Source organism: Flavobacterium cerinum (genome assembly GCF_024496085.1).
GTDB classification, from domain to species: Bacteria; Bacteroidota; Bacteroidia; order Flavobacteriales; family Flavobacteriaceae; genus Flavobacterium; species Flavobacterium cerinum_A.
Genome location: NZ_CP101751.1, coordinates 692,057 through 807,399 on the forward strand (window position 1 = coordinate 692,057; position 115,343 = coordinate 807,399).

106 protein-coding genes, 3 tRNA genes and 3 rRNA genes (2 of these 112 running past the window's edge) are annotated in these 115,343 nt (G+C 36.4%); 47 read left to right on the top strand and 65 right to left on the bottom strand.

The window, feature by feature from the left end; genetic code table 11:
• The 10 genes from NOX80_RS03210 to trhO all read right to left on the bottom strand — a co-directional run.
• Window positions 1-24 carry the 5' end (the start) of a CoA transferase subunit B gene (locus tag NOX80_RS03210; RefSeq protein ID WP_256551891.1) on the bottom strand. Its footprint begins 636 nt before the window's first position, so the window shows 24 of its 660 coding nt (coding positions 1-24); the start codon lies at window positions 22-24; the stop codon falls past the left edge of the window.
• Between the two features lie 2 nt (window positions 25-26).
• Entirely contained in the window at window positions 27-728 is a 702-nt protein-coding gene (locus NOX80_RS03215) for a CoA transferase subunit A (RefSeq protein WP_256551892.1), read from the bottom strand.
• A gap of 65 nt (window positions 729-793) precedes the next feature.
• Window positions 794-3,094: a penicillin-binding protein 1A gene (locus tag NOX80_RS03220; RefSeq protein WP_256551893.1), complete on the bottom strand. Its 2,301-nt coding sequence runs from the start codon at window positions 3,092-3,094 to the stop codon at window positions 794-796.
• A 9-nt stretch (window positions 3,095-3,103) separates the two neighbouring features.
• On the bottom strand, window positions 3,104-3,592 hold the full coding sequence (locus tag NOX80_RS03225) for a gliding motility lipoprotein GldH (RefSeq protein ID WP_256551894.1): 489 nt from the start codon (window positions 3,590-3,592) through the stop codon (window positions 3,104-3,106).
• On the bottom strand, window positions 3,576-4,778 hold the full coding sequence (locus NOX80_RS03230; protein ID WP_256551895.1) for a PSP1 domain-containing protein: 1,203 nt from the start codon (window positions 4,776-4,778) through the stop codon (window positions 3,576-3,578). Before NOX80_RS03230 ends, NOX80_RS03225 begins: the two co-directional genes overlap by 17 nt.
• A 204-nt stretch (window positions 4,779-4,982) precedes the next feature.
• Window positions 4,983-5,243: a hypothetical protein gene (locus tag NOX80_RS03235; protein WP_256551896.1), complete on the bottom strand. Its 261-nt coding sequence runs from the start codon at window positions 5,241-5,243 to the stop codon at window positions 4,983-4,985.
• Window positions 5,244-5,245: 2 nt separating this feature from the next.
• Entirely contained in the window at window positions 5,246-6,040 is a 795-nt protein-coding gene (locus NOX80_RS03240) for a hypothetical protein (protein WP_256551897.1), read from the bottom strand.
• A gap of 96 nt (window positions 6,041-6,136) precedes the next feature.
• A complete protein-coding gene (locus NOX80_RS03245) occupies window positions 6,137-6,370 on the bottom strand; it encodes a ferredoxin (protein ID WP_256551898.1) in 234 nt (77 codons plus the stop codon).
• The gene (locus NOX80_RS03250; protein WP_256551899.1) at window positions 6,370-7,611 is read right to left on the bottom strand and encodes a peptidase U32 family protein; all 1,242 of its coding nucleotides are present in this window, start codon (window positions 7,609-7,611) and stop codon (window positions 6,370-6,372) included. The genes NOX80_RS03245 and NOX80_RS03250 overlap by 1 nt, the downstream gene beginning before the upstream one ends.
• Before the next feature lie 6 nt (window positions 7,612-7,617).
• A complete protein-coding gene (gene trhO, locus NOX80_RS03255) occupies window positions 7,618-8,982 on the bottom strand; it encodes an oxygen-dependent tRNA uridine(34) hydroxylase TrhO (RefSeq protein ID WP_256551900.1) in 1,365 nt (454 codons plus the stop codon).
• 258 nt (window positions 8,983-9,240) lie between these two features.
• Between trhO and recA the strand changes: the two genes are divergently transcribed.
• The 4 genes from recA (at window position 9,241) to NOX80_RS03275 (ending at window position 12,792) form a co-directional block, all read left to right on the top strand.
• Window positions 9,241-10,245: a recombinase RecA gene (gene recA / locus NOX80_RS03260; protein ID WP_256551901.1), complete on the top strand. Its 1,005-nt coding sequence runs from the start codon at window positions 9,241-9,243 to the stop codon at window positions 10,243-10,245.
• Between the two features lie 97 nt (window positions 10,246-10,342).
• Window positions 10,343-10,753, top strand: coding sequence for a hypothetical protein (locus NOX80_RS03265; RefSeq protein WP_256551902.1), 411 nt, complete (start codon window positions 10,343-10,345; stop codon window positions 10,751-10,753).
• An 18-nt stretch (window positions 10,754-10,771) separates the two neighbouring features.
• Entirely contained in the window at window positions 10,772-11,323 is a 552-nt protein-coding gene (locus NOX80_RS03270) for an RNA polymerase sigma factor (protein ID WP_256551903.1), read from the top strand.
• The gene (locus NOX80_RS03275; RefSeq protein ID WP_256551904.1) at window positions 11,320-12,792 is read left to right on the top strand and encodes an outer membrane beta-barrel protein; all 1,473 of its coding nucleotides are present in this window, start codon (window positions 11,320-11,322) and stop codon (window positions 12,790-12,792) included. Before NOX80_RS03270 ends, NOX80_RS03275 begins: the two co-directional genes overlap by 4 nt.
• Window positions 12,793-12,846: 54 nt before the next feature.
• Here the strand turns inward: NOX80_RS03275 and NOX80_RS03280 are convergent, their stop codons facing one another.
• Window positions 12,847-13,605: a lysophospholipid acyltransferase family protein gene (locus NOX80_RS03280; protein ID WP_256551905.1), complete on the bottom strand. Its 759-nt coding sequence runs from the start codon at window positions 13,603-13,605 to the stop codon at window positions 12,847-12,849.
• 121 nt (window positions 13,606-13,726) lie between these two features.
• On the opposite strand from NOX80_RS03280, the gene trpS reads away from it, so the two are divergent.
• Complete coding sequence (gene trpS / locus NOX80_RS03285; protein WP_256551906.1) at window positions 13,727-14,698, top strand: tryptophan--tRNA ligase; 972 nt, start codon at window positions 13,727-13,729, stop codon at window positions 14,696-14,698.
• A 32-nt stretch (window positions 14,699-14,730) separates the two neighbouring features.
• On the opposite strand, the gene dprA is transcribed toward trpS, so the two are convergent.
• On the bottom strand, window positions 14,731-15,834 hold the full coding sequence (dprA, locus tag NOX80_RS03290) for a DNA-processing protein DprA (RefSeq protein WP_256551907.1): 1,104 nt from the start codon (window positions 15,832-15,834) through the stop codon (window positions 14,731-14,733).
• Window positions 15,835-16,059: 225 nt separating this feature from the next.
• On the opposite strand from dprA, the gene NOX80_RS03295 reads away from it, so the two are divergent.
• Together NOX80_RS03295 and NOX80_RS03300 are read left to right on the top strand one after the other, a co-directional pair.
• The gene (locus tag NOX80_RS03295) at window positions 16,060-17,007 is read left to right on the top strand and encodes an SPOR domain-containing protein (RefSeq protein WP_256551908.1); all 948 of its coding nucleotides are present in this window, start codon (window positions 16,060-16,062) and stop codon (window positions 17,005-17,007) included.
• A 67-nt stretch (window positions 17,008-17,074) separates the two neighbouring features.
• Window positions 17,075-17,590, top strand: a complete 516-nt coding sequence (locus tag NOX80_RS03300) for an acyl-CoA thioesterase (protein ID WP_256551909.1) — start codon at window positions 17,075-17,077, stop codon at window positions 17,588-17,590.
• A 92-nt stretch (window positions 17,591-17,682) separates the two neighbouring features.
• Here the strand turns inward: NOX80_RS03300 and NOX80_RS03305 are convergent, their stop codons facing one another.
• From NOX80_RS03305 to NOX80_RS03425, 25 genes are all read right to left on the bottom strand, one after another.
• Window positions 17,683-18,969, bottom strand: coding sequence for a murein hydrolase activator EnvC family protein (locus NOX80_RS03305; protein WP_256551910.1), 1,287 nt, complete (start codon window positions 18,967-18,969; stop codon window positions 17,683-17,685).
• 19 nt (window positions 18,970-18,988) lie between these two features.
• Window positions 18,989-19,756, bottom strand: coding sequence for a DUF4292 domain-containing protein (locus NOX80_RS03310; protein WP_256551911.1), 768 nt, complete (start codon window positions 19,754-19,756; stop codon window positions 18,989-18,991).
• On the bottom strand, window positions 19,756-21,108 hold the full coding sequence (locus tag NOX80_RS03315; protein WP_256551912.1) for a tetratricopeptide repeat protein: 1,353 nt from the start codon (window positions 21,106-21,108) through the stop codon (window positions 19,756-19,758). Before NOX80_RS03315 ends, NOX80_RS03310 begins: the two co-directional genes overlap by 1 nt.
• A 1-nt stretch (window position 21,109) precedes the next feature.
• Window positions 21,110-22,120, bottom strand: a complete 1,011-nt coding sequence (locus NOX80_RS03320) for a sugar phosphate nucleotidyltransferase (protein WP_256551913.1) — start codon at window positions 22,118-22,120, stop codon at window positions 21,110-21,112.
• A gap of 88 nt (window positions 22,121-22,208) precedes the next feature.
• A complete protein-coding gene (gene dut, locus NOX80_RS03325; protein ID WP_256551914.1) occupies window positions 22,209-22,643 on the bottom strand; it encodes a dUTP diphosphatase in 435 nt (144 codons plus the stop codon).
• Between the two features lie 51 nt (window positions 22,644-22,694).
• Window positions 22,695-24,164 carry a lipopolysaccharide biosynthesis protein gene (locus NOX80_RS03330; RefSeq protein ID WP_256551915.1) on the bottom strand — a complete coding sequence of 490 codons (1,470 nt, stop codon included), beginning with the start codon at window positions 24,162-24,164 and terminating at the stop codon, window positions 22,695-22,697.
• A gap of 151 nt (window positions 24,165-24,315) precedes the next feature.
• Window positions 24,316-24,425 (bottom strand): 5S ribosomal RNA (gene rrf, locus NOX80_RS03335).
• A gap of 111 nt (window positions 24,426-24,536) precedes the next feature.
• Window positions 24,537-27,416: ribosomal RNA gene (locus NOX80_RS03340) — 23S ribosomal RNA — on the bottom strand.
• Between the two features lie 113 nt (window positions 27,417-27,529).
• Window positions 27,530-27,603: transfer RNA gene (locus NOX80_RS03345), tRNA-Ala, on the bottom strand.
• Window positions 27,604-27,698: 95 nt separating this feature from the next.
• Window positions 27,699-27,772 (bottom strand) — tRNA-Ile (locus NOX80_RS03350).
• Window positions 27,773-27,929: 157 nt separating this feature from the next.
• Window positions 27,930-29,445 (bottom strand): 16S ribosomal RNA (locus NOX80_RS03355).
• Together the 16S, 23S and 5S rRNA genes with 2 tRNA genes alongside form the textbook arrangement of a ribosomal RNA operon.
• Window positions 29,446-30,872: 1,427 nt before the next feature.
• Window positions 30,873-31,730, bottom strand: a complete 858-nt coding sequence (atpG, locus tag NOX80_RS03360) for an ATP synthase F1 subunit gamma (RefSeq protein WP_256551916.1) — start codon at window positions 31,728-31,730, stop codon at window positions 30,873-30,875.
• Between the two features lie 70 nt (window positions 31,731-31,800).
• Window positions 31,801-33,375 (bottom strand): F0F1 ATP synthase subunit alpha, encoded by a 1,575-nt coding sequence (gene atpA / locus NOX80_RS03365; protein WP_256551917.1) that lies wholly within the window; start codon window positions 33,373-33,375, stop codon window positions 31,801-31,803.
• A gap of 39 nt (window positions 33,376-33,414) precedes the next feature.
• Window positions 33,415-33,948, bottom strand: a complete 534-nt coding sequence (gene atpH / locus NOX80_RS03370; protein WP_256552974.1) for an ATP synthase F1 subunit delta — start codon at window positions 33,946-33,948, stop codon at window positions 33,415-33,417.
• Window positions 33,948-34,448, bottom strand: a complete 501-nt coding sequence (locus NOX80_RS03375; RefSeq protein WP_256551918.1) for a F0F1 ATP synthase subunit B — start codon at window positions 34,446-34,448, stop codon at window positions 33,948-33,950. The genes atpH and NOX80_RS03375 overlap by 1 nt, the downstream gene beginning before the upstream one ends.
• Window positions 34,449-34,535: 87 nt before the next feature.
• On the bottom strand, window positions 34,536-34,730 hold the full coding sequence (gene atpE, locus NOX80_RS03380; protein WP_136404294.1) for an ATP synthase F0 subunit C: 195 nt from the start codon (window positions 34,728-34,730) through the stop codon (window positions 34,536-34,538).
• A 30-nt stretch (window positions 34,731-34,760) separates the two neighbouring features.
• A complete protein-coding gene (gene atpB, locus NOX80_RS03385) occupies window positions 34,761-35,951 on the bottom strand; it encodes a F0F1 ATP synthase subunit A (protein ID WP_256551919.1) in 1,191 nt (396 codons plus the stop codon).
• A 121-nt stretch (window positions 35,952-36,072) separates the two neighbouring features.
• Window positions 36,073-36,468 (bottom strand): hypothetical protein, encoded by a 396-nt coding sequence (locus NOX80_RS03390; protein WP_256551920.1) that lies wholly within the window; start codon window positions 36,466-36,468, stop codon window positions 36,073-36,075.
• A gap of 7 nt (window positions 36,469-36,475) precedes the next feature.
• Complete coding sequence (locus NOX80_RS03395) at window positions 36,476-36,697, bottom strand: AtpZ/AtpI family protein (protein ID WP_256551921.1); 222 nt, start codon at window positions 36,695-36,697, stop codon at window positions 36,476-36,478.
• Window positions 36,666-37,088, bottom strand: a complete 423-nt coding sequence (locus tag NOX80_RS03400) for a bactofilin family protein (protein ID WP_256551922.1) — start codon at window positions 37,086-37,088, stop codon at window positions 36,666-36,668. Before NOX80_RS03400 ends, NOX80_RS03395 begins: the two co-directional genes overlap by 32 nt.
• A gap of 66 nt (window positions 37,089-37,154) precedes the next feature.
• Window positions 37,155-39,815: a type IX secretion system periplasmic lipoprotein PorW/SprE gene (porW, locus tag NOX80_RS03405; RefSeq protein WP_256551923.1), complete on the bottom strand. Its 2,661-nt coding sequence runs from the start codon at window positions 39,813-39,815 to the stop codon at window positions 37,155-37,157.
• Between the two features lie 135 nt (window positions 39,816-39,950).
• Window positions 39,951-40,646 (bottom strand): ABC transporter ATP-binding protein, encoded by a 696-nt coding sequence (locus NOX80_RS03410; protein WP_256551924.1) that lies wholly within the window; start codon window positions 40,644-40,646, stop codon window positions 39,951-39,953.
• A 25-nt stretch (window positions 40,647-40,671) separates the two neighbouring features.
• Entirely contained in the window at window positions 40,672-42,141 is a 1,470-nt protein-coding gene (locus tag NOX80_RS03415; protein WP_256551925.1) for a DUF5687 family protein, read from the bottom strand.
• A gap of 58 nt (window positions 42,142-42,199) precedes the next feature.
• Window positions 42,200-42,925, bottom strand: a complete 726-nt coding sequence (locus tag NOX80_RS03420) for a hypothetical protein (protein WP_256551926.1) — start codon at window positions 42,923-42,925, stop codon at window positions 42,200-42,202.
• Window positions 42,926-42,943: 18 nt separating this feature from the next.
• Window positions 42,944-43,279: a PadR family transcriptional regulator gene (locus tag NOX80_RS03425; RefSeq protein ID WP_256551927.1), complete on the bottom strand. Its 336-nt coding sequence runs from the start codon at window positions 43,277-43,279 to the stop codon at window positions 42,944-42,946.
• A 129-nt stretch (window positions 43,280-43,408) separates the two neighbouring features.
• Here NOX80_RS03425 and NOX80_RS03430 point away from each other — a divergent pair, with 129 nt between their 5' ends.
• Window positions 43,409-44,461 carry a ferredoxin--NADP reductase gene (locus tag NOX80_RS03430; RefSeq protein WP_256551928.1) on the top strand — a complete coding sequence of 351 codons (1,053 nt, stop codon included), beginning with the start codon at window positions 43,409-43,411 and terminating at the stop codon, window positions 44,459-44,461.
• 63 nt (window positions 44,462-44,524) lie between these two features.
• Here the strand turns inward: NOX80_RS03430 and NOX80_RS03435 are convergent, their stop codons facing one another.
• Window positions 44,525-45,559 (bottom strand): glycosyltransferase family 9 protein, encoded by a 1,035-nt coding sequence (locus tag NOX80_RS03435; protein ID WP_256551929.1) that lies wholly within the window; start codon window positions 45,557-45,559, stop codon window positions 44,525-44,527.
• 11 nt (window positions 45,560-45,570) lie between these two features.
• Window positions 45,571-46,176 carry a DUF4254 domain-containing protein gene (locus NOX80_RS03440; RefSeq protein WP_256551930.1) on the bottom strand — a complete coding sequence of 202 codons (606 nt, stop codon included), beginning with the start codon at window positions 46,174-46,176 and terminating at the stop codon, window positions 45,571-45,573.
• A gap of 68 nt (window positions 46,177-46,244) precedes the next feature.
• Here NOX80_RS03440 and upp point away from each other — a divergent pair, with 68 nt between their 5' ends.
• Complete coding sequence (gene upp / locus NOX80_RS03445) at window positions 46,245-46,898, top strand: uracil phosphoribosyltransferase (protein WP_256551931.1); 654 nt, start codon at window positions 46,245-46,247, stop codon at window positions 46,896-46,898.
• Here the strand turns inward: upp and NOX80_RS03450 are convergent.
• Window positions 46,893-47,825 carry a DUF6427 family protein gene (locus NOX80_RS03450; protein WP_256551932.1) on the bottom strand — a complete coding sequence of 311 codons (933 nt, stop codon included), beginning with the start codon at window positions 47,823-47,825 and terminating at the stop codon, window positions 46,893-46,895. The genes upp and NOX80_RS03450 overlap by 6 nt on opposite strands.
• Window positions 47,826-47,873: 48 nt before the next feature.
• On the opposite strand from NOX80_RS03450, the gene NOX80_RS03455 reads away from it, so the two are divergent.
• Window positions 47,874-48,104 carry a DUF6341 family protein gene (locus NOX80_RS03455; protein ID WP_256551933.1) on the top strand — a complete coding sequence of 77 codons (231 nt, stop codon included), beginning with the start codon at window positions 47,874-47,876 and terminating at the stop codon, window positions 48,102-48,104.
• Between the two features lie 2 nt (window positions 48,105-48,106).
• Here the strand turns inward: NOX80_RS03455 and purD are convergent, their stop codons facing one another.
• Window positions 48,107-49,378, bottom strand: a complete 1,272-nt coding sequence (gene purD, locus NOX80_RS03460; RefSeq protein WP_256551934.1) for a phosphoribosylamine--glycine ligase — start codon at window positions 49,376-49,378, stop codon at window positions 48,107-48,109.
• A 130-nt stretch (window positions 49,379-49,508) separates the two neighbouring features.
• Between purD and NOX80_RS03465 the strand changes: the two genes are divergently transcribed.
• Window positions 49,509-50,819, top strand: coding sequence for a phenylacetate--CoA ligase family protein (locus NOX80_RS03465; RefSeq protein ID WP_256551935.1), 1,311 nt, complete (start codon window positions 49,509-49,511; stop codon window positions 50,817-50,819).
• Here the strand turns inward: NOX80_RS03465 and NOX80_RS03470 are convergent.
• The 3 genes from NOX80_RS03470 to NOX80_RS03480 are packed head-to-tail and all read right to left on the bottom strand — an operon-like array spanning window position 50,814 to window position 53,916.
• Window positions 50,814-51,581, bottom strand: a complete 768-nt coding sequence (locus NOX80_RS03470; RefSeq protein WP_256551936.1) for a glycosyltransferase family 2 protein — start codon at window positions 51,579-51,581, stop codon at window positions 50,814-50,816. The genes NOX80_RS03465 and NOX80_RS03470 overlap by 6 nt on opposite strands.
• Window positions 51,581-52,933 (bottom strand): undecaprenyl-phosphate glucose phosphotransferase, encoded by a 1,353-nt coding sequence (locus NOX80_RS03475; RefSeq protein ID WP_256551937.1) that lies wholly within the window; start codon window positions 52,931-52,933, stop codon window positions 51,581-51,583. Before NOX80_RS03475 ends, NOX80_RS03470 begins: the two co-directional genes overlap by 1 nt.
• Window positions 52,933-53,916 carry a UDP-glucuronic acid decarboxylase family protein gene (locus NOX80_RS03480; protein ID WP_256551938.1) on the bottom strand — a complete coding sequence of 328 codons (984 nt, stop codon included), beginning with the start codon at window positions 53,914-53,916 and terminating at the stop codon, window positions 52,933-52,935. Before NOX80_RS03480 ends, NOX80_RS03475 begins: the two co-directional genes overlap by 1 nt.
• Before the next feature lie 409 nt (window positions 53,917-54,325).
• On the opposite strand from NOX80_RS03480, the gene NOX80_RS03485 reads away from it, so the two are divergent.
• The 9 genes from NOX80_RS03485 (at window position 54,326) to NOX80_RS03525 (ending at window position 65,505) form a co-directional block, all read left to right on the top strand.
• Window positions 54,326-55,555, top strand: a complete 1,230-nt coding sequence (locus NOX80_RS03485; RefSeq protein ID WP_256551939.1) for a WcaI family glycosyltransferase — start codon at window positions 54,326-54,328, stop codon at window positions 55,553-55,555.
• Between the two features lie 10 nt (window positions 55,556-55,565).
• The gene (locus NOX80_RS03490) at window positions 55,566-56,579 is read left to right on the top strand and encodes an NAD-dependent epimerase/dehydratase family protein (RefSeq protein ID WP_256551940.1); all 1,014 of its coding nucleotides are present in this window, start codon (window positions 55,566-55,568) and stop codon (window positions 56,577-56,579) included.
• A 114-nt stretch (window positions 56,580-56,693) separates the two neighbouring features.
• Window positions 56,694-57,971: a lipopolysaccharide biosynthesis protein gene (locus tag NOX80_RS03495; RefSeq protein ID WP_256551941.1), complete on the top strand. Its 1,278-nt coding sequence runs from the start codon at window positions 56,694-56,696 to the stop codon at window positions 57,969-57,971.
• A gap of 100 nt (window positions 57,972-58,071) precedes the next feature.
• Window positions 58,072-58,809 carry an FkbM family methyltransferase gene (locus tag NOX80_RS03500; RefSeq protein WP_256551942.1) on the top strand — a complete coding sequence of 246 codons (738 nt, stop codon included), beginning with the start codon at window positions 58,072-58,074 and terminating at the stop codon, window positions 58,807-58,809.
• Between the two features lie 255 nt (window positions 58,810-59,064).
• Complete coding sequence (locus NOX80_RS03505; RefSeq protein WP_256551943.1) at window positions 59,065-59,787, top strand: glycosyltransferase family 2 protein; 723 nt, start codon at window positions 59,065-59,067, stop codon at window positions 59,785-59,787.
• A 1-nt stretch (window position 59,788) separates the two neighbouring features.
• Window positions 59,789-61,477: an LIC_10190 family membrane protein gene (locus NOX80_RS03510; RefSeq protein WP_256551944.1), complete on the top strand. Its 1,689-nt coding sequence runs from the start codon at window positions 59,789-59,791 to the stop codon at window positions 61,475-61,477.
• Between the two features lie 207 nt (window positions 61,478-61,684).
• Window positions 61,685-62,404, top strand: a complete 720-nt coding sequence (locus tag NOX80_RS03515; RefSeq protein WP_256551945.1) for a glycosyltransferase family 2 protein — start codon at window positions 61,685-61,687, stop codon at window positions 62,402-62,404.
• Window positions 62,405-62,407: 3 nt separating this feature from the next.
• Window positions 62,408-64,324, top strand: coding sequence for an ArnT family glycosyltransferase (locus tag NOX80_RS03520; protein WP_256551946.1), 1,917 nt, complete (start codon window positions 62,408-62,410; stop codon window positions 64,322-64,324).
• Window positions 64,325-64,329: 5 nt separating this feature from the next.
• Entirely contained in the window at window positions 64,330-65,505 is a 1,176-nt protein-coding gene (locus NOX80_RS03525) for an O-antigen ligase family protein (RefSeq protein WP_256551947.1), read from the top strand.
• A 9-nt stretch (window positions 65,506-65,514) separates the two neighbouring features.
• Here NOX80_RS03525 and NOX80_RS03530 read toward each other — a convergent pair whose 3' ends face one another.
• Entirely contained in the window at window positions 65,515-66,609 is a 1,095-nt protein-coding gene (locus NOX80_RS03530; protein WP_256551948.1) for a glycosyltransferase family 4 protein, read from the bottom strand.
• A gap of 87 nt (window positions 66,610-66,696) precedes the next feature.
• The gene (locus tag NOX80_RS03535) at window positions 66,697-67,215 is read right to left on the bottom strand and encodes a hypothetical protein (RefSeq protein WP_256551949.1); all 519 of its coding nucleotides are present in this window, start codon (window positions 67,213-67,215) and stop codon (window positions 66,697-66,699) included.
• Between the two features lie 916 nt (window positions 67,216-68,131).
• Between NOX80_RS03535 and NOX80_RS03540 the strand changes: the two genes are divergently transcribed.
• Window positions 68,132-68,788, top strand: coding sequence for an O-antigen ligase family protein (locus NOX80_RS03540; RefSeq protein ID WP_371926076.1), 657 nt, complete (start codon window positions 68,132-68,134; stop codon window positions 68,786-68,788).
• Here NOX80_RS03540 and rfbD read toward each other — a convergent pair.
• Genes rfbD through NOX80_RS03590 form a run of 10 tightly spaced genes read right to left on the bottom strand, consistent with a single transcriptional unit; the run spans window position 68,778 to window position 78,441 of the window.
• Complete coding sequence (gene rfbD / locus NOX80_RS03545; RefSeq protein ID WP_256551950.1) at window positions 68,778-69,632, bottom strand: dTDP-4-dehydrorhamnose reductase; 855 nt, start codon at window positions 69,630-69,632, stop codon at window positions 68,778-68,780. The two genes, NOX80_RS03540 and rfbD, sit on opposite strands and share 11 nt — an antisense overlap.
• The gene (gene rfbC, locus NOX80_RS03550) at window positions 69,626-70,177 is read right to left on the bottom strand and encodes a dTDP-4-dehydrorhamnose 3,5-epimerase (RefSeq protein ID WP_256551951.1); all 552 of its coding nucleotides are present in this window, start codon (window positions 70,175-70,177) and stop codon (window positions 69,626-69,628) included. Before rfbC ends, rfbD begins: the two co-directional genes overlap by 7 nt.
• Window positions 70,178-70,179: 2 nt before the next feature.
• Window positions 70,180-71,040, bottom strand: a complete 861-nt coding sequence (rfbA, locus tag NOX80_RS03555; RefSeq protein WP_256551952.1) for a glucose-1-phosphate thymidylyltransferase RfbA — start codon at window positions 71,038-71,040, stop codon at window positions 70,180-70,182.
• A 23-nt stretch (window positions 71,041-71,063) separates the two neighbouring features.
• A complete protein-coding gene (rfbB, locus tag NOX80_RS03560) occupies window positions 71,064-72,080 on the bottom strand; it encodes a dTDP-glucose 4,6-dehydratase (RefSeq protein WP_256551953.1) in 1,017 nt (338 codons plus the stop codon).
• Window positions 72,081-72,082: 2 nt separating this feature from the next.
• Window positions 72,083-73,069: a hypothetical protein gene (locus NOX80_RS03565; protein ID WP_256551954.1), complete on the bottom strand. Its 987-nt coding sequence runs from the start codon at window positions 73,067-73,069 to the stop codon at window positions 72,083-72,085.
• A 13-nt stretch (window positions 73,070-73,082) separates the two neighbouring features.
• A complete protein-coding gene (locus tag NOX80_RS03570; RefSeq protein WP_256551955.1) occupies window positions 73,083-74,774 on the bottom strand; it encodes a DUF6909 family protein in 1,692 nt (563 codons plus the stop codon).
• 44 nt (window positions 74,775-74,818) lie between these two features.
• Window positions 74,819-75,721, bottom strand: a complete 903-nt coding sequence (locus tag NOX80_RS03575) for a carboxypeptidase-like regulatory domain-containing protein (RefSeq protein ID WP_256551956.1) — start codon at window positions 75,719-75,721, stop codon at window positions 74,819-74,821.
• 1 nt (window position 75,722) lies between these two features.
• Window positions 75,723-77,210, bottom strand: a complete 1,488-nt coding sequence (locus NOX80_RS03580) for a GH3 family domain-containing protein (RefSeq protein WP_256551957.1) — start codon at window positions 77,208-77,210, stop codon at window positions 75,723-75,725.
• A gap of 6 nt (window positions 77,211-77,216) precedes the next feature.
• The gene (locus NOX80_RS03585) at window positions 77,217-77,648 is read right to left on the bottom strand and encodes an SdpI family protein (protein ID WP_371926077.1); all 432 of its coding nucleotides are present in this window, start codon (window positions 77,646-77,648) and stop codon (window positions 77,217-77,219) included.
• Entirely contained in the window at window positions 77,575-78,441 is an 867-nt protein-coding gene (locus tag NOX80_RS03590; protein ID WP_256551958.1) for a murein hydrolase activator EnvC family protein, read from the bottom strand. The genes NOX80_RS03585 and NOX80_RS03590 overlap by 74 nt, the downstream gene beginning before the upstream one ends.
• A 213-nt stretch (window positions 78,442-78,654) precedes the next feature.
• Here NOX80_RS03590 and tatA point away from each other — a divergent pair, with 213 nt between their 5' ends.
• Window positions 78,655-78,831 carry a twin-arginine translocase TatA/TatE family subunit gene (gene tatA, locus NOX80_RS03595; RefSeq protein ID WP_136404332.1) on the top strand — a complete coding sequence of 59 codons (177 nt, stop codon included), beginning with the start codon at window positions 78,655-78,657 and terminating at the stop codon, window positions 78,829-78,831.
• A gap of 94 nt (window positions 78,832-78,925) precedes the next feature.
• On the opposite strand, the gene NOX80_RS03600 is transcribed toward tatA, so the two are convergent.
• Window positions 78,926-81,049 carry a Tex family protein gene (locus NOX80_RS03600; protein WP_256551959.1) on the bottom strand — a complete coding sequence of 708 codons (2,124 nt, stop codon included), beginning with the start codon at window positions 81,047-81,049 and terminating at the stop codon, window positions 78,926-78,928.
• Window positions 81,050-81,175: 126 nt separating this feature from the next.
• On the opposite strand from NOX80_RS03600, the gene NOX80_RS03605 reads away from it, so the two are divergent.
• The 4 genes from NOX80_RS03605 (at window position 81,176) to NOX80_RS03620 (ending at window position 84,391) form a co-directional block, all read left to right on the top strand.
• Window positions 81,176-81,418, top strand: a complete 243-nt coding sequence (locus tag NOX80_RS03605) for a DUF1294 domain-containing protein (RefSeq protein WP_256551960.1) — start codon at window positions 81,176-81,178, stop codon at window positions 81,416-81,418.
• Window positions 81,419-81,504: 86 nt separating this feature from the next.
• Window positions 81,505-82,695 carry a glycosyltransferase family 87 protein gene (locus NOX80_RS03610; RefSeq protein WP_256551961.1) on the top strand — a complete coding sequence of 397 codons (1,191 nt, stop codon included), beginning with the start codon at window positions 81,505-81,507 and terminating at the stop codon, window positions 82,693-82,695.
• On the top strand, window positions 82,683-83,618 hold the full coding sequence (locus tag NOX80_RS03615) for a glycosyltransferase family 2 protein (RefSeq protein WP_256551962.1): 936 nt from the start codon (window positions 82,683-82,685) through the stop codon (window positions 83,616-83,618). Before NOX80_RS03610 ends, NOX80_RS03615 begins: the two co-directional genes overlap by 13 nt.
• Window positions 83,615-84,391: a polysaccharide deacetylase family protein gene (locus NOX80_RS03620; protein ID WP_256551963.1), complete on the top strand. Its 777-nt coding sequence runs from the start codon at window positions 83,615-83,617 to the stop codon at window positions 84,389-84,391. The genes NOX80_RS03615 and NOX80_RS03620 overlap by 4 nt, the downstream gene beginning before the upstream one ends.
• Window positions 84,392-84,492: 101 nt before the next feature.
• On the opposite strand, the gene rpiB is transcribed toward NOX80_RS03620, so the two are convergent.
• Window positions 84,493-84,927, bottom strand: a complete 435-nt coding sequence (gene rpiB / locus NOX80_RS03625) for a ribose 5-phosphate isomerase B (protein ID WP_256551964.1) — start codon at window positions 84,925-84,927, stop codon at window positions 84,493-84,495.
• A 46-nt stretch (window positions 84,928-84,973) separates the two neighbouring features.
• Complete coding sequence (locus NOX80_RS03630; protein WP_256552977.1) at window positions 84,974-85,213, bottom strand: putative signal transducing protein; 240 nt, start codon at window positions 85,211-85,213, stop codon at window positions 84,974-84,976.
• Between the two features lie 112 nt (window positions 85,214-85,325).
• Between NOX80_RS03630 and rnr the strand changes: the two genes are divergently transcribed.
• The 3 genes from rnr (at window position 85,326) to NOX80_RS03645 (ending at window position 89,096) form a co-directional block, all read left to right on the top strand.
• Window positions 85,326-87,506 carry a ribonuclease R gene (gene rnr / locus NOX80_RS03635; protein ID WP_256551965.1) on the top strand — a complete coding sequence of 727 codons (2,181 nt, stop codon included), beginning with the start codon at window positions 85,326-85,328 and terminating at the stop codon, window positions 87,504-87,506.
• Between the two features lie 19 nt (window positions 87,507-87,525).
• Window positions 87,526-88,215: a head GIN domain-containing protein gene (locus NOX80_RS03640; RefSeq protein ID WP_256551966.1), complete on the top strand. Its 690-nt coding sequence runs from the start codon at window positions 87,526-87,528 to the stop codon at window positions 88,213-88,215.
• Window positions 88,216-88,409: 194 nt separating this feature from the next.
• Window positions 88,410-89,096, top strand: coding sequence for a LysE family translocator (locus tag NOX80_RS03645; RefSeq protein WP_256551967.1), 687 nt, complete (start codon window positions 88,410-88,412; stop codon window positions 89,094-89,096).
• A 57-nt stretch (window positions 89,097-89,153) separates the two neighbouring features.
• Here NOX80_RS03645 and NOX80_RS03650 read toward each other — a convergent pair.
• Together NOX80_RS03650 and folB are read right to left on the bottom strand one after the other, a co-directional pair.
• Window positions 89,154-89,224 (bottom strand) — tRNA-Cys (locus NOX80_RS03650).
• Between the two features lie 101 nt (window positions 89,225-89,325).
• The gene (folB, locus tag NOX80_RS03655; RefSeq protein WP_256551968.1) at window positions 89,326-89,685 is read right to left on the bottom strand and encodes a dihydroneopterin aldolase; all 360 of its coding nucleotides are present in this window, start codon (window positions 89,683-89,685) and stop codon (window positions 89,326-89,328) included.
• A gap of 138 nt (window positions 89,686-89,823) precedes the next feature.
• Here folB and NOX80_RS03660 point away from each other — a divergent pair, with 138 nt between their 5' ends.
• The 5 genes from NOX80_RS03660 to NOX80_RS03680 all read left to right on the top strand — a co-directional run bounded on the left by NOX80_RS03660 (window position 89,824) and on the right by NOX80_RS03680 (window position 93,631).
• Window positions 89,824-91,509, top strand: a complete 1,686-nt coding sequence (locus NOX80_RS03660; RefSeq protein WP_256551969.1) for a glutamine--tRNA ligase/YqeY domain fusion protein — start codon at window positions 89,824-89,826, stop codon at window positions 91,507-91,509.
• Between the two features lie 4 nt (window positions 91,510-91,513).
• Window positions 91,514-92,425, top strand: coding sequence for a sterol desaturase family protein (locus tag NOX80_RS03665; RefSeq protein WP_256551970.1), 912 nt, complete (start codon window positions 91,514-91,516; stop codon window positions 92,423-92,425).
• Window positions 92,426-92,705: 280 nt separating this feature from the next.
• A complete protein-coding gene (locus NOX80_RS03670) occupies window positions 92,706-93,035 on the top strand; it encodes a YtxH domain-containing protein (RefSeq protein ID WP_256551971.1) in 330 nt (109 codons plus the stop codon).
• Window positions 93,036-93,041: 6 nt separating this feature from the next.
• A complete protein-coding gene (locus tag NOX80_RS03675; protein ID WP_256551972.1) occupies window positions 93,042-93,392 on the top strand; it encodes a phage holin family protein in 351 nt (116 codons plus the stop codon).
• A gap of 2 nt (window positions 93,393-93,394) precedes the next feature.
• Window positions 93,395-93,631, top strand: coding sequence for a DUF6327 family protein (locus tag NOX80_RS03680; RefSeq protein WP_256551973.1), 237 nt, complete (start codon window positions 93,395-93,397; stop codon window positions 93,629-93,631).
• A 32-nt stretch (window positions 93,632-93,663) separates the two neighbouring features.
• Here NOX80_RS03680 and NOX80_RS03685 read toward each other — a convergent pair whose 3' ends face one another.
• Both NOX80_RS03685 and gltX read right to left on the bottom strand, forming a co-directional pair.
• Window positions 93,664-94,638, bottom strand: a complete 975-nt coding sequence (locus NOX80_RS03685; protein ID WP_256551974.1) for an SPFH domain-containing protein — start codon at window positions 94,636-94,638, stop codon at window positions 93,664-93,666.
• 78 nt (window positions 94,639-94,716) lie between these two features.
• Window positions 94,717-96,228, bottom strand: coding sequence for a glutamate--tRNA ligase (gltX, locus tag NOX80_RS03690; protein ID WP_256551975.1), 1,512 nt, complete (start codon window positions 96,226-96,228; stop codon window positions 94,717-94,719).
• An 874-nt stretch (window positions 96,229-97,102) separates the two neighbouring features.
• On the opposite strand from gltX, the gene NOX80_RS03695 reads away from it, so the two are divergent.
• The 6 genes from NOX80_RS03695 to NOX80_RS03720 all read left to right on the top strand — a co-directional run bounded on the left by NOX80_RS03695 (window position 97,103) and on the right by NOX80_RS03720 (window position 106,999).
• Window positions 97,103-100,426, top strand: a complete 3,324-nt coding sequence (locus NOX80_RS03695) for a DUF4175 family protein (protein WP_256551976.1) — start codon at window positions 97,103-97,105, stop codon at window positions 100,424-100,426.
• The gene (gene ybeY, locus NOX80_RS03700) at window positions 100,419-100,838 is read left to right on the top strand and encodes an rRNA maturation RNase YbeY (RefSeq protein WP_256551977.1); all 420 of its coding nucleotides are present in this window, start codon (window positions 100,419-100,421) and stop codon (window positions 100,836-100,838) included. Before NOX80_RS03695 ends, ybeY begins: the two co-directional genes overlap by 8 nt.
• 102 nt (window positions 100,839-100,940) lie before the next feature.
• Entirely contained in the window at window positions 100,941-102,818 is a 1,878-nt protein-coding gene (mnmG, locus tag NOX80_RS03705; protein ID WP_256551978.1) for a tRNA uridine-5-carboxymethylaminomethyl(34) synthesis enzyme MnmG, read from the top strand.
• Between the two features lie 134 nt (window positions 102,819-102,952).
• Window positions 102,953-103,813 carry a class I SAM-dependent methyltransferase gene (locus NOX80_RS03710; RefSeq protein ID WP_256551979.1) on the top strand — a complete coding sequence of 287 codons (861 nt, stop codon included), beginning with the start codon at window positions 102,953-102,955 and terminating at the stop codon, window positions 103,811-103,813.
• Between the two features lie 250 nt (window positions 103,814-104,063).
• Window positions 104,064-104,636 carry an OmpH family outer membrane protein gene (locus NOX80_RS03715; RefSeq protein ID WP_256551980.1) on the top strand — a complete coding sequence of 191 codons (573 nt, stop codon included), beginning with the start codon at window positions 104,064-104,066 and terminating at the stop codon, window positions 104,634-104,636.
• A gap of 83 nt (window positions 104,637-104,719) precedes the next feature.
• The gene (locus NOX80_RS03720; RefSeq protein ID WP_256551981.1) at window positions 104,720-106,999 is read left to right on the top strand and encodes a helix-turn-helix domain-containing protein; all 2,280 of its coding nucleotides are present in this window, start codon (window positions 104,720-104,722) and stop codon (window positions 106,997-106,999) included.
• Window positions 107,000-107,041: 42 nt separating this feature from the next.
• On the opposite strand, the gene NOX80_RS03725 is transcribed toward NOX80_RS03720, so the two are convergent.
• Window positions 107,042-107,428 (bottom strand): DoxX family membrane protein, encoded by a 387-nt coding sequence (locus NOX80_RS03725; protein ID WP_256551982.1) that lies wholly within the window; start codon window positions 107,426-107,428, stop codon window positions 107,042-107,044.
• A gap of 6 nt (window positions 107,429-107,434) precedes the next feature.
• The gene (locus NOX80_RS03730) at window positions 107,435-108,583 is read right to left on the bottom strand and encodes a DNA polymerase III subunit (RefSeq protein ID WP_256551983.1); all 1,149 of its coding nucleotides are present in this window, start codon (window positions 108,581-108,583) and stop codon (window positions 107,435-107,437) included.
• A gap of 131 nt (window positions 108,584-108,714) precedes the next feature.
• Between NOX80_RS03730 and NOX80_RS03735 the strand changes: the two genes are divergently transcribed.
• The 7 genes from NOX80_RS03735 to NOX80_RS03765 form a co-directional block, all read left to right on the top strand.
• Window positions 108,715-109,773 (top strand): sensor histidine kinase, encoded by a 1,059-nt coding sequence (locus tag NOX80_RS03735; RefSeq protein ID WP_256551984.1) that lies wholly within the window; start codon window positions 108,715-108,717, stop codon window positions 109,771-109,773.
• Window positions 109,770-110,465 carry a LytR/AlgR family response regulator transcription factor gene (locus NOX80_RS03740; protein ID WP_256551985.1) on the top strand — a complete coding sequence of 232 codons (696 nt, stop codon included), beginning with the start codon at window positions 109,770-109,772 and terminating at the stop codon, window positions 110,463-110,465. The genes NOX80_RS03735 and NOX80_RS03740 overlap by 4 nt, the downstream gene beginning before the upstream one ends.
• 2 nt (window positions 110,466-110,467) lie before the next feature.
• On the top strand, window positions 110,468-111,148 hold the full coding sequence (locus NOX80_RS03745; RefSeq protein WP_256551986.1) for a pirin family protein: 681 nt from the start codon (window positions 110,468-110,470) through the stop codon (window positions 111,146-111,148).
• Window positions 111,149-111,224: 76 nt separating this feature from the next.
• Window positions 111,225-112,268, top strand: a complete 1,044-nt coding sequence (locus NOX80_RS03750; protein ID WP_256551987.1) for a dioxygenase family protein — start codon at window positions 111,225-111,227, stop codon at window positions 112,266-112,268.
• 65 nt (window positions 112,269-112,333) lie between these two features.
• Window positions 112,334-112,846 carry a hypothetical protein gene (locus NOX80_RS03755; RefSeq protein ID WP_256551988.1) on the top strand — a complete coding sequence of 171 codons (513 nt, stop codon included), beginning with the start codon at window positions 112,334-112,336 and terminating at the stop codon, window positions 112,844-112,846.
• Between the two features lie 180 nt (window positions 112,847-113,026).
• Window positions 113,027-114,214, top strand: coding sequence for a phosphoglycerate kinase (locus NOX80_RS03760; protein WP_256551989.1), 1,188 nt, complete (start codon window positions 113,027-113,029; stop codon window positions 114,212-114,214).
• A 104-nt stretch (window positions 114,215-114,318) separates the two neighbouring features.
• Window positions 114,319-115,343: the 5' portion of a LysM peptidoglycan-binding domain-containing protein gene (locus NOX80_RS03765; protein ID WP_256551990.1), read on the top strand. The gene runs 835 nt beyond the window's last position; 1,025 of the gene's 1,860 nt are visible here — the first part of the coding sequence; its start codon is at window positions 114,319-114,321; the stop codon falls past the right edge of the window.

The following is a 115,343-nucleotide window of genomic DNA, read 5'->3' on the forward strand; positions in this document are numbered from 1 at the left end:
AATTCCTATTTTATCTAATGCCATGATTACTGTCTTTGTCTTACTGTGCGTTGTTCGATTCTTTTTTCATATTTCTCACCCTGGAAGATTCTTTTTACAAATATTCCCGGAATATGAATCTGGTTCGGATCTAAAGTTCCTGCCGGCACCAATTCTTCAACCTCAGCAATTGTAATTTTTGCAGCTCCGGCCATACACGAATTGAAATTTCGTGATGTTCCTTTAAAAATAAGGTTACCGGCTTCATCCCCTTTCCATGCTTTTACGATGGCAAAATCAGCTTTATAAGCTTCTTCCATTATATGCATTTTTCCGTTAAATTCACGTACTTCTTTTCCTTCGGCTACTTCAGTTCCATAACCTGCCGGTGTAAAGAAAGCCGGAATACCCGCTTGTGCTGCACGACATTTTTCAGCCAAAGTTCCCTGTGGTGTTAATTCCACTTCAAGTTCTCCGCTTAGCATCTGACGTTCAAACTCGGCATTTTCACCAACATATGAAGAGATCATTTTTTTGATCTGACGTTTTTGCAATAATAATCCTAAACCGAAATCATCAACTCCGGCATTATTCGAAATACAAGTTAATTCCTTAACGTTCATTTCCACTAGTTCCGCAATACTGTTTTCCGGAATTCCGCAAAGTCCGAAACCGCCCAACATAATGGTCTGTCCGTCTTTTATATCGTGTAACGCTTCCTTCACGTTACTCACTTTTTTATTAATCATATTGTGGTTGTTTAATTTTGGTTAAAAATATAAAAAAAACGCCTTTATAAAAAGGCGTTTCGTATTTAGAAATCAAATTCTTCTGTTGTCGGTTCTTCGACCGCTAAACTGTCGACTACTTTTTTCGGTGCCCAACAATCTACTTTTATCGAAAGATTCGTCGGTCGTTCGAATGGTTTCTGAGAAACATTCAACTTATCATCAGCATAACATTTCTTCATAAATAATCCCCAAATCGGTAGTGCCATTGTTGCACCTTGTCCCATTTGCGTACTTTTGAAGTGGGCCGATCGGTCTTCATTTCCGACCCAGACACCCATAGCCAGATTCGGTACCATTCCGATAAACCATCCGTCACTATTGTTCTGACTCGTTCCTGTTTTACCCGCTATCGGATTAAGGAATGCATAAGGTAGTCCGGTTACACGCTTATAGGTTGGTCCTCCCGATCCGTAACGCAAACGCGCTCCGGAACCGGATTCTGTTACACCTTCCAGTAATTTTATAATCGCATAGGAAACGTCTTTACTCAATACATCTTTGGATTCCGGTACCGATTCATATAGTACCACTCCGTTTTTATCTTCAATCTTTGTGATTACCTGTGGTTTCATATAAACACCTTGATTCGCAAAAGTACTGTAAGCCGCCACCATATCACTTACGGTAATTTCTACAGCTCCCAATGCAATCGCCGGTCTTTCCGGAATATTAGAGCTTACACCTAATTTTTTAGTCAGATCGACTACAGCATGCGGTCCTACTTTATCCATTAATTTAGCCGAAACCGTATTGATCGAATTGGCCAACGCCGATTTTAACGTTACCAATCCTCTGTAATTTCCGCTGGAGTTTTTCGGTGTCCAGTCGGCATCAATACCATAACGTCCTTTTGGCATTGTAAACGGTGAATCGTAAATCGAATCACAAGGTGACATTTTTAACTGTTCGATTGCTGTTGCATATACAAACGGTTTAAAGGTAGAACCTACTTGTCTGGCTCCCTGACCTACGTGATCATACTGGAAGTGTTTGTAGTTGATTCCTCCTACCCATACTTTAACATAACCGGTTTGCGGTTCCATTGCCATTACTCCCGTTTGTAAAAAATGTTTGTAATAGATAATGGAATCTTTCGGTGTCATGATGGTGTCTTTTTCTCCTTTCCAGGTAAAAACAGACATTTTAGTTTTAATATCGAATGATTTTTTGATCTGATCTTCAGCGATACCTTTTTCCGACATAATTCTCCAACGCTCCGAGTTTTTCATTGATCTTTCAATGATTTTTCTCGTTTCATCGGCCGTGATATTGATAAACGGTGCGTTTTCGTTTTTCTTTTGCTGAATAAAAAATTCTTCCTGCAGATTCGCTAAATGCTCATCAACTGATTCTTCCGCATATTGTTGCATACGGGAATCGATTGTCGTATAAATTTTCAATCCGTCACGATAAATATCATATTCCCCGCCACCGTCTTTTTTAGGGTTTTCTTTAACCCATTTTTTCATAAACTCACGCAAATATTCTCTGAAATAAGTTGCTTTTCCTTCGATATGACTCTCCGGAGTGAATTTTAATACAATCGGTTGATTTTGGTAATATTCTTTTTTCTCTTTCGTTAAGAAATCGTTTTTTTCCATCTGGCGTAATACTACATTACGACGGTCTTTTACTTTTTCCAGTCTTCTGATCGGATTAAACAACGACGGGTTTTTCAACATACCGACAAACATTGCGGCCTCATCTACAGTAAGATCTTTCGGTTCTTTTCCGAAATATACTTTAGCTGCCGAACGGATTCCTACAGCGGTATTCACAAAATCGGCCTTATTCAGATACATGGCAATAATTTCCTGTTTGGTATACTGACGTTCCAATTTCGTTGCGATGATCCATTCTTTTGCTTTCTGGATAATACGGAACGGTAAGAATTTCGATCCTTCTCCGTGGAATAATAATTTTGCCAACTGTTGTGTTAACGTACTGGCTCCACCGCTACTTCCGAAGCTTAAAACGGCACGTAATGTTCCCCTGGAATCAATTCCCGAGTGCTCATAAAAACGCTCATCTTCAGTTGCAATCAATGCTTTTACCAAATGATCCGGTAAATCTGCATATTTAATAGGTGTTCTGTTTTCCAGGTAAAATTTACCGATCGTTTCACCATCAGATGAAATAATTTCGGTTGCCACATTGGAATTCGGGTTTTCCAACTCATCAAACGAGGGCATCGCTCCGAATAAACCCCATGAGGCAAAAAGGAAGAATAAAATTATACCTCCGAATCCGTAAAGAAAAAATTTCCAGAATTTCTTTACATAAGGTGAAAAATCTTCTTTTTGATTTTTATTATTTTGTGCCATTTTATTGAATTATTCTGCTTTTTCAATTCTAAATCCTACTTCCGAAACACCTTGTAACTGCTCTATACCATTTACTTTTCCGGTTTCACGAACAGCTTGTTGGATACTTACCGTATATTTTCCCTGTTTAGGAAATTTTGTATTTTCCTTATACCACAGCTTACTTTCTTTAATGTCGGAAAAACCATCTCCTAAGAGCGTTCCGTCTTCTTTAGCCATCTGATATTCCAGCGTATCTACCTTAGTAACACCATCGGGTTGTAACATGGATACAATCAGGAACAGATTATTAAACGGATAACTATTGTTGTTTCTTATATTAACAAACATATTATAGTTCGCTATCGTATCATTTTGATCAAAAGCAAATGATACTTTCTGATTTTTATGCCACGATCCGTCTATTTCCTGATATTCATCAAATACCCTCTCCTTATCACAAGAAAAGAGCATTACAGACAGTAATCCTACAACTAAAAAATTATTTTTTCGGAGCATTTTTTTCTTTTGAAGAATTCGAATTCGGATTTGGATTCGGATTCGAATTATTAGGTTTGCGTTTTTTACTCGGTCTTTTCTTTTTCTTAGGTCTGTCAAAACGAGTCAAACTATCTTGTCCGACTACATTCTGGAAATTATTTTCTACTGCTTCTTCCGGTGCTTCGATAGCGAACTCTTCAAGTGCAGCAATTTTCTTTTTCTGTTTGTTTATCGCGATGATTTCCTTTACCTGTTCCACTTGCAATACGTGCCAATGTGCAAAATCATTGGTATAGGCAAACCACATTAATCCTTTAAAAATATCCAGTTTCTGACAAACGGCATCTCCTTTTTCAGTATATAATTTGGTTTCTGTTTCCGGAAAATCTTTTAACGCATCCAGATAGGTATCCAATTCATAGTTCAGACAGCATTTCAATTTCCCGCACTGTCCTGCTAATTTCTGCGGATTCAGGGATAATTGCTGATAACGGGCTGCCGATGTATTTACACTTCTGAAATCCGTTAGCCAGGTTGAACAACACAATTCCCGTCCGCAAGAACCTACACCGCCTAAACGAGCCGCTTCCTGTCGGAAACCCACTTGTTTCATTTCAATACGCGTGTTGAATTCTTTAGCGAAATCTTTAATTAATTGTCGGAAATCGACTCTGTCATTAGCCGTATAATAGAAGGTTGCTTTTGATGCATCTCCCTGAAATTCGATATCGGAAATTTTCATTTCCAGATTTAAACTAATCGCTATTTCACGGGCACGAACTTTCATCGGTTCTTCTCTGTCACGCGCTTCGATCCAGATATCAATATCTTTTTGTGTCGCCTTACGGTAAATTTTCCCAACTTCTCCGTCCGGATCGACATTCTTTTTCTTCATCTGGATTTTAACCAGTTCGCCGGTTAATGTTACAATTCCGACATCATGTCCCGGTGAAGCATCCGTTGCTACAATATCACCGATACTTAACGTTAATTTTTCTGCATTTCTGTAAAATTCTTTTCTCCCGTTTTTAAAGCGAACCTCAACACAGTTGAACGGTTCCTGGCCTCCGGGCAGGCTCATGTTGGATAACCAGTCAAAAACCGTCAGTTTATTACAACTATCGGTCCCGCAGGTTCCATTATTTTTACATCCCCTAGGAGTTCCGTCTTTGGTGCTCCCGGTGGAACAGTTTGTACATGCCATATGCTTGAATATATATAGATCGTGACCGTGTCACTACTTGTTCGTAAAATGTTTTTGTGTGTAAAGATACTATTTTTTAGTATCATTCATATACCGTAGCCGGTGACGGTAACCAAATTATGAAAAATTTAAAAGCCTGTTGCATTTTTTATAACGCAACAGGCTTGTCAATATAACATTACTATTTTTTTGCTTACAAATAAATCATATTATTTCCCAAAGTATATGCCTATCTGTATCTTGAACACTTGCAATCCATACCTGTCTATGAGTCCTTATAGAAAACTGTATTATTTCTTGAACATTAATTACTGTACTCTCATCTTCTTTTACAGCAATAATAATCCTACTACTATAGCCATCAGCTCTAATAAACGTATTATCGCTAGACCTTTTAATATTAAAGAAATCATTATCCTCTAACCAGTCATTGACAACCTCAACTTTATCTTTAAAATCTATCATAGCTAATTTAAGTTTTTATTATTATTTAGAGCCTTCTCTGAAAATTCACATATTGCTCCCACATAAGAATCAACATTATATTTTGACGGTTTTTTATAGATTTCTTTAATATCTCTAAAATCATCATAACTTAACGTTATCTCTTTAAACGTAATATAATCCCGTTTTATAACTAACACCTTTAGATATCCTTCCGTTATAAATGGAGAAATCGATGGCAGATACAAATCAAATGATTCTTTTCCTATCGTATTAAATAATTTATTCACTGTCAAAAGAGAGCCTAAAAATCTCTCAAACTTTTTATTCCTAACCCATTTATCCTTAAAGACAGATGTTCCTTCATAATATGCTTTCCAATATTTATTAGCATCAAAATTTTTTTTATTTTTTAAATATGATGCAACATAAAAATCCGCCTCAATATCTATTAAACTCATAAAATCAGATCCGAAACAATCTTTGATCTGAGTTGCGTCTTCCTTATTTGGCACCCCTTGTACAATTAAATGAAAAAACTCATGCAAAATTACAATTTCAAAAAAATCATAATTAGATTTTCTTAAAACCTGTGGATTAAATGAAACCGCACTCCCTTCTTTTTCCACTTTCATCACCCAATCTCCATCTGAATATGGCTCTATCGATATCTTCTTTAAATCATAAATATCTTCAACTATATCTAAATCTTTCAACCATATGTTAAAATCATTTAGTGCTTGCAGAATCTTCCCTTCTTCTTCGGCACTAATCTTCCCTTCTTCCTCAAGTAGTTCATTTAATCCATTCATTTTCATTATCGATATATTTTACAATCAAAAATATACAAATAAATTAAGCTCACAACTATTTTGTTAAAAAACAAAAATAACACCTAAATAATTAAGAACATTTCAAAACACTTCTTTTACCGTAATGATATTTACCGGGCACGCTTTGGCTGCCATTTCGCAACTTTCGGCTATTGTATGATCCGGTGATTTTAAGGTGTGAAATCCTTTGGTATCAATCGCTTTTAACAACACGGTTTTTCCGTCTTTTTTAGACATCTGAAACTGACCCGGCGCCATTTCCACGCAGTAATTACAGCCGATACATTTGTTTCGTTGTAATGTTATAACAACCATTACGCTTCTACAATTTTATATAACTTATCTGACAAACGAATACGGAACGGCAATTTGATCGTACAACTATCACCACGAGTGGCTTTATCGGCTGCCGCTTCATTCACAAACATTTCATCAATTGTCATTTCCTGTGCTCCGGTACTTGGTCCTGTTATTAAAATCGTGTCCCCTTTTTTAATATCATAGGCTTCGATCTTAAATTCTCCGATTCCGGCTTTCTGATAAAAACGTGTTCCTTTTCCGATATACACTTTTTTCTGTGTTGCATTTGATCCCGGATTATCACTCCATTCCCCTAATTTCTGACCTAAATAATATCCGGACCAGAATCCGCGGTTATAAACGGTATTCAAAGCTTCCATCCATTCGGCTACTTTTTCTTTCGAATAGGTTTTGTCGTAATAAGCATCAATAGCGTCGCGATATGTTTTGATCACTGTTGCTACATATTCCGGCGCTCTTCCTCTTCCTTCAATTTTCAGCACCTGTATTCCGGAATCAATTACCTGATCCAAAAAATCAATTGTACATAAATCTTTAGGCGACATCATATATTCGTTGTCGATTTCGATTTCAAATCCCGATTCCTGATCAATAACGGTATATTTTTTCCGGCAATTTTGCTTACAAGCTCCGCGGTTTGCTGAAGAATTATGCGAATGGAGGCTCAAATAACATTTTCCCGATACCGCCATACATAAGGCTCCGTGACCAAAAATCTCAATTTCTACCAAATTTCCGGACGGTCCTTTAATTTGTTCTTTCTCGATTTGTTCCGTAATCTTTTTCACCTGGCGCAGACTCAATTCGCGGGAAAGCACCATCGTATCCGCAAAAAGACTGTAAAACTTTACGGTTTCAATATTGGTAACATTTAACTGAGTTGAAATATGCACTTCAATTCCAAGTGAACGCGCTGAAGCAATTACCGCCTGATCGGATGCAATTACGGCTGTGATACCGGCTTCTTTCGCTTTAGTCAGCAATGTTTTCACGACCGACAAATCGTGATCATATATAATGGTATTTAACGTAAGATAGGTACGTACTTTTTTAACTTCACAGCGTCTGGCGATTTCCGGCAGATCATCGATTGTAAAATTCACCGTTGACCGTGCGCGCATATTGAGCTGCTCGACTCCGAAATAAACGGAATCAGCACCATTATCCAACGCAGCCTGAAGCGACTCAAAGTTCCCTGCGGGAGCCATGAGTTCCATTTTTCCGGATGCAGTCATCGCTATTTATTCTATGATTTTAAACAATTTATCAGACAAACGGATTCGGAACGGCAACGCAAATGTCACTTTATCTCCTTTAACCGCTTTTTCGGCAGCACTACCGTTAGCCTGCATTTTTTCAACGGTTACTTTCTGTTCTCCGGTTGTTGGCCCTACAATCAGAATCGTATCTCCCAGATTCAGTTCTCCGTTTTCAATTGTAAATTGTCCCACCTGTGCTTTCGGGTAGTAATGTTCTCCTTTTCCGATCAGTACTTTCTTTACTGCGATACGCTGACGGATCGATTTCGGTTTTTCAGCAACGGCAACAGCAAGCGGTTGTTCCGCAGATGTTTCCGTTTTTTTGAATTTAAGCGCTTCTGATTTTCCTTTTTTGAAAATCATATTCCCGTTTTTGATTCCGCGACGCAATTTTACCTGATCAACTAAAGACATATGAATAATCTCCTGACATTCGGCTGAACAACAGTTTTCCATAGCCGCTTTACAATCGTCACATTGAATAAATAAAAGGTGACAACCTTCGTTCGCACAATTGGTATGATTATCACATGGTTTTCCGCACTGGTGGCATTGTGAAATAATATCATCGGTGATTCGTTCGCCCAAACGGTGGTCGAATACGAAGTTTTTACCGATAAATTTACTTTCCAGTCCTTCGGCTTTTACCTGACGGGTATATTCGATAATTCCGCCTTCCAGCTGGTATACATTTTTAAAACCTTTATGTCTGAAGAAAGCACTGGCTTTTTCGCAACGGATTCCGCCGGTACAATACATCAAAAGGTTTTTTTCTTCTTTATAATCGGTAAGTTGTTCTTCAATAATCGGTAATGATTCACGGAAAGTATCCACATCCGGTGTAATCGCTCCGACAAAATGTCCGATTTCGCTTTCATAATGGTTTCTAAAATCCACTACTATCGTATTCGGATCTTCCAACATCGCATTAAACTCTGCTGCTTTCAAGTGTATTCCTTTATTCGTCACATCGAATGTACTGTCATCCAACCCATCGGCCACAATTTTGTGTCGTACTTTGATCGTTAATTTCAAAAACGAGTGATCATCCTGTTCTACCGCTACATTCAGGCGGATTCCGTTCATAAAATCGTAAGCCTCAATTGTATCTTTAAATTCATAAAAATGATCGGCAGGAACCGATAATTGGGCATTAATTCCTTCGGTTGCTACATAAATACGTCCTAAAACGTCTAACGGGTTCCAGGCTAAGAATAAGTCGTCTCTGAATTTTTTCGGATCTTCGATGTGTGCATACGCATAGAAAGACAAAGTAAGTCTTTGTTTGCCCGCTTCGTCAATAAGCTGAGCTCTTTCTTCTGCGCTTAAGGTGTTATACAGTTGCATGCTATAAACGTTTAAGTGAGATATATGTTTTGAACTCTAAATGGAAGAATTCGGGCGCAAAGATACAAAAATCATTTCGGAAACAAAAAGTCCTTTTTATTTTGCACTTCATTCACTTTCAACAGTATCGGCTATTATGCACTACTCCATCCGTTGAATCGGAAATATAATTCCGGATGTTAATAACATGCTGTTTGAAACTTAAAAAAAAGCGCTATTTTTACAGAAAATAAAAGCCAATTTTTAAGATAAAGAAAGATGAGTGCAGACAAAGAAGCAAAATTAAAAGCGTTACAATTAACGCTTGACAAGTTAGATAAAACCTACGGAAAAGGAACCGTAATGAAACTTGGAGACAGTGCTGTAGAAGAAGTGGAAGCTATTCCTTCCGGTTCTTTAGGAGTTGACTTGGCTTTAGGTGTAAACGGTTATCCACGCGGAAGAATAATTGAGATTTACGGACCGGAATCATCAGGTAAAACCACTTTAACCCTTCATGCTATTGCCGAAGCGCAAAAAGCCGGAGGTATTGCTGCTTTTATCGATGCGGAACACGCTTTTGATCGTTTCTATGCGCAAAAATTGGGTGTTGATATTGACAACCTAATCATTTCACAACCGGACAATGGTGAACAAGCTTTGGAAATTGCGGAAAATTTAATCCGTTCCGGAGCTATCGATATCGTAGTTATTGACTCCGTTGCTGCTTTAACTCCGAAAAGTGAGATTGAAGGCGAAATGGGAGATTCAAAAATGGGATTACACGCCCGTTTAATGTCACAGGCATTACGAAAATTAACAGCGACCATCAGTAAAACCAACTGTACCGTTTTCTTCATTAACCAGTTACGTGAGAAAATCGGTGTAATGTTCGGAAATCCGGAAACTACAACCGGAGGTAACGCTTTGAAATTTTACGCTTCCGTACGTTTAGATATCCGTAAATCGTCTCAGATTAAAGACGGCGAACATGTTATCGGTAACCGAACCAAAGTAAAAATCGTTAAAAATAAAGTAGCACCACCTTTCCGTACAGCCGAATTCGACATTATGTATGGTGAAGGAATTTCGAAAGTAGGTGAAATTTTAGACCTTGCCGTTGAATTTGAAATCATCAAGAAAAGCGGATCCTGGTTTAGCTACGGCGATACCAAACTGGGACAAGGACGTGATGCTGTAAAATACCTTATTAAAGACAACCCTGAATTAATGGATGAGTTAGAGGCCAAAATCAAAGACCTTATTAAACAACAGGATGCATAAAATAAAAAAACCCGAAAATTTTTCGGGTTTTTTTATTTTATGACGCAACCTTTTTTATTTTCGTATATCTACTAATAAATAACGAAAGTAATACAAGATGAAAAAGATATTGGTTCTGCTTTTTTGTATTCAGTTTTTAAGTGCCTGTTCTTCGGATTCTGACATGGAAAATACTTCATTCGAATTGTTAACCATTCAGGATGTCCGATTACCAGATACTTTTAAAGCAGGCCAACAAACGGTAATTTATCTGAAATATAAACGACCTACTAATTGCTATTCGTTTAATGGTATTTATTACGAGAAAAACGGTAACACCATTACAATGGCGATTGATGCCCTCAGACAACACCTGAGTAATTGTGAAGCCGTTAACGAGAATCTTTTTGAGGTGAGCTATCCATTGTTCCTTCAAACTTCGGGGATTCACGTGCTACGATTTTGGCAAGGAAAAAACGCCCAGGGTGAAGACCAGTTCCTAATCCGGGAGATTGATGTACAAGAATAAGAATAAAATATAATTCGTTTGAGTTTCGAGCAACTAATATATGATTGTAGGAATAACGACCGCAAAGCCCAGGAACAGCTTTATAAGCTCCTCTCCCAAAAGCTTTATGCCGTCTGTTTGAAATATTCCCGTAATTATGCCGAAGCAGAAGACAATTTACAAGACGGTTTTATTTTACTGTTCAACAAAATTGACCAGTATCATTTTAAAGGTTCTTTTGAAGGTTGGGCAAAACGATTGATGATTAATAATATTTTACAGAAATACCGGAATCAAGGTGTTTATGAATTAGTAAATGACAATATTATTGACAACAATCCGACGGTAGACTTTGATGATGAAGATGTATCTCTGGATTATCTCATTTCTATTATTCATGAATTACCGGATCGCTACCGATTGGTTTTTAACCTGTATGTAATGGATGATTATTCACATAAGGAAATCGCTGAAATGTTAAACATTACAATCGGAACCTCAAAATCAAATCTGGCCAGAGCCCGAATGATTTTAAAAGAAAAAATTGAATCACAACAACACAACAGACAAGCAGTGCCCTCAATACAATGAGTGAAAGAAAAAACATAGATCGTCTATTTCAGGAAAAATTCAAAGATTTTGAAGCTATTCCTCCAATAAACGCGTGGAGTAACATACTATCTGAATTGGAAGGTGAAAAGAAAAAGCGCAGGTTTATTGCTCCTTTCTGGCTGAGACTTTCCGGGATAGCAGCTGTTTTCCTATTGGGATTTTTAACAGCGACTTATTTTATTTCCAATCCGGGTTCCGAAAACAGCAGTACATCACCTGTTGTGAACTCTGACTCCGGTAACGGACAAAATGCAAAAGGGAAAACGAATGTGACTAATGATGATAGCTCCCTTATCAATAAAGATGTTGTTATTCCTTCCGGATCAGACAATGCAATTGTAACAAATGAAAAAACCGGCAACAGCAAAAATTCCGTTTCTAATTCGGATTCGGAAACAAACGCTTCTGCTAAAAAACCATACAATAAAAACTCTCAAAAAAACAATAAAAAACAGCGTAATCATCACATCGCATCTGCAAACGGATCTAAAAAATCCAACGGTAATCCGGATGCGATGCTGACTTCAAGAGGCAACAATAACGATGGTAATTCTAAAAATACAGGACGTTTTAAACAGTTCAATTTTAAGAAAAACAACAACATCGCGAATTATATTGTAATGCCTAAAAAAGACAGCACTGATATCACTAAAGTTGAAGAGCAGGAGAATGCACTGGAAAAAATCCAGAAAGAAAAATTCCTGGTAGCTGAGAAGAAAAAAGCAAAAGATAAAGAAACTAAAATTTCCCGTTGGTCTGTTGCCGCTTTAGCTACTCCGATTTTCTTTAGCTCTACTTCAAACGGATCTCCGATTGACAGTCAGTTTGCTTCTAACTCGAAAGATTATGAGAGTACTATGAGTTACGGACTTGGTCTTCGTTATGAACTGAATGATAAGTTGACTTTGAGAACCGGTATTAACCGATTGTCTTTTGAATACAATACGAATAATATTGTGTATTACGAAAGTACAAACGCACGTTCTTTACAAAATGTAAATCAGACTAAAAATAACATCCAGATCCAGAATAAGGATTATAACAATCTGCCGGACGGATCAAATGGCGGAGTTGCAGATAAAATGAATTCCGGCACATTAAACCAACGTATGGGTTATATTGAAGTACCAATGGAATTATCATATAAACTAATCGACAAGAAATTCGGTGTTGAATTAATTGGAGGTTTCAGTACATTATTTTTAAATCAGAACAAGATTGACCTGATATCATCGGAGTTAAAAACTACTATCGGTGAAGCCAACAATCTAAATGATGTACACGTTAGCAGCAATATAGGTGTAGGTGTTAAATACCGCTTCGCAAAAGCATTCGAAGCCAACTTTGAACCTACTTTTAAATATCAACTGAATATGTTCAGTAATGATGCCGGCAATTTCAAACCGTATATGTTTGGTTTGTACACCGGTGTTAGTTATAGATTTTAAGCTTTTAGTTAGTTAGCTTGAATTTTAGTTAAGTTGAAAAAGCACTCTTTTGGGTTAGAGTGCTTTTTTGTTTTTATCCCATTTCAGTAATTGACTCAAAACGGTTTCTCTTACTTTATCTTTTATCTCCTTTTTATCTTCCAGTGTTTTTCCAGTCGTATCAACGGGTTGATGAATTTTGATTCGCATACTTCCCGGACTTCCGCTAAAAAACGTAAAAGAAAAACGCTCTTTTACATCACCGAAAGACATTGGTACAATTGGTATCTGATGTTCAATAGCCAAACGAAAAGCACCGTCTTTAAATTCATCCAGAATAATATTCTCGTTATCCGGAACGCCTCCCTCGGGGAAAATACAAATACTCAACCCTTGTTCTAATCGCTTTTGCGCTCTTTTAAAAACTTCAAATCTACTTTTAGAACTACTTCTGTCCACCAAAATACAAGTACGCTTATAGAAAAATCCGAAAATAGGAATTTTGGCCAACTCTTTTTTTCCGACAAAAACAAACGGGTTATCCTTAACCAGCATCAGCATCAACATGATATCAATCATAGAAGTATGATTTGCTACCAACATATAGCTTTTCCCTTTTTCCAGTTCCGCTTCTTTTTCCAGTGTATATCGGAAGCCCATTCCATAAAATATAATTTTAGCCCAGATTCTTGCCAGAACAAAAAACTGCGGATACGTTTTCTCCGATACTATAGACAGAAATAAAAAAGGAAACAAAAGAATAATAGGAACCGTTACCAGCACATAGAACCAAATTCGCCAAAGGGTCCAAAAAAGGATTTTTACTATTTTCATCAGTGTAATAAATTGTTTTCGATTATATGGAAATGAAATCCCTTTCCTTCCGGTAATCAAAAGTAAGAATTCTCCAAAACTTTTTACCAAAACCGTTACCTTTGCAAAAAATAATTTAACAATGGCAAAAATCTTAACCGGTGTTCAAAGTACAGGAACGCCACACTTAGGAAATTTACTCGGTGCAATTTTACCGGCTATTAAAATGGCCAATATGCCTGAGAACGAATCTTTTCTTTTTATTGCCGACTTACATTCGGCTACCCAGATAAAAGACGGGAAAACATTACGAGAAAACACCTATAGTGTCGCTGCAACCTGGCTTGCATTTGGTTTGGATATTAACAAAGTTACCTTTTACCGTCAGTCGGATGTTCCGCAAACCGCTGAACTTGCATGGTACCTGAGTTGTTTTTTCCCTTTTCAGCGTTTAACACTGGCGCATTCGTTTAAAGATAAAGCGGATCACCTTAGTGATGTTAATGCCGGATTATTTACCTATCCGATGTTAATGGCTGCCGACATATTATTGTATGACGCCGAATTCGTACCTGTTGGAAAAGATCAGCTACAACACCTTGAAATTACACGAGATGTTGCTTCGCGATTTAACCATCAGATGGGAGAGACTTTTGTTTTACCTGAAGCTAAAATTGAGGAACACATTATGATTATTCCGGGAACAGACGGTCAAAAAATGAGTAAGTCCCGAAATAATTTTATCAATATTTTCCTGGAAGATAAAGCGCTTCGCAAACAGGTTATGAGTATCGAAACGGACAGTACACCACTGGAAGCTCCGAAAAATCCGGATACCTGTAATACTTTTGCTATCTACAAATTACTGGCAACACCGGAAGAAATCGAAACGATGCGCAATAATTATCTGGGCGGAAATTACGGTTATGGTCATGCCAAACAAGCTTTATTTGGATTGATTGTTGAAAAATTCAAAAAAGAACGGGAAATGTATCAGTATTACATTAATAATCTGGATGAAGTTGATGCCCTATTGAAAATAGGAGCTGAAAAAGCAGGTGTTATTGCTAATGGTGTTTTAAAACGAGTTCGTGAAAAATTAGGATACGCATAATAAAAAGAGAGGGATTCCTCTCTTTTTTGTTTTTATAAAATCTCAAAAACTTTACCCGGCAAAGAACGGATTACTCCTTTTAACTCCATAGCCATTAATAATGTGGCTACTTTATGAACCGGAAATCCGCAACTTAGCGCAATCAAATCCAGTAATTCTTTTCCATTTTGATCCAGAAAATCGTAGACAATCTGTTCTTCTGGTTCCAACGTCACAAAAAGTTCTTTCTGAATGGTTGTTTCCATTTCTACTAACCGATCCCAATTGAGTACTTCAACCAAATCAGCTGTTTCGGTTAATACGTGTGCCCGATGTGTTTTCAGTAATTTATGGCAGCCTATACTAAATTTATCCGTTGGTCTTCCCGGAACAACAAAAACATCCCGATTGTAACCGTCTGCCATATAAGCCGTGATTAACGCACCTCCTTTTTCAGCACTTTCTATTACAATTGTTGCTTCTGACATTCCGGCAATAATTCGATTTCGACGAATAAAATGTTCTCTTTCCGGTTTAGCTGTACTCCAGAATTCCGTTAAAAACCCGCCGTTCTGCATAACTTTTTCCCGGAACTTCAGATGTGATGCAGGATACATCCTGTTTAATCCATGTGCCAAAACGGCAATGGTCTGTAGCTTATTTTCAATCGCCGCTAATTGCGCCGTTATATCCGTTCCATAGGCAAAACCACTTATAACAATCGGGTTCCACGGTGCTAATTCTGCTATCAGTTTTCGGCAAAAATCAGCTCCGTGTCCTGTTAACTGACGTGTACCGACAATACTGATCACTTTCGATCGCTGTAACCGGATAGCTCCTTTTGAAAAAAGTAAAACCGGACCGTCATTACAATATTTCAAATGCGGAGGATATTCCGAATCATTATAAAATGCTACTCGAATTCCATTGTCTCTAATAAATTTCATTTCGGTTTCAGCACTATTAAAGACAGTTGTATTCCTTACTTTATCAACAATAACTTTTCCGATCCCTTCAACTGTCAACAATTCATTTCTTGAAGCTTTAAAAACTTTTTCAGCGTCTCCAAAATGATTTATAAGTCTTTTGGCAATTATATCCCGTATTCCTTCTACTTTGAGTAGTGCTAATGTGTAAAACAGTTCCTTATCTTCCATGGCGTATATTTCAAAAAATGATTAGAATATACTTTTTTAGCATTACAAATTCCGATTAGCTTCTTTATAAAGGATCTTCATGTCTTATAAAGTCCAATTCCTGTAAATCAAAAACAAAAAAACAACAAGTAACTAACTTCCAATAGTTTACAAATAATTGTTGATTGTTAATAAAATTTGTTGATAAAATTTGGGTTTCGCTATTGAATATCTAAATTTGTAGATATGAAGATAGAAAACTACATCTCGGCTTTGTTATATCGTTATCAATGTGTTACCGTTCCCGGGTTTGGCGCATTTTTAACAGAAATCCAATCGGCACAACTGAATGGAAGTACGAATACATTCTATCCCCCTAAAAAGTTGGTGTCTTTTAATCCGCATTTAAAAAACAATGACGGACTTTTGGCCAATCACGTTTCCTTACAGGAAAACATCACTTATGATGAAGCGGTTCGATCTATTCAGCTTGAAGTTGGACTTTGGATTGAAAAACTGCAACGTCGTGAATCATTAACCTTAAAAAACATAGGTGAAATATCGGTTAATTCAGAATTTAGCTGGGTTTTCGAACCGGTTACTTCTGTAAATTACCTATCGGATTCTTTCGGATTATCTTCTGTCGTATCGCCTTCCATCAAACGCGAGGTATTAAAAGCACAGGTAGAAGAACTGGAAGAAAAAGCACCGATTATTTTTACACCGGAAAGAAAGAAAAACTATTCTTTCCTTAAATATGCAGCTGTATTCGTTTTATCATTAGGTGTTGGCGGTGCAACGTACAAATCTTATTACGATCAGCAAATTACAAACGAAAATATCCTGGTTGAAAAAGCCGTACAGGAAAAAGTACAGCATCAGATTCAACAAGCTACTTTTTTCATTGAAAGTCCGCTACCACCGGTAACCTTAAATGTAAAAGACAATACGGTAAAAGTAGCCAAACCGTATCATATTATGGCCGGTGCTTTTAGAAGTGAATCCAATGCGCAACGTATTTTTAACGAATTAACCCGTTTAGGATATCAACCGGTTCGTCTGGAAAAAAACAGCTTTGGTTTATATCCGGTTTTATACGGTAGTTTTACTTCCTATACTGAAGCTCAGGAAAAATTAAAAGAAATTCACAAGAATCACAATAAAGAAGCCTGGGTACTTATCAAAGAGCTTTAAAATTATCAAATCCTGAAAAATTCAGGATTTTTTTATGCTTCTATTGCTATATTTGCAAGAAAAAAAGATGCAAGAAAGATTTCCTTCCGATTCGGTTACTGTTTTAACCGATTTGGTATTACCGGGTGAGACCAATCCTTTAAATAATCTTTTCGGAGGTGAGTTACTAGCGCGTATGGATCGTGCAGCCAGTATTACCGCCAGAAGACATTCACGTCGTGTTTGTGTTACTGCTTCGGTAAACCACGTAGCTTTTAATCGTGCAATCCCGTTAGGAAGTGTTGTTACGGTAGAAGCAAAAGTATCCCGCACTTTTAAAACATCTATGGAAATTTTTATTGATGTATGGATTGAAGATCGTGAGTCCGGTATAAAAAATAAAGCAAACGAGGCTATTTATACTTTTGTTGCTGTTGATGAAACCGGCAGACCTATAGAAGTACCGGCTATTGTTCCGCAAACGGAAGAAGAGAAAAAACGTTTTGAAGCGGCATTACGACGTAAGCAATTAAGCCTTGTCCTTGCCGGTAAAATGAAACCGAATGAAGCTACCGAATTAAAAGCCCTGTTTATGCAGGAATAAAAAAAATCCCCGACTATGAAATCGGGGATTTTTCTTTTTACACCTGACAGGTTCTCAAAACCTATCAGGTGCATATATATGTTTATTTTATACTACATATTAGCCAACCAACTCTGCGGATTAAGCGTCGTTGTATTTTGTGAGATCAGGAATTTCAGAACGGCTCTTCCCGACGAGTTGGTATGGATTTCACCAATACTCTGTTTGATCGAAACCTTATCGCCTTTTCCGACAAATACTTTACTTAAGTTCAGATATACTGTAACATAATCCCCGTGCTGAATAAATACCGCTCTGTTATTTGCTGAAATCACCTGTACCTGGATTACTTCACCTCCGAAAACGGCTCTGGCATTGGTTCCCGGTTCGGTACTGATTTCTACACCACTGTTGTGAACAATTAAACTTTTATGAATCGGGTGTGGCTGATCTCCGAAGCCTAAGGATACAAATCCTTTTTCAACCGGCCACGGCAAACGTCCTTTATTCGCTCTGAAATTATCGGCCAACGCTTTTCCTTCCGGTGTCAGATAGAATTTTGTTGTTGATTCTGCTGCTGCCGGTGCTGTTTCTGTTTTTTCTACTTTTTTACCGGCTGCTTTATTTCTTGCTGCTAATGCAGCTGCCGCTTCTCTTGCTTTTCTATTGGCCTCGGCAATTGCTTCACGAATCAAACGCTGAATTTGCCTGTCGATTGCTCTTGATTCTTCTTGTTTTTTCTTAATATCGGCACTCAGTTTTTTCTGATCTTTCTGAATTACCTTCATTAATTTTTCCTGTTCTTTTTTGTCTTCTTCCAGTTCGTGTTTTTCTTTTTCACTTTCTACCAACAATTTTTCTTTGACTTTTTTCTTTGTCTCTAATACTGTAGTAGCACTTTGAAGCTGTACTGTTTTATTTTTGATTTCCACGCCCTGCATTTTTCTGAAACTGGCATATTGTTTCATATACTGGATACGCTTATAAGCCTGAAGGAAATTTTCGGAAGACAGGACAAACATAATTCGGCTTTGTTCCGAACGGCTTTTATACGACTTTACGATCATCTTAGCATAATCTTCCTTTAAGACCGTAAGCTCTCTCCCTAATTTATTAATCTCAAGTTGTTTTAAATAAATATCATCTGTTAAAAGCCGGGTTTGCTTTTGCGTTGTATTGATTAATTTTTCGCTTAGTTTGATTTTCGTGTTCTGTTGTGATATTTGTACCAATACCGATTTTTCCTTCTTCTTTTCCGTTTGAAGGAGTTTCTGAACTTCTTTTATTTCTTTCTGGATTTGTGCTTTTCGCTCTTCCAGCTGACGTTGTTTGTCTTCTGTTTGCGACCAGCCCATTACAGTTAGTAATAACAGCAATATACTAAAGCGGGTTTTGTACATTTTTATATTTTTTTCAAATTTAATCAATAATTATTTGTTCGTAACCTTCCGGAATACTGTACGGAAAACTCAGTTTTTCATCAAAGCTTATGCTATTATAGCCCACTTCGATTTTTACTTTTCCTTTTTCGTATGCTTCAATAATCATACTTGCCGGCAGATTTCCTTTATCATACGGTTTATATGCCGGATAGCTCACTTCCAGAGAACGCAGCGGATTTTGTTGCGAAACAATCTGATCCTTTAAAAGGAAATTTGCTCCTTCAAACAAAAACTCTTTGATAATATTATTCTTTTCTTTTGTTTTTAACTTGTACTTATCTCCCTCGATAGAAACGTTGTATTTTGATTTTGTCAAATCATCGATTGTTCTTCCCAAAAGAAGGTTTTGCACTTTATTAAAATCCAGATCAGTTCCCAGCCATTTGCTTAGCAAACGATAATCTCCGTCAAAATAGCGTCCGTCTTTACTGTAGAAACTCACTCTTTCGGGAGTAATCAGTGCTTTTGCTACTGTAATAAGACCCAAAGCACGAGCGGTTACTAAAATTGTTTCATCTTTTTTTATTCGGATGTCACAACTAATTGACAATGATGTCTTTTCATCTTCATAACTTACAGTACTTCTGATACTGGCTGTCTGGAAATCGAGTTTATTTCCGTAATGTCCCTGAATAATTTTCGAAACTTCAACATTTTCGGAGGCACCTTGTTCGGCTACTACAGCTTGTTTGGATTTACAGGACACCAAAATAACCAAAGCCAGTAGGATACTTATTTGTTTCATTATTTTTTTTGTTTTAACAATTGATCGGCTTTGATGAAATACGATTCTTTTTTCTTTTCATCACCCAAACCGTGATAGGCTTCACCCAACTGGATGTTCAGGTTAATTTCCAAAGCCCTGTCTTCTACCACAAAATCCATTCCTGTTTGTAATAGTTCAATTGCTTTTTTATAATTTTTTAGTTGATTTTGTGCCATACCTGCGAAAAAATACAACTTCGCATGTGTTGGAAATAAATCGAGGTAACCGGTTGCCTTTTTGTTCACTATATCGTATTGCCCGTTATCCGTATAGGCTTGCAGCAATAATTCGATCGTACTGATATCATCATTTTTGCGTGCCAAACTTTTTTCAAAATAGGCTATAGCATCGGTATTTTTCTTTTTCTCCAGAAAAAATATCCCGATCTCTTTCGGCACATTTACTGTCGGATCCTCTTCAAAGTAATCGACCGCCTGGGCCAATTCCTTTTTAAACGAATTCGTATTATTGGAAAAAATCAGAAATTCATTCAAAACCCGGTGCTTGATTTTAGCATCAATTTTTTTACTTTTTAATACCAGAAACATTGCTTCGGCTGCTTTTTGCGGTTCTCTGTTATTAAGATGAAACTTAAAAAGACTTACTTGTGCCCAATCTGAAGTCGGAATTGCTTTTTCAAGCTTTTTCGCTACTTCCAGTGCTTTATCTTCCTGATTACTTTCAGAATACAGATAAATCAGCTGAATGTAATTACTTTCTTCATTCGGATTGTTTTTTATCGCTTGTTCGAGCGTATCTTTTTCCGGTTTTCTGAATTTTACATCACTCAATATCTGCAACTTATACATTTCCAACGTTGCTGTTAATCCCGTGGTCACATCCATTTCATTGATCAATGCTAAAGCTTTGTCAAACTGCTGCGTATACATATATAAGGAAACCAGATCGTCTTGAAATTTTTTATCAAATCCGATTAGTTTTTGCACGACTGGAATCGACCGATTAAAATCTTTTGTCTCATAATACACATCATACAAACCATTCCAGTACCAACGTTGTTTCGGATCGAGCTCAATTGCTTTCTGAAATGATTTTTCGGCTTCAGCGTAATTTTTTTGTGCTAAAAAGTTTTTCCCCAGTTCGTGATGAATAACCGGATTATCCGGTTGCACTTTAAGGCATTTATAAAGTGATTGAATAGCCTTATCATAATTTTCAATACCTTTTTGCTTTAATGATTCGTAGAAATTATTCTGAAATTCATTATCTTCCAAAGCAATAGCGTCCGGCTCCTGTTGTGCTGCCATTTGTAGCGGAACACTCAGAAAACCAAGTAATGTAAAAATTATGAGTTGCCTTTTTATTTTCATATTATTCTAAAACGGAATAATCTCCAATGCTAATACTGGTAAAGTTGCCATCAAATGAGGCATGATTTCCTATCATTGCGTTATCTAATGTAGCGTTTTTTATTGTAGCATTAGTTTGTACCAAGCTATTTTTAATTATACTGTTTTGTACGGTTGTTCCGTTACCTAAAGAAACATTAGGTCCAACGGTTGCATTTATCAATACGACATCATCCCCGATAAAACACGGTGGAATAATTGTCGCGTTTTCATTTTTAATTTCGGCTGAAATCAGGTTCACACCATCTTGATGTAAGAAGTTTAACATTCTGGAATTGGTTTCCACTGTTACATTCTTATTTCCGCAGTCCATCCATTCGTCCACTTTTCCGGGAACGAATTTCAGTCCTTTTTGCTTCATGTTTTCCAATCCGTCTGTCAGCTGATATTCTCCTCCTTTAACTACATTATTATCCAACAAATACTGTAATTCGGCTCTTAATGTCTCACCGCTTTTAAAGTAATAAATTCCGATGATGGCCAGATCCGAAACAAATGTTGTCGGTTTTTCTACAAAATCAACAATTTCGTTTTTTTCATTTAACTGAACCACTCCGAAAGCACTTGGATCTTCTACCTGTTTCACCCAAATCACACTATCAGCTGTCGTATCTAGAGTAAAATCGGCTCTGAAAAGTGTATCGGCATAAGCCACAACAACAGGTCCGGACATACTCTCTTTCGCGCACATAATAGCATGAGCTGTTCCTAAAGGTTCATTTTGATAATAAATAGTTCCTTTAGCACCTAGTTTTTCTGCGATAGCAATTAATTCGCCCGGTACTTTATTACCAAAGTCTTTGTGAATGATGAATGCAATTTCATCAATTTTTTGGTTTAATACACCGGCAATATCTTCCACTAAACGGTGAACGATCGGTTTACCGGCTATTGGAATCAAAGGTTTTGGTACAGTAAGCGTATGTGGTCTAAGTCGTGAACCACGACCCGCCATAGGGACAATTATCTTCATTTATTATATTATTTAGGGTCAACAAAAGCATCCTGGCTTCCGTTTCTTTTTATTTTTATTATATAAACGGTATTTTTCTTTTTATAGTTTACTTGACACCGGTACTTCCGAATCCACCTTCACCTCTCACTGTTTCAGAAAGCACTTCAACTTCTTCCCATTCGGCTCTTTCATGTTTTGCAATAACCAACTGTGCGATTCGTTCACCGTTTTCAACAAGGAAAGGTTCATTCGATAAATTTACTAAAATGACACCTATTTCACCTCTATAATCGGCATCAATTGTTCCGGGACTATTTAATACTGTTACTCCTTTTTTAAATGCCAATCCGCTTCTTGGTCTTACCTGAGCTTCATAACCTAATGGTAATTCGATAAAAAGTCCTGTTTTCACTAAAGCACGTTCTAACGGATTCAATGTTATCGACTCTGTAATATTTGCTCTCAAATCCATTCCGGCAGAGGCTATTGTTTCATATTCAGGTAATTGATGCGCTGATTTATTTATTATTTTAATGGTCATTCTGTTTATTCGTTTTTTACTTATGTTTTTTTGTTTATGCGATTAGAAAGATTAAGCTGTTTTTCTCTTGATCATTCTTAATAAAGTATCTTTTTCATTTCGGTAGATAAAGTATCCGAAAAGCAAGATTGCCAGGATGCCGAAATAATAATTATGCAGTGCCGGCACATAAAATGAAAGTCCGGCTAATAAAGACGATACACTTAAATAGCCTATAATTCTTTTTTTATCGTATGGAATAGGGTAGTATTTATTTCCCATAAAATAGGATATTGTCATCATTGTCCCATAGGCTGCCAGTGTTGCAATAGCTGAACCCATATAACTATACGTTGGTATTAACGCATAATTAAGTACTAATGTTACCACGGCACCAACAATAGAAATATAAGCTCCCACCTTCGTACGATCAATTAATTTGTACCACACCGAAAGACTGGTATAGATACCCAGAAAGAAATTTGCTAAAATGATCAAAGGGACAACCTTCATAGCATCCCAATAGCTGCTGTTCGGAACCAGAATTTGTTTTAGAATATCGGCAAAAACGATTACACCTAATAAAATCATCGAACCGAAGATCACAAAATATTTTGTTACTACTGCATAAGTTTGCGGTGCATCTTTTTTATCTGCATGATTAAAAAAGAACGGTTCAATTCCTAAGGTATATGCTGTTCGGAATAATACCATAAACAAGCCGAGTTTATAACAGGCAGAATAGGCTCCAACTTCGGCTTTAGCGATATTGTGCGGAAGTAATTTCCCTAATAAGATTTTATCAAAATGTTCGTTAATCCCAAAAGCAAGTCCGGCAAATAAAATGGGCAGTCCATAATCCATCATTTTTTTCCATAACGGGAAATTAAAATGCCATTTTAATCGAATATAATCCGGTAAAAATACGATTACGGTCGCTAAGCTTGCAATAAGGTTAGCAATAAAAATATAACCTACCTGATAATCGTGCAAATAGAAACTGCTTATAAAACTATCAGGATCCGCTTTCGCGATTTTAGGCAGGAAAACCAAGAAGAAAATATTGAGTCCGACATTAATCGTAACGTTCGCTATTTTAATTACCGCATATTTAATCGGCCTCTGGAAAGCTCTGAGTTTTGAAAACGGAATAACGACTAATGCATCCAAAACCAAAATCCAGATTGCATAGGTCACAAATTGGGTTTCAACATCCGCCCATCCGGCGAGCGTACTTCTAAAAAGTAATGCCATAGCCAGGAAAAGCATTGAAGACCAAAATAGCGAAATAGTAGTGGTCTCGATAACACCTTTTTTATCCTCTTCTTTATTATAAAAGCGGAAAAAAGCGGTTTCCATTCCATAAGAAAGGATCACATTAAAAAACACCATCCAGGAAAGCACTATGGTTACGTTACCATAATCGCTTTTAGGCATAAGGTCCGTATGAAGCCGAACCAGTAAAAAGCTTAGCATTCTTGGTAATACCGTTGCTACGCCGTAAATAAATGTTTGCTTGAATAGGTTTTTATATAATCCCAAAATATTTGCTTATAACTAATAACGAACAAAAATAGTTAATTCTTTTTGTTTATACAGCTAAGATATTTTAATCACAATATATTTTATAGCGAATAAAATCCGATTTAATACAAAACAAAAAACCCTATCGGTAATGATAGGGTTTTTAAAAGAAAGGCGGCGACATACTCTCCCACAGGATTGCAGTACCATCTGCGCAGGCGGGCTTAACTTCTCTGTTCGGAATGGGAAGAGGTGAGCCCCGCCGCAATAACCACCTTAAATCGTTGGTCTCGTTCTCTAAACGAGACACTAATATTTTAACATACTGAGATAAAAAATCAAAAACATCAGTCAGAAAGACTTCCCTTCCGCCTTGCGGCGGAAGGACACGTACATAAGCTTACGGGTTATTAGTACTACTCGGCTATGACATTACTGCCTTTACACCTATAGCCTATCAACGTGGTCATCTCCCACGACCCTTTAAAGAAATCTCATCTTGTGGTGGGTTTCGCGCTTATATGCTTTCAGCGCTTATCCCTTCCAAACGTAGCTACTCTGCGGTGCCCCTGGCGGGACAACAGATACACTAGAGGTTTGTCCAACTCGGTCCTCTCGTACTAGAGTCAGATCCACTCAAATTTCTAACGCCCACAGTAGATAGAGACCGAACTGTCTCACGACGTTCTGAACCCAGCTCGCGTGCCACTTTAATGGGCGAACAGCCCAACCCTTGGGACCTTCTCCAGCCCCAGGATGTGACGAGCCGACATCGAGGTGCCAAACCCCCCCGTCGATATGAGCTCTTGGGGGAGATCAGCCTGTTATCCCCGGCGTACCTTTTATCCTTTGAGCGATGGCCCTTCCATGCGGAACCACCGGATCACTATGCTCTACTTTCGTACCTGATCGACCTGTATGTCTCTCAGTCAAGCTCCCTTATGCCATTGCACTCTACGCACGGTTACCAAGCGTGCTGAGGGAACCTTTAGAAGCCTCCGTTACTCTTTTGGAGGCGACCACCCCAGTCAAACTACCCACCAAGCAATGTCCTCTTCACCGAAGAGTTAGGCCTCAGATAAGCAAAGGGTGGTATTTCAACAATGACTCCACAACTCCTAGCGAAGCCGCTTCATAGTCTCCCACCTATCCTACACATCACTTATCCAAGGTCAATACTAAGCTATAGTAAAGGTGCACAGGGTCTTTTCGTCCCACTGCGGGTAATCGGCATCTTCACCGATACTACAATTTCACCGAGCTCATGGCTGAGACAGTGTCCAGATCGTTACACCATTCGTGCAGGTCGGAACTTACCCGACAAGGAATTTCGCTACCTTAGGACCGTTATAGTTACGGCCGCCGTTTACTGGGGCTTCAATTCAATGCTTCTCCGAAGATAACATCTCCTCTTAACCTTCCAGCACCGGGCAGGTGTCAGGCCCTATACTTCATCTTACGATTTGGCAGAGCCCTGTGTTTTTGATAAACAGTCGCCTGGACCTTTTCACTGCGGCCAGCATTGCTGCTGGCGACCTTTCTCCCGAAGTTACAGGTCTATTTTGCCTAATTCCTTAGCCATGAATCTCTCGAGCACCTTAGGATTCTCTCCTCGACTACCTGTGTCGGTTTACGGTACGGGTACTTATAATCTAAGTTTAGAGGTTTTTCTTGGAAGCCCTTAGGTACACTATCACTTTGTCCGAAGACTCCGTGTACTATCGCATTTCACCAGTTCCCGCGGATTTGCCTACGGGACCTATAGCTAGGTGCTTTAACGAACTATTCCGTCAGTTCGCGGTACTTTCATCACTCCGTCACCCCATCACAATTATAAGTAGTACGGGAATATTAACCCGTTGGCCATCGACTGTCCCTTTCGGGTTCGCCTTAGGACCCGACTAACCCTCAGCTGATTAGCATAGCTGAGGAAACCTTAGTCTTTCGGTGTGCGGGTTTCTCGCCCGCATTATCGTTACTTATGCCTACATTTTCTTTTCTAAACAGTCCAGCAATACTCACATATCACCTTCAACCCAGTTTAGAATGCTCCCCTACCACTTGTATCAAATACAAATCCATAGCTTCGGTAGTATACTTATGCCCGATTATTATCCATGCTCGTCCGCTCGACTAGTGAGCTGTTACGCACTCTTTAAATGAATGGCTGCTTCCAAGCCAACATCCTAGCTGTCTGGGCAGACAAACCTCGTTTTTTCAACTTAGCATACATTTGGGGACCTTAGCTGATGGTCTGGGTTCTTTCCCTCTCGGACATGGACCTTAGCACCCATGCCCTCACTGCTGAAAATCATTATATAGCATTCGGAGTTTGTCAGGAATTGGTAGGCGGTGAAGCCCCCGCATCCAATCAGTAGCTCTACCTCTATATAACTAAATCAGCGCTGCACCTAAATGCATTTCGGGGAGTACGAGCTATTTCCGAGTTTGATTGGCCTTTCACCCCTACCCACAGGTCATCCGAAGACTTTTCAACGTCAACCGGTTCGGACCTCCACTGTGTGTTACCACAGCTTCATCCTGCCCATGGGTAGATCACACGGTTTCGCGTCTACCACTACTGACTATGGCGCCCTATTCAGACTCGCTTTCGCTACGGATCCACACCTGAAGTGCTTATCCTTGCCAGCAACGGTAACTCGTAGGCTCATTATGCAAAAGGCACGCCGTCACCCCACTTAAGGGCTCCGACCGCTTGTAGGCGTATGGTTTCAGGATCTTTTTCACTCCGTTATTCACGGTTCTTTTCACCTTTCCCTCACGGTACTGGTTCACTATCGGTCTCTCAGGAGTATTTAGCCTTAGCGGATGGTCCCGCCAGATTCAGACAGGGTTTCACGTGCCCCGCCCTACTCAGGATACCACTATTCTTATCTTCTCTTACTTGTACGGGACTATCACCCTATATCGTTAACCTTTCCAGGTTATTCCAATTCAATCCGCAAGAAATGTCGTGGTCCTACAACCCCAGCACTGCCGTAACAGCACTGGTTTGGGCTTTTCCGCGTTCGCTCGCCACTACTTACGGAATCACTTTTGTTTTCTTCTCCTCCGCCTACTTAGATGTTTCAGTTCAGCGGGTTCGCCCATCTATCGATGTACTATGTCTTCAACATAGTGGGTTGCCCCATTCGGATATTTACGGATCAATTCGTATGTGCCAATCCCCGTAACTTTTCGCAGCTTATCACGTCCTTCTTCGCCTCTGAGAGCCTAGGCATCCCCCATACGCCCTTATTTTGCTTATTGTACTTACTTTTTTAAAATACATCTTACGATGCACCCTAAATTCTGTGCTTTCTAATTTTTTTGTTTTCTTATCTCAATATGTCAATGAACTATTTTCCATTATTATGGAATCGTGGAGAATATCGGAGTCGAACCGATGACCTCCTGCGTGCAAGGCAGGCGCTCTAGCCAGCTGAGCTAATCCCCCATTCTTTCTTATTTTGAATGTTGAATTTCGAATTTTGAATTAATAACCCTTAATCCAAATCCCAACTTCCAGAATTTCCTTCTAAGTAAAAGTTGTAGTCCCGGGCAGACTCGAACTGCCGACCCCTACATTATCAGTGTAGTACTCTAACCAGCTGAGCTACGAGACTATTTTTAACGTATTTTAAATTTTAAATGCTGAATTTTAAATTAAAACTCACATTTTCCTCTAAAAATAGTTTAAACTCTTTTTACTTTTCTTTTTTTTGAACTAACAGCGAGAGTAAAATCTCTTGTATCATAAACCTGATGCTTATCTTTCTCTAGAAAGGAGGTGTTCCAGCCGCACCTTCCGGTACGGCTACCTTGTTACGACTTAGCCCCAGTTACTAGTTTTACCCTAGGCAGCTCCTTGCGGTCACCGACTTCAGGTACCCCCAGCTTCCATGGCTTGACGGGCGGTGTGTACAAGGCCCGGGAACGTATTCACCGGATCATGGCTGATATCCGATTACTAGCGATTCCAGCTTCACGGAGTCGAGTTGCAGACTCCGATCCGAACTGTGACCGGTTTTATAGATTCGCTCCTGGTCGCCCAGTGGCTGCTCTCTGTACCGGCCATTGTAGCACGTGTGTAGCCCAGGACGTAAGGGCCGTGATGATTTGACGTCATCCCCACCTTCCTCACGGTTTGCACCGGCAGTCTCGTTAGAGTTCCCGACATCACTCGCTGGCAACTAACAACAGGGGTTGCGCTCGTTATAGGACTTAACCTGACACCTCACGGCACGAGCTGACGACAACCATGCAGCACCTTGTAAAGTGTCCGAAGAAAAATCTGTTTCCAAATCTGTCACTCTACATTTAAGCCCTGGTAAGGTTCCTCGCGTATCATCGAATTAAACCACATGCTCCACCGCTTGTGCGGGCCCCCGTCAATTCCTTTGAGTTTCAAACTTGCGTTCGTACTCCCCAGGTGGGATACTTATCACTTTCGCTTAGCCACTGAGCTTGCGCCCAACAGCTAGTATCCATCGTTTACGGCGTGGACTACCAGGGTATCTAATCCTGTTCGCTCCCCACGCTTTCGTCCATCAGCGTCAATAAACCAGTAGTAACCTGCCTTCGCAATTGGTATTCCATGTAATATCTAAGCATTTCACCGCTACACTACATATTCTAGTTACTTCCTGGTAATTCAAGTCCTGCAGTATCAATGGCCGTTTGATCGTTAAGCGACCAGATTTCACCACTGACTTACAAAACCGCCTACGGACCCTTTAAACCCAATGATTCCGGATAACGCTTGGATCCTCCGTATTACCGCGGCTGCTGGCACGGAGTTAGCCGATCCTTATTCCTACAGTACCGTCAATCTACCACACGTGGTAGGGTTTCTTCCTGTATAAAAGCAGTTTACACACCATAGATGCTTCATCCTGCACGCGGCATGGCTGGATCAGGCTTGCGCCCATTGTCCAATATTCCTCACTGCTGCCTCCCGTAGGAGTCTGGTCCGTGTCTCAGTACCAGTGTGGGGGATCTCCCTCTCAGGACCCCTACCCATCATTGCCTTGGTATGCCGTTACCACACCAACTAGCTAATGGGACGCATGCTCATCTTGTACCGTTGGAACTTTAGTAATAAAGTGAGGCCACTCTAAAACACTATGAGGTATTAATCCAAATTTCTCTGGGCTATCCCTCTGTACAAGGTAGATTGCATACGCGTTACGCACCCGTGCGCCGGTCTCAGATTAGCAAGCTAATCCTACCCCTCGACTTGCATGTGTTAGGCCTGCCGCTAGCGTTCATCCTGAGCCAGGATCAAACTCTTCATCGTATATTTTTAATATTGTCGATAATTCTCAGGTCTAATTTTTTATACTCGAAAAATCTTACTCTCTCTTTGTATGCTGTCAATCCAATATGTCTATGAACGTGTCATTCTCTTTTTCCAACTAACCTCTCTCGGTTAGCGGCTGCAAAAGTAGAAACTTTTTTAAAACTGTGCAAGATTTTTTTGAAGTTTTTTTGAAAAAATTTTCTTCGTTTTTCTTACCCAATATCTTTAAGAACTTCCCTGTTTTGCGGGCTGCAAAGATAATTCGCTTTTTTGTTTCTCGCAAATCTTTTTTTGACTTTTTTTCTATTCCTTAGTCAATTTCCAATCTGCTGCTAACTCTCAATGAACTTCCTTATTGCGGCTGCAAAACTAGAACCTTTTTCCGATTTCGCAAACTTTATTAAACCTTTTTTTAAAACTATTTTTTAACTCCCTCATTACCATTTGTTAATACTAATCCTTTTTTTCTGCAATCATAAGAGCTAAGAGAAAAGAAGAAAGAGAAAAGAGAGCTTCTCCTATATATATAACGGTTTTTAATGCTAATCATGCCGAAAAAAGAAGAAAGAAAAATGAAAAAAGAGTTATAATCACTAAAAAATAAGCAATAAAAAGATATCATTTTTTTAGGTAACCATCAAAATGAGCGTAATTTTTTTTCCTAATTTTTATTTTATTAAACTCAAATCTGAACCGAGCTAAAAAAATTAAATAAAAGAGCCCGGTATTTACATAATATATAGAAAGAGTAATTCGAAATTTTTAAAACAGAATTTCAAATTTAAAATTTGACATCTATATTTTTAAGATTTCGGTACATCTCTTATTACAGAAGTTCTGGTTTTATCTTTTCATTTAAAAAAAATAAAACAGTACCAAAATTGAAAAGTGTTCAGATAAAAAGAAAGGGTTACTATATACTAAGAGTATGATTTCCGTAATTTGGAAATCTTTTTAAATTCAAAATTTAATATCAGGAACAACTTATATTTCCATAGTTTTAATTTTTTATACGTGAATCGGAGTTGACTGAAAAGCTTTCCGGGAAAAAGAAAACTTTCTACGTATATATAGAGGAAACACTTCGTGATTTTAGAAATATTGTTGATTTGAAAATCTGACCAGATAATTTCTAAATCGCCAGAACATCTTTTCCTTTTCAAATTTCTCACGTCCTATTTCGAAAATTTTCTGAGGGAAAATAACAACAACATATCTATAAGGACAACCATTTAAATGTAATATTAAAAAACAAGAATATCTTCTTCCTTACTCTCAAGATGTATACTCTTATATATAATAAAATCTATGGAAAATACCTGTCAGGACTTGAAGACCTGACAGGTATAATGCTATGAAATATATAAACAAAAAAACCGCAGAAAATTCTGCGGTTAGATATTTTGAACGAGTTGGAATCTTAATTAGTTCTTTAAAGCTTCGGCTCCACCAACGATTTCAAGGATTTCGTTTGTAATAGCAGCCTGACGTGCTTTATTATAAGTAAGTTTTAACTGATTTCTTAAAGCTGTTGCATTATCGGTTGCTTTATGCATTGCTGTCATACGTGCACCGTGTTCAGCAGCGAATGAATCTCTGATCGCTTTGTATAATTGTGTTTTCAATGATTTTGGAATCAATGTTAACACGATTTCTTCTTTTGAAGGTTCAAAAATATAATCAGATGAAACTGTTTCAGCACCTTCAATTGGCGCTAACGGTAAAAATTGTTCTGTAACAACTACCTGAGTTGCTGCATTTTTAAACTGGTTGTATACCAACTCAATTTTATCATAATCACCGGCAACAAATTTATTCATTAACTCTTCAGCCAATGTAGCTACATTTTCGAAAGCTAAGTGATCAAAAATAGCACTTTGATTATCGATAACATTATTGGTTTTTTTAAGAACGTCGTTACCTTTTTTACCAACCGTAACTACATCGATTTTCTTTCCGGCATATGCATCTGTTAGAACTTTAACCTGCTTAATTACGTTAGCATTAAAAGCACCACAAAGACCTCTGTTTGATGTAATTACAACAATTAATACTTTATTCACTTCGCGTTGCTCAGCAAATTTTCCAGCAGCATCACCTTCAAGTGATGCACTTAAATTTTGTATTAACTCCGTTAATTTTTCGGCATAAGGGCGCATTGCTGTAATTGCATCCTGTGCTTTTTTCAGCTTTGCAGCAGATACCATTTTCATCGCCGATGTGATTTGCATCGTAGATGAAACTGAAGTAATCCTATTACGTATTTCCTTTAAATTTGCCATTTGTCGATTTGAAATAAAACAATCTGAAATCTGAAGATTTCGACCTTCAGATTTTCAGACTATCTAATTATTAATATTTTGCAGAAACTTCTTTAGCTACTTTTTCTAAAACGTCAGTAATTTCATCTGTGAATTTACCTGCTTTTAAAGCATCAAGAGTATCTTTATGTTTTGCTTTTAAGAACTCTAAATAATCTTTCTCGAATTCTTTTACTTTCGCTACCGGAACATTTCTTAATAAGTTTTTAGTTCCTGCATAAATAATCGCAACCTGATCTTCTACTTTGAACGGATCGTTTACTGCCTGTTTAAGGATTTCAACGTTACGTCTACCTTTTTCGATTACGTTTAATGTTACCGCATCCAAATCAGAACCGAATTTCGCGAATGCTTCTAATTCACGGAATTGTGCCTGGTCTAATTTTAATGTACCGGATACTTTTTTCATTGATTTAATCTGTGCGTTACCTCCTACACGAGATACAGAGATACCTACGTTGATCGCCGGACGAACCCCAGAGTTGAATAAATCTGACTCTAAGAAGATCTGACCGTCAGTAATCGAAATTACGTTAGTCGGGATATACGCAGAAACGTCACCAGCTTGTGTTTCAATGATCGGTAAAGCTGTTAATGAACCACCACCTTTAACGATTGGTCTTAAAGACTCCGGTAAATCGTTCATATTTTTAGCGATACTATCATCAGCAATAACTTTAGCAGCACGCTCTAATAATCTTGAGTGAAGGTAGAAAACGTCTCCAGGGTACGCCTCACGTCCTGGTGGACGACGTAATAATAACGATACCTCACGGTAAGCTACAGCTTGTTTTGATAAATCATCATAAACGATTAGAGCAGGACGACCTGTATCACGGAAATATTCACCGATTGCTGCACCTGCGAAAGGAGCATAAACCTGCATCGGAGCCGGATCAGAAGCATTTGCTGCTACGATAACCGTATAAGCCATTGCTCCTTTTTCTTCTAATGTTTTAGCAATTCCAGCAACTGTAGACGCTTTTTGTCCTACAGCCACATATATACAGAATACTGGTTTTCCAGCATCATAAAATTCTTTTTGATTTAAGATGGTATCGATACAAACAGTTGTTTTACCTGTTTGACGGTCACCAATAACCAACTCACGTTGTCCACGTCCAACCGGGATCATCGCATCAATTGATTTGATACCTGTTTGTAACGGTTCTGTTACCGGTTGACGGAAGATAACTCCAGGAGCTTTTCTTTCTAATGGCATCTCATAAAGATCACCACCGATTGGTCCTTTACCGTCGATTGGGAAACCTAATGTGTTAACAACACGACCTACCATTTCTTCACCTACTTTTAATGAAGCAATACGTTGTGTTCTTTTTACAGTTGATCCTTCTTTAATTCCAGTAGACGGACCTAATAATACCACACCTACATTATCTTCTTCAAGGTTCAACACAATTGCCTCTAACCCGTTTTCAAACTGCACTAACTCACCGTATTGTGCATTAGATAAACCATAAACTCGGGCGATACCGTCACCCACTTGAAGAACTGTTCCCACTTCTTCTAAAGTGGCTCCTGATTCAAAACCAGATAATTGTTTCTTTAATATTGCTGAAATTTCAGCAGGCTTAATTTCTGCCATCTTGATTTATAATTTAAACACTTTTCAGTGTGGTAAATATTAATTACTTAGTTCTCTTCTTAATTCTCTTAATCTGTTTGCTATTGAAGCATTGTATTGTTTGTCACCCATTCGTAAAACAAATCCTCCGATGATCGACGGATCTACTGTATTCACTAATGTGATGGTTTTATTGGAAAATTCTTTGATTTTTGCCAATACTTTTGTTTCTAATTCAGCTGTGATAGGGAAAGCAGTTGTTACTTTTACTACTTCAATTCCGTTCATCTCATCAAATAATGCGATGTATTGAGCTGCCACTTCCGACAAGATCTCAAATCTTTTGTTTTCCAAAAGTAAACGGAATAATCCTTTTGTTTCTGACTGAACAGAAGCAAATATTTCAGATAAAGCTGCAATTTTTACATCGGCCTTAATTACCGGGCTCGCTAAAAAATTCTTTAACTCCTTACTTTCTTCTACTGCAGTAACAATCGATTTCATATCGTTGTTCACCGTAGCGGCCTGACCGTTTGAGTTGGCAATATCTAAAATTGCTTTTGCATATCTAATCGCTGCTCTTGCCATAACGATTAATTTAATTTTACGTCATCTAACATTTTCTCAACTAATTTAGTTTGAGAATCTTTGTTAGCTAGTTCTTCTTTTAATAATTTCTCAGCAATCTCTAAAGATAAAGACGACACATGGTTTTTCAATTCTACCATTGCAGCGTTTTTCTCGCCATTAATTGTAGCTTTAGCCTGCTCGATCATTTTATCACCCTGAGCTTGAGCTTCTGCTTTTGCATCAGCGATCATTTTATCTTTGATCTCACGAGCTTCTTTGATCATTGTATCTCTTTCTGCTCTTGCTTCAGCTAATAATTTTTCATTATCTGCTTTTAGGTTTTGCATTTCTTTTTTCGCATTTTCTGCAGAAGCAATAGCGTTTCTAATTCCCTCTTCACGAGCTGTGATTGACTCCATGATTGGTTTCCATGCAAATTTTACCAAAAGTAAAATTAATACTAATAAGATAAGGGCTTGCCAAAAGAATAAACCGAATGAAAAATCGTTAATTAATTTCTCCATTATAATGAATATATTATGATTTAATTTTTTCTTACTAAATAAAACAACACCTGCAACCAACCGTTACAGGTATTGTCTTGTTCTTTATTATTTTCCTAAGATTAAAGCAGCGAATGCTAAACCTTCTAATAAAGCAGCGATAATAATCATCGCTGTTTGAATTTTTCCAGCAGCTTCTGGTTGACGAGCAATAGCATCCATTGCAGATCCACCGATTTTACCTAAACCTAAACCTGCACCGATTACTACTAAACCAGCTCCGATTAAATTAAGACTTCCCATAAGTATATATTAAAAAATTAAACTTCTAAATTAAATAATTACATTTTCTTTATCATGTCCGTGTTCATCATGGTGGTGATCCTGAACTGCCATTCCGATAAATAATGATGACAACATTGTAAAGATAAATGCCTGTAAAAATGCTACTAAAATCTCAATAACCGAGATAAACAAAGTTAACCCTAAAGAGATTGGCATATCTGCATAAATGTTTTTACCAACAAAGATCATTGCAATCAAACTCATAATTACTACGTGACCCGCTGTAATGTTAGCAAACAAACGGATTAATAGCGCAAATGGTTTAGTCAATGTTCCTAAGATTTCAATTGGCATCAAGATGATTTTCATCGGAACCGGAACACCCGGCATCCAGAAAATGTGACCCCAATAATCTTTGTTTGCACTGAATTGTGTAATGAAATACGTAAACAACGCTAAACATACTGTTACTGCAATATTTCCGGTTACGTTAATTCCAAGTGGTGTCATTCCTAAAAGGTTTAACAACCAGATAAAGAAGAATACCGTTAACAGGTAACCCATATATTTTCTGTATTTTTTCTCACCGATATTCGGGATAGCGATTTCATCACGGATAAAAAGAATCAATGGTTCTAATACACGTCCGAATCCTGTTGGAATTGCGCCTTTTTTGTATGATTTTGCCAATCCTGTAAACATCAGAAACAATATGATCGATACAAACAACATAGACATTACATTCTTAGTGATCGAAAAATCTAATGGTTTTAAATTGGTTGGGTGGTGATGCTCATCGTAACTAATAGTTCCGGCAGCATCGGTTTTATAAATTTTACCGTGGTATAATTTGTAATAGTTACCGTCTACTTCAGCAACTGATTCTCCATGGTGTAATTTCGAAGAAGAGAAAATTTTCAAACCGTTATCGATTAAAATAACCGGCAATGAGAATCCGTAATGTTTACCTTCTTTCTCATCTGAAAAGAAGACAAAATCATGCGAATCCTGTAAATGGTGTTCAATATAAGCCGTTACTTTGTCTTTTGGATCCTGAGCTTCATGCTCGTCTCCGTGAGAAGCTTCATTGTGTGCAACTTCAGTTGTTGCATGGGCTTCGTGCGCCACTGCTGTTTGTGCATGTGTAGTATCTACTACCGGGTTTGCTAAAGCTATTGTAGACAACAGCCCTGCAAAAGTCGCTAGAATAATTCTGACAGGTTTTTTTGAAATCACCATACCTTATTAAATATCTTAATTTTTACGGTCCTTAAATTTGGTGCAAAGGTACATTTTTAATTAATATTTCAAGATGATTGGTATTATTTTTTATTGTATTTATGAATTTTAAGCACATCTGTTACTTATCGTTTAATAATCTTGATGTTAAAAACACTTCTACTGCCAAAAAAATAATAAAAATCACAAAAAAGTTTACTTTCTCTATATATGCACCGGCTGTACCTTGCTCCAGTACGGGCATTAAAAAGACATAGCTTAACGCAAATTTAATGGTGATAAGCACTAAAAATACGAAGCCTATTTGTTCCGGTTTTGTTTCCTTTATCCGGATTAAAAACAACATTATTGCTAATGAAAGAATAAAAAAGAACAGATACACGCCGTAAAGCGGGTACTGAAATTCTTTGTAAACCGTGTCCGAAATACTGAATTTAAAAATAAGGATATGCAGCAGTGCTATGATTGGTGCGATTTGAAATAAACGAAGAATTACAGCATATTTTTTCCTGCTCATATTTATTTTATTTATTTAACTGATTTACCTGTCGGATCACATTATATAGTGCAATAAAAACGCCCAACAATGTGAGTATTTTTACATACAGGTCTTTTGGATTAGGGTATTTTTCGTCAAGCCAGTTTCCTAAAAACGCAAAAGCAAAGATTATAATTCCCATTTGAAACGGGATATTAATCAATGCTAACCATTTGTTACGCGTTTTTCTCTCCTGATCCTGATTCATTATTTGTTGGTGTTAGGTTTGCTTTTGTTCCGGCTTCCGGTTGCATAATACAACTTGCACTAAAATCAGCGCCGGGTTCTACTGCCAGTTTACCGACGATAACTTCTCCTTTGATTGAAGCTTTTGACTTGATACTTAATATATCGGTTACTTCGATTTTACCATCGAATTTTCCTTCGATATCGGCTGTTTTGCATTGAATATCTCCGGTTACACTTCCGGCCGGTCCGATAACCAGTCGTCCTTTTGAGTTAAAATTTCCGATCAGGCTTCCGTCAAGTCTGAAATCCGCCTGCGAAATAATATCACCTTTAATTATTGTTCCTTCAACTATTCGATTTGTTTTTCCTAATAAATCGGTATACGACTTTTTCTGTTGTTTTTCAAACATGTCACTATTTCTTTAAAAGTCACAGGAATAATAAAACTGCGACTGTTATCCGTTTCTTTTTAAAAGTTATTTAAGGGTTGCCAGAAATGCTTCCAGATTTTTTTTGATCTGAACTACTTTATAATCCTCATTCGAAATTACAAATGCATTTTCAGACACTTTATACCCTTTAAAATCTTTTAACACACTTATCGTTGAAAGCGCTGCTTCTTTACTATTAAAACCGTGTACAATTACAAAACTTTTATCCGCTGTATACACATCGTTAGACAACGTGATTTTGTTGCTGTTACGATCGGCAACATACTTTTTAAGTTTTTCAGTAAGTGCTTTGGTTTTAGCATCGTTTGCATTCGGGTAAGGAACCTGGAAAACAATTTTCCAGCTGGCCGGGCTTTCTTTTCCTAATTCCAGTTTTTCCAATTTCGGAATGTCGGCTTTAAGCAAAGCTTCTGCTTTTTTTCCTTCTTCTGCATTCGGATAATTTAAGGCTACAAAATTCAATGCTTTTTTATATTCTTCCAGTCCTTTTAACCTTCCGATTACGCTTGCTTTTAATAATTCGAACTTCGGAACCATTTCTTCTCCGTTGAAATTCTCGATAACCGGATCCAACTGTGCCAATACATCCTGGAGTTCGTCTTTTTCGAATTGTTTAAACAATTTATTATAGACCTCTTCCGGGCTTCCTGCAATTGTGCTTTCCGACAAATTGTTTAATAATATCTGCGCATAACGGCTATCCGGGTATTCACTGATGATTTGTTGCTTCATTACAGCTGCTTTTGCCGGATCGATAATTTCATAAATTTTGAAAAGATTATACTTCGCCGGCAATACCAGTCTTTCTTCCGGTTTGTTCACCAATAATTTTTCCAGACGGGATGCTGCTAATTTATATTCTTTAAACTTCTCCTTATAAATTGTTCCCAATTGGAAATAGGCAAAATTGCGCTCTTTAGCCAAGCTATCCAATACTTTCTGGTCGGTTGGTAATTGCTTGATATAATAATCCGGTGTAAAACGCTCGTCTTCGGCTTTGTCTTTTGGATTTTCATCGGCTACGGCAACTGCATCCGAATTATTATCGTTTCCTTTTTCAATAATATCCTGTGTTGACCAACGCCAGTTATCTTTTAACGGTCGGTTACCCCATTTCTTTTTAAATTCGGTTCTTCCGAAAGCTACCGTTGATTGATTGTAAAAATAAAACGTACTGCTTCCGGCCGGTATGCTTCCGGCATTTGTAAGTCCGCTTTGTTTCGGGCTTGTCGTTTCAGAAGCTTCCGGCGGCATTTGACGCGATTGCATCATTTCACTTTTTGTAGCAGCATTAGAGCCAACGCCGGGTGTACTCGGATCCGAAAAGCCACTGTTCTCAGCCATGGTTTTCATTTTTTCAGCTTCTAACGCTCGCTTCGCTTCTTCTATTTTCAGTTTTGCGATATACTCTTCATAGTAGTTACGTTGCTCATTCGGATTTAGCGCTGTAACATATAGAATACTATCATTAACTCGTGCGATACCTTCGTATTTAATTACATCGTTCAGATTTTCTCTTTTCTTTTTGATTGCTATAAACTCCCTTGTTTTCGGATTTAATTTTGACATTGTACTGTCATAATATTGTCCTGCAACCAAATATTTAGCATCATCAAAATTGATTTCAGCCAGGTTACGATAATTGGATGCCATCAAGTAATTATCCTGTGATCCTGATCGCAACGATTTGTTATAGTATTTTTTTGCCTGTTTTTTATTTCCTTCTTTATCATAGAATAACGCCATCTGATGATTGATTACATCCAGATACGGGCGGTTTTCACGGTCTTCTGCCAATTTGTGGAATTTTTCAAGGAAAGCCAGTGTATCGCCTTTTTTAGAATCAAACTGCTGAGCCTGTTTTGCATGTGCCTGAATTACATAACGACGCGGCGATCTTCTTTTCATATCAATAACCGACTGGAAAGAAGCGTAAGCACTGTCAGGATAATTCAGACTTTCATACAATTGCCCGATAATAAAATGGTAACGAGCTTTTTCTTCATTGTGTTTGGTAAGGTCTTTTGCTTCTTTTAAATTAACCAGTGCGCTGTCAATCGATCCCAAATTCATATAAGCCTGCGCCAAAATAGCATTGGCATCAGCCTGAACCTGTCCTTTTAATTTCTGGTCTTCTAAAAGTTTTTTTAAGTTTTTAATGGCTAAAACTTCATTTTCCAAACGGATATTCGTTTTTTCCCGCCATACTTTAGCTTCATAAATTTTATCGCTGTTCGAATATTTATAAAGGATATAGTTAAATGCTTCAAGAGCCGGGATAAAGCGGTTATCATAATATCGTGCTTTCCCTAATAAAAGGTGCGCTTCATCTATTTGCGGGTTTTTTTCTCCGCCTTCTATATACATCGAGTGCTTTTGGATGGCTTTGATGGCTTTGGTTTCCGCTCGGTCAAAATTGGCATTTTTAGCCTGACCGGGAAGTGTTCCGGCTTCAGCATCCTGCATTCTTTCAACCGGCAGTGTTTCCCAAAAGTTGTCCTTATATGTCCCTTTTAGTTCTTCTACTCCTTTATCGAAAGCAATGCCTCCGTTATACAAAATATTATATTCGGTAGTAACCGCGTGGTAGTTTCGTCTTACAAATGAGTTTTTCTTTGTGGAACAAGCCAGCAAAAAAAGGAAAAGCCCAACGCTTAATGCGTATTTAAACAGATTGGTTTTCAATATAAAAACGTTTTTAGTTCTTTAACTTCCAATTTCTTTTTTTAGTATAAAGAGAGGTAAAAATACGTTTCTTTTTGATATGGGGAAAATTTGATCCTAAAAAAAGAATATCCCTCACTAAGGAGGGATATTAATTTATACGGCAAAGAATGTTTCAAGTTCTTTCAGCGTCTCTTCATTCGTGTGAATATCTTTTACAATTTGTCCTTTTTCCAAAGCAACGATTCGGTCACTCACTTCAATGGTATGCAGTAAGTCATGGCTCGAAACCAATACCGTTACATTGGGATTATCGGCCAGTTTTTTGATAATTTTTTTCAATCGTATCTGTGTGGTAGGATCGAGATTAGCAAACGGTTCGTCCAAAATAATCACTTCCGGATTTCCGATCAATGTTGCGATAATTCCCACTTTTTTCTGGTTTCCTTTTGAAAGATCACGTAAATATTTTTTATTATTCAGGATTTCTCCGTTGAAAAAATCTTCGTGTTCGCGTAGCAAAGCATCTACATCCGCTTTGTTTTGTCCGCGTAATTCACCGATAAAATAAAAATATTCTTCCGGTGTCAGATAACCGATTAAAAAACTTTCATCCAAAAAAGCAGCGGTGAACGGTTTCCAGTTTTCACTTAGATTAATTTGTACGTTATTACTAACGATATGTCCGGTTGTAGGCTGGATCAAATCCAGTAAAAGGCTAAAAAAAGTTGTTTTTCCGGCTCCGTTATTCCCCACTAATCCAAAGCTTTCTCCTTTTTTGATTTCCAGGTTTTCTATATTTAATACGGTGGTTCCGTTATATGTTTTTGACAGATTGGTAACTTGTATCATATGTATGTCTTTTTAATAGTTGGTGTTAGTTTTTTTGCTTGTATGCCGCCAATGTTTTATACTTCTCCGTTTTGTAAGTCTTTTCGATAATTGAAAACACTTTATTACGGAAAGCAAATCCGGCAACTCCGGCAGCGGCTACCAATGCAAATCCGAAATTGGCTCCCAAAGTATAATATCCTATACCATATAAAAGAAGCGGTATTACAATTTTCGGCAAGGCCAGTAAGAACGTTTTAACATTAAAGGCCTGTTTGTCTCCGAAGGCATTTTTACTCGACGATAAATCAATCGGTGTTTTGATATAAGCTCCGGCCCAAAGTACGACATGCGCATTAACGCCTAAATTATAAATAGCACCAACAAGAATAGCCAAATAAACTTCGATACCGAAATACAGATAAAACGAAGCCAATAAAGTTGAGATTATGGTTGCAATTACCATTAACCACCATTTTGAACTTAAATAATCCCGGTATTTGATATTCTGACTCATCATTAGCGGATAATAAGCACTATCCCAACTCGGAACAAACTGTCCGAAATTCAACAGAAAACCACCCGTTACGAATATGGCAGCAAAAATTTGCCAAAGCGGCGCCTGATACGCTTCAATACTTTTTGTAAAAAACAGCAATCCGTAGAAAAGGAACAAAACACTCATAATAATGGTTGTGCGAGAACGTTTGTTTCGTTTTAATAATTTAATGTCATTTTTAAGAAAGGTCCCTAATGTTCCGAACTGGTTTAACCAGGTAAGCTCTTCTGTTTTGGCTACTTCGTGTTTTACCGCTAAACCGGCATCGAGATACAGGTTCTTTTTAAAATATCGGAACGTAAAGGAATACAAACCTATCAAAAGCATCAATGGTGTTACAACCATCCACGGCATATTGTATAATCCGTTAAAAAATCGGGCGGTATAAGACGTCAGATCAAAAACAGCATAATATTGCGTAACACCGACCAAAACAATTAACGCTGCAATACCGTAAAAAAAGTAGTCGTTTTTATTGATCAAAACGTTAAGGTAGTTATTCACAAAGATTAGACATACCATTCCGAATAACCAGCAAATAGCATTAAGCGGTGTAAAACCTTCTATTATAAGGACAATCGTAAACGGAATAAAGAAAAACAAGTGAACCAGGTTAAAAAAAGATAAGGCTGTTTTTCCTAATCCATAATTCACAATACTGTTTTTCCGGATGTTGATAAACATTAACGGTTTAATATTCATCACGGGTGCTTTCTGTAAAAAGAACCGCATTAAGATATCCATAAACAAATAATAAATAAGAAAAGTATTGATGATGGAAAACGGTTTCAGGTTTTGCTCTTCGAGTAAATAATAGGCTCCTGCTCCCATCACTAAAAAAAGCGCAATAAAATACAAGGCTCCTAACATCATAAAAATCTTGATGACCATGCTCGAACCGAACGATGCCGACCGGACAAAAGATTTCCATTCCAGGGTAATAAAGTGTTTTAACATGAGTTTTTCGGTTGATTAGTTATAAAGTTAGATGCAGGTTTTTTGCTTTTGTTACAAATTATTTTACGATCTGATGACTTTTAATCGTTTTATCCGTTTCCTTTTCAATCAGCTGCGGCATTTTGAATATTCTTACATATTCCAAAAAACCAAGAAGTATTATTATAAATGTAAAAATTAAGATCTGCCAATGGCCGTAAGTTCCGTTTACAGCAATTTTATATAAAAAATTCAAACTATTCCCAAACATTATAACCGGAATCATAATATATATGTTTCGTATAATACTGTGCAACAACCATTTTTTTCCCGTCACTTTTTGTTGCTGCCGAATTTTGACCTGCCATCTAAATGCTGTTACGATCTCCAGACAACCCATCATAGCAAACAAAGTCAGAATAATATAATTATTATAACTGCTCAGTAACAGTGTCCGATAGAGTACTCCGGTCATAATAAGTAGTAATACAATTTTCGGAAAGCGAAAGAATGTAAAATAGCCACTAAAAATTTTTCCCCAATAGTATTTTGTGAGTGCTGCCTGTCGTTGTTCCAGAATCGTAGTAAATCCAAAAATGCCGAACTTTTTAAATTCAATCTGCAAGGCTTCATCAAAAGAAAGTTCCGGATTAATTGCCCATTGTGCTTCGATTGCATTCGCTAAATGGTCAACCAGTTCAGTCTGTAGATCATAATAGGGAATATAATGTTTGTCGGTAAAGGCGTAAAGCTTTTCGATTTCGGCTTCATTCACGACTCTTATTTCAGCTTTTGTATTTTTCATCTGATTTTATTAGCCTTTTTAAAATTCTAAATTCGGTTTCACTAAAGCCTGCATATTTCGAATAAAGGCTTCCAACTCAGCCAGTCGGTTGACCGTTTCTTTTTCACCGCTTTCCGTAAGCTTATAATATTTTCGCAGTCGGTTTCCGGCGTTTTCCACTTCAACTTCTAAAAAGCCTTCCGCTTCCAGTTTATGCAAAGCCGGATAAAGTGCTCCTTCGGTTACTTGTAATTCGCCGTCGGTAATCTGTTTTACCTTTTGCGTTATTTCATAGCCGTACATTCTTCCGTTGTCTTCTAACAGTCTCATAATTATTGTCGTAAGGCTTCCTTTATATAATTGTGAATTTTTCATCTGCTGTTTTGTTTCAAAAACAAATATATACATAAGATTTTTATGCATATAAATATTATGTATTATTTTTTATCATAAGCTTTACGAAACGGGTTAAGGTTTAGTACATTTGTAGCAAACAAACATACCATGTCAACATTTCACGCATTAACAGTAAAAGAAGTTCGAAGAGAGACAGCAAAGGCGGTTTCTGTTTTATTTGATGTTCCGGAATCCTTACAATCGGAGTACCGGTTTATCGCAGGTCAGTATTTAAATTTAAAATATTCACAGGACGGAAAAGAAATCCGCAGGGCGTATTCTATTTGTTCCTCTCCTAATAGCGGTGAATTACGTATCGCTGTTAAAGCGGTTCCGGATGGTTCTTTTTCTACTTATGCTAATGAAAAGCTGAAAGCGGGTGACACAATAGAAGTGGGTGTTCCGGAAGGAAAATTCACATTCGAGCCGAAACCGGACAATCAACGTAGTTATGCTGCATTTGCTGCGGGTAGCGGTATTACACCGGTTATGGCGATTATTCAATCGGTATTGGAGAATGAACCGAACAGTACTTTTGTTCTTGTTTACGGAAACAAATCTCCGGAGGATACGATTTTTTATAAAAATTTACATGATTTACAACAACAATATGTAGGTCGTTTTTTCATACACTATGTGTTTAGTCAAGCGAAAGTTGACGATTCCCTTTTCGGACGAATTGAACGTTCTACAGTCAACTTTGTGGTAAAAAACAAACACGCTTCTCTTTCTTTTGCCAAATACTATTTGTGCGGACCGGAAGAAATGATCGCTACCGTAAGCGGTGTTTTAAAAGAGAGTAATGTAGCCGAAAAAGACATTAAGTTCGAACTTTTTTCAACTTCTTCAAATGAGACCAAAATTGAAAAAACATTAGGCGGCCATACTAAAATTACAGTTTTGGTTGACGATGAAGAAACCACTTTTGAAATGGCGCAGAAACAGACCGTATTAGAAGCGGCTCTAAAACAGGGAATCGATGCTCCGTATTCCTGTCAAGGTGGTATTTGCAGCAGTTGTTTGGCGCGAATCACAAACGGATCGGCTGAAATGAAAAAGAATTCGATCCTAACCGACCGTGAAATCGCTGAAGGATTAATCCTGACTTGTCAGGCCCATCCGACTTCTGATGAACTTTATGTCGATTATGATGACGTATAATATAAAAGAAACGCCCTTCTAAGAAGGGCGTTTCTTTTTATATCTGACAGGTTTTGAAACCTGTCAGATAAATGATTTTATTTTTCGGATAATGCTTTCGGGTGTTATCGTTCGCATAACATCTTCATAGCCTTCTATTATTTTGTTTCCATAAACCGAAGTAGGTAACAACGGATATTTTTCCCGATCCGGTATTAATGAATTTTCCAATGGTTGGTTAAACGGTGTAAAACCGGCATACGGATGGGTTGCTCCCCATATCGTAATTACTTTCACTCCTAACATCGCCGCAATGTGTCCGTTTCCGGAATCCATACTGACCATAATGTCCAGGTTACTGATAACTTCCATTTCCTGTTGTAATTTCAATTTCCCGGCAATTACGATAACATTCGGATGCTCTTTTTTCATCGTCTCCAAATGATCCACTTCATCCTGACCACCACCGAACAGGAATATTTTAACAGTAGCATCCTTTGCCAATTCGTCAATAACCTGTTGCATCAGATCTAACGGATACATTTTTGTGTCGTATTGTGCAAAAGGCGCAATTCCGATCCATTTTCCTTGTTTCGGACCGGTTACATTTAAACTGATTTCACTCAATTCCAATTTAGCCGGAAAAACCGGGTGACTTAAATCGATTGGAAAACCTAATTTTTTAAACGCCAGTGCATGTCGCTCAAAAGTAGATAAAAGGGGTTGGAATATTTTATTTTCGGTTCGGGTAAGGGCTTCTTTTTCTTTACGTCCCTTATCCATATACACGACTTTTTTTCCGATCAGACCGAACAGTTTACGGATCACTTTAGATCGGATGGCATTGTGTAAATCGGCTACAGCATCGGCTTTTAACCTTCTCAGGTCCAAAAACAAACGCAATAATCCTTTTGGTCCTTTATGACGTCCATGTAAATCGACATCAAAAAAAACCACATTAGGAATGGCAGCAAAAAAAGGTTTAAAAAACGGTCGGGATACAACCGTAATCTTTACATGCGGATATTGTGAAACAAATGCACGAAGCAACGGTGCGACCATAGCCACATCTCCCATTGCCGAAAGCCTTATTACTAAAATATGTTTGATCTTAGACATGTATCTGATGTCTACTTTTTGTTTTGATATAATACCGGATTCAATTCCTCGTCGTTATACATTTTCATCTGTTTATACACCTTCATGTATTTATCACCGTTTTCGATATCGGTTAATAAATCATCAATCGCCGTAGTCAGATCTTTTTTCTGTTCTAATAAAACGTTTAGCTTTTCCTGACATTTTGCACGGTGTTCTGCTGATGCTTCTATCCGATTCGCTTCTTCGTTCATATGATAAATTTTCAAAGCCAGAATCGACAAACGATCGATTGCCCATGCCGGACTTTCCGAGTTGATCTTTGCTGTCGGTTTTACCGTAACATCCGCATATTTCTGAAGGAAGTAACTGTCGATATATTCAACCATATCCGTTCTTTCCTGATTGGAAGCATCAATTCTTCTTTTTAAAACCAAAGCGGCTTCCGGATTGATCTGCGGATCACGGATAATGTCTTCAAAATGCCATTGTACCGTATCAATCCAGTTTTTAAGATACAACAAGTGTTCGATCTTATCTTTCGGATAAGGATTGCTAATCGGTTGATCTACATTATCATATTTGTGATAATCGTTGATACTTTCCTCGAAAATCGAGAAGGCAAATTGTGAAAACATAGTTTAAATTTTATTTACAAATATAGTTTTTATACTTTTATCCTACTAATACAAATTTTACCCGGAAAATGCACATCCATTATATCTCTGAAAACAATAGTATCTTAAATCATTTCTTATCGCAAATCCGTGATGTAACCATCCAGAAAGACAGTATGCGTTTTCGCAAAAACATCGAAAGAATCGGTGAAGTGATGGCGTATGAATTAAGCAAGATTTTGACTTATAAAGAGATTGATGTTCAAACACCTTTAGGGATAAAAAAGACAACAGCGTTGGAAGACAATGTGGTTTTATGTTCCATTTTAAGAGCGGGTCTGGCGTTGCATACCGGATTTATGAATTTTTTCGATGATGCTGAAAACGGTTTTGTTTCGGCGATGCGTTTTCATCCGAATAATGATGATTATTTTGAGATCAAAGTCGAATATCAGGCGGCTCCGTCTTTTGAAAATAAAAACCTTATCCTAATCGATCCGATGCTGGCAACCGGTCAGTCACTCGTTGCCGTTTTCCAAAAACTAATGTCGGAAGAAACCCCGAAAGAAATCCATATTGCTGTGGTTATTGCCACTCCGGAAGGCATTGAATATCTTGAAAATAACTTGCCGGACAATTGTCATCTTTGGGTAGCCGCACTTGACGAAGGTCTTAATGCTAAAAATTATATCGTTCCGGGATTAGGTGATGCCGGTGATCTTGCTTACGGCAGTAAATTATAATACCTGAGCAAAAAAGATAAAAAAGCTGATCACTATCAGGGAGTACATTACACTTTCCCTAACCCATTTATTGTCCAGACTTTCAATAAAATTGGTTCCCATTACTGCTAACGGAAAAAAGGTAAAAGCCAGGAAACTGTTGTTTTTACTCGCTGACAACACATAAATTCCGACTCCTAATAAAAAAGAAAACAGAATCTTTTTATAAGACGACTGCATGTTTAACGGTCGGTTTGAAAGTGCCAGCAACTGCGTAACAAAAAACAATACCGCTACCGATGAAAAGATGGCTAAAGCGATATTTTGGTAAATATTTTCGAAATAGGTAAAATCAAAACTAATGTAGGCTTTGTCTAAAACAATAAAAAGCAAATCTCGCTCTCCCGCTAAAACAGCCACTCCAAAAAGAATTAATACTGTAAAAAGGGCAATAAACGGAATGATCCAGTTTCGATAATCTCTTGACACGTGAAAAACGATTGATACGAATACCAGAATCAAAAAGAGAATACTCCAGAAATGAAATAATGTCGCCACAAAAATCCATATCGATGCATCAAATATCTTCTCTTTAGGTGTTATCAAAGATTGTAACGATATTAATCTCCTTAATGCTAATAATATAAAAAAGTTCGCCAGGATAATATTCGTGTTGACCAAAACAGACGGAAACAGGATATGAAAAAGCAAAAATAAGAATGCCGCGTAGCTGTTATCTTTACTCAATCCGTTTCTTTTTGTAATAAAACGAACTAAAAATAAAGACCCCGTCAATATTAGTAACAAGCCTACTTTTTGTATTACCGTTGTATAATATTCTGTCCATTCCGGAGACTTGGTCAGGTATAAAAAGTAGAATAAAACCAGTAATAAACTAATTATCGCATAATTTAACGGTCTAGATTTATTAAAAAGGCTTGCTATCATGTAGATATTTTATATTTTTGTGACTGTAAATATAATACTTAAACAAAAATGAAAGCATTTTTTGAAGGAATACAGTACTTATTCGTAGACATACTTTTCGCCCCTATGGATTTGATGCGAAACTTAGAATTATCAAACTGGTGGGCTGCAAATCTTTTAAACTGGATTTTCATCATCATCTGTTGTGGTGCTACCTGGTATTGGATTAAAGAATTAAAGAAACACAAAGATAGCGGTGAGGATGCTCAGGATACTACAGCCCACTCGTTCTTAAAATAATATTAAAGGTCGAAACCAATATCTTTTCTAAAATACATCTTATCAAAATTTAGTTCTACTATATTTTGATAAGATTTTTTTATGGCTTCCGGGAACGTATCTCCATAGGATGTTACTGCCAAAACTCGGCCACCGTTTGTTACAACCTGATCTCCGTTTAATGCTGTTCCGGCATGAAAAACGATTGATCCGTCCACTTTATCCAATCCGGAAATCACTTTTCCTTTTTCATAATCTTCCGGATATCCGCCGGAAACAACCATAATAGTCGTTGCACTACGCGGATCGATTTCTAAATCAACCTGATCCAATGTCTGTGATGCAACTGCTTTAAATAAGGTCACTAAATCCGACTGTAATCGCGGCATAACCACTTCTGTTTCCGGATCACCCATACGAACGTTATATTCGATCACATACGGCTCATCTCCTACTTTTATCAATCCGATAAAAACAAATCCTTTATAAGGAATCCCTTCTTGTTGTAATCCTTCGATTGTAGGTTTTACAATACGGGTTTCTATTTTTTCCATTAAAACGGCATCCGCAAACGGTACGGGTGAAACAGCGCCCATTCCTCCGGTGTTTAATCCGGTATCGCCTTCTCCGATTCGTTTATAATCTTTTGCTGTCGGTAATATTTTATAATTCTTTCCGTCGGTCAATACAAAGCAGCTCAACTCAATTCCGTCCAGGAACTCTTCAATCACAACTTTTGCACTGGCACTTCCGAATTTTTCATTTACCAGCATATTGCGCAATTCCTGTTGTGCTTCGGCAAGATCCTGAATAATCAAAACACCTTTTCCTGCTGCTAATCCATCTGCTTTTAAAACGTATGGCGGTTGTAATGTAGTTAGGAAATGACACCCTTCTTCAACTGTTTCTTTTGTAAAACTGTCATAAGCTGCTGTCGGGATATTGTATTTTACAAGGAATTCTTTTGCAAACTCTTTGCTTCCTTCCAGTTGTGCTCCTGTTTTAGACGGACCAATTACCGGAATATCTTTTAACACATCATCATTTTGAAAATAATCGAAAATTCCTTTTACCAAAGGATCTTCCGGTCCTACCACTACCATTTCTACTTTTTCGGTTATAACGAGGTTTTTAACCGTTTCAAAATCGTTCGGGTTGATGTTGACGTTTTCTGCTATTGCTGCTGTTCCGGCATTTCCGGGTGCAACCAATAATCTTGAGCAGTGTTCACTTTGTAACATTTTCCAGGCCAAAGCATGTTCTCTTCCGCCGGATCCTAATAATAAAATTGTCATTTGTTGTGTTGTTTTTTGAAAGGTCAAAAATACTCTGTTTTGAATGGATATTATAATTTTAATGCTAAAAAGTTTGAATGACGTCTTTCCGATTAGTTTGTTTTTCTAACTTTGGGTAAAATTGTCACCTGTGTTCAGACTATTCGATTTCTCTTTAAAAATCAGTGGTTTCCCGATGAAAAAAGCCCAGTCGGAATTTGCATCTATACTGGCAATTCCTGCTGTTTCTTATCCGGACTATATTGCATCCAAACAAACGGAAATTGCTCATTTTCATCTGGCAAACAATTCTTTTTATCGTGCCCTTCACGGATCGGATTCTTTTACAAACTGGACGGATTTACCGGTGCTGACCAAAAAAGATTTACAACAACCTTTACAGGATCGGCTTTCGAAAGGCTATACGATTAAAAATACGTTTGTAAATAAAACTTCGGGATCCAGCGGCGATCCTTTTATTTTCGCAAAAGACAAGTATTCGCACGCAATTACGTGGGCCTCCTATTTTTACAGATTCGGCTGGTATGGCATTGATTTTAATACGTCTTATCAGGCTCGATTCTATGGTATTCCGTTGGAATCGATCGGATATTATAAAGAACGGCTAAAAGATTTTCTGGGCAATCGTTACCGGTTTCCGATATTTGACTTATCGGATTCCTTTTTGGAAAAAGTGTTGCAAAAATTCCGAAACAGCTCGTTTGACTATATTAACGGTTATACGAGTTCTATCGTTTTGTTTGCCAAATTCCTCAAGTCACGGGATATTATATTAAAAGAGATTTGTCCGACACTCAAGGTTTGTATGGTCACTTCTGAAATGCTTTTTGAAGAAGACAAACGCTTACTGGAAACCCAATTCGGTATTCCTGTTGTTAATGAATACGGTGCTTCCGAACTGGATTTAATTGCTTTTCAAAATCCGGAAGGCGAATGGCAAATCAATTCCGAGACGTTATTTGTTGAGATTCTGGATGACAATAACCGACCGTTACCTTACGGACAGGAAGGACGTATTGTGATTACTTCACTTTATAATAAAGCCCATCCTTTTATTCGTTATGATATCGGTGATATCGGTTCACTGGACGAATCCAGTACGGCTAAAAAACCCATTTTAAAAAATCTGATCGGGCGAACGAACGATGTAGCCGTTTTACCAAGCGGAAAAAAAGCGCCGGGACTGACTTTCTATTACATTACCAAAAGTATTATAGAAGATGACGGTAACGTAAAAGAATTTATCATTAAGCAAGTTAAACCGGATATTTTTGAAATTGACTATGTGAGTACAACCGAACTCAGTCAGCAACAAATAACAAAAACCGAAGAGGCAATTTCTTTATATCTTGAAAAAGGACTGACTTTCATTTTTAACCGGAAAGCAACATTAGCCCGTTCGAAAAGAGGGAAGCTAAAACAATTTCAATCGCTGTTATAGTTGCTCTGTATATCGTGGTTTTATAACCAATTGTGTAAATAAAAAACCGATCATACAGCAAAACGCCTGAATTTTATTTTTCTGATGAAAATCGCGGTAAATTCGATAGTTATGTTTTATCAATGTCCATTTTGAAGCGGAAATAGAATCTTTTCGCACCCGGTAAACGGCCAGACTTTCCGGAACCGGACGTGCTGTTTTTATCTTTTTCAGAATGGTTAACCAAACGATCCAGTCCTGTCTTTTCCGAAAAGAGGAAATGGGAATTTTTCCGAAATAATCCGTATCATAAATTCCGGTCAGGTTTCCGATAAAGTTACAGAAGAATAATTGCCGGTAACTTACTATTTGAGGTGCTTTAATTCGTTTTCGCAATGAAACACCGTTTTCATCGATACAGTCGTAAAATGAAAAAGTAAACGAAAGTTGATTCTGTTCTAAAAAATGAAGTTGTTTTTCCAGTTTTTCCGGTTTCCATAAATCATCGGCATCCAAAAAAGCAATATAACGACCCGATGCTTGCTCTAATGCATAATTTCTTGCTACACCTGCTCCTGAATTTCGCTCCAGAGCATACTGTTTAATCCGATTATCCCGAGTTGCAAATGCTGCTACAATCGTTGTGGTTTCATCTGTCGAACAATCATCAACAATTAGCATTTCCCAATCCTGATAAGTCTGATTCTGAACGGAAGTAATAGTTTCGCTTATATAGCGTGCTGAATTAAATGTGGGGGTTATTATAGAAACCGATTTTCCCATCAATATGCTTTTTCGTCTCCTTTGATCGCGTTATAAACCGTCAGGTATATAATTTTTATATCCAATAAAAGCGACCAGTTTTCAACATAGAAAATGTCGTATTTAACCCGGTTAATAATATCGTAATTGGTTTCAACCTCACCGCGGTAGCCGTTTGTTTGTGCCAATCCTGTAATTCCCGGCTTAATAAAATGACGCACCATAAACTTATCAACACTTCGGGCATACATTTCGGTATGACTCACCATGTGTGGTCTTGGTCCTACAACCGACATATCTCCCAATACTACATTAAAAAACTGCGGTAATTCGTCGATGCTGGTTTTACGTATAAATCGTCCGATTTTTGTAATACGCGGATCATTTTTAGAAACCTGTTCCAAATCGGCTATTTCATTCGGACGCATAGATCTGAATTTATAGCAATTAAATTCCTTATAGTTAAGACCGTTTCTTTTTTGTTTAAAAAACACCGGTCCTCTTGACTCCAATTTTATCAGTATTGCTAATAATGGTGTTAACCAGGATAACACCCCGACAATGATCAACAAAGAAAAGAAGATATCAAATACTCTTTTTACAATCATATTAAATGACGTGTCCAATGGGATATTCCGCATTGAAATAATGGGTATATAGCCATAGTAGTCATAAACCAGATTTCTGGAGAATATTTCTTTACTGTCCGGCAAAAACTTGAGTAGTTTAAGATTATTATCTGTAAAATCGACAAATTGATTGACTTGCGTATTGGACAAATCGGAAAGCGAACAATAAATCTCGTCAATGTTTTTGTCGAGTGCAAATTTAAAACAGGCTGAGATACTTTCATCAGATTCATCCTGATCAAAATGGAATACTTTTTCCAATTTATAGCCATAATCCGGATTTTCAGCAAAAAAATCCTGTAGCTGACAGACATTTTTACTTTGTCCGACAATAATTACCCTACGGAAGTTACCGCCAAAAACCACCCTAAAACGCTTCAGAAAGTAAAAAACGGCGAATTTAAAAACCGCGACGAGCGTCATTGCGATAGTCGAATATTCTACTGTTTCGGAAGGTTCTGAATATTTGGAGAAATAACCGATATACGCAAAGCTGAAGACCAGAAACAGCACATACTGTTTTAGTATTTTACCTAAAATCTCAATCGCTTTTGTATAACGATATACTTCGTAAAAACCGATATTCAATGCAATGACAACCCATGCAATACTGATGAATACATTATAGAATAGTCCTATCGACTCCGGCAATAAAAACAGCGACAGGATATTGATAATAATCAAATCCAGCAGATAGGAAAAAGGTCTAATATATCCGGAGTACCGGCCCGTAGTTTTACGCACTAAAATATATATTTAGAAAAATCCTTATGTTCTTCTTTTAATAATTCTTCTGTTGACAAAGATTTGAAATACTCATATGTAATTTTCATTCCTTCAGAACGCGATACTTTCGGTTCCCATCCCAGAATTTCTTTTGCTTTGGTAATGTCCGGCTGACGTTGTAGCGGATCGTTAATCGGAAGCGGATGGTACACGACTTTTTGTTCCGTTCCGGTTAGTTTTATAATCTCATCGGCAAAGTCTTTAATTGTAATTTCATCCGGATTACCGATGTTAACCGGCAATGCATAATCGGAATGCAACAATCTGAAAATTCCTTCCACCTGATCATCAACATAACAGAATGAACGGGTTTGCGAACCGTCACCAAAAATCGTAAGATCTTCTCCTCGCAATGCCTGACCGATAAATGCCGGAATTACACGACCGTCATTTAAACGCATTCTTGGCCCATAGGTATTGAAAATTCTTACAATACGGGTTTCTACTCCGTGGAATGTATGATACGCCATCGTAATTGATTCCTGGAAACGTTTGGCCTCGTCATAAACACCACGCGGTCCGATTGTATTTACATTTCCGTAATATTCTTCCGTTTGCGGATGTATTAAAGGATCTCCGTATACTTCAGAAGTAGAAGCTATTAGAATTCTTGCTTTTTTCACTCTTGCCAATCCTAAAAGATTATGCGTCCCTAATGAACCTACTTTTAATGTTTGGATTGGAATTTTAAGATAATCGATCGGACTAGCCGGTGAAGCAAAGTGTAGTATATAGTCTAATTGTCCGGGTACATGTACAAATTTTGTGATATCATGGTGATAAAATTCAAAATTCGGATTTTTAAACAAATGCTCAATGTTTTTTAAATCTCCCGTAATCAGGTTATCCATTCCGATCACAAAGTATCCTTCGGCAATAAATCTGTCGCATAAATGTGATCCTAAAAACCCTGCTGCGCCTGTAATTAATATTCTTTTCATGTACTACAATTAATGGTTGCAATATATAAAAAAACCTTGGTCTGATTTTAGTTAAAATTAACAAAAATCAAGAATTAACGATTGGGTACAAATCGCGTTAATTAGAAACATTCAATTAAAAAGAATAAAACTGTTTTTATTTCATTCTAAAAATTATATTTGCAATGCAAGGCTGATGTAGCTGGGATATAATGTTATTTTTTGTCGGATTGTTCTTGATTTTACCCGCTTTTGTTTGAAAAGCTTTGTAAAAAACACGAAAAGTTTTTTTGTTAACATTTTGTTGATATTACAATCCTCGCATTTTATCCTTACAGAAAAAATAAAATATTGTAAATATCAATAATTATTCATACTTCAATCAAGGTATGCATGCGTACTGATATTCAGTCAATATTATGAAATCACTATGATCAAAGATATTACTTTTATTACCGTTAATTACGCCCCTGAAGATACCGCTATTGGTTTATATACTTCTCAGTTAGCTGAATTTTTAGTTACAAAAGGCTATAATGTTTCCGTAATCACCGGTTTTCCATATTATCCGATGTGGAAAATACCGGAGAATTATCAGGATAAACCGCGTTTTTATTCCGAAGAAATTAATGGTGTAAAAATTTACCGTTATAAATTTTACGTACCGGAAAACCAGAATTTTTTCCATCGTATTCTCCATATACTCTCTTTTAATTTCGGAAATTTCTTTAATCTGAGAAAAATCAAAAAAGCCGATTTGGTATTTTGTAATATCCCATTTACAACCAATGTGGTTTTAGGATTGTTTTTAAAAAGACGATTGAAGGCAAAATTATGGACTTCCATTAAAGATTTTGAGTTTGATGCCGCATATGAATCCGGTTTACTAAAACAAAATCCCGTTTCCGGTGCCTTTAAAAAATTGCTTTATAAAATTGAACGCTATCTGTATGTTAAATCGGATATTATCAGTTCCATCAGTTTTAAAATGGTGGATCGTATTAAACTGAAAGCCCCTCAAACCAATCCTGTTTTTTTTCCGGACTGGGTTGATGTCGATTTTATAAACCCGAACAATTACAGTCAGCACGACTATATTTCGAAAGAAAAATTTACTGTTTTGTATTCCGGCAATATCGGTCAGAAACAAAATTGGGAAGTTTATATTAACTTAGCCAAAAAGTTACAGCAATTTCCGGATATTGAATTTATATTGGTAGGAGAAGGTGCTTATAAACAGGAATTACTTCAGGTTTTAAAAGATAATAACCTGATGGGATTCATCAAATATTATGAGCCGATCCCGTATGAAGATCTGTCGAATTTACTGTGTAGTGCAGATTTACATTTGCTGTTTCAGAAATCCGATGTAATCGATTCGGTTATGCCGTCAAAAATATTAGGGATGATGAGTAGTGCCAGACCTTCTATTATTACGGGTGATCTGAGTTCGGAAGTTGCACGGCATATTAACTCATCACAAGGATGGGGTTATTATACCAATGATGACAGTGATGCTATTTACAATGCAGTACTGGCTTTAAAAAATGATAAAAACTTACAAAAAGAAACCGGAGAAAAAGCGCGGGCCTATATGGTCGAGAATTTCTCTAAAAACATGATTTTAAATTCATTTATTGAAAAAATCAATACTCTATAACGATATAATTATGAAAAAAATAATAGTTTTAGGCGGAGGCGGTTTTATTGGAGGCCATTTGGCGAAAAGATTAAAAAATGAAGGAAACTTTGTCCGAATCTGTGATATAAAAAACCATGAATATTTTTCACACGATGAAATCTGTGACGAATTTATAAAAGGAGACTTAACAGATCCTGTTTTAGTTGCACAGGTAATCGATGAAGGAGTTGATGAAGTATACCAGCTTGCTGCCGACATGGGTGGTGCCGGTTATATTTTTACCGGAGAGAATGATGCTAATGTGATGCATAACTCCGCAATGATCAACTTAAATGTTGCTAAAGAATCCGTTGTTAAAAAGGTGAAGAAAGTATTTTATTCATCTTCAGCCTGTATGTATCCGGAATACAATCAGTTAGACCCTTCTAACCCGAATTGTGAAGAATCATCGGCTTATCCGGCTAATCCGGATTCAGAATACGGTTGGGAAAAACTTTTTTCAGAGCGTTTATTCTTAGCGTTTAACCGTAACTATAAACTGGATGTTCGCGTTGCTCGTTTTCACAATATCTTCGGTCCGCAAGGAACCTGGAAAGACGGAAAAGAAAAAGCACCGGCAGCTATGTGCCGAAAAGTAGCCGAATCAGAACCGGGATCAAAAATTGAAGTATGGGGTGACGGTCAGCAAACCCGTTCGTTCCTTTATGTGGATGAATGTGTTGAAGCCGTTTTACGTTTAATGGAATCTGACTTTTTAGGCCCGGTAAACATCGGTTCTGAAGAAATGGTAACGATCAACCAGCTGGCTGAAATGGCAATTGCTATTTCCGGAAAAGATATTACCATCAACAATATTGAAGGTCAGGCGTTTTTCGACAAATATGGTTTTAAATGTCCTACCGGTGTAAGAGGTCGTAATTCCGACAACCGTTTGTATAAAGAAAAAATCGGTTGGGAAGTATCAGAACCGCTACGCGACGGAATGGTTAAAACATTTACCTGGATCAATCAGATGGTTCTGGAAAACAGTTACAAAATATAATTTTCGACCGAAGCAAATCGAAATTTCAAATTCAGTTTGAAATGCGTACCACACGATATGAATAGTAAAAGTCCTTTGGCCTTATTCCAAAAACTAAAAAACAATCATCTTTTGATGAGTGGATTTTACAAAGGCGGTTCAGGACTGGCCCTATTTATTTCAATACCCTTACTGATACAATATCTGGGTAATGAAGATTATGGAATCTGGGTATTGGTTTTTACTGTTTTTCAATGGGTTTTACTAATGGATTTTGGTATTCAGAGTGCCTTGAAAACAAAAATTCCGATATTGCTTCACAATAACGAAACCGAATTAATTAAAGGCTATATTAAAAGCACCTATAAATATGGTGCTTATATAGCCTTATGTATTTTTATACTGGCCACGGCCTATGTTTCTCTGGCCGATATAAAAGAAGCTTTAAATATTTCTTTTCATACCCGGTCGTTTGTCTGGCTGCTCTTTACCGTCAACATTTTTTTCTTTTGCAGTAATCTGATTGCCGGTATCCATAAATCCTTATACGTTGCCTATTTAAAAGGTAAATATGCAGAAGAATCACTTGCCGTAAATCAGTTCGGTTTTCTATTTCTGTTTGGTATAGCGATGCTCCTGTTTCCTGATATCCGTCCGGAATATAAGCTTTTATTAGTTTCCGTTCTAAACGGTGGTTTCTGTTTATTGGTCAATATCGGATATACGATTCGATTTTTTAAAATGGAACGGTTAAATCTGAATACAGAATTAAAACCGCCAAAGGAATTTATTCGGGAAACACTCAAAATCGGTATGAAATTTATGGTTATCCAATTGGGGATGATCTTGTTTTTTACGGTTGATAATTATATTATATCGAATAATTTCAGTCCGAAAGATGTTGTTCCTTATGACTCTGTAAATAAAATTTTTCAACTTCCGGTAATGGTATTGTTTGCGGCATTATCACCTATGTGGTCGATGTTTGCCAAAGATTATATCGAAAAAAATCAGCAAAATTTGCTATCCAGCTTTAAACGTTTCAATCTGTTTTTTATAGGAATTCTAGTTTCCATTGCTGTTTTGGCTCTTATTTGTCCGTTTCTTATTGCGATATGGATTAAAGAACCGTTAGCAATTCCTGATTATTTAATCCTTTTAATAGCCATAATAACCGCTATCCGGATTTTTACTACTTTCTACACTAATTTCCTTAACGGTATCGGCAAATTAAACCGCTATACAATTATTATTGTATTAAGTTTAATTATAAAAATTCCTTTAACTTATTTTTTAATATCTTTAGGTTACGGAATAAATAGTGTTGCCCTATCAACGGTCTTTATTTTGTTTTTTTGGATCATTTTTATTCCTTACGAATGTTATAGTATTATTCGTAATATTTCCAAATAGTCACTTCTTATCTGATCGTGACTATTTTAAAATGCCACTCATTATATAAAGAAACCGATGTTTTTAATTGGAATGAAAACATCATAAACAGGCTGATTAAATGAATCATTTCATATATAAAAACAAAAGCTTCTTATTAAAAATTAAACGTTTTTTTAATGCAACGACCGGGATAGAAATTACCAAATACCCTACCGACGAATTGGCACGAAGAATCGCTTTACTCCATCACAATCAAATTAATGTAATTCTGGATATCGGTGCGAACATTGGTCAATTTGGCGGAGAGATGAGAAACTTAGGTTATAAAGGAGAAATTATTTCATTTGAACCTACAAAAGATGCCTTTGCCAAACTATCTAAAAATGCTTCGGGCGATTCCCAATGGCGTGTTTATAATTATTCTATTGGTGAACGAGACGGAGAGACTACAATTAATATTTCTAAAAACTCTGTTAGCAGTTCCTTATTAGAAGACCTTCCACAATTAACGGAAAGTGCACCGGAAGCCCGGTTTATTGAAAAAGAAACTATTCAGATCCGAAAATTGGATAGTGTTTTTAAAGAACTCAATATTGAGAATAAAAATATTTATCTTAAAATCGATACACAAGGATATGAAGAAATGGTTTTATTAGGAGCGGAAGAATCCTTGAAATCCGTAAAAGGAATCCAAATCGAAATGTCATTTATTCCCTCCTATAAAGGAACGCTAACATTTGAACAAATGAAAAAACGACTTAATGATCTGGATTTTAACCTTGTGGCCATAGAGAATGGTTTTTATGATAAAAAAACCGGTATGCAATTAGAAGTCGACGGAATTTTCTATAAATAATGTACAATAACCCGAGCAATAAGCAGTACATTACTTTTTAAAAGCTGCTATTTAAAATCTCCCAACTTAATTGCTGCTTTTTGATTAGAAAAATAGTTCAATAAACTTATATTTAAAGCTAAAAAAACAGAAAAAAGAGTACAATATTATATCTTCGTTCTCTCATTTACTCAGGTTAATAGTATTCAATCAAGACAATTTGTTTTTAAGTAAATAGATATTTATAAAGTAACAGCATCGTTTCCGGATTTTAATATGAAGAACACCCTTTCGATCATCATTCCTGCCTATAATGAAGGCAAAACCATCCACTTAATTCTGGATAAATTAAAAGCCGTTACGCTTATTGGCGACATGCAAAAGCAAGTTATCATTGTAAATGACTGTTCCAAAGACAATACTGAAGAAGCAATTCAACATTATATCTCAACAAATCCTGATATAAATATTCAGTATTTCAAACATGAAGTCAATAAAGGAAAAGGAGCTGCTTTGCACACCGGAATTCAAAAAGCGACCGGAAATTATTTGATTATACAAGATGCTGATTTGGAATATGATCCGGAAGAATACAATTTACTACTAAAACCGGTTTTAAACGGTTTTGCCGATGTTGTTTACGGCTCCCGATTTATGGGTGGTAATCCGCATCGCATCCTGTTTTTCTGGCATACCATTGGAAATAAATTCCTAACATTCCTGTCTAATATGTTCACGAATCTGAACCTTACCGATATGGAAACCTGTTATAAACTTTTTAATACTCAGATTATTCAAAGTATTCCGCTTAAGGAAAAGCGTTTCGGATTTGAGCCTGAAGTAACCGCTAAAATTTCCAGAGTACCGAATATCCGTATTTATGAAGTAGGTATTTCCTATTACGGAAGAACCTATGAAGAAGGAAAAAAAATCGGTTGGAAAGATGGCTTTCGCGCGATTTATTGCATTTTAAAATATGGCTTATTTAAAATAAAATAACATGTATATACTTCTTGTTTGCTTTCTGATTATCAGTTTTATCTTTATTATATCTGGAGAGAGTTTTATTTTATATTTCGACAAAAACGCAAAGGATAACTATTCGGTTGTCGATTCATTTTTTATCGGATTATGTCTTATCGGTGCATTACTAAACATTTGGTCGCTCTTTTTGCCAACGGATGTTTTTTCCTTATTATTCGTAAGTCTGCTGTCATTGGCGCTCTTTTTTATTCATTCGAAACATTTTATTTCAAAGTTAAAAGCCGGTGTTTCACTACTAAAATCTGAAAAGATATTTTTCGTTGTCACGATTATTGCCATAGTAAGTGTATTACTTTTTGCTGTAATCAATCCGCAAAATTACGATACTTACCTCTATCATATTAATGCCATTCAATGGAATGAAATGTATCGTGCTGTTCCCGGATTAGCCAATCTTCACGACCGTTTCGGGTTCAATTCATCGATGATGGTAATGAGTGCTGCTTTTTCATTTAACGCCATTTACGATCAATATATTTTTGCTTTAAGTGCAATTGTCTTTCTTGTATTCTTTATCTGGCTTTTACAACTGATATATTATAAAAAAGGAGTAACGGGTATGATCGCTATTTTATTTCTATACTTCTTTACCCAACTATATGCCAAGAATATATCTTCACCCGGAACCGATCTGATCCCTAATATTTTTGTTGCCTATATTTTATTTTCTTTACTATTCGACACCGATTCCTTAAATAAAAAATACCTGCTATTTGTTGTTGTACCGTTTTTCGGCATCACCTTTAAATTATCAATTTTCCCTTTGGTTTTTTTAGGTTTGATCGCACTATATCAAAAGCATCAAAATAAACGATTCGCCTTCACACAATTATTCACCGTCGGTTCTTTCCTGATACTACCGTGGCTGGTTCGAAATGTTATTTTAACCGGATATCTGATATATCCAATGGACACGCTTGACTTTTTTAATTTTGACTGGAAAGTTCCCAAAGAAAATGTAATAGCAACCAAAAACGCAATCTATAACTGGGCTAAAGTTCCAATGCGTAATCCTCATGAAGTAGCCAAACTGTCTTTTAACGAATGGTTTTCAATATGGTGGAAAATGGCAATTTTCAAAACCCGCTGTTTTTTACTTTTAGCTGTTTTAGCACCTGTTTTCTATGGCCTGTATTTGTTAATCAGCAAAAAAGAAAGAAAAAAAGCGGTGTTATTTTTTGTCATTGTAGCCTATTTAGGCCTTGCTTTTTGGTTTTTCAGTGCTCCTGATGTCCGATTTTCGCTAGCGTTTATTTTGGTTTTAGCATTGTTTCCTCTTTTTATATTACAGCCACTTATCGATAAAATTAAAAACGTTCTTTATCCGATTGTAATTGCCTTTACTCTTTTTTTCTTTTATACTTTTTTACAGGAAGGATATGCTTTATTTCAACATGATTATCGCAAAGAAACCGATTTGTCTTACTTATATTTGCCCGAAGACATCTATTTTATAAAAGAGAAAAGATTTATTAAGTATAAAGATTTTACCGTTAAATCTACAGATAATCAGGATTTTAAAATATATGCTCCAAGTATTGAACATGCTCAATGTTATGATAAATTTCCTTGTACACCTACTTTTGATTACAATATCAATATGAAGGGAGACGATTTTCAGGATGGTTTTAAATATGGAAAATAAAAATTCTACATTTGAAAATATCACAATAAATATTTATTTATATTCTAAAAAAGAAGGAAAATAATTCCCAATATTTTTATCTTCGTTGATCAGATTTAAGTCTTTATTCTGATTCTCAGAATAGATCAGAACTGTCTGTAAATAAATTATTTGTTGTAATTATTCAATATGTAAAATCAGCTACGGAGCCTATTTCCGTATTTCAATATGAAAAACACCCTTTCGATTATCATTCCTGCCTATAACGAAGGTAAAACCATCCACTTAATTCTGGATAAATTAAAAGCCGTTACGCTTATTGGCGACATGCAAAAGCAAGTCATCATTGTAAATGACTGTTCCAAAGACAATACTGAAGAAGCAATTCAACATTATATCTCAACAAATCCTGATATAAATATTCAGTATTTCAAACATGAAGTCAATAAAGGAAAAGGAGCTGCTTTACACACCGGAATTCAAAAAGCGACCGGAAATTATTTGATCATACAAGATGCTGATTTGGAATATGATCCGGAAGAATACAATTTACTACTAAAACCGGTTTTAAACGGTTTTGCCGACGTGGTTTACGGCTCCCGATTTATGGGTGGTAATCCGCATCGTATCCTGTTTTTCTGGCATACCATCGGAAATAAATTCCTAACCTTCCTGTCTAATATGTTCACGAATCTGAACCTTACCGATATGGAAACCTGTTATAAACTTTTTAATACACAAATCATTCAAAGTATTCCGCTTAAAGAAAAACGTTTCGGATTTGAGCCCGAAATAACCGCTAAAATTTCCAGAGTACCGAATATCCGTATTTATGAAGTGGGTATTTCCTATTACGGAAGAACCTATGAAGAAGGAAAAAAAATTGGTTGGAAAGATGGTTTCCGAGCGATTTATTGCATTTTAAAATATGGTCTCCTAAAACGATAAGCAATGCTGGTTTTTATTACTTACCTGTTACTATTAGTCTATCTGATTCGATTCAATAAGTCGGCTTCTTTTAAAGAAATTATACTAAGAGCAACCTTGTTGTTTTCTACAGGTATTGTGGTTATTACAGAATTGCTGAGTCTTGTAAAATCGATTAATCTTTTTTCTGTTGTAACGGTATGGGGAAGTATTACAGCCATTTTATGTTTTTTAATTTTCAGATCGCGTAAAGAAGTATTTTCTCATTTCGCCATTCAAAAAAAGGTCACGATACAAAACTATAAAGCTTTATTTTTTTACGAAAAATTCTTGTTATGGTCGGTTTTCGTGTTTATTCTTCTTTTACTGTTTCAGGGAATTATTTATCCGCCTAATAACTGGGATTCTCTAACCTATCATATGCCGCGGATTATGTACTGGATCAGTAACGAATCGGTAGCACACTTCCCTACGCATACAATACGAGATTTATACCAGCCGCCATTAGCCGAATACTTTATTATGCATGTTAATTTAGTAAATGGCAATGATTATCTGTCAAACAGTATACAGACTTTTTACCTGGTTAACAGCTGTATTGTTTTATGGCTTATTCTTGATCTTTTTAAAACACCCCGATTATATAAATGTATAGCCCTTTTACTCGCTATCACAATTCCATCCGTCGAATTACAGGCAACCACAACAAAAAATGATATCGTTTGTGCTTTTTTTGTTCTTGTTTCCTCTTATTACTGTATAAAGTCTTATTTATCCGGACAGTTCAATCATTTTGTTTTCTTAGGTTTATCATTAGGTCTTGCTTTCCTGACAAAAGGAACAGCCTATCTGTATTTGGCTCCAATATTATTATGCTACGGGTTATTTATTCTTGTACGCATTATTAAGACGAAAAACAGTTCGCCGTTGTTATATGGTGGTGTCGTTATAATTTTGGCTATTCTTTTAAATATCGGACATTATAGTCGTAACTATAAAATTGACGGGGATATTCTGAATATCGATAAAGCGGAAGCTCAGGCGTATTCCAATCAGAAAATGGACGGAAAATTATTCTTATCTAATTTTTTAAAAAATGCCGCTTTACATTTAGGTTACCCTGTTTCAGACCAATCGGATGCGGTTCTCAAAATAATTCATACCAAAATAAATACGCCTTTAGATAATCCGGACACCAGTTATTACGGCACTCCTTATGAAGCATCTAAAAAAATCCCTACCCATGAAGACCTTGTGTCCAATACGGTTCATTTTTTACTGTTTGCTTTTGCCTTGCTATGTTTGGGTATTTCCTGCATAAAAAATTACAAAAAGAATATTCCGGCAGTTGTTATAACCCTGGTGCTTTTATTGCAAATCATCTTTTTCTGTGCCTATCTGAAATGGCAACCCTGGCATACCCGACTTCATATCCCGATGTTTTTACTAAGTATCGCCGCTATTATTCTGACTGCAAATCATTCAAAAGGGCTTCGATATGTTATTATCGCAACTCTACCTGTTTTATATTTTAGTTTCTTTTTCTTTTTTATCTATAATAATACCCGACCTATTCTATTCGATCGTCATTTAACGGTAAAAGTGAGTCCGGAAGATCCGCGATTTAAAAAGTATTTTTCAAATAAACTATCGTTACAAAATGAATATGCAGATGTCTTGAACATTGTTTATGATAATGATAGTCAAAATGTAGGAATGATTATGGATGAATGGGAATATCCGCTTTTATATAATTTTTATTATGATCCTCTGAAAATAACGGCAATACACATTCATAATATTAGTCAAAAAATTCCACAGGATGAATCCGGAGTCGACTTAATCGTTTCGGATCACATCAATCAGGAATTTATTACACTTAATGGCAAAAAATATTTTAATAAAACCCCTAAGAACAACTATATTTGGGCTTATAAATAATTTCCGTGAACCCTTCGATTAAAAAATACTTATTGTTTTCTTCTGTATTTGCCATCTTTACAGAAGCTTTCTTCTTTAATTATATTATCGACTGGAAATTATTGTATCTGATTATTATTCTAAATTATGCTTTATTGGCTGTTACTCAGAAGAAATTAAGAGTCAATAAATATTTTATGTTTTTATTAATCGGATTGTTTATACACGGGGCGATAACCAGTTTGCTCGTTGGCGTACCACCCAATCTGATGATTTCCCAGATAATCGGAATTAGTATTGTAGGTATTTATTATTATAATTTTATCCCTTTATTTGATAAAAAAGAGATTACATCCGTCTACATTAAAATCTCGCTTTATGTCGCTATTCTAGGTTATTTTCTCTATTTCTTTAAGATTAATCTGAACGACGGTCGTTTACAGAGTATTTTTAAAGAACCGGCGCATTATGTAATTGTGGTGTTACCGGCTTGTTACTACTATTTAAAACAAAAGCAGTATCTCAATTTTGCTATTATTTTCGGAACTCTTATTCTTTCGAATTCCTCACTAGGTTATATCGGATGTGCTTTAATGTTTATTGTTCCGAACATATCGTTTCGAAGAGTACTTTATTTATTCGCCTTAATCCCTGTAGTCGTTATATCCTTTATTTATGTTTATAATGAGTATAGCTTTTTTAAAATGCGGGTTCAGGAAACGTATGACTCTTTAAATGTAATTAATACCGGGAAATTTGATGAAAAAACCAATCTGAGTTCCTATGCGCTGATCAGTAATCTTCATATTGCTAAAAGAAATATAACCGATCATCCGTTTGGAACCGGTATCGGTAGTCACGTATTTATGCATAAAAAGGTCTATCTAAAAGAAACACGTCCGCCGGAATATCTTAGAATACAGAAAAAACATTATGAAAATGCTACAGATGCCAATTCTTTATTTACGAGAATGGTTTCTGAAATGGGAATTTTCGGGTTTATTCTGGTCCTTTATTTATTATATAAATCCGTGAAATGCTTTCGTTCCGATGAGTTATTTTTATGTCAGGGAATATTTATCTATTTCCTACTAAAACTCTTCCGTGACGGTCATTATTTCCCTCCGGAATTGTTTTTCTTTATCTGGCTCTTATATTATTCTATAAAAAGCTACAATAATTCCAAAAAAATAGCAGTCTAATCAGACTGCTTAATTGGTATCATAATTTTCCTGGTAGAAGGAACGGGTTTCTTCACAGCACTTTTGCCAGCTGAATTTTCCGGCCTGAATATAGCCTCTTTCAATTATATCCTGACGATAGCTTTTGTCATTCAACCGGTCTAACCCTTTTTTAAAATCATCTGCATTGATTTGATCATACAAAAGAGCAACACCTCCGGAAACTTCCGTTATCGAAGAATTGTTTAACGACAATACCGGACAACCTGCTTTCATCGCTTCAATAATCGGGATTCCAAATCCTTCATAACTTGACGGATAAATAAACGCATTGGCGAAATTATACAATACATTCAGTGTTGCATTATCAATATCGGTCATCACTACAATCCGCTTCAACAGATTCTGATCTAATGTTTGCAGTTCCGCTTTTGTAAAATTCCCTCCCACTACAACGAGTTTCATATCCGTTGTTTTGTTTAATAATGCGGTGGCCAACGGGAAATTTTTATAATTGGCTCTACTTCCCACGTACAACAAATATTTTTGTTCTTCCAGTTGAAAACGCTGTAAGAATTCCTTTTCTGACGTTCGGTTTTCAACGATAGGGAAATATTCATCACTTACACCGTTATGAATTATCGCTACTTTCTGATCTTTTTTGGGCGGGCAGAATTTTAGCAGATCCTTATAGGTATTATTTGAGATACAGATAATACCTTTTGAACTTTTGATTGAACCGTATTTAATTTTATTATGCAGTACTTTCTTTACAAAGGGCGAATAGTAACTATGTGTAAAATCATGCACGGTTGTGATACCGATTTCATTTTTGGTTCCGCTAATACTTCTGTAATAACTGGAGTGAAAAATAAATTTCTCATCACTTTTAAAAGAAATCGGATAGATTCGTTCCAAAAAAGACAATTTTTCAGAAGTCGTAATTATGGATTCAGTCGGTAATTCGAGATTATTCCGATGAAAATTACGCTGATTGTTATAATCAAAAAAAAGAAGCTCATCCTTCTGTTGTTCTAACAAATATTTTGTTAGTTCAAACCAATAATTAGATACTCCTCCGTTACTTGCTTTATTATATACGATATTGTCAAATATGATTTTCACTTTTCCGATGCCTTAAAAAAACAAAAGAGAAGTCTTAACAGATTACCGTTAAAACTTCTCTCTTTAAATTATTAGTATGGTGTTTTACTATTTCGATAACTGTACTAGTAAATTATCATTTCCTACAAAGTTAGGCGGATATTTTTTATCGTGGTGTAAGATGTATCTTGATTTTTCAGGATCCCATGAAAAACCTTCATCCGTTACAAAAAAATCAGTGTGTTTTCCGTTATCACCGTCAACAACCACTTTATCTCCGTTTTTAATCGTTATATTTTTAACCGTTAAAAACTGTTGATCCTTGCTGTTACTAACTGATATTTTTATGTTTTCAACAGGCTCACCTTCCGGTAAGTTAAGAATTAGTCTTTGCATCACCGGTGATCCTTTGATTTTTAAACTAATAGGTCTGTCATATTGATAATGATTATCTTTTTGATAAAAAACAACCAAGCTGTCGTCTTTCTCATAAACAGCATCCATTTCCATGGCATACTTATTTACTGTTTCTTTAATAGCTGCTTCTTTAGCTGCTTTTTTGGATTTATCTCCACCACAGGCAATGATTGAGGAGACCACAACAAACATTACTAATATTTTTTTCATTTGTCTATTTTTTATTAAGCAAATTTATTATTTAAAATGAATTGTTAAAATTATTTTTCAATTAAAATTTCATATCCTTTTTAGCCATATTATTCTTAAGAATTATAGGTTTCCTTTTACAATATTATATACAGCTTCAATCTTTTACGAATGATCATTTACTCCTGATTTCTATTATCATTAAACCACTATAATAGCTCTGTTCTTATCCCAAAAAGCATATATTTGCAACGATCAGCCCTATCGGAACATTTATAGTGATGTCCTTTCGATAACGAATGATCAAAATACAATACAGCTACTTAAATCTTTATTTATACGACGCATGAAACAAATCAGTGAAAAAACTTTATTTTGGCTTATACCGTTACTCTTCACTTTCCCTTTGTTTAAAGAAAATTTTTCGTCATTATTTTTTATAATCCTTAGTGTTTTTACTGTTATATATACTGTCTCTTCCGGAAATTATAGCCTGAAAAACAAGTATATCTTGCTTTTAACGATTCCTTTCTGGATTATATTCTTTCGTAGCTTATTTGATATCGGTGAACCGAATAGTTTCGGACATGTTAAAAACGCTTTATTTTTTCTGTTATTCCCGATCGTTTTTTCTTACCTGCCATTGTCCTATTTCTCGGAAAAAAGAGTCCGGCTGTATTTGACGATTCTGAAAAATATATGCGCTGTTATTTCAATTAGTTATGTTGTCTTATTCCTCCGATATCATTATTTCTGGGAATTTTTTATGTTCCGATATGAGGTTCCGAGGTTCCGGGATTTTGTTTATAATGACACTCCCTTTTTTAGAATACATCCCACTTATTTTACATCGATGGTGCTGTTTTGTGCCGCTTTTTCTCTTGAGAATTTATTAAAGAGACGAAAATATTACGAAATATTATACCTCCTGGTGTTTATGGGCATTACCTTTATGTTGGTTGCTAAAATCAACATTCTGTTACTATTGGTTTTAATCGGTTGTATGATTTTATTTCGTTCCCAACTTTTTAACTACAAACAGAAAGCGGTTTTGTTACTAACATTTATTCTTACCTGTATTGTACTTATTATTTATGTTCCGGGATTGAAAAACAGATTTGTTGAAATTCTTAACAGCTACAACAAACCACCTACAGGAGTAGCACATGATTCTACTAATATTCGTATTGCAATTGTGAGCTGTTCAGCTGAAATCGCTAAAGAAAATTATGTTTTTGGTGTTGGTTTTGATAAACTTCAGGATACTTTGGATGAATGCTATAAGGCCAATTATAATTCCAATTTCTATGAGACCATTAAATATATGACGCATAATTATTTTGCCTATATTTTCCTTTCGGCTGGAATTTTCGGACTTATCGCTTTTCTTTTTTACTGTTATAAATCGCTCCGGATAATTTTAAAAGTGAACCGGTTCCTGCTTTATATCATGGTTTCCAATATTTTCATTATCTGTTTTACGGAAGATTTCTTTTACAGACATTACGGAATATTTTTCTACCAATTGATTTTTATGACATTTGTGAATGCCTATCTGGCACAAAAGGAGGAAAAGAATACGGCTATATCGTAATACTTCGTAATGCCGTTTCCCAATCTGCGATTGTAATACCAAAGGCCTGTTTTATTTTTTGTTTATCCAATACACTGTACTCGGGTCTTTGTGCCGGTGTTGGATAAGCTGAAGTAGGAATTGGATTCACCTGAATCGCTACTTTATTTACTTCGAATATTTTTTTAGCAAAATCAAACCAGCTGCATTGTCCTTCATTACTGAAGTTATATATCCCGTAAGGTTTTGATTCTGTATTCGAATCATGTCGGATAATGGCAATTAAAGCTTCAGCCAGATCTACAGCATAAGTAGGTGTTCCGATCTGATCGTTTACCACATTTAGTGTATCCCGTTCTGATGCGAGTCGCAACATAGTTTTCATAAAGTTATTCCCAAATTCGGAATATACCCATGAGGTTCGGATAATGTAATATTGCGCTGTACTTTGTTGTATTGTCTGTTCGCCTTCTAATTTCGTTTTGCCATAAACACCTTTTGGGTCGGGTGTATCTTCTTCTGTATACGGATGATTACTTTCTCCGTTAAAAACAAAATCAGTTGAGATATGAAGTAAAACAGTATTGGTTTTCCGGCTTACTTCTGCCAGATTTTGCGGTCCTTTTACATTTACTAAAAAAGCTTGTTCCTGCTCGCTTTCGGCTTTGTCAACAGCTGTATATGCTGCCGCATTTATACAATAATCCGGCTTTTTTGAGTCAAAATAGGTCGCAACATTTTCTTTATCGGTTATATCAAGATCAGATGAAGCCGCAAAAATAAAATTGATTTCCGGATATTTTTTAGCAACAGACTGTAGCGCCTGACCTAATTGTCCGTTTGCTCCGGTTACCAGTACTACCATACTTTACGGGCTTTATCGAATGACGGCAATTCTTTGTCTTTGTCTGAAATCAACAAAGCAGCCGATTCCATTTGCCAGTTAATTGCCAGACTTTCATCATTATAAATGATTCCGCCTTCCGATTCTTTATTGTAGAAATTATCACATTTATAGAAAAACGTTGCCGTTTCACTAAGTACTAAAAATCCATGTGCAAAACCTCTCGGAATAAACAATTGTTTCTGATTTTCGGCCGATAATAGTTCCGCAACATACTGACCATACGTTTCCGATTCCGGTCGAATGTCGACAGCTACATCCAGAACTTCTCCCTGTAAAACACGAACCAGTTTCGCCTGAGCATGATCGCCGGTTTGATAATGTAATCCGCGTAGTACGCCACGAGCGGAAAAAGACTGATTGTCCTGTACAAAACGGACATCCTGACCTGTTCCCTCCCGGAATGTTTTTTCATTAAAACTTTCCATAAAATAACCTCTCGAATCCTGAATAATCTTAGGTTCGAGTATATAACAACCGGATAGTTTTGTAGGAATAAAATTCATTCTTATTCTAATATACTTAATAAGTGTTTTCCATATCCGCTTTTTAATAACGGTTCTGCCAGTAATTGCAATTGTTCGGCATCAATAAATCCCATACGGTATGCGGCTTCTTCAATAGCACCGATTTTTAATCCCTGACGTTCTTCTATAACCTGAACAAATTGTCCGGCTTGCATTAACGACTGAAACGTTCCGGTATCCAGCCACGCGGTACCGCGATCTAAAATACTAACCTGAAGTTTACCTCTTTCAAGATATTCTTTATTTACATCGGTAATTTCAAGTTCTCCCCGATTACTTGGCTTTATATTTTCGGCAATTGATACGACATCGTTATCATAAAAATAGATTCCGGGTACGGCATAATTGGATTTCGGATAAATCGGTTTTTCTTCTATCGAAAGTACTTTTCCGTCCTTATCAAAATCTACGACTCCATAGCGTTCCGGATCAAGTACATGATAAGCATAAATAATACCTCCGTCCGGATTATTATTCTTCTGAAGCAATTCAGCCAATCCGGTTCCGTAAAATATATTATCACCTAAGATCAAAGCAACTTTATCGTCTTTGATAAACTCTTTTCCGATAATAAACGCTTCGGCCAATCCGTTGGGATTTTCCTGTACCGCATATTCAAAATGACATCCCAGTTTACTTCCGTCGCCCAATAATTGTCGGAATAACGGTAAATCATGTGGTGTGGAAATGATCAATATTTCACGGATTCCAGCCCACATTAATGTAGACAGCGGATAATAAATCATCGGCTTATCATAGATAGGCATTAATTGTTTACTCACAGCTAGCGTAAGCGGGTGTAATCTGGTGCCGGAGCCTCCTGCTAATATTATCCCTTTCATTTTTTATACGGTTTATCTGCTTATTATTTTTTGTCCAGTTTATTCAGATACCAGGCAATTGTTTTTCGGATTCCGGTTTCAAAATTTTCATCGGCTTTCCAACCTAGTTCGGTTTCAATCTTTGTTGCATCAATAGCATAACGCAAATCGTGTCCCGGGCGGTCTTTTACAAAAACAATCTGGTCTTTATAACTTCCTGTTTCCTTTGGTTGTAATTCATTTAGTATTTCACAAATGGTATTGGCGATATAAAGATTATTTCGTTCATTTCGCCCTCCGATATTGTAGGTTTCACCCGGTTTTCCGTTTTTAAAAACCAACTCGATTCCTTTACAATGATCTAATACATATAACCAGTCTCTCACATTTTGTCCGTCGCCATAAATCGGAATATTTTCGCCGGTAATAGCTTTTCGGATAATGGTTGGAATCAGTTTTTCATTGTGCTGTTTCGGACCATAATTATTGGAACAGTTTGTTGTGACCACCTGCATTCCGTAGGTATGGAAATAACTTCTCACAATCATATCCGAAGCGGCTTTTGATGCCGAATAAGGACTGTTGGGTGCATACGGTGTTTCTTCTGTGAACAATCCTGTAGCGCCTAAAGTACCGTAAACCTCATCAGTTGAAATATGATGAAAACGCGATGTTTCATATCCTTCCTTATATTGATTAGGTCCTGTCATCCAATGTTTTCGTGCAGCATCCAGTAAATTAAATGTCCCTGTTACATTGGTTTTGATAAACGCTTCCGGTCCGGAAATGGAATTATCCACATGAGACTCTGCTGCAAAATGGATAACATCCGAAAAATCATATTTTTCAAATAATGCTTTTACTAATTCACTGTCGCAAATATCACCTTGTACAAAGGTATAACGACTATGACCGGCTACTTCTTCCAGATTGGCTAAATCACCGGCATAGGTAAGTTTATCTAAATTAATTACGTTTATATCCGGATTTTCCTCTATAAAATAGGTTACAAAATTGGCGCCTATAAATCCCGCTCCTCCGGTTATCAGTATGTTTTTCATGCTTACGCTAAGTTTCTTTTTATCATTTGTTTTTTATAGAATGATCGTCCCATTCCGAAGAGTAAAAACAATCCTACAAACAATACCGGTAAAATCAATTTCATTTTTCCGTTAATCGACTTGGTGTTTCGTACGTTCAATGCAGCGCTACTTTCCTTAATAATATCGGTGAAGTTGTGCATCTGTATATTCAAGTACCCTAACTCGTTTACTAATTGATCTTTTGTTTTAATAACATCGTTTAACTGTGTGTTCTCGTTATAATATACCAACTTATCACTTTTTTGCTGTGAACTGGTATTTGCTGAAAACTGATTTAAAATACCATTAATCTGATTGATGGTTTCTTCATTCGTTTTAATTTTTAAATAAAGATTGGTCATTCTTTCCTTTCTAACCGTTTTATAATACTCGCTGTCATTAAAAAACTTCATCAACGGTTCTAACGTTTGCTTTCTATCTGTTTTCCCCAGTGTTAAAAATGATATCGTATGGAATTTATAATTCTTACTGGTAACCGGATCTTCTAATATCTTTTGCATATCGCCATCTTCAGCCATTAACTTAATCATCTGGAAGTTTTCTTCGCTGTTATCGATAAAACGATAAATGTCGATAATCGGTTCTACTTCTATTTTCGCTATTTTTTTAGGATTTTTAACGCCCAATCGGGTTAAAAAGGCGTAATCACCCTCTTTAATTTTAGCGTTTAACAACTCTACCTTCGAATACAGGTAATCCACACTTTCAAAATTCGGGATTACAATTATCTGATTGTCGTATACTTTTTCAGACTTATCCACATAAAAGCCCAATCCGGCTCCGATCACAAATAAAATCGATATGATAATAATATTTTTCTTAAAAAATAAAATCCCATCAAAAATCCAATCTAAAAAGGACTGAAAAGCATTTCCTATTTTCTTGGAAACTTGTGATAAATCGATTTCCTGATCTTCAGAATTCGTCGTATTAGAGTTGTTATTCATAGTAAATAGTAGGTTATTTGATATTAAAAATTTGTTCTAAAATCTTAATCGTAATTAAATAAGTTGGTTTTACTCCGGTTGTTCCTAATCCTCCGGAGGCTAATGTACTTCCTGTTTCCAACGGGTTATCCGATGCATAATAAGCATAACGCACTTTTACATTTGGCGGAATACTTTTTCTGATTTTGGACGCCGACTGGATTGCTTTCTGATAATAAGCCCCTTCCATTTCAAGACCGATAACGCCCCATGTTGATTCATGGAAAAATTTCAACAGGTCTTTATTTTGTAAGGAGGTTCCTAAAACCGTTATCATTGGTCCTGCAAAAACCGGGATCTCATTTCCTTCAAACATTTCAGCCGAAAGTTCGTTGTCAAACGGATAGTTATCACCGGTTCCTTCATTGATATGCGCCGAAGGAATCATGATGTCTCCTTTTCCGCCTTCTAAAATACCGGCTTTCCCCATAATCGAAACCGATTCCACATTCAGGAATACTTTATTGCCTTCCTTGTCTTTATACGGTTTTAATAATTCGTCGATTGTTTCGTAAGCCTGCTCTCCGAAAGCATAATCCATTACAATGATTACCGGATGTTCACCTTCGACTTTCGCTTTAGGGAATGCCGATTTATTCCAGTCCACTTTAGCCGTATCGAAAATCTGCACATCAATATTAGTTCCCGACGTGTCCGGAAGGGAAATCATACCGTGTTTTATCGCAAACTCTTCCGTTTTGGCACGTAAATCATTGTTAGACGATTTACTTAATTCTTCATAAATCACAAAATCCGACTGGTCTTTGAATTTTCCTTTTAATACGTGAGTCGCAAAAAGAGAATTCATTACACTGTGCATATTCGCACTAATCACATGTATCGGTCTGTGAATTAATTTATTTTTCTGTAATACATTTTTAATGTTATTCGCCCAGATTTCACCGTGAATATGGTGACCCAGACGCTCTCTTAAAATCGGGCTAAAAGTAATCGTTCTCTTATTGTTGTCTACTACTTCTTCGATAGCCAGTTTTCCTAACCAGTAAATGATATGAAGAAAACGCTCCGGAGCCTGTTGCGTTGCAAAACTGTCGTAAATATCCAATACCTCAGCAAAAGTTCTTCCTAAAATATTCGAAACGTGTGAAATCGCTTTCTCTCTTTCAACTAACGTTAGTTTTTTATTTTGCAGAATCACCTGTTCCAGTTTTTCCCAATCGCGTGTCAGACGACCGTCTTCATCGATCAATACTCTGTCTTTGATTTTATGGGATTCGATAAAGATAAACGTAAGGTGCGTTAAAATATCATAGATATCCGAACGTCCGCGGGTGATTTCGATATTCATCTGCTCGTCGTCAATACGATAACAGTTTCTTCTTCTTTTCGGAGGGACTATCGCCTGAAAATGCGATTTTGAATAGCCTTCATCCGATGTCAGATTAATATAGCGACATTCTTCTATGCCAATTGGTAAACGTTCTATTACATATAATAATCCGTTTAATTCTACTTTTTCTTCCGCTATCGACCCGTATATTTCCGGACGTAACGACAATAAAGCTTCCCGCAGGGTTTCTCCCGAAACACCCATCGGTTTATAGAATCCTCTATTAAACAAATGACGCATGGTAATATACAAACGTTCAATTGCTGCTGATGATTCCTGTGCGCGTGAGCGCGAAATGTTTTTAATCTCTTTCATAAGTCTTTCTATTTACTAACCCACAAATGTAGGATTTTTATTTTTTAGTTTGTTAAAGTTAACTTTATCGCAAGTTCATTAAACTTGTTGTTATATTTCCCGATATTCGACACATTTGGTTTATCAAATTTTGTCCATCGTCCCATTGTAAACCGCCAGGATGTACTTTCTTCGGAAGGTACCGTTCCTATTCTGGGTTCATACCGGATTCCTGAAAAATTACTAACGGTATAACTTCCCGAAGCGGTATCTTTTAATGAAGGCGAAAAATCGTATTTATTTTCTGCAATAATAAGCCATTCTACTGCTACAAAAACACCGTTTCCCGGAATTTTTAAATTTTGATGTTCCAGTTTTACCGTAGTGTTATGCTGTCCTTTTTCTACCGTAATCAGATTATTTTCGGGAGTAAGATCTTTTCCCGGATTTCCGTTTGCTGTAACTTCATAAAAATGCAGTAAAAATTTGGCCTGATCTACTTCCGAATCGGTCATAATGGTCAATTCCTTAATATAAGGTGTTTGCTCCATTTTAACATCAAACGGAAAATATCGGGCTACAATCCACGGATTTTTCCCACTGGAAAAGAAATGACTGATACCTCCTTTTTTATAATCTCCTATTGTTATCGTTTTGGATTGCTTTTTTCCGGCAATCACAATTTCCTGTAAATGAATCGGAGCCGATTTTAAAATAACCTGTTCGGCTTCGGAAATGCGGACTTTTTTCGTTTCAAATCCCAAGGCACTAAACACCAGAATCTTTTCTTTATTTTTTTCTAAAATAGTAAAATCTCCGTTCGCATCGGAAGTAGTTCCGTTATTTTCATCTTCCACCCAAATATTTACATAAGCTACCGGATTTTTAGCTTCGTCTGCCACTTTTCCTTTTACCTGAGCTACAACATTAGCTGAAATAAATAACAGTAAAACGACTATTTTATGCATCTTATTTTTTCACCAGTTTATCCGCAATTTTCCGATCGTTTGAAAGTCGCGGTAACTTATTTTGTCCTCCCAGCTTTCCTTCCGATTTCATATATTCCTGAAATGCATTTCGGGCTACACGCGTCACAACTACAGTTCTTAAAACATTCCCGGAAATCAGATCATCATAATACACATTTTGTTGACGCATTGCTTTGTCAAGTTTTTGTTCAAATTCAGTCATATTGTCCGGTTCCTGTTCAAACTCGACCAACCATTCATGATACGGCAATCCTTCATTTGGTGTGATTTGCGGTGCCACGGTAAATTCATTAACGCGAATATTGGTGTTCTCCATTGCTGCTTTTAAAGCTGCTTCAACTTCTTTACCGATAACGTGTTCTCCGAAAGCGGAAATATAATGTTTAATTCGTCCCGACACTATCACCCGATACGGTTTTAAACTGGTAAACTGAACAGTATCTCCGATATTGTAAGACCATAAACCGGCGTTTGTAGAAATGATCAATACATAATTGATTCCCATTTCCACTTCCCCTATCGTATATCTTTTCGGGTTTTCCTGGAAGAATTCATCGCTTTTAATAAACTCATAAAATATACCGGCATTTAATAGCAACAGCATTCCTTTTTCCTTTTGTGAATCCTGATATGCAAAGAAACCTTCTGAAGCCGGAAACAATTCAATACTGTCTACTTTTCGTCCGATCAGGTTTTCGAATTTAGCCCGGTACGGTTCATAATTAACCCCTCCGTAAATAAAGAGGTTGAAGTTTTTAAAGATTTCGCCAACCGGTTTATTTCCTTTTTCCTTTAATTTTTCAAAATACATCTGAACCCACGACGGAATACCTGAAATTACCATCATATTTTCGTGGAATGTTTCTTCTACTATCGCATCTACTTTGGTTTCCCAATCGTCAATACAATTAGTTTCCAAGCTTGGCATCCGATTTTTTTGTAAATATTTCGGAACATAATGCGCTACAATTCCGGAAAGACGTCCGAGTTTAATTCCGTTTTTCTCCTCCAATATCGGGCTTCCTTGCAGGAAAATCATTTTACCGTCAACAAACGAAGCATTTCCGGTTTCATGGATATAATGCAATATTGCATTTCGGGCCGCTTCAATATGATAGGGCATCGATTCTTTGGTAAGCGGAATATATTTTGCCCCGGAAGTTGTACCCGACGTTTTGGCCAGGTATATCGGTTTCCCTTTCCACAGTACATCTTCAGCACCGGTCAGCATCTTGTCTATATAAGGACGTAACTGTTCATAATCGCGAACCGGAACCTGTTTTTGAAAATCTTCGACCGAAGTAAAGGAGTTAAACTGATGGTCTTTTCCAAATTGCGTATGTTGTGCCGTACGGATTAATTCCCAGAAAACTTTTTGCTGAGTTGCTACGGGATTATCGGCCCATTTACGTGTATTTTTATAAATTTTCCCTGCTAATAATTTAGCAATAATCGATTTTATCGACATTTGATTTTATTTATGATTATCGGCAAATTTTTTATTCAATGCTTTTTCGGTTCGGTATATCGGGATAAAAACCGAGGCTAATATTATCGCAATGCTTACTCCTTTTTCTATGCTCTTTTCAATCGGTACAACAAACGGCAGAAAAGCCAGAAGCAACACTATCAATCCGCCTTTGGCTAATTCGATAGCCGAATATTTTTGTGAAAAATCCCATCGTTCCTGTGATTTCATTGAACCCGATGTTCGGTAACCATACAGCCCGTTTATTTTTTTAGGTGGAAAACAATACAGTATCAAACCGGTTAGTATAAATATACCTCCGCATAACAAAGGCATTTGCATTAGGTTTTCTGTCCACTTCATATTATTCAAAATCAATAAATTGTGTCGGATCAATCGGATAACCGTCTTTCCAGAGTTCAAAGTAAAGTTGTACATCCGGATAAGTTCCTGTAATTCCGGCTAATGCAATTACTTCTCCGGATTTTACAACATCTCCTTCTGATTTCGTCAGTGATGCAGCACGTTTATAAACCGAAATAATTCCGTCGTTATGCCGAATAATAATCACTTGTCCGTTTGTAGGTGTCCAATCGGAAAAAACAACCGTTCCGTTTGCAATCGATTTGATCGGTGTGTTTTTAGTCAGTGCAATACTGATATTGTAATGCTTGTTTTTAGCATTGTATTTTTCGATTATATGGCCTTTAACCGGTGGCAATAGAACCAGGTTTACTCTTGGTTTTGCTTTTTCAAAAACATTGTATTTATCTTCCAGTCGAACCTGTTCCCGAAGTTTTAAATCGGTTTTCGACGGATTCAGATCCGGTGCATCCTCGCCTGCTTTGTTTTCAACTTTAATTGAATCCTTATTCAGTTTAGCATAGTCCAGATCTCCGGTAAGTACCTTTTTAATTGATTCTACAAACAGATTGTTTTGTTTGATAACCTGCTCCAGTGAATCGGATTTTATCGCCAGTTGTGTTGCTTCCTTTTTCAGTTTGGTCGAAGAATATCCCGGAATATATTCCCGTAGCGGTGTAAAAGCGATAATAAAAGTGGTAGCAGTAATCAGGAAAATAGTTGATACGGTCAAGCTTACAAAAACGTTCATCAGATTTAATTTCAGGGAAAATATCTCTTCAAACGAATTTTCATTCAATATAACCAATCGGTTTTTATTGAATAATTTCTTTTTTAAAAGCTGTCGTTTAAGTCTCTTCGCGGACATTATATTCTTTTAATTCACAAATATAATAATTTAATGTCGGGTTTCTTAATCCTGCATCTATATTGATTTTTGTGATTTAGGTTAAAGAAATCCTAAATTTAACGGCTTTCCTTTAAAAAGCTTCGAATATTTATTCGTCCAATTGTATTTATACCTAACTTTGTTCTCTCTAATTACGAGTAACAATTTTTTGAAATAATAAACACATTAACAATGGGAAAGCTTGGTGCAACAGAAATAATTTTGATCGTAGTAGTAATTGTACTTCTATTTGGCGGTAAAAAAATTCCTGAACTAATGAAAGGTTTGGGTTCCGGAATCAAAGAATTCAAAAATGCTGCTAAAGACGATCAACCTTCCGCTCCTAAGAAAGACGAAACCAAAGAGTAATTTTTTGTAATACTTTTTTTAGAGGCTGTAAAAGTAAACGACTTTTTATAACAAAAGAGGCTGTTTATTTATTACAGCCTCTTTTTATTGGTCTTTACAGAATCATACTTAATTGTATTCTTTTTCGGTCTTCATCAACTTCGGTTACTTTTACCTGAACATGTTGATGCAGTTTTACCACTTCGTTTACATCACTCACAAATCCTTCTTTAAGCTGGGAAATATGAACCAGTCCGCTTTCCTTTATTCCGATATCAACAAAACAGCCGAAATTGGTAATATTATTTACAATTCCCGGTAATACCATTCCGGTTCTTAAATCTTTGATTGTTTTTACATTCGCATCAAACTCAAATACCTTTGCTGCTTTTCTCGGATCCAGTCCCGGTTTTTCCAGTTCTTTTACGATGTCCTTTAAACTCAAAAGTCCAATGGTATCCGTTACATATTTTTCCAGTTGTATCGCATTTATTTTTTCTTTATTCGCGATCAGCTCATTAACGGAAATTTTCATGTCTTTTGCCATTTTTTCAACAATACCGTAGGCTTCCGGGTGTACAGCAGAATTGTCCAACGGATTTTTAGCGTTTGTAATCCGGATAAAAGCCGCTGCCTGCTGAAATGCCTTTTCACCTAACCGCGGTACTTTTTTCAATTGATTCCGACTTTCAAATGCGCCGTTTTCAGAACGATAGGCTACAATGTTTTCGGCCATCTTCTCTCCTATTCCCGATACATAACTTAACAGTGATTTACTGGCCGTATTCAAATTAATTCCAACTGAATTTACACAACGGGTTACCACGGTATCCAATTCATTTTTTAATAACGATTGATCTACATCATGTTGATATTGCCCTACTCCAATGGATTTCGGATCGATTTTAACCAGCTCTGCCAACGGATCCGATAATCGTCTTCCGATGGATACCGCACCACGAACCGTTACATCATAATTCGAAAACTCATCACGGGCAATCTTTGAAGCCGAATAAACCGACGCTCCCGCTTCACTCACCACAAATACCTGAACCGGTTTGTCAAAAGCAATCTTTTTAATAAAAAACTCGGTTTCACGTGATGCTGTTCCGTTTCCGATTGAAATTGCATCAATCTTATATGAATTCACCATGGAACGGATTTTTTTCATTGCCATAGTCGTTTCATTCTGAGGTGCATGCGGGAAAATGGTTTCATTATATAACAAATCTCCTTTTTCGTCCAGGCATACTACTTTACATCCGGTTCTAAATCCGGGATCAATGGCCAGAATTCGTTTTTCTCCTAATGGCGGTGCTAACAATAACTGACTTAAATTTCCGGCAAATACCTGAATCGAACTGGCATCGGCTTTCGCTTTCGCTTCCTGTAATGTTTCATTTGAAATAGCCGGCTCCAGTAATCTTTTATAACTATCTGCTATCGCTTTTTTAAGATGTGTCGCTGTATCTTTATTGTTTTTAATGACGTTAGTTTCGATAAAATCGATTGCTTCGTCCTGTTCGATATCCACTTTTAACTTGATATAACCCTCGTTTTCCGCTCGCAACATCGCTAATAATCGATGTGACGGTGCTTTGGTGATTGATTCTGACCATTCAAAATACTGCTCAAACTTTTTAGCGCCATCTTCCTCTTTTTTTGCTTTGACTACTTTCGTTTCGATCACCGCTTTACGTTGAAACATTCGTCGTAAATTTTTACGGATATAAATATTTTCATTAATCCATTCTGCAACGATATCTCTGGCGCCTTGTAATGCGTCCTCTTCATTGGCTACTTTATCATTCAGATATTTGGCTGCAATAAAATCCAGATCATCTGCATTTTGAGCCATGATAATTTTAGCTAAAGGTTCCAAACCATTCTCACGGGCTACATCCGCTTTTGTTTTTCTTTTCTTTTTATACGGCAGATAAAAATCTTCCAGTTCATTCAAGTCGAAACTATTGGTTATTTTCTGTTCCAGTTCCGGTGTTAAAGCGTTTTGTTCCTGTATGGATTTAATTATCGCTTCTTTTCGTTTTACTATCGCTTCGAAAGCCGCACTTAATTTTGCAATCTGTTCGATCACTACCTCATCCAGATTTCCTGTTTTATCCTTTCGATAACGGGCAATAAAAGGAATCGTACAATCTTCTGCTAAAAGCTGTAAGGTGTTTTCTATGTTTTTAGAAGTAGTCGGAACATACTTCAACAGGTATTCAATATTGGTCATGCTATAAATTAATTGCTTGTTAAATCTGCCGTTCCGCTTTTTTTAAGAACGGATCGTGCATGCTAAAATACTATCTTTGGCAGAAATTTTACAACAATGTCGCCATTATTATATTATGTACTCTGCATGAATATCATCGTCTTCGTTGTTTTCGGCACCGATAAATGGCTGGCGGTTACCCGTAAAAACCGGATTTCCGAAAAAACATTGTTAATAATCAGTTTCCTGGGTGGTAGTGTAGGAGCCATAATAGCGATGTTACTATTTCGACATAAAACCTCTAAATCCTCTTTTCTCTGGAAGTTTACAATATTACTTGTTTTACAAATCGGTATACTAATGCTCCTCAAACAGTATTCCGATCACTGAGACCTGTCGCTGATCTTATAAAAGCATCCGGAAAATTCCTCTGAAATCTATATATTTGTCCAATTCCTTACTAAATTTGATATATTTTGACACCGAATCTTACAAAAAATAAGTTTTCCCGGTTTTCATTTTTGCTGCAACCCAAATATATTTTTGGTGTTTTGGTTGTTCTGGCTGCATTAATTGCCGTTAAACAGTACAATCATGGTAGTTATAACAATTATTCGATTTTTAAATATACGTTCTGGCATTTAATCGAATCCAAATCCCTTTATGCTCATTATCCGGATGAATATTGGGATCGAAATCATTATGGTCCTGTATTTGCCTTGTTTATCGCTCCTTTCGCGTTATTACCCGATGCTTTAGGAATGGTGCTATGGAATGTTTGCAGTGTACTTGTTTTTGCCTTCGGAGTTCAGAGCTTACCGCTTTCCAATAAAGTAAAAGCGATAATTGTGCTGATCTGTGCAAACGAACTTATTACGGCTTTATTAAGTTTTCAGTTTAATATTTTTCTAACCGGAGCTATTTTAATTGCCTTTTCATATACGCTGAAAAATAAAAATCTTATTGCTTCTTTCCCCATTGTGAGTTGTACGATGATCAAGCTATATGGGATTGTAGGTCTGGCATTTTTCTTTTTTACACAAAAGAAAATACAATTTATCCTCGGATTGTTTTTTTGGGCTGTGGTGCTTTTTGTCTTACCAATGCTTCTATCATCACCTAAGTTTATTATAGATACCTACATAGAATGGTTTAATACATTGGTTTATAAAAATTCATCTAATATCAGTCTGGATTCTTATCAGGATATTTCATTTATGGGAATGGTTCGCCGTGCTTTAGGAGATCCGACAATTCCAAATAGTCCTTTTTTAATTGGTGGTGTTTTACTTTTCGGTGCTACTTATCTGAGAATAAAACAGTTTCAGTTTTTAGAATTCCGTTTGTTATTATTGGCTTCTACATTAATTTTTACAGTAATCTTCAGTAGTGGTTCTGAATCACCTACTTATATCATTGCTTTTACCGGTGTTGCCATCTGGTTTATGAGTAAATCGCATCCTTCCAAATGGCATATTGCTTTATTGGTTTTTGCAATTTTACTGACATCCTTATCACCTACGGATCTGTTTCCAAAGGTGGCTCGTGTCTTTATTCGTAACCACGCTTTAAAAGCATTACCTTGTGTTATCATTTGGTTTACAATAATCTATGAAATGCTAACTAGAGATTTCAAACCTAAATCAATTGCCGTATGCGAAAATTAGTTTCTATTGTAATTCCCGCTTATAATGAGTCGGATAATATCCGGAACATTTTTGACAAGATTGCTGTTGTATTCAACACATTGCCTTATGAATGGGAAGTTATTTTTGTAGACGACGGGAGTAAGGATGAAACCCTTTCCACGGTTAAAGCACTATCAAAAGAGTATAATAATGCTTTTTTCCTTGAGTTTTCTAAAAATTTCGGTCATCAACTGGCTGTAAAAGCCGGATTGGATAATGCCTATGGTGATTGTGTTATTTCATTGGATTGCGATGCACAACATCCACCGGAAATTATCCCGGACATGCTTGTAAAATGGGAGGAAGGTTTTGATATTGTATATACCATCCGGGAAGAAGACAAGCGTCTTTCCAAAGCCAAAAGAAGCAGTTCAAACCTTTTTTACAAACTGGTGAATTCGCTTTCTGATATCGAACTGGAAGCCGGAACCGCTGATTTCCGATTAATGGATCGGACTGTTGTAAATGTTTTCCGGAATTTCCACGAAACAGAACCCTTTTTAAGAGGATTAACCAAATGGCTCGGTTTTAAACAATACGGAATCCGTTATGAACCTGCCGAACGTTTTGCCGGTAACAGTAAATATTCGTTAAAGAAAATGGTACGCCTGGCATTACACGGTGTTACTTCATTCAGCATAAAACCACTATATACCGCTGTTTATGTAGGACTGATTATGTCATTGCTATCGCTGTTGTATATCCCGTATGTCGTATATGCCTTTTACAATCATATTGAAGTTTCCGGTTGGGCTTCTATTATCATAACCATTGTTTTCTTTGGCGGATTACAACTTATTATGTTGGGAATCATTGGTATATATGTAGGAAAAATGTTTATGCAAACCAAAAACAGACCCAATTATATTATCCGTTCTACCAATTTAAAAGATCAGTCATGATTATATTAAGTTTTGATATTGAAGAATTTGACATGCCTTTCGAATACGGAAAGGACATCACTTTCGAAGATCAGATACAACTATCCATTACCGGTTCGCATAAAATTCTGGACATTCTGAAGAAACATCAGGTAAAAGCCACTTTTTTCAGTACGGCTACATTTGCCATAAACGCGCCAGAAATTATTGACCGAATCAAGAGAGAAGGGCATGAGCTGGCTTCTCATACTTATTATCATTCTGATTTTAAAGTACCTCATTTAAAAGAATCCCGGGAAAAACTGGAAGAATTATCCGGTATGACCGTTACCGGTTTCCGAATGCCGCGTATGATGCCGGTTGATGAAAAAGAAGTCGCCAAAGCCGGTTATACTTATAACAGTTCGATCAACCCGACGTATTTACCCGGACGCTATAACAACCTTCATATTTCACGAACGTATTATATGAAAGACGATGTATTGCAGATACCGGCTTCCGTAAGTCCAATCATACGGTTTCCGCTATTCTGGTTGTCTTTTCACAATCTTCCGTTGGGTTTATACAGTTGGATGGCAAAATGGACGTATAAAAAAGACAAATACCTCAACATTTATTTCCATCCGTGGGAATTTGTTGATCTGGATGATTTTGATCGCTTCGGATTTCCGGGTTATGTGCGAAAAAATACCGGAGTTAAAATGGAAAACCGACTGGATTTGTTTATTGCAAACATGAAAAAAAGCAAACTGCCGTTCGGTACTTTTCAGGAGTTTATTAAATCTCACATCTGACAGGTTGTAGAAACCCAGCAGGTATAATAAAAAACGGGCAGGTTTTGAAACCTGCCCGTTTTTATGTCTTTTCTCTTTATTCTTTTCTCTTTCTCTGTGATTTATTGACAAACCGGAATTTTATTCACACGGTTTGCATGTCGTCCGCCTTCAAAAGCAGTTGTTAAAAACGTATCTACCATCTCAACAGCTTGTTGAATGGAAGTAAAACGCGCCGGAATACTAATAATGTTAGCATCATTATGCTGACGTGCCAAAGCAGCAATCTCTTTTGTCCAGCATAAAGCAGCACGGATTCCCTGATGTTTGTTTACTGTAATGGCAATCCCGTTACCGCTTCCGCAAATTACAATACCAAAATCCGCTCTTCCTTCCGTAACATCCAATGCAACCGGATGTCCGAAATCAGGATAATCCACACTGTCAAAAGTATCAGTACCATGATTGGTTACGGTATGTCCCTGAGCTTCCAGGTGTTTTAAAATGGCTTGTTTATAATCCGGACCGGCATGGTCGTTCCCAATTGAAATTCTCATTGTGCTGTTGTTTAATTGTTTCCTGCAAAGTTAGCAAAGAATACTGTTAAACAATTTTTAAATTGGTATCGTTATTTAATTTTTTAAGAATCTCCTGTACCGTCTCTACATCATCCGGATGCACTTTTAACCGAATACCGCCCAAAGCCTGCGAATACATCGGTGCAATGTTCATCATCGTCTCATTTTCAAAAAAATACCGGATTTCCTGTTGTTCCAATAAATGTTTCAGCACTGCAATTTCGTGCGGATAATCAAAAACGGCTACCGTTATAAATTCATGCATCATTTTAAGGTTTTGATAAAGATACAAAAGTTATTATTTCTATAAATCTTATTCTTTCTTCCCAATTGTGAATACTAATTCGTAATTTTAGCAGTATATTAGAAAAGAATTTATGAGTAAGAAACACAAGAAGTTAGGAAAAAAAGGGAAAGACTTTTCTGCAAAAATCTTTAAAATCCTATCCAAAGAACCTAACAAAACATTCAACTATAAGCAAATAGCTGCAATTCTGGAGTTGAATGACACCCAAAGTCGGAATGAAATTATCAAAGAATTAAAATACCTTACCTCCAAAGAAAAGATAGAAGAAGTTGACCGCGGTAAATATCGTATTATCACTAAAGCTGATTACTTTGAAGGAATAATCGATATGACCAGTCGAAAAACGGCTTATCTCGTTTCTCCGGATCTGGAGGACGATGTTTTTATTCCTACAAACAACCTTAACCATGCCCTTGATGGCGATAAAGTAAAAGTCTACATCTATAATCGCAGAAAAGGAAGACGTCCGGAAGGAGAAGTGGTTGAAATTGTTGAAAGACGTAAAACCGATTTCGTGGGTGTAATTGACATTCAGAAGAACTTTGCTTTTGTTACTTCAGCTAATCCTAAAATGTATACCGACATATTTATCCCGAAAGATAAAATAGGAGAGGCTCAGAACGGAGACGTTGTTCTCGTTCATATCGAAGACTGGCCGGCCAAAGCCGATAGCCCGTTTGGTGTTGTCACAAAAGTGCTTGGAAAACCAGGAGAACACAATACCGAAATCCACGCTATCTTGGCGGAATACGGATTGCCGTATGATTTCCCGATCGAAGTAGAAGTTTACGCTAAAAAACTGGATACCTCGATACAGGAAAGCGAAATACTGAAACGTCGGGATATGCGTAATACACTTACGTTTACCATCGACCCGAAAGATGCGAAAGATTTCGATGATGCCTTGTCATTTGAAAAATTACCGAACGGAAACTATGAAATCGGAATTCATATTGCCGATGTGTCGCATTATGTACAGGAGGGAACCGTACTGGATGATGAAGCTTATAATCGGGCAACTTCCGTTTATTTGGTCGATAGAGTAGTGCCGATGCTTCCGGAAGTACTGTCTAATTTTGCCTGTTCGTTACGTCCTCATGAGGAAAAATATACGTTTTCAGCTGTTTTTGAACTAAATGAAAAAGCAGAATTGGTTAACCAATGGTTTGGAAGAACGGTAACTTATTCTGATCAGCGTTTTGCTTATGAAGAAGCACAACATATTATCGAAACCAAAGGAAACCGCATTCCGGCCGAAATTTCACTTACCGGAACGGAATATATCGTAGATGATCCTATTGTGGAAGCGACACTAAAACTGAATGAACTGGCTAAGATTTTAAGACGGAAACGGATGCAAAACGGAGCCATTTCGTTTGATAAAGTGGAAGTGAAATTTAACCTCAACGAAAATGCAGAACCGGTTGGCGTTTATTTTAAAGTCGCTAAAGATGCTAATCACCTGATTGAAGAATTTATGTTGCTGGCTAACCGTAAAGTAGCGGAATTTATAGGCAAACAAAAGAAAACATTCGTGTACCGTATTCACGATGAACCGGATGAAGATAAATTGATCAATCTACAAACGGTAATTTCTAAATTCGGGTATTCGATCAATTTTAAATCCAAAGATTCGATTTCGAAATCGCTGAATACCTTATTGGAAGACGTTCAAGGTAAAAAAGAACAAAATCTGGTTGATACACTGGCTATCCGAAGTATGAGTAAAGCCAGTTATTCCACTGAAAATATAGGGCATTACGGACTGGCTTTTGATTATTACTCTCATTTTACTTCACCTATACGCCGTTATCCGGATGTTATGGCACACCGTTTGCTACAACATTACCTCGATGGCGGAGCTTCGGCCGATGCGGAAGTATACGAAGAAAAATGTATGCATTCCTCTACTATGGAAAGTCTGGCGGCCAATGCCGAACGCGACAGTATCAAGTATATGCAGGTTAAGTATATGCAGGATCACAAGGACGAAGAGTTCCTGGGTGTTATTTCCGGTGTAACCGAATGGGGAATTTATGTTGAAATTATTGAAAACAAATGCGAAGGTATGGTTCGTATCCGCGAAATTCGGGATGATTATTATACTTTCGATGAAAAACAATATGCTTTAGTTGGCGAAATTTCACATAACATTCTGCAATTAGGAGACGAAGTTATCGTTAAAGTGAAAAATGCCGATCTGGTTAAAAAACAATTGGATTTTCATTTTATAAAAAAAAGAGAACAGTAACATTTTAAAACAGAACACGATGATAAAAACAACCTTTAAAAACAGTATCGCACTATTGGTAGTTCTATTAACTACACAATTTGGTTTCGCTCAGGTTACTAAAAATGTAGGTGATTTTACAACGGTAAGAGTATTCGATAAAATATCGGCTCAATTAATTCCGGGTTCCGAAAACAAAATTGAACTAAAAGGAGAAGGAGCCGAAAAAGTGGAAATTGTAAATAAAAACGGTGATCTTAAAATCCGTATGCCGCTGGATAAATTCCTGAAAGGTGAAGATGTTACAGCTATTATCTTTTTTAAAAATATCGAAAGTATTGAAGCCAGCGAAGGTGCTTATGTTTCCAGCGATGTGATGTTAAAAGGAGTGGATTTTGCTTTAAATGCGAATAAAGGCGGACAAATTAAGGTAGGATTAAACGTTAAGAAAGCTAGTATCCGTGCTACAACCGGTGGTATTGTAAAAGTTAACGGAAAAGCGGAAAATCAAGATATTGTGATCAATTCCGGTGGAATGGTTAGCGGTAAAACATTCGAAACGTCACAAACAACTGTAGCAGTAAATGCTGGTGGTGAAGCCGATGTTTTTGCAACCGATCTGGTTGATGCCAAAACAAGAGCAGGAGGAGACATTACCATTTACGGAAACCCTAAAAAAGTAAATCAAAAAACAATCGCCGGCGGAAATATTGACGTTATCAAAAAATAATTCCGTTTCTGATGAAACAAAATATAAAAACCTCGTCTTATAAACAGTCGGGGTTTATTTTTACCCTTACAGGATCACTTTTCGAATCGATTTGAAGACATCGATTCAAAGGGTATCGAAAATTTTAAACTATATTTGTAAATTAACATTGTAGTAACAATGTTTTTACGCTTATTCACCTTAAATACCTTTTCATGATTGACGATATTCTTACCGGAATTCCGTTAGGATTCTTTTTAAGTTTTATGATTGGGCCCGTCTTTTTTGTTCTTTTGGAAACCAGTATTACCAAAGGATTTCGTGCGGCCATGTCATTTGACGTTGGAGTAGTCTTAGGGGATATCGTTTTTATTGCTATTGCTTATTTTAGTAGTGTCCGACTTATTCAAAGCATTAAGGACGATCCGGCCTTATTTATTTTTGGCGGTATTCTGATGTTTACCTACGGAATGATTACTTTTTTAAAACTACGCAGACAAAGCAAAAATATAGACGAAGATGAAGAAGTAGTTGAACTGATCAAAAAAGATTACCTAAGCCTTTTTATAAAAGGGTTTCTACTCAATTTTATTAACATTGGTGTTCTCGGATTTTGGTTGGCTATTATTATTACTTTCGGTCCCAAACTGGATATGGAACCTTCCCGGATGTTAACGTTTTTCAGTGCTGTAATCGGTTCTTATTTTATTACCGATTTAGGTAAAATTATGTTAGCCAAACAACTTCGAAAAAAATTAACGCCTACAAACATCCTGAAAGTGAAAAAAGGAAGCAGTGTTTTATTAATTGTTTTCGGGCTTGTACTGATGTTCCAGGGATGGTTTCCGAAAGAGAAGGAATTCGTTAAAAATACACTGGAAAAAATCGAAGAGAAAAAATAAATCGAAAATAGTATCATAAAAAAAGAGCGGTTAAATAACCGCTCTTTTTGTTTCCTGAGGCATCGAGCGGATTCGAACCGCTGTGGACGGTTTTGCAGACCGCTGCCTAGCCTCTCGGCCACGATGCCAGTATTGTAGGGCGCAAACTTACTAAAATATTTTTAAAATCAAATTCAATTTTGACTTTTTATTGAACATATTTTATAATCCGCTCGTTTTCAATATTGTTTTAACTACGATATTCTTCCATTTGTACCGTTACGGCTTCAACATCACCTCCAATTGGCGGATTTAGTTTTGAAACAGCTACCGTAATTCTGGAAACCGAAGGAATTTCCTTAAAAATTCTGACAATAATCCGTTTGGCAACATGCTCTAATAATTTGGAACGAATTGCCATTTCCTCTCTTACAATCCGGTTAAGATGTACATAATCGACTGTATCTGCTAGTTCATCTGTATCCGATGGCTTTCTTAAATCGGTTTTTATTTCTAAATCTACACTGTAATCTGATCCGATTTTACTTTCTTCTACCAAACAACCGTGAAAAGAAAAAGTACGGATATTTTTTAACTTAATGATTCCCATTTTTTATTGTATTCGCTTATAGATTATTCCTTCGATCGATAAAAGTACGAATTTTTAAAACCAATCTGATAATAACCTCTTAAAGATATACCGACATAAACAACATTTTTGGTAAATTTGCCTTTCTAATTTTATTTTATGTCAACAAAAGAAAAATCATTAAATTTTATCGAACAAATCATTGAGGAAGATTTAAAAAATGGTTTATCTCAAGATAAATTGCGATTCCGTTTTCCGCCGGAACCAAATGGCTATTTACACATTGGCCATGCGAGTTCCATATGTTTAAATTTTGGATTAGGATTGGATTACCAGGCGCCGGTTAACCTGCGTTTTGATGATACCAACCCGGCTAAAGAAGAGCAGGAATACGTAGATGCAATTAAAAAAGACGTACAATGGTTAGGATATGAATGGGCTGAAGAATGTTATGCATCCGATTATTTTCAACAATTGTATGATTGGACAATCGAACTGATTAAAAAAGGAAAAGCTTATGTTGACAGTCAGTCTTCTGAAGAAATGGCGAAACAAAAAGGAACTCCTACACAACCGGGTGTTGACAGTCCGTATCGTAACCGATCTGTAGAAGAAAATCTGGATTTATTTGAAAGAATGAAAAACGGTGAATTCGAAGAAGGTACGCATATTTTACGTGCCAAAATCGATATGACTTCTACCAATATGCTAATGCGTGATCCGATCATGTATCGTATTTTACACAAACACCACCACAGAACCGGTGATAAATGGTGTATTTACCCGATGTATGACTGGGCGCATGGAGAAAGCGATTACATGGAGCAAATTTCACATTCTTTCTGTACGTTAGAGTTTTTACCGCACCGTGAATTATACGACTGGTTCCTTGATCAGATAATCGATACGACTTTAGTACGTCCGAAACAACGTGAATTTGCACGTAGAAATCTTTCACATACCGTTGTTAGTAAACGTAAATTACTACAATTGGTTCAGGAAGGTCATGTAAACGGATGGGATGATCCGAGAATGTCGACTATTTCCGGTATGCGAAGAAGAGGATATACACCAGTAGCTATTCGTAATTTTGCCGATACAATCGGTATTGCTAAACGCGATAACCTGATTGATGTATCTTTATTGGAATTCTGTGTTCGTGAAGATCTGAACAAAACAACTTCACGTGTTATGGCTGTATTAGATCCTGTTAAACTGGTTATCACTAATTATCCGGAAGGAAAAGAGGAGTGGCTGGAAGCAGAAAATAATCCGGAAGAAGAAGTAATGACCTATAGAAAAGTACCTTTTTCAAAAGAATTATACATTGAAAGAGAAGACTTTTTAGAAGAAGCAAACAGTAAATTTTTCCGTTTAACCCTTGGTAAAGAAGTACGTTTAAAAAATGCGTATATCATTAAAGGAGAGAGTGTTGTAAAAGATGCCGACGGAAATATTACTGAGATCCACGCTACTTATGATGAAGATAGTAGAAGCGGAAGCGGTACAGAAGCCAGTCAACGTAAAGTAAAAGGTACAATTCACTGGGTATCCATTCCTCATGCTATTGCAGCAGAAGTACGAATTTACGACCGTTTGTTTTCACATGAAAACCCGGACGGAAATAAAGATATTAATTTTAAAGAATTTTTAAATCCTAACTCATTGGAAATCATTACCGGATACGTGGAACCAAGCCTGAAAAGCGCGGTTGACGGCGACCGATTCCAATTCCAACGTTTAGGATATTTCTGTGTAGACCGCGATACTACCGCTGAAAAACTGGTTTTCAATAAAACCGTTGGCCTTCGCGATACATGGGCTAAATTAGAAAATAAAGAATAAAATCATGTTAGATCATTTTTTTGGAGAGCAGGCCGTTGCCAATGTATATTTATACTCGGCTCCGTTGCATATCATAATCATATTATTTGAAATGTTTTATAGCTATTCGCATAAGAAACATTTCTATAATACTAAAGATACGCTTACCAATATTTATATGGCTTGTCTGAACTATGGTTTGGATATTATAATGAAAGCTTTTGCTATTGGTGTAATGTTCTACTTCTATGAACACCGGATTTTCGACCTGGAATACAGCAGTGTATGGTATTGGGTAGGGGTTTTCCTTTTACAGGATTTCGCTTATTATGTACATCACTATGTCGATCATCACTCCAGAATGTTTTGGGCCGTTCACGTAACACACCATAACTCAGGCTATTTCAATATTACAACCGGATTCCGTTCGCCGGTATTACAACCTTTATACCGCTATTTGTTCTTTTCACCGATAGCATTTTTAGGTTTTAATCCGTGGCATATTATGGCGGCTTACGCTATTATTCAGATATACGGAACCTGGGTACATACCAAAACCGTTAAAAGTATGGGTATTTTAGAATGGATTTTGGTAACACCTTCTCATCATCGTGTGCACCATGCTTCAAACGCTCGTTACCTGGATCGAAATATGGGAATGGGATTGATTATCTGGGATCGTATTTTCGGAACTTTTGAAAAAGAAGATCCTAATTATGAAGAAGTACGTTTCGGATTGACTTCTGAAATAGAAGATAAAGGACCGCTTAATATTGTATTTCATGAATGGAAAGATATTTGGCGCGATGCTTCCCAACCCGGAATAAAATTTAGCGACCGATTAAAATATATTTTTTATCCGCCGGGATGGTCACATACCGGCGATTTTAAAACGTCTGCTAAACTTCGGGCCGAAGAAAAAGCAAATAGAAAATAATTATAAAGGACTTCTTTTTAGAAGTCTTTTTTTATTATATAAATATTCGATTAAAATTTAATTTTATATTTATAAAATCTATTAAAAATGACTTTATATAAAGACTTACAATTGATTATTTTTTTAAGGTAAATAGATTTTACATCTTATAAAAAAACAGATTATAAATCGCTTTAGATTTCGTTTTATTAAAAAACAAGTTTTTATTAACTACTTATTAACGTATTTATGAATATTAATTTCGTAAGTTTATAATTATTAATTTTTAAAAAGTGAGATTATGTCTAATAACACAGGTAACACATTATTGGCACTTTTAGCGGGAGCAGCTATCGGTGCTGGTGTCGGAATTCTATTTGCTCCGGATAAAGGATCAAAAACCAGAAGAAAAATTAAAGATGGTTTCGATAAAGAAAAAGACCACTTACGCGACAAGTTTAATGAGGCAACCCATAACCTCAAAAATAAATTCAGCAGAGCAAAAATGGATTTGGAAAGTGAATTTGATCATTTAGTTTCCAATGTCGATAATAAGACAGAAGATATTATTGCTACTCTGGAAAAAAAATTAGAAGATCTTAAAAAACAGCACGCTAAAGCAACCAAATAACAGGCTATGGCTTTTGAAAAATTAAAAGAAAATACCGAGCAGATTCAGGATAATGCAAAAGCATTGTTCGATAGCAACGTGGCTTATTATAAACTCTGGTTTTTTAAAGTCGCAATGAAGTCAACAACGATGATACTTAAAATTTTTCTTTTAAGTATTTTTCTGATGTTGATGGTACTTTTCTTATCTATTGCCGGTGCTTTTGCTTTAGGAAATATGATGGGTAGTTATGCCCTCGGTTTTTTAATTGTGGGTCTTATTTATTTGATTCTCTGTATAGTAGTTTACTATATCAAAGATAAAATAGTGGAAGGCCCGATTCTGGAAAAATTCTCCGAATTCTTTTTTAATGACTAATTATGGAAAAAAAGAAATATGCATCATACGATGAAATCAACCGTGAACTGGAAATTCTGAAAGTCCAAAAAGAATTGGATTACAGACGTCTGATATATGCGGTCGAAAAAACCCGTGATGATCTTACACCGGGAGTTCTTACTTCAGGCGTAGTACGTTCCATAGGTTCATTTTTTACGAAATCGGGAACCTTACAAAATTTACTGATCGGTTTTATTTTTAATCGGTTATTCAAATAAAAAAAGCGGCTTAATAGCCGCTTTTTTTATTATTATTCCGTTTCCGGTAAAGCTGTTGTATCAAAATGATCCGGTCGTTGGAAATCATCATGTGATTTCTTTTTACCCTGTGCTTTTTTCATCGCTTCACCTACCTGATTTGAAGCGGTAAACGAAGCTACCATGTTATTTAACATATCACTTCCGGCTTGTGGTGAATTCGGTAATAAAATCAAGTTAGAGTTTGTATCGGAACCGATTGCCTGTAGCGTATCATAATGTTGTGTTACAACAATCAAAGCAGAAGCTTCCTGTGAATTGATTCCTACTTTGTTTAATACATCCACACTTTCTACTAATCCGCGTGCAATTTCGCGACGCTGATCGGCAATACCCTGACCTTGTAAACGTTTACTTTCTGCTTCTGCTTTTGCTTTCGCTACAATACGGATTCGGCTCGCTTCTGCTTCATATTCGGCTGCCGTTTTTTCACGATCGGCCGCATTAATACGGTTCATTGCATTTTTAACCTGAATATCCGGATCAATATCTGTAATTAATGTATTGATTATATCATATCCGTAAGTCGTCATCGCCTCATTTAATTCACGTTTAACAGCGATTGCGATATCATCTTTTCTTTCAAAAACATCATCCAGTTTTAATTTCGGAACCTCGGCACGAACTACGTCAAATACATACGATGTAATCTGATCATGTGGATATTCCAATTTATAAAAGGCATCATATACTTTTTCCTGAATTACTTTAAACTGAACCGAAACTTTCATTTTAACGAATACGTTATCTTTTGTTTTCGTTTCAATAATTACATCCAATTGCTGAATTCTCAAATTTACTTTTCCTGCAATACGATCGATAACCGGAATTTTTAACTGTAAACCGGAATGACGAATGCTGTTGAACTTCCCAAAACGTTCCACAATCGCAGAACTTTGCTGTTTAACCGTAAAAAAGGAGGCTAAAAATAGAAATACGATAATAAAAATAATAACGTAACTAAACATAAAATGTAATTTTTAATGGTTTATTCGGTTAAGATACGAAATTCTATAAAAAAACCTCCTAAAAAGGAGGCTTCGTCTTTATAATGTACTAATCGCTTTCTGCAATCGGTTAATCGTTTCTTCTTTTCCGATCATTTCGACTATATCGAACAAATGCGGGCCTTTTAAGGCTCCTACAAGACTTAAACGGAACGGTTGCATCACTTTACCCATTCCAATCTCATTTTTCGTCATCCAGTCCTTTACAATCGTTTCTATGTTTGCTGATGTAAAATCGCCTATATTTTCTAATACGGAAATTAACTCCTGCATTATCGAACCGGTATCTTCTTTCCAGTTTTTGGATGCCTTTTCATCATAAGTAACCGGAGCTGTAAAAAAGTAATCCGATAATTCATATAGATCCGTTACAAAAGTAGCACGCTCTTTTACAAGACTCACCACTTTTTCAACATACGGACGCTCTTTGTTAATTTCTTTTTCTTTTAAAATTATATCGAATTTTTCAGCTAATGACGCATCAGATTGTTTTACAAGATAATGATGGTTAAACCATTTGTTCTTTTCCGGATCAAATTTTGCTCCTGCTTTATGAACACGGTTTAAATCAAATTTTGCTACTAATTCATCTAATGTGAATAACTCCTGATCGGTTCCGTCATTCCATCCTAATAAAGCCAGGAAATTAACAACCGCTTCCGGGAAGAATCCTTTTTCTCTGTAACCGGACGATTTTTCCTGTGTAACCGGATCGATCCAATCCAAAGGGAATACCGGAAATCCTAATTTATCACCATCACGTTTTGATAATTTTCCGTTTCCAACCGGTTTTAAAATCAAAGGTAAATGGGCGAATTTCGGTGCTTCCCAACCAAATGCTTTGTATAATAATTCATGTAAGGGTAGGGAAGGTAACCATTCTTCTCCACGGATCACATGTGATGTTTCCATTAAATGGTCATCTACAATATTCGCCAGGTGGTAAGTTGGCATACCATCACTTTTAAACAATACCTTATCATCTAATAAATTCGTTTCAAACTTGATATCGCCACGAATCATATCATTTAAATGTAATGTTTCATCTACCGGTGTTTTAAAACGGATAACATATTCTTCTCCGTTATTAATACGCTCTGCTACTTTTTCAGCAGAATGGGTAAGTGAATTATCCAGCTGTTGTCTAACCGTATGATTGTAAATGAATGTTTTACCTTGTTCTTCAGCCGATTTTCTTAAAGCATCCAGACTTTCTGCGGTATCAAAAGCATAATACGCCCAACCGTTATTGAGTAACAAATCAGCATATTCCTTATATAAAGGTTTACGTTCACTTTGACGGTACGGACCGAATTTTTCATTTTTACCGATGGTTTCATCCGGTGCTATACCCAACCACTCTAAAGCTTCCATAATATAAGCTTCTGCGCCGGGTACAAAACGGTTTTGATCGGTATCTTCAATACGCAGGTAAAATGTACCGCCGTTCTTCTTAGCAAATAAATAATTAAATAAAGCGGTTCTAACACCACCTATATGTAAAGGTCCTGTAGGACTGGGTGCAAATCGCACACGAACTGGCTTTGACATTTTTTAAAAATTTTACGCAAAGATACAATTATGCTACTTCCTATCGAATTATTTTACGGCATACTGTTTATAAATAGGTTCATTTATTGTTTATCCTATTTTAAAAGTATTTTTTATAATCATTACCGATAAAAATACCTTTGTATTATCAAATTGATAACATTCCGGAATAGCTATTATATTTAATACCGTTTATTAAAAATAAAAAATGATAATTCATCAACGTAAAAGACTGTTAATCAGTAAACTTTTTATCATTTTAACATTAAAAGTAAGCAATGTTAATACAATTTTACATTACGTTGATTTTCAGTTAATTAAAAATTAACATACATTGTTTATAACTTTAAATAGAAAATTATAAAAGATTTTTGGTTGTATCCGAAAATTTACTAATCCAAAACCGAAATGAGAAAACCAAATCTATTTTTTAAAATTTGTTTTTTACTTATCAAAAGTTAGTTGATAGTTATTAACAGAAATTAACAAGTAAACTTATTAATAAAAATTATTAAAACCAGTTTATCCACTATTGTTAATAACGTTTTAAAAAGTATTCATTTTAAATGGTTTATCGACAAACAACACTGTTAATAAACCGGTATAAAATTGTATAACTGGAAAACAATACTAAAATCAGAAAAGTTATTCTAACAATTAACAAGCTATAATAACAATCATTTTTTTTAAAATTTTAAAAGAATTCTTTTTTATTATTTTAATGTTTGTTAACAACTTCGTTCGCTTTCTTCTTTTCTCTTTCTTTCAATTGTCTTTGTTTCGATTATTTAATTCCGTTTGTCCTTCTGAAAAATAGTTAATAACGTTTCGATTAAAATTGTAATTTTATCGGTTATAAATAAATTTTGAGAATTTGGAAACAAGAGAACTGATATTTCTAAAGCTTGAAAACTTTATAAAGAAGTTTTACACAAATGAATTACTGAAAGGGATAATTCTTTTTATCGGTTTCGGATTACTGTATTTTATTGTCACGTTGCTCGTGGAACATTTCTTATGGTTGTCTCCGAAAGGTAGAACGGTATTGTTTTGGTTGTTCATACTTGTAGAAGTTTTCTTTTTACTTCGCTTTATCTTGTTTCCGTTGTTTAAACTTTTTAAATTACAGAAAGGCATCGACTATAGTCAGGCTTCTCTTATTATCGGTAATCACTTTACTGAGGTAAACGATAAACTGACTAATTTTTTACAGCTCTATAGTCAATCGGATAAATCGGAATTATTACTGGCTTCAATTGAACAAAAGGCAACTTCGTTAAACCCGGTTCCGTTTGGAAATGCAATTAATTTTAAGAAGAATGTCAAGTATCTTCCGTATGCTATTATTCCATTGTTGTGTTTAATATTTTTTATGGTTTCCGGAAATTCCAATCTGATTACGGAAAGCTTGGATCGGGTAGTACATTACAAAAAAGAATTTACACCTCCGGCTCCCTTTTCTTTTCAGATTTTGAATAAGGATTTAAAAGCGGAACAAGGTCAGGATTTTTTATTACAGGTAAAGACCAATGGAAGTGTTATACCTGAAAATGCGATGATTTCAGTAGGGAATGAAACGTATTATCTGGAAACGGTTAAACCTGGTGTTTTCAAATACCAATTTCAAAAATTAAATAAGAATACAGAATTCAAATTGGTTGCTAATGAAGTAGTTTCAAATACGTATCAGTTAAATGTGGTTGCTGTTCCTACTATTGCCAATTTTGAGATGATTCTGAATTATCCTGCTTATTTGGGTAAAAAATCAGAATTAATACAAGGTAGTGGTAATGCAATTGTACCTGAAGGAACAACTATCACCTGGAAAGTAAATGCTTTGGCTACCAGTAAAGTAGAATGGAAAGATGCTTTAGGAAGTAATATGTTTACTAAAAATGAAAACCTTTTCAATTTATCAAAAAAAATACTTCAAAATACAGAATACCAAATACTTACTTCAAATGAAAAAGTAACGGATCACGAAAAATTACAATATCAGATCACTACGGTTAAAGATCAGTTTCCTACAATTTCTGTACAATCGGCTCCGGATACTTTAAAGTTGAAAAAAAATATGGTTATTGGTCAGGTATCAGATGATTATGGACTTACCAAATTGTATGTTGTGTATTATCCTAAAGCCAAGCCAACCCAAATTTCAAAAGGTGCTATTCCGGTTAAGCGTGAAACATTTGATCAGTTTGTTTATACATTCCCTAACGGATTGAATATTGAACCGGGTGTTGACTATGATTACTACTTTGAGATTTTTGATAACGATGCCATTCATAATTTTAAAAGTTCAAAATCTACAGTGTTTTCACATCGTGAATTAACAGCTGATGAAAAAGAAGATAAGATTTTACAAGAGCAAAACAGTAATATCAACAGTCTTGAAAAATCAATAAAAAATCAGGATAAGCAATTATCGGAGCTGGATAAACTGCAAAAGCTCGGAAAAGAAAAAACAAATTTAGATTTTAAAGATCAGAAAAAAGTACAGGATTTTATCAATCGTCAAAAACAACAGGACGAAATGATGAAAGAGTTTTCTAAAAAGATGCAGGAGAATCTGGAACAATTCAACCCGGAAAAGAAAGATGATTTCAAAGAAGAGTTGATGCGCCGATTGGATAAAAATGAAAAAGAAATCGAAAAAAATGAAAAGCTTTTAAAAGAGTTAGAAGAGCTGACAAACAAATTAAAAGAAGACGAATTATTTGATAAAGTTGATAAGCTAAAGCAAAGTACTAAAGACCAATCGAAAAATTTAGAACAATTAGTTGAGCTGACGAAGCGTTTTTATGTTGAGAAAAAAGCTGAACAATTGGCTAACAAACTGGATAAGTTAGGTGATAAACAAGATAAACTTTCAGATAGTAACGACAATAATAAAAAAGATCAGGATAAAATCAATGAAGAGTTTTCTAAGTTACAGGAAGATTTACGGGAACTTGAAAAACAAAATAAGGATTTAAAAGATCCGATGGATATTCCTTCTGATAAAAAAGAAGAGCAGGGAATAAAAGAAGATATGAAAAATGCTTCTGATGAATTACAAAAACAGAATCAGTCAAAAGCAAAACCGAAACAAAAGTCAGCTTCTCAGAAAATGAAAAAGATGGCGCAAAAAATGCAGTCTTCAATGGAATCCGGTGAAATGGATCAGTTGGAAGAAGATGCTAAAATGTTGCGTCAGATTTTAGATAATTTATTAGCCTTTTCTTTTTCTCAGGAAAGCTTGATGAAAAATTTTAAATCATCAGGTGATCGCAGTTTAGGTTTTAATAAGCTATTAAAAAAACAACAGGATTTGAAGTTACAGTTCAAACATGTAGATGACAGTCTCTTTGCGATGTCGCTGCGTAATCCTAAAATCACTGAAATGATAACAAGTGAAGTAGGTAATGTTCATTACAACATTGATAAATCACTAACTAATTTTACGGATAATAATATCGGAAGAGGCGTTTCACATCAGCAATATACAATTACTTCTTCTAACAAACTGGCCGATTTTCTGAGTGATATTATGAATCAGATGCAAATGGAAATGCAGATGCAAATGTCCGGACAAGGAAAAGGAAAACCAAAACCGGGTAGTAGTGGTAGCGGAATGCAATTACCGGATATCATTAAAAAACAGGAAGGCCTAAGTGAAAAAATGAAAGAGGGAATGAAGAAAGGCGATAAACCCGGATCTGGTAAACCGGATAAAGGTGGAAAAGACGGCAAAGGAAATAAAGACGGTAAAGAAGGAAACGATGGTGAGGGTAATGATGAAGAAGGTGACGCCGGAAAAGTTTTAGAGATTTACAAAGAACAACAGCGTTTGCGTGAGGCTTTACAAAAAGCATTAGAAAAAGAAGGCATGGGCGGTAACGGACAAAATGCGTTACAGCAGATGAAAGATATTGAAAAGCAATTATTGAATAAAGGTTTTAAAAATGAAACGCTACAAAAGATGTTGAATCTTAAGCACGAACTATTAAAACTGGATAATGCGATTCAGCAACAGGGTGAGGAAAACAAAAGACAATCCCAAACAAATAAAAAAGATTTTAACGGTTCTGGTAATCAATTACCTGCTGCTTTAAAAGAATATTTAAATAGTGTTGAAATTTTAAATAGACAAAGCTTACCTTTGCGCCCAAATTTTAACCAGAAGGTTCAAAACTATTTTAAGAAGAATGATTAGTTTTAATTATGAAACCGATTTCTCTATTGAGAATGAAGAACAATTTGAAGATTGGATTGCTGCGGTAATTGAATCGGAAGGAAAGCACGAAGGAGAGATCAATTATATCTTTTGTGATGATGAATATTTGCATAAAATCAACGTTGAATATCTCGATCACGATACGCTTACAGATATTATTAGCTTCGATTACACTGTAGGAAACGAATTACACGGTGATATATTCGTTTCTATAGAAAGGGTGCGGGATAATGCAGCAGATTTTAAGGTTTCTTTTGATGATGAATTAAAAAGAGTGATGATTCACGGTATCTTACATTACTGTGGATATAAAGATAAATCGGAAAAGGATGAACTTTTAATGCGTTCAAAAGAAGATGAAAAGGTAGCAATGTTCCACGTGGAACGTTAAGCATCTTAAATCTTTTATAAAATTTCTATAGGTTTTTTTCTTCTGCGTAATTTTGCAGAATAATTTAAAGTAAAGAAACAGTAAAATGTTTCACGTGGAACAATGAGTTTATTTCAAGATAAATATGATGTAATCGTAGTAGGTGCCGGTCATGCAGGTTCCGAGGCAGCAGCCTCGGCCGCGAATATGGGATCGAAAACGCTATTGATTACAATGAGTTTGCAAAACATTGCTCAAATGTCGTGTAATCCGGCTATGGGTGGAATTGCAAAAGGACAAATCGTTCGGGAGATTGATGCATTGGGAGGTTACTCCGGAATTGTTTCGGATAAGACTGCGATCCAATTCAAGATGCTGAACAAATCAAAAGGTCCGGCCATGTGGTCTCCACGTGTGCAATCTGACCGTATGCGTTTCGCAGAAGAATGGAGAATGATGCTCGAACAAACTCCGAACCTGGATTTCTATCAGGAAATGGTGTCGGGAATTTTAACCGAAAACGGAAAGATAGTAGGAATTCGAACATCTCTCGGAATTGAAATTAAAGCCAAAACGGTAGTGTTGACAAACGGTACTTTTTTAAATGGTTTGATTCATATCGGAGAAAAACAATTCGGTGGAGGAAGAGCGGGTGAAAGTGCCGCTTTCGGTATTACAGAAGATTTAGTAAAATTAGGTTTTACTTCCGGTCGAATGAAAACCGGAACACCACCACGTGTTGACGGTCGTTCTCTGGATTATTCGAAAATGGAAATTCAACCGGGTGATGAAAATCCATCTAAATTTTCATATCTCGATGTAACAAAACCGTTGACGGTTCAAAAGCCGTGTCATATGACGTATACTTCGGAACTGGTTCACGATTTACTTCGTGAAGGTTTTGATCGTTCGCCAATGTTCAACGGACGAATTAAAAGTTTAGGCCCGCGCTATTGTCCGTCGATTGAAGATAAAATCAATCGATTTGCTGATAAAGAACGCCACCAGTTGTTTGTTGAACCGGAAGGATGGAATACGGTAGAAGTGTATGTAAATGGTTTTTCAACATCACTACCGGAAGATGTACAGTTTAAAGCATTGCGTTCTGTTGTCGGTTTTGAGAATGTGAAATTTTTCCGTCCGGGATATGCTATTGAATACGATTATTTCCCGCCAACGCAATTAAAGCATACTTTAGAAACAAAACTAATAGAAGGTTTATTTTTTGCCGGACAAATTAACGGTACAACAGGATATGAAGAAGCAGCTTCACAAGGTTTAATTGCCGGAATGAATGCTCACTTAAAAGCACAGGATAAAGATCCGTTTATTTTAAAACGTAATGAAGCTTACATCGGAGTGTTAATTGATGACTTAATTACAAAAGGAACTGAAGAACCGTATCGTATGTTTACATCACGTGCGGAATACAGAACTTTATTACGTCAGGATAATGCTGATTTCCGTTTAACACCAATGTCACATCAAGTCGGTTTAGCTACAGACGAACGTTTAAAAAGAATGGAGCAGAAGCAAAGTCAATCGGATGCTTTTGTTAACTTTTTTAAAGAAACAAGTGTAAAGGTAGCGGAAGCAAATCCTATTTTAGAATCTAAAGGGTCGGCACCAATTTCGCAACCGGATAAAATGTTTAAAGTATTTTCTCGTCCGCAATTGGATTTAAATGATATTTTAAAATTTGAAAAAGTTAAGGAATATGTAGCGGAACATGAATTGGATCAGGAAGTAATTGAACAAGCAGAAATTCAGGTAAAATATTCCGGCTATATTGAAAAAGAAAAAAATAACGCGGATAAATTAAATCGTTTGGAAGATGTTCGAATTCCGGAAAATTTCGATTACGATAAAATTAAATCGCTTTCTTTTGAAGCTAGAGAAAAATTAAAGAAAATTAAACCGATTTCTGTTTCACAGGCATCTCGTATCAGTGGTGTTTCACCAAGTGATGTTTCGGTTTTATTAGTTCATATGGGACGATAAATAGTTCAACATAATTAAAACAGCCAGGGTAAATTAATTATCTTTGGCTGTTTTTATTTTATGTTCCACGTGAAACTATGGCGCGAAGCCTTATAAATAAAGGAATCTTTTAAAAAATAATTTATTTACTGTCGATGGATTTTTTAAACAATACCATTTATATAAAAGTAAAAGACCATTCCGTATCAAAAGAAAATTTTGAATTACTATTGGATGAAGAATTACAATTATTAAAAACAACGCCGCAACCCGGACCGGAAAAATTACCGTCTTATTACGAAAGCGATGATTATATTTCGCATACGGATGGTAAACGTTCTTTATTCGAAAAAGTATATCATATCATAAAAAGAAAAGCAATCCGGGATAAAGTAAAATTAATTACCTCTTTTCAATCGGAAAAAGGATCCCTTTTGGATATAGGAGCCGGAACAGGTGATTTTCTTTTAGAAGCAAAAAATCAAGGATGGAATACAATTGGGATAGAACCGAGTGAAAAAGCAAAAAATAGTGCCATCGGAAAAGGAATTGATTTTGCTGATAATTTAGAACAACTCGACAATAATTCTTTTGATGTGATTACAATGTGGCATGTTCTGGAACATGTACCGGATTTAGAAAATCAGATCGCAACTTTAAAACGATTATTAAAAAAGAACGGAACAATCATTATTGCCGTTCCGAATTATAAATCGTACGATGCAAAATATTACGGGGAATTTTGGGCCGCTTATGATGTACCGAGACACCTATGGCATTTTTCAAAAGTTGCAATTGAAAAACTTTTCGCCCGACAAAATATCCGACTGATAAAAATTAAACCAATGCTTTTTGATAGTTTTTATGTTTCACTTTTATCCGAAAAATACAAAAACGGAAAAATGAGTTTTATAAAGGGTTTTTGGATCGGATTATTATCAAATTGGAAAGCAAAACAGAATTTTGAGTATTCTTCCCATATTTACATCCTAAAAAATGAAGAAAAATCAAATTAAAAATAAATAATAAACGATCAGAGGGAAAAATAAGCTATCTATCGCTTAAAATTTAAAAGTCGCTTAAATCGCTTTATTTTAAGCCGTTTTTTATAAAGTTTTCTTATCGATTTTTTAAAATGATATAAAGAAATCTTATTTGATAAAAAAACGGCATAAAGCTTGTAATTGAAACTTTCATAGCTCCAACTTTTGGAACTTTAATACGAATTCTTATTTTTACAAAAAATTAAAAATCACAATTGATAAAATGAAAAAATCCTTTTTAATTATCGGACTTGCCCTGGCAATGTTTTCTTGCAACAACGGATCGACAACTGCAAGTTCAGGAACTAAAACAGCATATGTAGATACGGCTAAATTGATTGAAGAAAATCAGGAAGCAAAAGACATTGAGTCGAAATACAAAACCAAGTCGCAGGAAATGGGTAGAGAATTAGAAGGTGAAGCGAAACAATTCCAAAATGAAGCCGCTACTTTTCAAAGAGATGCTCAGGTAAAAGGTATGGCTTGGGCACAACAAAAAAGTGCAGAATTGCAAAAAAGAGAGCAACAATTGGGAATGAAACAACAAGCGATGTTGCAAACTTTACAACAGGAAAGCGGTAAAGAAATGGATTCTTTAGTTAAAAGAATTAAAGATTATATCAAAGATTACGGTAAGAAAAACAGTTACGAATATATCTACGGTACAGGTGATGCAGCATCTATCCTTTATGCAAAAGACGGTTTAGATATTACTGAAAAAATCAGCAAAGAACTAAATGACAAATACAAAGGTTCTGATAAAAAAGAAGAGCCTAAAGCTGAAGAAAAGAAATAATTTTAAAAAGCCTTCCTAGTGAAGGCTTTTTTATTGATAATCAGATAAATAATTGTATTTTTAGTTTTTAAACTCTACGCCATATGGAAACGGTTTCAAATGCAGCTGCTTATGTGCTGCGCTTTATTAATCAGACGCAGAAATCTATTTTTCTCACCGGAAAAGCCGGAACGGGTAAAACTACTTTACTACGAGAAATCATTTCAACCACACATAAAAATACAGTAGTAGTGGCACCAACCGGAATCGCTGCTTTAAATGCGGGTGGTGTAACGATACATTCGATGTTTCAATTACCGTTTGCCGCTTTTCTGCCCGATGAAAAAGCGGATCCGTATATATCAGAAAATTCTCGATTTGAAAATAGAAATACATTAAGCCGGCATTTTAAAATGAACGGAACCAAACGAGCGGTTATTCAGAATATGGAATTGCTTGTTATTGATGAAGTCAGTATGTTACGGGCTGATATTATGGATGCAATGGATTTTATGTTGCGTAAAGTCCGTAGAAATGAAACACCGTTCGGAGGAGTACAAGTTTTATTTATAGGAGATTTACTACAATTACCACCGATTATCAAGAATGAAGAATGGGCTGTTTTACAACGTTACTATCGCGGTAAATTCTTTTTTCATTCCCATGTTATCCAGCAAAATCCGCCGTTGTACATTGAACTGGATAAAATTTTCAGACAAACCGATTCCGATTTTATTTCGGTATTAAATAACCTGCGAAATAATACGGTTACAAACAATGACCTTGCAGTTTTAAATCAATATGTCCAGCCGGATTTTGATTTTAAAAAGAACCCCGGTTTTATTACGCTTACAACACATAATGCCAAAGCAGATACAATAAATACTGAAGCTCTGGAAGAACTGGAAGGGAAGGAATTTGTTTTTATGCCGGAAATAGTTGGCGATTTTCCCGATAAAATTTTCCCGGTCGATGAGCAACTAAAATTAAAAGTAGGTGCTCAGGTCATGTTTGTAAAAAACGATCTTTCTTTTGAAAAACAGTACTTTAACGGTAAAATGGGGGTTATTAAAAACATTTCAGCAAAAGAAATTTTCGTTCATTTTCCGGAAGAAAACAAAACCATCGAAGTTGAGCGGTACGAATGGAAAAACATCCGTTACTATGTCGATGAGATGACAAAAGAGATAGAAGAAGAAATTTTAGGGACATTTACGCACTATCCGATCAAGCTGGCTTGGGCTATAACGATCCATAAAAGTCAAGGATTGACCTTCGACAACGCTGCGCTTGATGTATCGCAGGTTTTTCTTCCCGGACAAGCCTATGTTGCTCTTTCGCGTTTACGTTCGTTAAAAGGGCTTATTTTGCTTTCTCCGATACATATGAATGGTATTTCCAATGATGCTGATGTAATGGACTATGCGCAAAGTAAGGTTTCTATGGACAAATTGGAAGGGACTTTAGCCAATGAAACCCGAATATTTTTATATAACTATTTGAAAGACAGTTTTAATTGGGACGAGCTGGCGAGAGAATGGAGCAAACACCAACAGACCTATTTGTCGGAAACAGGAAAATCAGTTAAATCACAGTCCAGAGTTTGGGCGCAACAACAGTCATTAGCGATACATGAATTGTTAGATCCGTCCCGAAAATTTATAGGGCAATTAGCAAAACTGTTCCAACAGGAAGAGGTCGATCTGGTTTTTATCGAAGAGCGAATTAATAAGGCTTTTGACTATTTTTTCCCGAAAATGGATGAATTGGTTTTTGAATTATATTGGAAAATAGAAGAAATAAAACGCCTGAAAAAAGTAAAATCGTTTTTTGAAGAATTATCCGAACTGGAAGAAATTCAGACAAATGTGATTTTACGATTACTAAAAGTAAAACTATTGATTCGTGCCGTACTGGAAAATAAAGAGATTTCGAAAGAAGTATTAGTATCGCCGCTATTGCAAAAATACAAACAGGATAAAATTGAAATCATCAAAGAAGCTTTACGTAAAAATGGCGTTACGCTTATTGAAGATGACGATGATATTGAACGCTATACATCGAAAAAGAAAAAGACAAAAGAACCTAAGAAATCTACGATCGAAGAGACATTGGAACTTTGGATGCAAAACCTATCAATCCCGGAAATTGCCCGTATCCGGAAACTTACCGTCGGAACAGTTTATACACATTTTTCAAAACTGATTCAAATGGAAGCAATCGAGATTTCGGATATTTTACCGCCGGAAAAAATAAACCGCCTGAAAGCGGCTTTCAAAGAATATGACGGCAGTGGATTAGGTGAAATTAAAGAAAAATACGATGACGAGTTTTCCTGGGATGAACTTCGTTTGTATAAAGCCGTCTTACAAAAAAATACCTGATGACATACCAGACAGGTTTCTAAAACCTGTCTGGTATAATATTTACAACCAGTAAACCGCTAAAATAGCCGGAATAAAATAAATTACAATTGTTCGGGCACCGTCGTAATCTTTAGCAATTCGCTGACCGAAAAGCAGGAAAAGTAAAGTAACACACGAAAAAGTAGCGCCATAATGACCGAAAGTAGTTACACCGTTCATTAACAGCTGCGCAATTCCGATTACACATAATGCACCGGCAATAACTTCCAGTACTAAAATTAAAAACAAGGATTGTGGAACCTGGTTTTTGATAAATGTCTGCGAAAAATGACCTTTTAGCCATTCTACATTTCCTTTCCAGTCCATGATTTTATCATAGCCGGATTGTAAAAAAGTGATGGCCAGAAAAGCCAAAATTAAAATTCCGAAAATTTCCGTATTCGTCATGGTTGTTTATTTTTTATGAATTAAACGAGTTAGTTTTATTGATAAGTCAGTCAGGATAATCTTCGCATTTCCATTGCGTTCGATATGATAAATGGCATCCGATAATTCCTTGAAAATTTCGTTAATATTGTTGCCGTTAACAAAAGGCGCAAAATTTTCCAGTTTAAATTTATCTACAGTTGGTTCAATGTAAACAAGACTGGGCGACTGATAATTTATAAGCAAAGCTTGTCGGAACATTTCAATACAGAAATGTAAAAACTGTTTTTGAGCTTCACGACCAATTCCGGCAATCGATTCACTCCAGGCAATAAGATCCTGAATAGCAGCAGCATTTCCTTTAGCGCGAAAAGCAGCGCGTACCCATTGTACAAACCAGGCTTCAAAAGGATAATCGTCTTCTTTTTTGTGCAATAATTGCAACGCTTTATTATAATTTCCCTGTGCCTGATGTGCGATTTTATAAGAAGCCTTTTCTTCCGTTTTTTCACGTGAAACCAAAGCTTCAGCGATAACACTTTCCGGAAGTCCTCCGAAATGCAATACCTGACAACGCGATAAAATCGTTTGAAGGATATCGTTTTCATTTTCGGTGATCAACAGGAAAACGGTTTTCTGAGGCGGCTCTTCCAATAATTTTAAAAGTTTGTTCGAAGTGGCGATATTCATCTTATCGGCCATCCAGATAATCATTACTTTATAACCACCTTCATACGCTTTTAGCGAAAGTGATTTAACAATTTCCTGTGCTTCGTCAACTCCGATCTGACCTTGTTTGTTTTGGATGCCAATAGTTTTATACCAATCAAAAAGACCGCCATAAGGAGTAGTGGTTACAAACTCCCGCCAGTATTTCATAAAGTTCGCACTAACCGGATGGCTCTTTACCTCATCGTTCGTTGAAACCGGAAAAACAAAGTGCAAATCCGGATGGGAAAAATGTTCAAATTTCAGATTACAAGCTTCATTTCCGGAAGTATTTTCTCCGTTTGCATTCGAACATAAAATATATTGGGCATAGGCAATCGCCATCGGAAGTGTACCCGATCCTTCTGGTCCGACAAAAAGCTGGGCATGAGGAATACGTCCGGAATCGGCACTTTTTGTAAGATGACTTTTAATGTGGGATTGACCTAATATTTCTGAAAATAGCATAGAGCAAATATAGAATAAAACGAGAACAGTTAAAACTGCTTTCACGATCACCTCAAAAAATGTATTATTTACCGCAATTATTTATCGCATAAATCAAATAAGCTTATTTTTGATTGGATAAACGTTAAAAAATGAAAAAGAAGATTTCTTTTTACGCGTACCATTTTTGCCTTTGCCTGTCATTTTTGATACTGCCGTATCTGTTGTCCTCGCAAACCAGTATTATCCGTATCCCGGATATTATTCACAATGGTCATGACCGGACGTACTTTTCGGTGTATGTCGGTTTGCTTATTTTTTTCTATGTTAACTATTACTATTTCATTCCGAAACTCTATTTTTCCAATAAAAAGACAATCTATTTTAGCTTGCTTTTTGTCTTTTTAATCGCCCTTCTTTTTACCTCTCATTTTTTTGATAAACCGGATATTGATCTTTTTAACATGGAAAAAATGGCGTATCCGAAACCGATGCCGCCACATGGTCCAAAACCGGATTTTTCACGTGGACCCATGATGGATAAACCAAATCAGCATTTTAATACGATTCTGGTATATTTGACAGGAACTTTAACAAGTCTTTTCCTAGCAATTAATAGAAGATTACAACATGTGGAACGGGATAAAATGCAAGCGGAAATCTCATTGTTAAAAGCACAGATTAATCCCCATTTTTTATTCAACACGCTTAACAGTATTTATGCATTGGCTATTCGGAAAGATAATCGAACGGCAGATGCCATTGTTCAACTTTCGGAGCTGATGCGCTATATTATCCGGGATGCCCATGATGATACGATTGTATTGGAAAAAGAATTAAATTACATCAACAACTATATCGAATTGCAACGCTCTCGTTTAGGAAATACGGTGAAGATCGATTATGAAACGATTGGCAATAACTATGATCAAAAAATAGCACCGTTAATTTTGATATCGTTTATTGAAAATGCCTTTAAGCACGGTGTAAATCCGGATGAAAATTCTGAAATCCGGATTAAAATAGAAATTGAAACACAACAGTTACAATTGTTGGTTTATAATAAAAAAGTAACATCCGTTCAAACGGAAAAAGGAATGGGACTGCAAAATACGATGGAACGATTGGAACGGCTTTATCCGAACCGGTACCAATTGAAAATTGACGAAACAAATGAAAATTATACAACGCTCCTAACAATCGAATTATGATAAATGCTATAGCACTTGATGATGAACCGCCTGCTTTAGATGTATTGCAAAGTTTTTGTGATCAGACAGATGGCATCGACTTAAAAAAAACATTTACCCGATCGGAGGAAGCATTAAAATACCTGAAAAAATATCCGACTGATTTACTGTTTCTGGATATCAATATGCCGTCAATTTCCGGAATTGATTTTTTTAAAAAAGTACCGCATAAAATCTGTGTCATTTTTACAACGGCCTATTCCGAATTTGCAGTCGAAGGTTTTAATCTTAATGCTACGGATTATCTGCTGAAACCATTCTCGTTTTCACGATTCGAACAAGCAGTTGAAAAGGCAAAAAACCAACTGGCTCAGGATAATAAAAACGGAAATACCGATCAGCAATTCCTTTTTATCCGGGCAGATTACAGTTTGATCAAAATACCAGTAGCCGATATTGTATTTATTGAAGGGCTCGATGATTATTTGAAGATTCACATTCACAATCAAAAAACCGTTGTCGCCCGAATGACCATGAAAGCGATATTGGAAAAATTACCGCAACAGGAATTTTTCAGAGTCCATCGTTCGTTTATTGTACCGTTATCCAAAATTGACCGGGTTAAAAGTAAAATCATTTATATCGAAAATGAAGAAATACCGGTTAGCGCGACTTACGAATCGGAATTTTTTAAAATGTTGGAAAACAGATAATAATGGCAAATTTTACACAACAACAGGCGCAAATCTATAAAGCGCATCTCCGAGGTCATTTTGAAACCGATAGCCATCGTTGTCTGGCCACTTTTAATTTTGAAACATATCAGGAGGAAAGCCGGAAACCGTATAAAAAACTTCAGCTTCTAAACGAAGAAGTACTGGCGGCGAAAATAACAATTCAGGAAACTGTCGATCAAGTAACAGGAATTCTTCTTATTCCGTTAATCGGAGCAATTGATTGTATAACGGGAACTGAGTCTTATTTTATCACTGTCGGACAATGTTTCTTTTTTACAGCACAAGCCGGTGGATCATTTGCCATACAGAATCCTTATGAAAAGGAGCAGGTAAATTATCTTCAAATCCGGATAAAGCTGACAGATGTGATACCGGATAAAAAAGTATATTCTTTTGATTTGAGTCATAAAAATGAAATGATTCCAACAATTCAGAATCCGGAATTTTCGTTCCGTATCGGAATGTATACAGCGCGGGCGGAAGATTCGTATCAACCTGAAAATAAAAGCAACGGTATTTTTGCCTTGGTACTAAACGGTGCTTTTGAATTTCAAAATCGTCTAATTGAAGACCGTGACGGACTCGCGATTGATGCTACAGAAACAATTGAATTCGAATCTCTTACTGAAAATAGCATCCTGTTGCTTTTAGAAATGTAGCCTTAAAATAGCTTTTACCGCAAAATAAAAACAGTTTACCTCATTTTTTTGGCTTTCCCTGTTAACAAATTTAATTTTGATTAAAGAAAAAGCTAAAAACGTAATGGAAAGAAAAGTATTTTTAAAAAACAGTTTGGGTTTCCTGGGAATGGTAGCCACAGCACCATCGCTTTTGCGTGCTATGGGTTCCGAAAATAGTATGCCCGAAGCAACCGAAGCATTGGCTTGTAGTGTGACCAATAGTGAAACGGCTGGTCCTTTTCCTACAATTTCACCGGCTTCATGGGTACGTACCAACATTGTGGGCGACAGAACCGGTGTTCCGTTTACCATCAATATTGCAATAAAAAATGTGAACGGAAACTGTAATGCTTTTTCCGGTGCCATAGTTGATATCTGGCATTGTGATAAAGATGGAAACTATTCGGAATATGGCGGAACCGGTATGCAACCGACCAATTATACAACCAACCACTTTTTAAGAGGAAGACAAACTACTGATGCTAACGGACTGGTTAGTTATACTTCAATCTTTCCGGGATGGTATACCGGAAGAGCCACGCATATACATGTTCATATCTATAATGCGTCCGGCACTTCTTTACTGATTACTCAAATCGCTTTCCCGGAAGGATCGAATAGTGCTGTCGTTCAGGTTAATTCGGCAACAAGCTATGGCTATACCAAAGGAATGTCGGGTTATACATACAATGCAACGGATAATGTTTTTTCAGATGGTGTGAGTAATGAGCTTGGCGCTGTTACCGGTAGTATTGCCGAAGGATTTACACTTTCGCATACCATTTTTGTGAACGGTCCGACGCTCGGTATCAATGATGTTGCGACAGCAGAATTTCAATTAAGTCAGAATTTTCCGAATCCATTTACAGACAGTACCAAAATTCCATTGGTTCTGAATTCCTATTCGAAAGTAAAAATGGAATTATATGATCTTACCGGCAGGCATATCGATACGCCGATTAATGACGAATTCCCGGCCGGAACCAATTACCTGTTATTTAGTAGAAACAACCTGAGTAGCGGTTATTATATTTACAGAGTTATAATAGAAAATGAAAACGGTGTTTTCACAGAAAGTAAAAAAATGATAATCCAATAAATGTTTCAGGTTGATAAAAGAAGATACATTTTTCGTATCTTCTTTTTGTTTTAAAACGATGCCAAATGATGCCATTTTCTAAAATCAGACTCGCTTTCCGATTGGTAATTGACAGTAGTACTACGATTACCTGGCAAAAATATGTTTTTGAAGATACCTATCGGGAATACCTGATGCAACACCAATTATACAATTCGGCTGAAAATCCGAAACCGACTTTCCGGGAATTACTACATGAAAACGAAAAAGCGGAAAAATTACATTTTCTGACCGGAATTGCTGCCGAACCCTATATCAATCAGCTAAAAGGAAATATTTACCAGCTTCCGGATGCTCTCGGAAATTCCTATCTGCCGTTTGTAAATTATAAACTGGATATTGTCAATACAGACATCAATGACAGTTCCCGACATAAAATCGGAATCACATTTTATACACCGTTGTTGGTATTGATTGACCGTATTGACGACCATTATCTTTTGTCAAAAAACACCGATTCAACGTCACAATGGGAAATCCTGTCGTTTCCCGTGCATCCTAATCTTGCAATCTGTTATCTTGAAAAAACAGATCATTAACCTGTATTTTCCGTTCTTTCAAAAATCATTTCTGTATTTAAAATGAAATTTAGGGCTCGATAAATAAATATTACGCAGTCAGCAGCCCTAATTTTTTAAGTAAAACACAAAAAACAGCATAAAAAATAAAAATATTATATTTGTGGATTATTAAATAAACAATCAACAAAAATATACGAAATGAAAACCCTGAACGATTTTAATTTTAAAGATAAGAAAGCCATTATCCGTGTCGATTTTAATGTACCGCTTAATGAAAATTTTGAAGTAACTGACGCTACGCGAATTGAAGCTGCAAAACCAACTATCGATAAAATTTTAAAAGAGGGTGGAAGTGTTATTCTGATGTCACACTTAGGACGTCCGAAAGGCGTGGAAGAAAAATATTCCTTAAAACACATTGTAGCAAAAACAGCAGAAGTTCTCGGAGTTCCGGTAACGTTTGCATCGGATTGTATCGGAACGATTGCCGAAAATGCTGCCGCTAATTTAAAACCGGGTGAAGTGTTATTACTGGAAAACCTGCGTTTTTATGCCGAAGAAGAAAAAGGAGATGTGGAGTTTGCTAAAAAACTGGCGGCTTTAGGTGATATTTACGTAAATGATGCTTTCGGAACAGCTCACAGAGCACATGCTTCTACAACGATTATCGCTCAGTTTTTCCCGGAAAACAAATGCTTCGGTTATTTATTGGCTAAGGAAATCGAAAGTCTGAATAAAGTATTAAACCATGCTGAAAGACCTGTAACTGCGGTTTTGGGTGGTTCTAAAGTTTCTTCTAAAATTACCGTAATTGAAAATATCCTGGATAAAATCGACCATATGATTATCGGCGGAGGAATGACCTTTACCTTTATCAAAGCACTTGGCGGTCATATCGGAAATTCAATCTGTGAAGATGATAAACTGGAGTTGGCATTGGAAATTATGGAAAAAGCAAAAGCTAAAAATGTACAAATCCACCTTCCGGTTGATGTAGTGGCTGCCGATGCATTTTCGAATGAAGCGAATACACAAATCGTTGATGTTAATAATATTCCGGACGGATGGCAAGGACTTGACGTTGGTCCGAAATCATTAGAAGCGTTAAAAGACGTAATTAAAAATTCAAAAACAATCTTATGGAATGGTCCGTTGGGCGTTTTTGAATTGGAAAAATTTGCAGAAGGAACCATCACATTAGGAAACTTTATTGCTGAAGCAACTAAAAACGGAGCGTTTTCACTTGTTGGAGGAGGCGATTCGGTTGCCGCTGTAAAACAGTTCGGATTAGAACCGAAAATGAGTTATGTTTCTACTGGTGGCGGGGCAATGCTGGAAATGCTGGAAGGAAAAACACTTCCCGGAATTGCCGCTATTTTGGAATAAATTTCCATTTTTAACAATATTTAAACAAAATATAAGTTATAAGCTATTATGTTTGCATGGCTTGCATAAGAAATTGAATTGTAATATGTTATAAGATAGAATGTATGGATAATAAAAAAATATTGTCTTTATTTTTAGGCTTAATCAGCCTGGGCGCGATGGCTCAGGAGACAGCCCAAAATGAAGTCCCGGCTAAACCGGAAATTAAAATGTCCTATCTGGACTCCCTCAAATCGACCTTCGTAAAATATGAAACCAGTGCCTGCATTGATGAAATGTGGTTGAAAGAACTAAGCAATCAGGACTTGTTTACAGATATGGAGTCGGATATTTCCAAAGTAAACATTGACCAGGAAGTATCTTACGATTTACCGACAGATGTGCTTAAAGAACGTTTAAGACGATTGGATGAGAAATCACCTTTCAACATCGAATACAATCAGGCTCTTGAAAATGTGATAAAAGCATTCCTGAAAAACCGACCAAAGGCTTTTGAAAGAATGATGGCGATATCGGAGTATTATTTCCCGATGTTTGAAGAGCGTCTTGCAAAATACAATATCCCGCTGGAAGTGAAATATTTAGCCATAGTGGAATCGGCTTTAAACCCGAAAGCAAAATCAAGAGTGGGTGCTACCGGATTATGGCAGTTTATGTATGCTACCGGAAAACAATATAACCTGGAAGTAAATTCATATGTTGATGAGCGTAGCGATCCTTTGAAAGCAACGGAAGCAGCATGTCAGTATTTATCAACGATGTATGGTATTTTCGGCGATTGGGATCTGGTTTTGGCATCCTATAATACCGGACCGGGTAACGTTGCAAAAGCAATCCGCCGATCGGGAGGAATGACAAACTACTGGAATATCCGTAAATACATGCACAAGGAAACACAAGGTTATTTACCGGCTTTCCTGGCTACGATGTATATCTACGAATACAGAAAAGAACACGGTATCGTTCCGAAAAAAGCACCGATGACGTATTTTGAAACCGATACGTTGATGGTAAAACAACAAATGTCGTTTAAACAACTTTCAGATTTATTAGACGTACCGGTAGAACAATTGCGATTATTAAACCCGATTTATAAACTGGATGTTGTTCCTTATGTAACGGATAAAGC

Bases quoted from the DNA above. Each gene is read 5' to 3' on its own strand.
- rnr (WP_256551965.1), top strand. From the start codon at position 85,326: ATGAGTAAGAAACACAAGAAGTTAGGAAAAAAAGGGAAAGACTTTTCT.
- NOX80_RS03485 (WP_256551939.1), top strand. From the start codon at position 54,326: ATGATCAAAGATATTACTTTTATTACCGTTAATTACGCCCCTGAAGAT.
- NOX80_RS03620 (WP_256551963.1), top strand. From the start codon at position 83,615: ATGATTATATTAAGTTTTGATATTGAAGAATTTGACATGCCTTTCGAA.
- NOX80_RS03640 (WP_256551966.1), top strand. From the start codon at position 87,526: ATGATAAAAACAACCTTTAAAAACAGTATCGCACTATTGGTAGTTCTA.
- NOX80_RS03300 (WP_256551909.1), top strand. From the start codon at position 17,075: ATGCAAGAAAGATTTCCTTCCGATTCGGTTACTGTTTTAACCGATTTG.
- NOX80_RS03515 (WP_256551945.1), top strand. From the start codon at position 61,685: ATGAAAAACACCCTTTCGATTATCATTCCTGCCTATAACGAAGGTAAA.
- NOX80_RS03605 (WP_256551960.1), top strand. From the start codon at position 81,176: ATGAATATCATCGTCTTCGTTGTTTTCGGCACCGATAAATGGCTGGCG.
- rfbA (WP_256551952.1), bottom strand. From the start codon at position 71,040: ATGAAAGGGATAATATTAGCAGGAGGCTCCGGCACCAGATTACACCCG.
- NOX80_RS03220 (WP_256551893.1), bottom strand. From the start codon at position 3,094: ATGGCACAAAATAATAAAAATCAAAAAGAAGATTTTTCACCTTATGTA.
- NOX80_RS03450 (WP_256551932.1), bottom strand. From the start codon at position 47,825: ATGATAGCAAGCCTTTTTAATAAATCTAGACCGTTAAATTATGCGATA.
- NOX80_RS03215 (WP_256551892.1), bottom strand. From the start codon at position 728: ATGATTAATAAAAAAGTGAGTAACGTGAAGGAAGCGTTACACGATATA.
- NOX80_RS03580 (WP_256551957.1), bottom strand. From the start codon at position 77,210: ATGTCGATAAAATCGATTATTGCTAAATTATTAGCAGGGAAAATTTAT.
- NOX80_RS03455 (WP_256551933.1), top strand. From the start codon at position 47,874: ATGAAAGCATTTTTTGAAGGAATACAGTACTTATTCGTAGACATACTT.
- NOX80_RS03410 (WP_256551924.1), bottom strand. From the start codon at position 40,646: ATGATACAAGTTACCAATCTGTCAAAAACATATAACGGAACCACCGTA.
- NOX80_RS03440 (WP_256551930.1), bottom strand. From the start codon at position 46,176: ATGTTTTCACAATTTGCCTTCTCGATTTTCGAGGAAAGTATCAACGAT.
- NOX80_RS03570 (WP_256551955.1), bottom strand. From the start codon at position 74,774: ATGAAAGAGATTAAAAACATTTCGCGCTCACGCGCACAGGAATCATCA.
- dut (WP_256551914.1), bottom strand. From the start codon at position 22,643: ATGACCATTAAAATAATAAATAAATCAGCGCATCAATTACCTGAATAT.
- tatA (WP_136404332.1), top strand. From the start codon at position 78,655: ATGGGAAAGCTTGGTGCAACAGAAATAATTTTGATCGTAGTAGTAATT.
- NOX80_RS03670 (WP_256551971.1), top strand. From the start codon at position 92,706: ATGTCTAATAACACAGGTAACACATTATTGGCACTTTTAGCGGGAGCA.
- NOX80_RS03390 (WP_256551920.1), bottom strand. From the start codon at position 36,468: ATGAGCAGGAAAAAATATGCTGTAATTCTTCGTTTATTTCAAATCGCA.
- NOX80_RS03745 (WP_256551986.1), top strand. From the start codon at position 110,468: ATGGCAAATTTTACACAACAACAGGCGCAAATCTATAAAGCGCATCTC.
- NOX80_RS03470 (WP_256551936.1), bottom strand. From the start codon at position 51,581: ATGGGAAAATCGGTTTCTATAATAACCCCCACATTTAATTCAGCACGC.
- NOX80_RS03520 (WP_256551946.1), top strand. From the start codon at position 62,408: ATGCTGGTTTTTATTACTTACCTGTTACTATTAGTCTATCTGATTCGA.
- NOX80_RS03755 (WP_256551988.1), top strand. From the start codon at position 112,334: ATGATGCCATTTTCTAAAATCAGACTCGCTTTCCGATTGGTAATTGAC.
- NOX80_RS03500 (WP_256551942.1), top strand. From the start codon at position 58,072: ATGAATCATTTCATATATAAAAACAAAAGCTTCTTATTAAAAATTAAA.
- NOX80_RS03320 (WP_256551913.1), bottom strand. From the start codon at position 22,120: ATGAAGATAATTGTCCCTATGGCGGGTCGTGGTTCACGACTTAGACCA.
- dprA (WP_256551907.1), bottom strand. From the start codon at position 15,834: ATGGAAGATAAGGAACTGTTTTACACATTAGCACTACTCAAAGTAGAA.
- NOX80_RS03310 (WP_256551911.1), bottom strand. From the start codon at position 19,756: ATGAAACAAATAAGTATCCTACTGGCTTTGGTTATTTTGGTGTCCTGT.
- NOX80_RS03400 (WP_256551922.1), bottom strand. From the start codon at position 37,088: ATGTTTGAAAAACAACAGAAAAAGTCGTATACCGATTTATTAGGAAAA.
- atpE (WP_136404294.1), bottom strand. From the start codon at position 34,730: ATGGGAAGTCTTAATTTAATCGGAGCTGGTTTAGTAGTAATCGGTGCA.
- NOX80_RS03240 (WP_256551897.1), bottom strand. From the start codon at position 6,040: ATGAAAATGAATGGATTAAATGAACTACTTGAGGAAGAAGGGAAGATT.
- NOX80_RS03740 (WP_256551985.1), top strand. From the start codon at position 109,770: ATGATAAATGCTATAGCACTTGATGATGAACCGCCTGCTTTAGATGTA.
- NOX80_RS03725 (WP_256551982.1), bottom strand. From the start codon at position 107,428: ATGACGAATACGGAAATTTTCGGAATTTTAATTTTGGCTTTTCTGGCC.
- NOX80_RS03315 (WP_256551912.1), bottom strand. From the start codon at position 21,108: ATGAAAATAAAAAGGCAACTCATAATTTTTACATTACTTGGTTTTCTG.
- NOX80_RS03250 (WP_256551899.1), bottom strand. From the start codon at position 7,611: ATGACTGCATCCGGAAAAATGGAACTCATGGCTCCCGCAGGGAACTTT.
- NOX80_RS03420 (WP_256551926.1), bottom strand. From the start codon at position 42,925: ATGAAAAATACAAAAGCTGAAATAAGAGTCGTGAATGAAGCCGAAATC.
- NOX80_RS03495 (WP_256551941.1), top strand. From the start codon at position 56,694: ATGAGTGGATTTTACAAAGGCGGTTCAGGACTGGCCCTATTTATTTCA.
- NOX80_RS03685 (WP_256551974.1), bottom strand. From the start codon at position 94,638: ATGTTTAGTTACGTTATTATTTTTATTATCGTATTTCTATTTTTAGCC.
- NOX80_RS03435 (WP_256551929.1), bottom strand. From the start codon at position 45,559: ATGTCTAAGATCAAACATATTTTAGTAATAAGGCTTTCGGCAATGGGA.
- NOX80_RS03505 (WP_256551943.1), top strand. From the start codon at position 59,065: ATGAAGAACACCCTTTCGATCATCATTCCTGCCTATAATGAAGGCAAA.
- NOX80_RS03665 (WP_256551970.1), top strand. From the start codon at position 91,514: ATGTTAGATCATTTTTTTGGAGAGCAGGCCGTTGCCAATGTATATTTA.
- rfbC (WP_256551951.1), bottom strand. From the start codon at position 70,177: ATGAATTTTATTCCTACAAAACTATCCGGTTGTTATATACTCGAACCT.
- NOX80_RS03305 (WP_256551910.1), bottom strand. From the start codon at position 18,969: ATGTACAAAACCCGCTTTAGTATATTGCTGTTATTACTAACTGTAATG.
- NOX80_RS03720 (WP_256551981.1), top strand. From the start codon at position 104,720: ATGGAAACGGTTTCAAATGCAGCTGCTTATGTGCTGCGCTTTATTAAT.
- NOX80_RS03590 (WP_256551958.1), bottom strand. From the start codon at position 78,441: ATGTCCGCGAAGAGACTTAAACGACAGCTTTTAAAAAAGAAATTATTC.
- rfbD (WP_256551950.1), bottom strand. From the start codon at position 69,632: ATGGTAGTACTGGTAACCGGAGCAAACGGACAATTAGGTCAGGCGCTA.
- NOX80_RS03425 (WP_256551927.1), bottom strand. From the start codon at position 43,279: ATGAAAAATTCACAATTATATAAAGGAAGCCTTACGACAATAATTATG.
- NOX80_RS03600 (WP_256551959.1), bottom strand. From the start codon at position 81,049: ATGACCAATATTGAATACCTGTTGAAGTATGTTCCGACTACTTCTAAA.
- NOX80_RS03710 (WP_256551979.1), top strand. From the start codon at position 102,953: ATGGATTTTTTAAACAATACCATTTATATAAAAGTAAAAGACCATTCC.
- recA (WP_256551901.1), top strand. From the start codon at position 9,241: ATGAGTGCAGACAAAGAAGCAAAATTAAAAGCGTTACAATTAACGCTT.
- NOX80_RS03730 (WP_256551983.1), bottom strand. From the start codon at position 108,583: ATGCTATTTTCAGAAATATTAGGTCAATCCCACATTAAAAGTCATCTT.
- NOX80_RS03265 (WP_256551902.1), top strand. From the start codon at position 10,343: ATGAAAAAGATATTGGTTCTGCTTTTTTGTATTCAGTTTTTAAGTGCC.
- NOX80_RS03235 (WP_256551896.1), bottom strand. From the start codon at position 5,243: ATGATAGATTTTAAAGATAAAGTTGAGGTTGTCAATGACTGGTTAGAG.
- NOX80_RS03480 (WP_256551938.1), bottom strand. From the start codon at position 53,916: ATGAAAAGAATATTAATTACAGGCGCAGCAGGGTTTTTAGGATCACAT.
- atpG (WP_256551916.1), bottom strand. From the start codon at position 31,730: ATGGCAAATTTAAAGGAAATACGTAATAGGATTACTTCAGTTTCATCT.
- NOX80_RS03375 (WP_256551918.1), bottom strand. From the start codon at position 34,448: ATGGAGAAATTAATTAACGATTTTTCATTCGGTTTATTCTTTTGGCAA.
- rpiB (WP_256551964.1), bottom strand. From the start codon at position 84,927: ATGAGAATTTCAATTGGGAACGACCATGCCGGTCCGGATTATAAACAA.
- gltX (WP_256551975.1), bottom strand. From the start codon at position 96,228: ATGTCAAAGCCAGTTCGTGTGCGATTTGCACCCAGTCCTACAGGACCT.
- NOX80_RS03540 (WP_371926076.1), top strand. From the start codon at position 68,132: ATGGGCATTACCTTTATGTTGGTTGCTAAAATCAACATTCTGTTACTA.
- NOX80_RS03395 (WP_256551921.1), bottom strand. From the start codon at position 36,697: ATGAATCAGGATCAGGAGAGAAAAACGCGTAACAAATGGTTAGCATTG.
- NOX80_RS03490 (WP_256551940.1), top strand. From the start codon at position 55,566: ATGAAAAAAATAATAGTTTTAGGCGGAGGCGGTTTTATTGGAGGCCAT.
- purD (WP_256551934.1), bottom strand. From the start codon at position 49,378: ATGACAATTTTATTATTAGGATCCGGCGGAAGAGAACATGCTTTGGCC.
- upp (WP_256551931.1), top strand. From the start codon at position 46,245: ATGCACATCCATTATATCTCTGAAAACAATAGTATCTTAAATCATTTC.
- NOX80_RS03760 (WP_256551989.1), top strand. From the start codon at position 113,027: ATGAAAACCCTGAACGATTTTAATTTTAAAGATAAGAAAGCCATTATC.
- NOX80_RS03660 (WP_256551969.1), top strand. From the start codon at position 89,824: ATGTCAACAAAAGAAAAATCATTAAATTTTATCGAACAAATCATTGAG.
- ybeY (WP_256551977.1), top strand. From the start codon at position 100,419: ATGATTAGTTTTAATTATGAAACCGATTTCTCTATTGAGAATGAAGAA.
- trhO (WP_256551900.1), bottom strand. From the start codon at position 8,982: ATGCAACTGTATAACACCTTAAGCGCAGAAGAAAGAGCTCAGCTTATT.
- trpS (WP_256551906.1), top strand. From the start codon at position 13,727: ATGGCAAAAATCTTAACCGGTGTTCAAAGTACAGGAACGCCACACTTA.
- mnmG (WP_256551978.1), top strand. From the start codon at position 100,941: ATGAGTTTATTTCAAGATAAATATGATGTAATCGTAGTAGGTGCCGGT.
- NOX80_RS03280 (WP_256551905.1), bottom strand. From the start codon at position 13,605: ATGAAAATAGTAAAAATCCTTTTTTGGACCCTTTGGCGAATTTGGTTC.
- NOX80_RS03585 (WP_371926077.1), bottom strand. From the start codon at position 77,648: ATGTACAACTTTACTTTGAACTCTGGAAAGACGGTTATCCGATTGATC.
- NOX80_RS03630 (WP_256552977.1), bottom strand. From the start codon at position 85,213: ATGCATGAATTTATAACGGTAGCCGTTTTTGATTATCCGCACGAAATT.
- NOX80_RS03675 (WP_256551972.1), top strand. From the start codon at position 93,042: ATGGCTTTTGAAAAATTAAAAGAAAATACCGAGCAGATTCAGGATAAT.
- NOX80_RS03645 (WP_256551967.1), top strand. From the start codon at position 88,410: ATGATTGACGATATTCTTACCGGAATTCCGTTAGGATTCTTTTTAAGT.
- NOX80_RS03245 (WP_256551898.1), bottom strand. From the start codon at position 6,370: ATGGTTGTTATAACATTACAACGAAACAAATGTATCGGCTGTAATTAC.
- NOX80_RS03275 (WP_256551904.1), top strand. From the start codon at position 11,320: ATGAGTGAAAGAAAAAACATAGATCGTCTATTTCAGGAAAAATTCAAA.
- rfbB (WP_256551953.1), bottom strand. From the start codon at position 72,080: ATGAAAAACATACTGATAACCGGAGGAGCGGGATTTATAGGCGCCAAT.
- NOX80_RS03565 (WP_256551954.1), bottom strand. From the start codon at position 73,069: ATGAATAACAACTCTAATACGACGAATTCTGAAGATCAGGAAATCGAT.
- atpA (WP_256551917.1), bottom strand. From the start codon at position 33,375: ATGGCAGAAATTAAGCCTGCTGAAATTTCAGCAATATTAAAGAAACAA.
- NOX80_RS03430 (WP_256551928.1), top strand. From the start codon at position 43,409: ATGTCAACATTTCACGCATTAACAGTAAAAGAAGTTCGAAGAGAGACA.
- NOX80_RS03415 (WP_256551925.1), bottom strand. From the start codon at position 42,141: ATGTTAAAACACTTTATTACCCTGGAATGGAAATCTTTTGTCCGGTCG.
- NOX80_RS03735 (WP_256551984.1), top strand. From the start codon at position 108,715: ATGAAAAAGAAGATTTCTTTTTACGCGTACCATTTTTGCCTTTGCCTG.
- NOX80_RS03535 (WP_256551949.1), bottom strand. From the start codon at position 67,215: ATGAAAAAAATATTAGTAATGTTTGTTGTGGTCTCCTCAATCATTGCC.
- folB (WP_256551968.1), bottom strand. From the start codon at position 89,685: ATGGGAATCATTAAGTTAAAAAATATCCGTACTTTTTCTTTTCACGGT.
- NOX80_RS03680 (WP_256551973.1), top strand. From the start codon at position 93,395: ATGGAAAAAAAGAAATATGCATCATACGATGAAATCAACCGTGAACTG.
- NOX80_RS03575 (WP_256551956.1), bottom strand. From the start codon at position 75,721: ATGCATAAAATAGTCGTTTTACTGTTATTTATTTCAGCTAATGTTGTA.
- NOX80_RS03615 (WP_256551962.1), top strand. From the start codon at position 82,683: ATGCGAAAATTAGTTTCTATTGTAATTCCCGCTTATAATGAGTCGGAT.
- NOX80_RS03295 (WP_256551908.1), top strand. From the start codon at position 16,060: ATGAAGATAGAAAACTACATCTCGGCTTTGTTATATCGTTATCAATGT.
- atpB (WP_256551919.1), bottom strand. From the start codon at position 35,951: ATGGTGATTTCAAAAAAACCTGTCAGAATTATTCTAGCGACTTTTGCA.
- NOX80_RS03225 (WP_256551894.1), bottom strand. From the start codon at position 3,592: ATGCTCCGAAAAAATAATTTTTTAGTTGTAGGATTACTGTCTGTAATG.
- NOX80_RS03230 (WP_256551895.1), bottom strand. From the start codon at position 4,778: ATGGCATGTACAAACTGTTCCACCGGGAGCACCAAAGACGGAACTCCT.
- NOX80_RS03510 (WP_256551944.1), top strand. From the start codon at position 59,789: ATGTATATACTTCTTGTTTGCTTTCTGATTATCAGTTTTATCTTTATT.
- NOX80_RS03715 (WP_256551980.1), top strand. From the start codon at position 104,064: ATGAAAAAATCCTTTTTAATTATCGGACTTGCCCTGGCAATGTTTTCT.